The sequence below is a fragment of the Microbacterium sp. P5_B6 genome, assembly GCF_056400345.1.
In genome coordinates, this window is sequence record NZ_JBFULL010000003.1 from 1 (window position 1) to 114,090 (window position 114,090).

A 114,090-nucleotide genomic window follows, 5' to 3' on the forward strand; every position below is an offset into this window, starting at 1 on the left:
TGCTAGTTCGGCGCGCGAACCCGAGATGTAGTCTGCGCCCTTCACAAACCACAGCGAGATGTAGTCAAGATTCGCGGAGAACGGGCGCGTTCCAAAAACCTGTCTGAATTCGCTCTTCTKATCCTTCGTCTGCATGCTGGATCCCACGTATGGCGGATTGCTGATCAGGTAGATCTCGCCGCCGTCGTTCGGGCACACCGCGTTCCAGTCCACTTTGGCCGCATTGCCGTGCTTGACCTGGCCGGTCTCCTTCAGAGGAATGAGCGGGATCGAGACGCCGAACTTGTCCTTGAACTCGGAGTTCATCTGGTGCTTGGCGATCCACAGCGAGAGGATCGCGACCTCGACGGCGAAGTCGTCGATCTCGATGCCGTAGAAGTTCTCGATATTGATCTTTGACTCCGCGAAGAGCACGCGGTGCTTGTCGTCCAGTACGGCGAGGCGTTCGAGGATCGCGTGTTCGAGCCGTCGAAGCTCCTTGTACGCGATGACCAGGAAGTTGCCCGAGCCGCAGGCAGGGTCGAAGACTTTGATCTCGCTGATGCGCTCGAGCAGCGCTTCGAGCTTCTTCACCGAGTCATTCCCTGAATCCAGTTCGTCTTTGAGCGCGTCGAGGAAGAGCGGCTCGATCGTCTTCAGAATGTTGGGCACGGACGTGTAATGCTGGCCGAGGTCGCTGCGCTCGCCCGGCGTGACGATCGCCTGGAACATCGACCCGAAAATGTCGGGGTTGATCTCGCGCCAGATGAGCTTGCCGGCGTCGATAAGCTCCTGCCGCGCCTTCTTCGTGAACGCGGGCACCACGTGGTCGGATGACATCGTAAAGAGCCGTCCGTTGACGTACGGGAAGTCCGCGAGGTGATTTGGCTTGTCGCYGGGCCGTGTCGTGTCGAGCGCTGTGAACAGGTCTGTCAGGAAGTCAGCGGTGTCCGAGCCGTCGTCCAGCGTGTGCGAGCCAACCGCGTTTGTGAACTGGTTCTCTGCGAAGATCCCGGTATCTTCCGCGAAGAAACAGAACAGCAGGCGTGTGAAGAAGAGGTTCAGCGCGTGCCGACCGTGAGGTTGCTCAAGCAGGCCCGGGTTCGCGTGCAGGAGCTCGTCAAAGAGCTTCCCCATGCGCTCGGCAGCCTTGACGTCGGCGTGCGCCTCGGCGACGTATTGAGCCTTCTCCATCCCAGCCCAGGGGAGGAAGAAGGTGAAGTGCTGGTCGATCTCCCGGATCGGGAAGCCGATTGTCTCGCCGGTCTGGGTGTCGCTGGCGACCACCTCGACGTAGTCGGTGACGATCACGAAGCGCGTGTTGAAGCGTACGACGTCGGGTGAGGTCCTCAGGTTCTCGAGCCCCTCGAGGGGGTCGCCACTGGTCTCCTTAAAGTAGACGACCTTCTTCTGAGCGATCTCGCTCGAGGGGTCCGAAGCGACGTTGAGGTCGCCGTTGCGGAGGCGAGTGATGCTGCTCTGAGGCTTCCCGTAGGCGAGCAGCAGGTCGAAGACGAACTCGCGGTCATAGCTCTCGCGACCGGCCAGCGGCACGACGCGCTCCTCGACGGCCTTGAGATTCAGCCTTGCCATTAAGACTCCTGTTCTTGCGCGGGACAACGCACCACGATCGCAGCACCGCTGGTAGTGCCGGGCCTGGGGTTTGGAGACGGACCCGTCGTGCCCCGCCCCAGCGTATCGATGCGCGCGGACAGAAGTTGCGGCGGCGCATGGCGAGATCAAACCTTGCCATCCTCCGACAATCAGCCGCCCCAGCGATCGGGGGCGGCGCAGTGCTCGTCGGCGAATGGCTGCTAAGCGAAGCGCGCCAGCGCGGAGTCTGCAAGGAGTGAGCGGCGAGAACGGAGGCGGGACCGATCGCTACACTCTCGKCGTCGGAGKGAGGCGTCCATCAACCCGACGCCAGTTGGCGACGTGTTGCTTCATCTATCCACATCTCACCTCGGTCGCGTTGACGACGGCCGACCTGTGTCCGACACTGGCCGGATACGGACCGTGCGTCCGGCACGAGCGGAGGTCGAGATGGGCTACATCACCGCCTACGAGACGGCCAAGGGCCGCCGCTACCGCGTGCGTTATCGCAAGCCGGATCGCACCGAGGCGGAGAAGCGCGGCTTCACGACGATGCGCGAGGCGAAGCTCTACCTCTCGATGGTTACGGTGTCGAAGTCGAAGGGCGAATACATCGACCCGTCAGCGTCGCGAGTTCCGGTCCGGATGTTCGCCGACAGCTGGCTGCGATCCAAGCAGCCTCCGATGTCGAAGCCTTCGTACTACATGACACTTGAGCGGGCCTGGAACAACCACGTCGCGCCTGTCTGGGCCGACCGCGAGATCTCGTCGATTCGGCGCTCGGAAGTCCAGGATTGGGTGTCAGACCTCGCGACGAGGAAGTCGCGCACGGTGGTCCTTCGCGCATTGGGGATTCTGGCCGGCATCCTTGACGTTGCGATCGACGATCGGCGCCTCGCGAGCAATCCGGCCCGCAACGTACGCAATCTTCCGCGGCACGGGCCGGGCAAGCGCCGCATCTATCTCACGCACGATCAAGTGGCGACGCTGGCGGCGTGCTCGGCACATCCGACGCTCGTCCTCACACTCGCCTACTGCGGTCTGCGGTGGGGTGAGGCGACGGGGCTGCGGGTGCGCAGCGTGAACCGGCTGCGCCGGCGCTTCGTCATCGAGGAGAACGCCGTCATGATCRCCTACGAGATCCACGTCGGCACACCCAAGACGCAGGAACGCCGTTCGGTCCCTTACCCCGCGCGCCTCGCCCCGATGATCGAGCAGGCATGCGCTGGCAAGGGACCGGAGGGTTTGCTGTTCGGCGACGGGGTCAATCACATGYGCAACTCGGGCGACAAAGGATGGTTCGCGAACGCGGTCCGGCGGGCGCAGGAGATCGACCCGTCGATTCCGCGACTCACTCCTCACGACCTCCGTCACACTGCCGCGTCGCTCGCGATCAGCTCGGGCGCGAACGTAAAGGCGGTGCAGCGGATGCTCGGCCATGYGTCGGCCGCGATGACACTAGACACCTACGCGGAGCTCTTCGACGACGATCTGGATGCCGTGGCGACGCGACTGAATGACGCCATGCCGTTGGTGGCACTGCCCTCGGGTCCGCAGACCCGATACGCGCGACCGCTGTGACAGAGATTGTTTGGCATAAACAGCGCTTGTCGTGATGTCTTTTCGGACCCTGGAACCGATGCGTACCTACACTGAGACGCAACCGAGGGAGCGCGCGTGAGGCACTACGACGTTGTCGGTGCAGTGATTATCAGGGACGGCTTCGTGCTCTGTGCTCAGCGAGGGTCGGCCGGATTGCTCGGCGGTCTTTGGGAGTTCCCAGGGGGCAAGATTGAGCATGGCGAAACACCACAGCAGGCTCTCGTGCGCGAAATTGCCGAAGAACTCGATTGCTGTGTCTCTGTTGGCGCCGAAGTAGCTTTGACCCATCACCAGTATGAGTTCGGTGTAGTGACGCTACGAACGTTCTACTGCCAACTCGTAACAGGGACTCCATCCGCAACGGAACACGCGGAGCTGCGATGGGTCGCACCGACAGACCTGAGYGCGCTTGAGTGGGCTCCAGCTGACGTTCCGGCCGTCGACAAGATCGAACGTGAGTCCGTGAGGCTCTAGCTCGCCAGCTCAGCTGTGGACGGCCAAAGAGAGCGGTGATAGACCACGTTCTCGCGGGCCACTCGGTGTCGCTTCCTCCAACTCAGGGTCGCGACCGGCTCTTGGGACGTCGCATGAATCGCAACCATGTCGTCGCTGATCCAGATGCCACCGATGTCCAATTGCGTGTGGTGATTCGGACATAAACAGAGGAGGTTCTCCAGGTGATCGGCACCGAGGTGTGGCCGCCCAAGGGGGCGCACGTGGGCTCCCTCCGCGTACTTCCGTCCCTCGAATCCGCGCAACCCGATTCCGCATATCTGACAGCTGAAGTCGTATAACTGCTTGACTTCGCGAGCGACCGCTGTGTCTCGGATTCTGCGTGTGACGACAGCCGAGGCGAATGCTGGGTCGTGATCTTTTGCCGGTGCAGGTTCGACCACCGTCTGATTGTCAATCGCGTCAAGCCTGAAGCGGACTATCCGGAATCCGTCACGACCCATCTCCATCCACCAACTCGTTACGGAGTACAGCCCGGAATAGACGTAGCCGGCGCGCGGCGCGAAGGGAGAACCCGCATGGGCACCCCGGATGACGCGAACAGGGAGCCCCTGCACCAAGCTCGTTATGAGCCCAGCATTTCCTGGAGCCTCGGGATCCTGATCGGCGATTTGCTTGTTTGGACGTCGCTGATTGCCGCCATGGCCGGTGTAAATCAGATACGAGCCATGATCCTCATCATCTACGTAGCCCCCTGAAACGACGATCGAGTCCGCACCTTCGGCCTTCGTCCCGCTGATTCCCGCCTGACCCGGTCGATGAACCCAGGCGCTCTGCAGCTCTTTGCGATCGACAAAGTACTGGCCAACCTTCACGCCATCCGGTGTCCCAAAGAATCTGGCCATGTCAGCGCAACGTTATCGCGACGGATCCCACTCGTCGATGAGAGCTCTGTCGGGAGGGTGATTCTGCCGTCGGGCACGCAGACCCGGTACGGCCGACCGCGGTGACCGCAGGGAGCAGAATGCTCAGATTTTCGACGGGGCATGCGTCGMCCGAATTGCTCGATTTTGGCATTTCGAGACCCCGAACGAAGGCGCTTGACCACAGTCGTCGCTGCCCTCGGAGTTCTCAGAATGCGGGCAAAAAGCGGGCAAAAAGCGATTCTCGCATGGTCTGACCTTAGAAGAATCCCTGGTCAGATGCAAAAAAAGACTGTGCCCCTGGAGGGACTCGAACCCCCAACCGTTTCCTTAGGACGGAACTGCTCTTCCATTGAGCTACAGAGGCTGGCTCATCGATTCTACCGATGGCAACAGGGCTATCCGACCTCCTCCGGGGCTCAGGCCGAGGCTGGTCCGAACCGCCACACATCCGAAGGCCCCGAACGCCATGGGGCGAGACATCCGCCAGAGAACAGAACGCCTCTTTCCGATTCACCGTGCGAGTCGTACTGTGTGGGCTGAGGGCACTCGCTGACTCACCTGCCGCCGGATTCCTCCTGACACCTCTTTGCACCTGCGAAGGGACGGACTCGTCATGTTGCAACGCCCTTGTTCGGCTCGTATCACCGACTCGTTTGCCGATCACGTGAAGCGAAAGTCCAAGGAGCCCGGGGTGGACTACGCGGCGGCCTACGGGACCGACATCGTCGCGGCTGACGCGGGAAAGGTCACCGACGTCAAGAGGACGAACAGCGACGCCATGGGTCGCTACGTGCGGGTCTCGCTCGACGACGGAAGAACCGTCCGATACCTGCATCTGTCGGAAGTCCTCGTCGACGTCGGCACCCGCGTCGCCCGTGGCACTCTCCTCGGGCGAAGCGGTGGCAGCGGCGAGGGTAAGGACGATCATTACGACCCCCACGTACACACCAGTCTCTGGAAGGGCAAAGCGTGGGATTCCGATCTCGTCGACTTCGAACTGAACGCCGGCGAACCAAACCGCGGCTTCGCCGCGGCAATAGCGTCAAGAGTGGAGGACGATGACATGCTCGCATTGAAGATTCAAGCGTCAGGCAAAGAGTTCCTGTGCGCGATGGGGCCAGGGATTTTCCGTCACTTCATCAAGCAGGACCCCTTCGAGAAGATCAAGAACATCATGCGCAGCCAGGACGACTGGCAGACCATCAATCTGGAGGAATTGAACCCTCTCCTGCGCACGTACGGCTGCGACCTCGACATCTGGAACATGGTGAACGGAGACTTCGCGGTGCTCGACCCGGTGACCGGGACTCTTCAGGCCGGAAATATGTGGTCGGCGGCGGGAGCAACCCGCGCTGCGGTGAACGGGCTGGTCTTTCCGGTGATCGACAACTCGCCTGCGGTGGAACACGACAAGCGCTTCAGAGGCGAGTTCGACAGCAACTTCCCCGGCCTCGAACCGGTCGCCCCTGAGGACATCAACACGGACAACGTCTGAGAACGCAGGTCATCCCGCGGTTCCCTCATCGAGATGCGCTGGTCCTCTCACCAGGCGAGCGCACCGCGCTCGGTTCCCCCACCGACGTGATATGCCCACGACTCCCAGGGGTTGTTGACATACGCCATGTCGTTGATCGAGGTGCCGAGGCCCTGTTTGCCCGCAGCCCAGAGTCCCAGCCCGATGATGAAGCCGACCACCGCACCCGCCACCATCCACCCGACATAGGTCGCGGTGAACACCGGCCCGAAGATCCGGTTCTGCAGGATGTGCGTGCTCTCGTGGTCGAGAAGATCGCCGTGCCGCCCTTGCAGATTGCTGATGACGTTCCCCTGAGTGAACGCGAAGCTGCCGAATCCGAAGCCTCCGTCATACACATGCCGGTTCTGGCGCTTGCTGAGCTGCGACTGGTAGTTGCGATCGCCGCCGTAGAAGAGGTTGACGGTGTGCACCAGGACGCCCAGGGTGGTTCCGGCGATTCCCCACGTCGAGTCGGCAAAGAACGCCGCGTACCCCGTCCAGCTGTCCCACGCATAGATCTCGGTGGCCCCGCTGATCACTCCGTTGAGGYCGCCGGCGACGGCGGCACCGATGGCGAGCCCCGTTGCCAGTCCTGACCCGACGCCAAGACCGATGTAGCCGAGCGCGGCCGTCGCGATCCCCACGGTCGCGTACGCGAGCCACGCGCCGATCGCGCCGAGAAGCCCCGCCTCCAGGCCGAGCAGGAGGGTGTCTCCGAAGCTTCGTCCCTCCGCGATCCCCACGATGACGCCCGTCACGAATCCCACGACGAAGCCGATGCCGGCGACGATGAGGTCGTCAAGCCCGAAGAACTTTCCGGACGGATCACGCAGCATGATCGGGTTGTTGATCGAGTAGCTGTAGAGATTGAGGGCCTGCGGCAGTCGTCGCGCGTGCTCGGGATTCTCGAGTACGAACCAGTCGGGCGTGATGAACCGGCCCAGCACGGGGCTGTACCAGCGCGCGCCGAGCTGCAGCATCCCTCCCTCCGCCTCGAGACCGCCCGCGTACCGGCTCTCGACTCCGGGGTTCACCGGCAGGCCGAAGGGGGTGAACGCCTGCTGCAGCTCGACATCGCCGGCCGAATCGACGGCGCAGATGACCGAGCCGAGGTGGTCGGAGAGCACGCGTGACAACGTGCGGACACCACCGGCGCTGACCGTGCGCACCGCGACCACGAGCGACCCGACGGCGTAGCTCGTCCGCGATCCGCTGGATCCGGTCTCGTACACGCCGTCGATCCAGCGGGTGGTCTCGATCGAGCCGTCGGGACGAGTGATCTCCCGGCGTACCCGTTGGTCACTGGCGTCGTAGGCGAATGTCAGGGTCGTGCCGTCAGCGAGCACCATGCGCTCGATGCGATCCCAGGCGTCATACCTGAGGTCATGGGCGGCACCGACGTCGAGCGCTTTGCCGGCGTCGTCGCGGCCGATGTTCGAGGTCCCTTCGGCCCTGATCACGTGGGCGACCGCGCGGCCGCCCGCCGGGTCGGCCTCGAATCTGGTGACCCCCGTCTCGGCGGATTCGAGCAGGTCGCCGCGGCGGTTGTACCGATACGGCACTCGAGATGCCTCGGCTCCCCCGAGTCCTCCGGCGAACGTCCGCCACTCGACCAGGCGGAGCAGCGCGTCGTACCGGTACCGATGCCCGGTGACCTGGGGCGCTCCCCCGCCCGGTGTGGCGACGGAGTCCTCGACCGCCACGATGAGGCCGTTGCGGTCGTAGGTGTACTGCTGTCCGCGCAGCGAGACCCCGCCATGGCGGAGACTGACGCCGACGAGGCGTTTCAGATCCACGGTGTGGGTGTATTCCGCGGTGACGCCGCCGCCGAAGTCGACGTGCGCGGGCAGGCCGTGCATGTCGTAGTCCACGGACTCGACGATCCCGGCCAGGGTCCGCGGTGAGCCGTCGGCGTGGTAGCCGTGCTCGACGCGCTCGCCGTCGGGGTAGATCGTCGCTCGCACGTCGCCGCGCAGACCGTACTCACGCCGGAGGGTGAGCGGCGCCTCCCCCGCCGCCGAGGTGATCGCCTTCTCGAGCGGGCGGCCGAGCCGATCGTAGGCATAAAGCGTCTCGACGCCCGCCTCGATCTGCCGGTCGACATTCGCGCCGTCATAGACGGTCTCGCGGATGACCCGCGGATGCAGCGCGTCGCTCACGTCCGTGACGGTCATCTGGCGTCCCGCCGCATCGAAGGAGTACTCCAGCACCTGTCCCCGGGCGTCAGCGCGTCGGCGCACCCGCCCGGCCGCATCCCGCCAGTAGGTCCGCTCGCCTGCGGTGGTGTCGGCGATGTGGATCGCCGGACCAGGACCCGCATACGTGTAGGTGGTCGGCGTGGAACCTTCGGCATCGGTGACCGACAGGATGCGGCCCGCATGGTCGACCGCATAACGGGTCGCGACAACCGCACCGTCGAGGAGCGATTCGACCGCGATGAGGGCGCCGTTCGGGTCGAACCGCTCGACCACCGGGTCGCCGTCGTCGGCCGTCTCGGCATCCCATTTGAGGATCCGGTCGCCCTGATAGCTGACGCGGAACCGGCCGCCGTCGGGGTGGTCGAGGCGAGTGACGCGCCCGAGCGCGTCATACGTGAACCGCACCGACGGCCCGCCGACGGGCGCCGGGCGGACGTCGGGTGCCGGCGCGAGCTCGTTCGGGAATTCCTCGGCGGCACGAGCCCCGGGCACCCGGCGCGCGCGCCCGCCCAGCACCCATCCCCCGCCCTGCGCCGCGGCGGGAGCGGACCGCTGCAGCACCTCGCCGTGGCCGTCCGTGTAGGCGAACTCCACGAGCATTCCGGTGAGAGACGCCGGATCGACCCCAGCGAGAACCGCCGGGTCCGCTCCGGGTTCGGAGGGCAGGATGCGGATCGTGCAGGAGGGCGTAGCCGGCGCCGACGGATCGTAGTCGCGGTGGATGACGAAGGTCGTGAGCGCTTCGGATCCGTCGTCCGTCGTGTCGAACTGGGCGACGAGGCGCCCGATCGTGTCGTACTCGTAGCGCGTCCGCAGCCCTTCGGGCGTCGTGAGCGTGAGGGGCTGAGCCGTCCGCGGATCGAAGTCCGCGGTCGACGCGCGACCGAGGCTGTCGACACTGCGCACCGGGAAGACACCGTCGGCGTCGTACTCGATCGTTGCGCGACCCGTGGCGGCGTCGTCCTGCCCGACGACGTTTCCGGCGCTGTCACGCTCGACCGCTTCGACCGTCCGGTACCAGTCCTCGCCGATGCGCTGGAGTCCCCAGTCCGGGGCGATGTGCGCGGCGTATCCGGCGGGGAGCGCGTCGGCCAGAATCGCGAGTTCGAGGCGGCGCGTGAGCAGACCGCGCCCCACGGTTCCCTCGGGCAGTCCGACGAACGCCCCTCCGTCGTAGCGGAGCCGCTCGTCTGCCAGCATCTGTCCCGCACCGTCCCGAGTCGTCAGTCGTGCGGGAAGCCCGACCCGCCACGTCGCGGTGTCGATCGCGTAGGCGATCGACTGCACGGTCGTGAGCGGCGTGGCGTCGCCCTCGAAGCTCAGCTCGCGCCGCTTGGAGACGATGTTTCCGAACTCGTCGTAGGCGTACGAGGTGGCCTCGATGCGGTTTCGGCCGCCGTCCGAGACCTCGACCGCCGTCGCGGACACCAGATGCGGGAAGCACACCCGCACACCCTGGCCGTCGGTGAACTCGTCGCGTGCCTGCCATTCGAACCGGGTGGATTCGACGGGCTGCCGCAGGCCCGCGGAGTCCTCGACGAACACGTCGACGCCGATCATCGAGCCGGCGAGAGCATGGAGCCGTGTCTGGGCCGACACGTCCGGCGTCCGCGCCGCGGCGGGTCCGCCGGTGTCACCCAGGTGGAAGAGCGTACGCCGCACCGTCGTCGGTGTCGAGTCGTCGCCCACGCGGGTGACGTCGACGTGCTCGAACCCCCGGAAGACCCGGGCGGCCGGGTCGAAGCACCCGCGTGCGTAGTCGAATCGTGTCTCGGCAGCCTCGCCGGTGATCAGATCGCGGTCGATCAGCCGTGACACGACGTGCACGGGGAAGGGGAGATAGGTGCCCCAGTCGTCGGCACCCCTCTCGTCGATCCGCAACTGCGACGTCGTCAAATAGTGGATCTCGGTCTTGGCGCCCTGGCCGTTCGATACCGACGCGAGCAGGTACGGCTTGCCGATGCCGAGCTCGAGCATCCGCAGCGTGGGAGATCCGATCCGTCGCCAGAGCAGGCCGGGGGTTCCCGTGCCGAGCAGATCGACGAGCTCGAGCGACGCGGCATCCGGTGCGGGGGCGTACGGGATCTCGATCGGCTCGCTCCACGACACCCCCGCGCGATTGAGCCACAGGAGCAGCCGGTCGCCGTCGACGTACAGCAGATCGGCGGTCCCATCGCCGTCGAAGTCGGTGACGAAGAGGTTCTTCTCCTGGAAATGCGAGGGGAAGTGGGGCGGATGCTGCATCTCGACGACCGGAGCGAATCGACCACTGCCCAGGTGCGGCCAGTAGCGCACATATCCGGATCGGATCTCGCCCAGCGTGCGCATGCCATCGCCGGCGAAGTCCGCCACGAACACGGCGGTGTCGCCGAGCGAGACATCCGGGAAGTCCACTCCCCCATGCCGCCGGACGAATGTCGGTGCGGCCCACGACCCGTCGCCGTCCGCCAGGAAGAGCGTGAAGCCGTGGGGCCCCGTCTGCAGGAGGTCGGTGATCCCGTCTCCGTCGAGGTCGACGAACCGGCTGTCCGTCGCCGAGACCGACAGTGCGATCTGGCCGGCGAGCACCTGCGGCTCGTCCGACCAGCTCCCGTCGCCGAGGTTGCGGGCGACCTTCTGGAGGCGCGAGCCGATTGAGATGAGATCGGCACTGCCGTCGCCGTCGAGGTCTGCGAAGGTCACTCCCGGTGCGCCGAGGCGCATGCCGGCGGGTGCCTGCGTGATGCGGCGCGCGGCGTCGAACTGCCCCCCACCTCGATTGCGCCACCACCGCTGCCCAGTGACGCCGGTCTGCACGACATCGGGGAGCCCATCGCCGTTGAAGTCGACGAGGGCGGCGTCGCCCGAGCCGATCGGGAGGACGCCGTCGTCCGACGCGACCGGGACCAGGCGCGGGGCGAGAGCGAACGGTGCGTAGTCGAAGGTGAGCGGAACCTGTGATGTCCTCTCACCGTCAGCGGCGACCCCGGCGTAGCGCACCGAGGTCAGCAGCGACAGGCCGCTCTGCGGGGCCTCTTCGTACGCCAGCTCATGCACGCCGGTCAGCGTCGGCGCCGTGCGCGCACTGTGGCGCTCGATGTGCGTGCAGCGCAGACGCGTCGACACCGGGAAACCCGGGCGCGTCGTCGTGTACGCATCAGCGCGATCGGCGTAGGACAGCCGCAGCTCGAACACCGACCAGGTCGCGCGCTCGAGGTAGAGCTGCCCCCCGTCGCGCCGGTAGGAGTAGCTGACGCTGTTGCCCGCGGCATCCTGTTCCGAGCTGCAGTACCAGGCGAACACCCGCCCGCCGTCTTCGACCCGGCTCTCGGCGGTGTCGCCCAGCAGGTAGGCGTGTCCATCCTTGGTGCGGATGCGCCACCCGTTGCCGTCGCGGCGCACGTCCCAGAACTGCGTGTCGGATCGCGGCCGGAACCGCCCGTCGCCGACCGCCACGAGCGTGTCGCCGCCGAGGAGCAGATCATCGGTGTCGTCGTAGCTCGGGATGCCGCGCTCTGTGCCGCGGGTGATCGTGAGCAGGCCGGTCAGCTGCCATCCCAGGCCGAACGGACCGTTGCCCTGACCTGTGGAGTATCGGATGCCGAGACTCGGCCGGATTCCGCCGGGACCGGCGGGTGCGTCGATGGGCACCGCGTAGTTGCCTGTGCCCCGAAGGAGGTCGGGCTGGAAGGCGTCGGTGAGGCCGCGCAGGCCGCCTCCCCCTCGCGCGCCGTGCAGGTCTGTTCCGGATGAGGTCTCCATGGCCCGCTACTTCCGCAACTCGAAGGTGTACTGCAGCACGAGGGACGCACCGCGGAGCATTTTCGGATCCAGGCCCCCGCTTGCGGTGGCAAGGGGGCTGCCGGCCGGGGGCGCGAGGGTGAGCGACCATTCGCCGAACACGTCCCCGGCCATCGCGTCCGCGAGGTCGTTGCCGCCTTCGGCCGCGATGGTGCCTTCGGCGTTCGTCGTGAGCGTCACCGGCGCCTTGCCCGGAAGGTCGATCGTCACGGCGATGCCCGAGAGGTCGACGCTGTCTGCGCCGCCCTCGAKCACGAGGGCGAGCGACGCGGTGCGCAGCCCTGTCTCGTTGCGCGGGAAGGAGTCGGCATCCATCTGCCAGGTCATGCCGCCGGTCTGCAGCATGCCGTACCAGACCTCCGGGAAGTCGTAGCGGAGCGCGAAGTCACGCACGTGGATGTCTTCACCGTCTCGAAGCGGCAGCGCGACGATCGCGTCTCGCAACGTGTCGCTGTGCCGAGCGGTGTAGTACAGCACGAGCTGGACGTCGGAGATCAGGCGATAGTCGAGGTTGTTGCTCCCCGGAGGAAGCTGCAGCTCCCAGCTCGTGGCGACGCCGTGCCCTTCGAACAGGCCCAGGTGGATCGCGTCGCCGCGGAACAGATAGGAGTCGCCGCGCATCGTGTAATCCGAGAGCACCATCGTGTCGATGCCGTGCACGCGGGTGCGCTGGTCGGCATCCGCGGTGCGATAGTGCGAGACGCCGCCACCGCGAAGAGTGCCCCGGACGCCGCCGGTCGGCAGCAGCCCCACGATCTCGACTTCGACGGACTGCAGGCGCTGACCGTACGTGCCTGGATGCCGGCGGTCGAAGTCGTACAGCGATGTGTCGAAGCTCAGGACGCCGTGCTCGAGGAACTCCCGGAACGCGAACGGGTACTCGTTGCGCAGCGAGACGACCTCTTTGACCGACGACTGCTTCTTGGCCACGGCGGAGATGAGGTGGTACGTGAACGAGTCGATGTCGCGGACGAGGAGATCCGAGCCGAGCAGATCTCCGGTCGCGGGAACCGAGTACTCGGGACGGATGACGGCGATCGCCTCGTCGGTCTCGAAGTTGTAGGCCCGCTCCATGAGTTTCGCCGCAGCGATCGCCCAGTGCTGGTACGTCCGCGCGATGTCGCGCACGATGGCGGCCATCCGCGTCCACAATTCGGGCGTGAACACCTCGTCGTCGAAGGCGTTGAGGGCGTCGGCGAGAAGGGCGCGGCGCTGTTGCGACGCCTGTGCCTGGAACGCGGCGGCCTGTGCGCGGGCCTGGGATGCGGCCTGCTGCGCCTGCGCGATCGGAATCGCCGCCGCCGCCTCCTGCTTCTGGTCCTCGAGACGGCTCAGCTGATACTCGTACGACTTCTGGCCGCCGATGAGCGTCGCGGCGGCGGCGAGCTTGCCGCCCTCACCGCTCCACTTGCCCGACTCGATCTGCTGGGCGAGACCCCGGATCTCACTCTCGTGCCAGTCCTTGCCGGCGCCGTGCGCGGTGGCGATCGACTGGGAAATGTACTGCCAGTACCCGGCGGACGCGTACTCGGCCCGCGAATCCGCCGCGTTGTCGCGCCGGAGCTTGGCGAAATCGACCGAGCGGGCCGCGGCGAGCGCATCGGCCTGCGCGGCCTGCGCGAGCGCGGCCTGCGTCTTGACCTCGGTGTCGGCGAGGGAGAGGGAGCTCTCGAGGTCTCGGCGGGCAGCCGACTCCGCCTCGGCCTGCACCGTGAAGTTGACGTACTCGCGCTCCGCCTGCACGGATTGCTGCGCGAGGCCCTTCGCGACCTGCTGCAGATACTCGAACGTGAACGTCGGGGTGAAGGTCAGCCCGAAGAAGTCGAGCCCTCCGGTGATGTACGCCCACCGCGCCAGCACCGTCAGGACGATCTCCGCGACGGCCGGGTTCACGTCCACGGGCACGGCGTCGGGCGTTGCGAGGACGAGCTTGGCCACATCGCCGGTCGCGGCAAGCGACGGCGTGGCGTAAAGGGGGGCCGCAGCATCCGCCGTCCCATCAGCAAGTGCGACCTTCGCGTAGATCGCACGCGCTTCGTCGAGCCGTTCGAACCTGAAGAGCGAGTCGCCCCAGTCGAGCACATTGCGGGCGAGCTTGACCCACAGACCGGGCGCTTCGAGCTCGGGGTTGAGGTACGAATAGCCCGCAGCGGCGAGGTAGTTCTCTTCGGCACGCGCGTAGTCACCCAGCGAGTGATAGGCGTCGGCGATCCCCATCGGGATGACGAACGAGTAGACGTGGGTCAGGTACGCGGTCGTCACGGCGGCTGAGCTCATCGGGGGGACGAGGTCGCGGATGATCCGGATGTCCTTGCGCGGCTCGTACACCTTGGCGACGAGATCGTCCAAGGGAGCCGGGCCGTCCTTCTTCCACACCAGATCAGCGATGCCGTCTCCCGCGGGGATGCCGACCGACCAGGTGTCGCGCCGTGTGATCGGCTGCGCGAGCTGGTCGATGGGAAGGCTCACGATCGCGTCGCTGTCGACCCAGCGCAGCGAAGCGACCTTTGTCTCGGCAGCGTCGATGAAGGCCAGACCGCTCATGTCGGTGACGCCCTCCGCTCCCGGGAGGAACTCGCGGACGGGGACAGCCGCACGCGCGACGGGGAGGTCGACCCCGAAGACGGCTTCCTTCACGTTCGCGAAGGCAGGGCCGCCCACCTCGAAGCGCCCGATGCCTCCCTCGCGGCCGAACCGCCGCCGGCGGATGGGCTCGAGGACGATCGGCTCGGGATCCACCACGGCAGGTGCAACACCGGGCTTGACGCCGGCGAAGAGCGCCAGCTTCTCCTTCGCTTCGGCGAATTTCGCCTCGGCGGTGGCCGCATCGCCTGAGCGCTCTGCGGCGAGCCCCGAAGCGTGGAGCGACTGCGCGACGCCCGCGTCGTCTCCGGCGGCGGCGAACGCCGTTGCGGCACGGGATGCTGCGTCCGCCGCGGCATCGTTGGTGCCCACGCCGATGAGGGCGGTGGAGAGGTTCAGGAGTGCGACCCCTTGGAGCGCGGGCTGGTCGTCGGTGAGACCTGCCGCGGCCCGCTCGAGGAACGGTATCGCGGCGGCGGCATCGCCCTTCGCGATGAGCTGCGTGCCCGATTCGATGTCGGTGACAAGGTCGGCGTTCTGACGGCGGAACCCCAGTCCGGCGACGGCGGTGTCGATCTGCGCGCCCATCGGCCGAGCCGCGATCGGTGGGACGGGAGCGGTGACGTCGGGCCGCAGGGCCTCGATGAGCTTGACGGATGCCGACGAGAACGCCGACTCGACCGCCGCGCCGAGCGGCAGGGTGACGCGGTCATCCATCCAGCCCCGGCCCGGGGCGACCGCGGGATTGAGCAGCGCGTAGCAGCTGGCCTGAGCATCGCGGTACGAACGCAGGGCGGCGCTGTGTCTGCCGCGGTCTGCTGCCGAGGCGGCCTCGCGCAGGATCGTGCGGATCCGCTCCACGGCGGCGGCCGCGGTGTTCGCGGGGTTGACCGTGAGATCGGCGTACTGCAGCGCGCGGCTATCGAGTGTGGTGATGAAGTTCGCCGCGTGCTTGATGGATGCAGCCATGATGTGTCACTCCTTCTCAGGCGCGTCCCGGACGCAGGGCGCTCTCCTTACGCATGAGGCGGCGCTGGCGTCGTTGATACACACCGATGGCAATTCGTTCGAGGAGGGTGACGGCGCCCCTCAGGGGCCGACCGCGACGACGACCTTCCCGAGCGCCCGCCCTTCCCCGTGATAGGCGAGTGCGGCGGGCACCTGCTCGAGGGGGAAGACGCGATCGATCCGCACATGAAGCGCTCCGTCGCGGATGGGCTCGACCAGCGGCGAGAAGTGCTCGGGGCCTTGGTGCACGACGAGCACACCCAGCCGCGTACCGGTGACGGCCCCGACGGCGGTGCCGAGAGTCACGAGGCGCAGGAGCGTGCGTGCGGTGCCGCCGACCATGAAATAGCGGCCACCAGGAGCCAGCGCGCGGCGGTACGCGAACACGGAGCGGCGCGCCACGAGGTCGATGATCAGGTCGTAGGGGCCCGTGCGCGTGAAGTCCTGTGCGCGGTAGTCGATGACCTCGTCGGCGCCGAGCTCGCGCATGAAGTCGAGCTTGGCGGCGGAGTCGACGCCCGTGACGCGGAGGCCGGATGCCTTGGCCAGCGGTATTGCGAAGCTGCCGGTGCCCCCGCCGGCGCCGTTGATCAGCATCCGCTCCCCGGCACGTGCCCGCGCGACAGCCTGGAGTGCGATGGCACCCGACTGCGGAATCGCGGATGCCTCGATGAACGATGATTCGGCCGGTTTGGGTGCGAGCGCCGACGCGGGGGCGACCGCGTACTCGGCAAAGCCGCCCATCCGCTGCAGGTTGTCGCCGTACACTTCGTCACCGACCTGGAACGGCGAGTCCCCCTCGCCGACAGCGACGACGCGACCGGCGATGTCCGAACCGAGGATGTGCCGGCGCGGTGCGCGCAGACCGCCGAATCTCGCGTAGGCCGGACTGCCCCGCAGGGCCTCCCAGTCGCTGAGATTGACGGACGTGGCGACCACCTGGACGAGGACCTGCCCCGCGCGCGGAGTCGGCGCGGCCACGTCTGTCACGCGCAGCTGATCGATGGACCCGTAGCGGTCGTAGACGACGGCCTTCACGCGTTCAGTCTGGATGATGAGGCGGCGTGACCGCAGGACGACGGGAGCGCCGGTCGCACGTGGTTACGTCGTCGCGCTCCTCGTGCCCGAGATCGCGGGGCTCTCCGAGAAGCCGGGCCCTCCTACAGGCTCTCGTCGTTGTCCTCTGCCGCCCGGCGGAACTCCCGGGCTTCGCGCCGGGTCTGCGGTGCTCCCCCGGCACCGACCACCGCGAGCTCCCCCGTGCGCGAGGAGCTGGGCTCGACGAGAGCACCCATCTCGTTCGCGGCGCGGTTGGCCTCGAGCGCCGCCTGATCGTCCATCGCCTCCTGGAGCGCCGACTTGTCGCGGAGCGGCGGCGTGCGGAAGAAGAGCGACAGGACGAAGGCGATGAGCACGACCCACATGGCGACCCAGTAGACCGTCACCGCTGAGGCGTTGAAGGCGACGAGCATGGGCTTGGTGAGTTGCGGGTCCGCCCCGACGAGGAAGGACGTGTCGTTGATCGCCGAGTCGTCGGCGGCGGACCCGCCGCCACCGCTCGTGAACTGGTCCTCGAGAGTCGGGACGACGGATGCGACGAAGTCGGCGCGCTGATCGGGATCGGAGAAGTCGAGAGTGACCGTACCGTCCTCGGCGATCCGGGCGACGGGGACCTGCTGCTGGATCTTCTCGGTGGCGGCGGCCTGAGCCTGCGCGACGGCCTGCGTGGTCGCCTGTTCCTGGGCGGCGGCGGGGATGGCGCCGGCGGCGACCTGGTCGGCGACCGCCTGGGTCGCGGCATCCGTCGCCTTCGTCAGACCCGCTTCGATCTGGGCTGTCGTCGCATCCGTGATGCCGGTCACGATCGGCGTGTAGATCTGCTCCATGATCCCGGCGTTGGCGGGGTCGTTCGCGACCTCGGGATCGAGCGCCGCGTCGAGGGCCGCGGTGAGGGTGTCCTCGTCGGCGAACGACGTCTGGATGTTCGCGGGAAGGACGGCGAACATGAGCGAGAGCAGCACGGCGGTGCCGAGCGTTCCGCCGATCTGGCGGAAGAAGGTCGATGCGCTCGTGGCGACGCCCATATCGCGGAGACCGACGGAGTTCTGGCTGGCGATGGTGAGGGTCTGCATGAGCTGGCCGAGTCCGAGACCGAGGAGGAGCATCGCCCCGGCGAGGAACCAGTACGAGCCGTCGTACTGAAGGCGTGTCAGCCAGAAGAACGCGACCGACATGAGGGCCGTGCCGAGAATGGGGAACATGCGGTAGCGCCCGGTGCGAGCGATGATCTGACCGCTGCCGATCGAGGCGATCATCAAGCCGAGGATCATCGGCAGCATCTGCAGGCCGCTCTCGGTCGGCGTCGAGCCGAGGACGAGCTGCAGGTACAGCGGGATGGTGAGCATCGCCCCGAACATCCCGAAGCCGACGAAGACGCCGATCACCGTCGCCATCGAGAAGGTCGGCGACCGGAAGAGCTTCAGGGGGATGAGCGCGTCGTCCTTCATCCGGATCTCGGTGATGATGAACGCCACGATGCCGACCGCCCCGATGACGTAGCAGGCGACCGAGATCGGCGAGCTCCAGCCCCAGACGCGGCCCTGCTCGGCGACGAGGAGAAGCGGCACGAGGGACATGATGACGAAGGCCGCACCGAACCAGTCGATGCGCACGGAACCGCGTGAATGCCTGGGGATGTGCAGGAACCGCAGCACGATCGCGAGGGCGAAGAGCCCGATCGGCACGTTGATGAGGAAGACCCAGCGCCACCCGGCGATGCCGAGGATCTCTTCGGTGCCGGCGAACAGCCCGCCGATGAGGGGTCCGAGCAAGCTCGAGATGCCGAACACCGCGAGGAAATAGCCCTGGTACTTCGCTCGCTCGCGTGGGGCGAGGATGTCGCCCATGATCGCGAGAGGCATCGACATGAGACCGCCCGCGCCGAGGCCCTGCACCGCTCGGAACGCGGCGAGCTCCAGCATCGACGTCGAGAACGACGCGAGGATCGATCCGATGATGAACACGACGATCGCGAAGATGAACAGGGGTCGTCGGCCGAAGATGTCGGAGAGCTTGCCGTAGATCGGCGTCGAAATGGTCGACGTGATGAGGTAGGCGGTCGTGACCCACGCCTGCTGGCTCAGTCCGTGCAGATCGTCACCGATCGTGCGGATCGCCGTTCCCACGATCGTCTGATCGAGGGCAGACAGGAACATGCCCGCCATCAGGCCGAAGATGACGAACAGGATCATCCGGTGCGTCATGATCGGAGCGCTGGCGGGCGCTCCAACCGTGCGCGAGGCGGCGACATCCGACATGCGATCTCCCCACAATCTGGCTGGACGGACTCGGCCGCTCCAGCGGCGTCAGTCTCGGCTCATCGTAAACCCGCTTCTCGACGCCGGGGCGCGCGGGCGGGGCGGGCGCCGGCGCCGGCGTGCGCGCAGCGCAGGTCAGGCGGCTGATGTGAGGCGGGCGTGTCCGGGTGCGCGTCAGGCGTCGCGGGCGACCTCGACAAGCACTTCGTTCCGCCGCAGGAACCATGGGGTGAAGGGCGGGTCGAACCGGGCGAAACGCGGTTCGGCGACGACGTCGAGCCCCGCCGCCCGCACCCCGTCGAGCAGCTCGTCCCGGTGTCGCTCCCAGGACTCGCGGGTCCACCGACCGGAGAAGCGCAGGGCCGCGACCAGCTGATCGGGAACGGCGCGGAGCGACACCTCGGGGTTCGTCGGTGCCGGGGCATCCGCCTCGGTGAGCGCGGCGGGGAGCACGAACGCCACGACGAAGCCCTCGCCGTCTCGCTGCTGAAGCACGGGCGCCGTCATGCCGATGCGCTGCGGCGCCTGCACGACGGGGGCGGTCATCTCGATCGACCGGCGCGCCGTATTGTCGCCGCCTATGTAGCCGGCGAGCTTGCGGAATGCCTGGTTGCCGGCATCCTCGAACGACGCCCCGAGCACCACGGTCTCGGCGAGGACATGTGCCGGGTACCGCCGCAGCTCCCAGCCGTCCCTCTGCTCCACGACGTCGTACGGCTGCTGTTCAGTCACTCTCTGACGCTACGCCTGCTTCTGGGTGGAAGCGCCGCTGTTGAAACGTCGGTCAGGGTCTGACGATGACAGGTGTTCCCAACGGAAGCAGGGCCAGCTGCTCGATCGCCGAGGAGTCGACACGGATGCATCCGTTCGAGATCGCTCCGGATCGCTGATCGTGGTAGTGGAACGCGGTGACCGCGACGTCCGCTCCACCGAACCCGTCCAGCGTCGGCGACTGCACCGAAAGGTAGACGATCGGATGCCCGCGGGTGTACGTGAACTCCGGAACCGCTCGCTCAGTCATGATGAACGCCCGACCCGCCGGAGTCGGCGTGGCTCCCGTCCCCCAGCCGAAGTCGACCGCAATCCGCTCGGGGACGCCGTCGCGCACGATATCGATGGTGCGGGACGAGAGACTGACCTCGACAACCACGGTCGCCGGGGCCAGTTCGACGTCCTGCATCCGGAGCCACCCGGTCACCTGCGCGGGGTTCCCCAGCGACGGTACGGCCTGCCGACCGGTGAGCAGCACATGCACCCAGTGGTCCTGCTTCTCCACCACGGGCACCGTCGTGCCGTCGAATGCGAATTCGCGGGGAAGATAGGCCACCGGCTCGCCTGCGGGATCTGCGAACACCGGTGCTCCCGCCCCGAGCGAGATCGCCTGTTCTCCGGTGAACGAGCCGAACGGCTGGTCATCGACGGGCAACGCCGACAGCACGGTGAACACGGTCACCGGTGGCAGAGCCGTCAGGTCGTATGACGCGAGGTTCGCCGGGAACCCGGTCGGCGCCGACGTCGGGCTCGCCACGGGGGTGGGCGTCTGGCTCTCGGTCGGCGTCGGGATCGGTGTCGGAAAGGGGACGGATGCCGTCGGCTGCGCTGTCTGCAGAGCCCAGGCCGTAGCGAGTGCGGCGATCACTGCCACCGAGGCCACGATGATGACCCACCACGTGCGGCGCGGCGTCCGGAATACCGTCGGGTTGCCGTCACCGGGTGTCACCCCGCCTGACTCGCCAGGGCTCTCACCCCGTTCGTCCGTCTCCCCCACCTCTCCATGGTTGTTCCTGACGGCTCAGGCCGCAACCAGACATGGGGGCCAACGCGTGCCCGAGCGAGTTGCCGCACGCGGAGCTCACGCAGTGGCCCCCACGCGAGCGGGATCAGCCGACGCTGTCCTCGCTCCGCAGCATTCCCCGACGTGAACGCACGCGAGCTGCGACCAGCAGAACAGCTCCGGCGCTGAGGAGAGCTGCACCCCAGGCCGCTGCGCCGAGGTCGACTCCGGTCGCCGGAAGCTCTGTCACCGGGGGCGTCACGGGCGGCACCACAGGAGGTGTCGTCGGCGAGACGGGTGCGGTGAACGTCACGTCGCCCTCAGCGATCACGGTGCCCTGTGCAGAGACCTCGATGTGAGTCACACCGAACGGGACGGAGATCGGGACGTCCGATGTCGTACCGGCCTCAACCTCCACCACCGGGAGGGTCTGCACGCTTCCATCGGGCAGGGTGACGGTGATCGTGAACGGCACCGTGTCTGTCGCAGACAGGTCCGAGGCATTGAGCGTCACTGTCGCAGACCCGCCGGTCGAGGTGGCCGCGCCGGCGGTGATCGTGGCGGTGGAGGCCTCGGATGCCGGAATCTCGAAGTCATACGAGTATTCCGCCGCGGTGCCATCAGGGTCGCCGCGGACGACAACGGCGTCGGCGTATCCCAAGGAACCCGCCGGCAGACCGGAGCCCAGGCCGACCTGGATCTCACCCCAGCCGCCGTCCGGATACGCCTCCGCGAACTCGCTCAGCGTGCACAGCCCCGGATCATTGCAGAAGCCGTCGTCGTCGTTGGACTGGAACACGATGGAATCGGGGCCGATCTCCCACGTCTGCCAGACGCCGTTTTCGACGGTTCCGTCGTACTGCGGCTGGAATGTCAATGTGGTGAAGCCGGACGGGAGGGGGGTCGTGAGGTCTTGATAGCCGACGATCCGGAGCGTCGGGGTGCTGTTGGCATCAGCCCCGTCCGGGATGAAGGTCGCATAGGAAGCACTCGTCCCGGTCCAGGGAACCGGCGTCGGCACAACCTGCCCGGGCTCGCCGGTCGGCACGGCGAACGCGAGCGCGCGATCGGTCGATTCCGGCGTGTAGAGCAGGAGGCTTCCCCGCCCGAGCGGCGGCGTCGCCGGCCCCTCGACGAAATCGACCACGGCATCGTCGGTCGAGTCGGGATGGATTCCCCACCCGGCGCCGGTGGCAACGTCGCCGAGGTCGCTGAATGTGTCAATGACCACCGGGGGCGATCCTGGTACCGCGAAGAGCGTGACGGCCGCAAGAATGGGTGCGAGTGCCCCCGAAATCAATGCCATGACAGTTCCTTTCATAGGCATATGCGCCCAGCGGGTGGGCGTTTCGGCTCACACTATCCTCACAGCCACCTCTCAGGCAATGGATCTCGCCACTGACCAGGGGTTCAGGCATCACCGGAAGTCGCGGGACTGATGGGGCACGGCGACGCGCATGTCTTCGAACCTGTCGGCGAGGAGGTTCGTCACCCCCTCGGCGGAGCGCTCCAGCATCCCGCGCACGATCAGTGCCGGTGAATCCCGGACGATGCGGCGGTAGTGGTTCCAGACCCCGACGGAGCAGATGACGTTGACGAGGCCGTGCTCGTCCTCGAGGTTGAGGAACGTGACACCGGATGCCGTGGCCGGCCTCTGCCGGTGCGTCACGAGTCCTGCGACCTCGACCCGCCGGCCGGTCTCGTGCGCGCGCAGCTCCCCCGACGTCAGCACTCCACGGGCGTCGAGCCCGGAGCGGTAGTGGGTCATCGGGTGATCGTCGGTCGAAACCCCCGTCGCCCACAGGTCGGCGGCGAGGCGCTCGTAGCTCGTGGGATCCGGGAAGAGAGGCGGCTGCACCGAGACGAGGGAGTCGGGAAGGTACTCGGCGCGGTCCTGGGCGGCCGAGCCGGCGAGCCAGATCGCCTCGCGTCGGGTGAGCCCCAGGCACTCGAAGGCGCCGGCCGTCGCAAGCGACTCGAGCTGGGTCGCTGTGACACCTGTGCGACGCACGAGGTCGCGCAGGTCGCGGTAGACACCCCCCTGCTCGCGAGCCGCCACGATGCGCTGGGCGACGGCCGAGCCGATGCCCTTCACCCCCGCGAGGCCGAGACGCACGGCGAAGGCGCCGTCGCGCCGATGCGCCGCGCACTCATCGGGAGCGCGGATGTCGAAGTCGCCGACCGGCGGCTGATGACGGTCGGTGCAGGAATCGAGGCCCGTGGGAGGGAGAGGCGCCCCCTGCACGGACGGCGGGGACCCGACCGGCTCCAAGGTCGCCTCGGCATCGGACAGCAGCAGATCGGGACGAAGCACCTCGACACCGTGGCGCCGGGCGTCAGAGGTGAGGGTGGCGGGCGAGTAGAAGCCCATCGGCTGCGCCCGCAGCAGCCCCGCGAGGAACGCCCCCGGATAGTGCAGCTTGATCCACGAGCTGGCATAGACGAGAAGCGCGAACGACAGGGAATGCGACTCCGCGAAGCCGAAGTTCGCGAACGCCTGGATCTTCGCGTAGAGGTCATCGGCATCCTGCCCCACGAGGTTGTTGCGGGCCATCCCCTCGTAGAGCTTCTCGCGCAGCGACTCGATGCGCTCGACGCCCCGCTTCGAGCCCATCGCGCGGCGCAGCTGATCGGCATCCTCCCCGCTCACCTCGCCCACCGCGACCGCCATCTGCATGAGCTGCTCCTGGAACACCGGGATGCCGAGAGTGCGCTCGAGCACGGGCTCGAGCTTGGGGTGGGCATAGGTGATCGGCTCGCGCCCCAGCTTGCGGCGAACGAACGGGTGGACGGCGCCGCCCTGGATGGGTCCGGGACGGATGAGCGCAATCTGCACCACGAGGTCGTAGAACCTCCGCGGCTGCAGCCTCGGCAGCAGCCCCATCTGCGCGCGCGACTCGACCTGGAACACCCCGATCGAATCCGCTCGGCACAGCATGTCGTAGACGGCCTTCTCCTCCTTGGGGATCGTCGCGAGCTCCCACTCCTCCCCCGTCGCCTCGCGGACGAGATCGAAGCAGTACTGCAGGGCAGCCAGCATCCCGAGCCCCAACAGGTCGAACTTGACGAGCCCCATCCAGGCGGCGTCGTCTTTGTCCCACTGGATGACCGTGCGGTTCTCCATGCGCGCGTGCTCGATCGGCACGACCTCGCCGACGGGCCGGTCGGTCAGCACCATTCCTCCCGAGTGGATGCCGAGATGGCGGGGCGCCTTGAGCAGCTCGGACGCGTAGGCGAGCACCTGATCGGGGATGTCGTGGCCGGCGCCCGTCTCGAGGTGAGCCCCCCATCCCTCGACCTGCTTCGACCAGGCGTCCTGCTGCCCGGGCGAGTGGCCGAGCGCCTTCGCCATGTCGCGGACGGCGTTCTTGGGGCGATACTGGATGACGTTCGCGACCTGGGCAGCCCGTTCCCGGCCGTACTTCGCGTAGACCCACTGGATGATCTCTTCGCGCCGATCCGAATCGAAGTCGACGTCGATATCGGGCTCTTCGTCACGCAGCGACGACAGGAAGCGCTCGAACGGCAGGTCGTAGGCGATCGAGTCGACGGCCGTGATGTCGAGCAGGTAGCAGACGGCGCTGTTGGCGGCGGATCCGCGCCCTTGACACAGGATGCCGCGGCGCCGCGCCTCTTGCACGATGCCGTAGACGATCAAGAAGTAGCCGGGGAAGTCCTTCATCTCGATGACGCCGAGCTCGCGCTCGATGCGCGCCTCGTGCTCGGGCTTGAGGTCGGGGTACTTGCGCGGCACCGCCTCCCACACCAGCTGTCGGAGATACGACATCGGCGTGTGTCCTTCCGGAACCTCCTGTTTGGGGAGGGCGGGCTTGGCGCGCCGGAGCGGGAAGGCGAGTTCATCGGCCAGGGTCACCGTGCGCGCAACGGCCCCCGGGTAGCGCGCGAAGCGCTCGGCCATCTCTGCACCCGATCTCAAGTGCGCCCCGGCGTGGGCGGGAAGCCAGCCGTCCAGCTCATCGAGGCCGCGGTTGGCCCGTACAGCGGCGACCGCGGCGGCGAGATGCTCGCGCTGCGGGACGGCGTAGTGCACGTTGTTCGTGGCGAGGAGGGGCAGTCCGCGCTCGGCGGCCAGCGCCGCGAGCACGTCGTTGTCGCGCGTGTCGAGCGGATTGCCGTGGTCGATGAGCTCCACGTTGACGGCATCCCTGCCGAACAGCGCGATGAGCCGATCGAGCTCCCGCGCGGCGCCGGCCGCCCCCTCGGCGCCGAGGGCATGGCGTACGGTGCCCTTGCGGCATCCGGTCAGCACCGCCCACTGCGAGTCGCCGGGACCGCCCGCACGCTCGGCGAGCTCGTCGAGGTCATACAGCGGCCTCCCCTTCTCCGAGCCCTGAAGCTGCGCATGCGTGAGCGCGGCGGCGAGCCGGTGATACCCCTCCTCGCCGCGCGCGAGGACGAGAAGATGCGTGCCGGCGGGATCGGACTCCCCCGCCCTCGATGGTGTCGGGGAGGAATCCTCGTCGCCCAGTGAGAGCTCGGCGCCGAACGCCGTCTTGACCTGGAGCGACTCGGCGGCCTCGGCGAAGCGGACGATCCCGTAGAACCCGTCGTGGTCGGAGATCGCGAGCGCGTGGAGGCCGAGACGCTCGGCCTCTTCGGCGAGCTCTTCCGGCGAGGACGCCCCGTCGAGGAACGAGAACGTCGAATGCGCGTGCAGCTCGGCATACGGGATGACGTCGGTCGGGCGCTCGATCGACGGCGGAGTGTAGGGGCCGCGCTTGTGCGACCATGCGGGGCTGTCGCCGCCGTCGGCCCCGGCGGGCACATTGCGGGGGCGCCGACGGTCGCTGAGGATGCGCTCGAGCTCGGACCACGGCACAGAGGGGTTGTCGAAGCCCATCGGTCACCTCACCTTCGCGGCCGTTCAGTCATAGCGAGCCTCGGCCTTCCAGCGGCCGTCCTCGCAGATGAGGAGCCAGGCGACGCCGTCGGCATCGACGACCTGGAACCGATGCGCACGACGGGCGCGCGCGGGATCCCACCCCCGCTCGCTGACCGGCCAGGGGCCTGCCCACTGCTCGACGGCACGGCGGCGGCCGCCCTCGATCAGCTCGGCGGGGTGCGCCGTCATCCGACCCCGATCGTCGACCGCGACCGGACCTCCCATCGGAGCGAGCACCTCGACCTGAGGCGGCTTGGCGAAGACGGATGCCGGCAGCGGGTCGGGCAGGCTGCCCGGCCACGGGCGCGTGCGCTCCTTCGCCACCACGGCTCGGTCACCCCACGGCACGAGCACCTGCCGTTCGGCGAGCCAGCGGCCGCCTCCGACGGCGGGCGTCAGCACGGCGCGGTGCCCGAGCATCGCCTGCACGCGGGACAGCGCATGGTGCACGCGCTCTTCAGGCCCTGCCCCGAAGATCGCGGGAGCGTGGTGGGATGCCGCATCCACCCTCTCGGGTGAGATCCGCACGAGAGCGACGCCGCTCGTGAGACCGTCGGCGTCCTCACCGAGCTGCCAGCGCACACGGTCGACGACCGACGTCGCGTCGAATGATCCCGGATGCAGCCACACCCGCTCACTGCGCTCGCCTCGGTCGCCGGTGAGCTCGACGCGCAGCTCGGTGCAGACGAGATCGATCGCGCCGAGACCCGCGATGAACTCGTCCGCCGCAAGGCGCACGCCGAACGCCACCTGGTCGGCGATCTCGAGCGGCGGTTCGAACGCGATCTCACGCTGCAGCTCGGGAGGCGGGGTGCGCGGAGCCACGGCTCGTGGATCGCGGCCCGAGGCGAGGGCGTGCAGCCGGACGCCGCGCTCGCTGAAGCGTTCGCGCACGCGCTCCTGCTCGAGCGCCGCGAAATCCCCCAGCGTCTGCACCCCGAGCCGCGCGAGGAGTCCCGCGAATTCCGGGCCGCCGCCCAGCGAGGCATCGTCGAGCAGACCGATCGGCAGCGGCGCGAGGAAATCGGCGGCCCTCCCCGGCGGCACGACGCACACGGGGTCGTCGGGGCTCGTCCCCGCCCGCGCCGCCTGCTCGGCCGTGAACGGACCATCGCCGACGCCTGCCCGGGCGGTCTCGATCCCCAGTTCGCTCAGCGACTCGAGCAGCATGCACGCTGCTTCGAGCTCGCCCCCGTAGTAGCGAGCAGGTCCGCGCACTGTGAGTGCGCACAGCCCCGCTCTCACGATCTGCACCCCGGGTGCGCGCTCCTCGATGCGCGCGACGAGGGGCGAGAACACCCGATGGTCGCGGATGGCATCGGCGGGGATGATCGCGAGGCGCGGACACCGTGCCTGCGCATCACGGCGGCGCTGCCCGCGCCGCACGCCCTCTGCCCGGGCAGCGGCAGAGCACGCCACGATCTCGTTGTGCTCGAGCACGGCGACCGGAGCGGCAGGGTCCACGGCGCCTTCTCGCGCGAGGGCCGTCACGGGCCAATCCGGAAACCACAGCACGAGGCTGCGCACCGACTCATCGGGGCGCACGTCAGCCCACCGCCTCGAGAATGCGCCTCGCCTCGCGGAAGCGCTCCTGGCGGCGGCGCTCCGCCTCGAACACGCGCACTGCTTCGATCTCGCGCTCCTCTTCGAACTCGCGCACCGCTTTGAGGTCCCGCACTGCGAGTTCGCGCTCCTCGGCGAGCTCGCGCTCCTCGGTGAGCGCCGGCACAGCCCGGACGGGAGCCGCCTCAGCCATGGGCACAGCGACGGGACCCTGGGCCGCGGGAACCGCCGCCGCCATCGGCACCTCGACTCCTCGAGCGCCACGCGCCTCGGACACCAGCGCCACCTCGCCGCGCGGGCCGGGCAGCAGCATCCGCTCGCGTCTGTCGTGTGGCCAGCGCCTGCTCGAAGAAGTGACCGTCACGGCCCTGCTGTCGAGGTAGCCGTGACCGCGCCCCACGCCCGTCCACTCGGGATCACCCACCTCGAGCATCGCCTCCGCCTGCGGCCACGGGCCCTGCACAAGCAGCACCGTCCCGCGGTCGCGCAGTCGCGCCGCCAGACGCGCGACCTGGCCGTCGGCCGCGCGCGTGGGCGGCCGGACAGCAACCACGGGCACGACCTCGGCGATCGTCGATGTCACCGCGAGCCACCGAGGCCCGGGATCGGGGACGAGCACGAGCCGCGCCAGGTCGACACCCAGCGATTCGGCCGCTTCGGCGCCGAGCTCGGGGACGCCGATCACCGCGCACCACGAGCCGTCCTGCGAAGGCCGCGACATCAGCGCGAGCAGAAGCGACGTCGACCTCCCGAGCGAATACGCCGCGCCTGGCCGCAGGCCGCGACCCGGAAGAAGCGACGCGAACGCAGGGTGCGTCGGCAGCACGGGTGCCCCGAGCCGACGACCTTGCACGCGCTCGAGTTGAGCGCGCAGGCGCATGACCTCGCCGTCCTGCTCCTGCCGGAGCGCTTCGTTCCGCACGTTCGCCCTCACCTCCACAGAATAGAACACATGTTCTAGTCATTCAACGGTGATATCGAACTTATCTCCGGCCTCCGACATTTGCCGAATGGTCGACAGCGCACTCTCTCGCCGACCGAGCGGCCTCTTCACGCTGCGAACCCGCACTCTCGGCGACAGTGCGCTCTGTCGACCGCTCGCCTGAGCGCGACCGCGCGCGACCGAGCCGATCCGGACCCCGAGGGCCGGGCGTCAGCCGGCGATGACCTCGGCCGTCGTGGCGATGCGCGCGAAGCCGCCACCCGTCAGCACCAGCGCGGTCGTGGCCATGAGCTCTTCAGCCGTTCGGGTCACGGTGCCGATGCCCGCGACATCCGCCGTCAGATCGAAGGTGCGCGTCGCATCGAGCGCGACCGTCACGTCGTACCCGAGGTTCCCCGCCATGCGCGCCGTCGTCTCCACGCACATATTGGTCTGGATGCCGCAGATCACGAGCTCGCTGATCCCCCGCTCCCCCAGCCACCGGTGCAGATCCGGGTCGCCGTAGAACGCGGAGTTCACGCTCTTGGTCACCAGGAGCGCGGGGTCGACCACCGCGACCGCGTCGACGAGCGCGTTGCCCGGATCATCAGGGCTCAGCGGCGACCCGGGAGAGACCGAATCGTGTCGCACGACGACCACGGGCTCACCCGATTCCGACCACGCATCGAGGAGCGCCGCGACATTCGCCAGGCACTCGGGGTTCGCGGTCGGTCCCCAGAAGTCGAGGTCGTCGAAGGCTCGCTGCATGTCGATGACGAGGAGGGCTCGGGTCATCCCTCCATCCCATCACAGCGACGAGGCACGACGTCTTACGCAGCAAGCTCCAGGTACGGCTCCCACCGAGGATCGGTGCGGTCGGTGCCGCGCACCGTCCACTGCGCACCGTGGGGAGGACGCGGAGCGAATCGCAACTCCCACCCCATCTCCTGCGGCGTTCGATCGCCCTTCATGTTGTTGCAGCGCAGGCAGCACGCGACGAGGTTCTCCCACGTGTCGGCGCCGCCTCGCGAACGCGGCAGGATGTGGTCGATCGTGGATGCCGACTTTGCGCAGTAGCCGCAACGGTGCCCGTCACGGCGCAGCACTCCGCGGCGCGTGACCGGGATGCTTCTTCCTCCGGGAACGCGCACGTAGCGCGTCAGGAGAATGACCGCCGGGCGATCCACCGCCTGTCTCGCACCCCAGACAGGGTCTCCGTCGACGTGCTCGATCACGGTTGCCTTGTCGTTCATGACGAGCACGATGGCCCTCTTGAACGACACGATGGCGAGCGGCTCGTAGCCCGCATTCAGCACCAGAGTGCGCATTCCACATCCTCTCGAATGGCCCGGGACGGCTTCTCGGGTTTCGACCTGCGCGACGATGCAAGAGGTGGAGGGCATGAAAAAAGGCGCTGTCTTATAGACAGCGCCTGGGCGCCGCGGTCATGCCGCGGCATCCGATCCCATGATGCCGAAGGACAAGCAGGCCGAGCGCGTCCATGGTTCGGATGCGTGGCATGGCGTCCATCGGGTTCCCTCCGCTTCTCAGAGCGTCACGTTTCAGGGTAATGCACGACGAAACGGTGCGGGCCGCGAGGCGACATGAACGACCCGTGGCGTGTCGGGGAACCGGTGACAGAGGCGGTCGCGTCAGCTGACGCCGTGCGCTGCGAGGGAACGGATCAGCCGGCGTTCGACTGAAGCCACGAGAGCGGGTCGACCAGCCCGCCGTTGATGCGCACCTCGAAGTGGAGGTGGTTGGCCGTGGAGCTGCCGGTGCTGCCCACCGCGCCGATGACCTGGCCGGCCGAGACGGACTGACCGGAGACGACCTGACGGCTGCCATAGGTCATGTGACCGTAGAGAGTGGAGACCTGCTGACCGCCGACGACCGAATCGATGGTGACGGCGACGCCGTAGCCCGCATAGCTCTCTTGCGAGATCCGGACCACACCGCTGGCCGCGGCGAAGATCGGGGTGCCGGCCGGGGCGAGCATGTCGAACCCGTTGTGGTTCGGGCGGTTCGGCGGACGGAAGAGGTTGATCGAGCTGTAGGTGAAGTTGGTGACCGGCCAGCGCACTTCTCCGGAGCCGGGAGCCGTCATCGACAGGTTCATGCTGTACGCCGACCGCGATGAGGACTTCGGCCTGGCCGCTGCCGCTGCCGCCGCCGCTGCGGCCGCTTCGCGGGCACGAGCCGCGGCGGCCTCTTCGGCCCGCTTCTTCTCGATCTCTTCGGCTGTGGTGGCGGAATAACCGCCGCGGTCGAGCGCTTCAGATGTGGCGTCCGATGCGACGACGAGAGACTGCGCGTCCTCAGCCGCCACCTGCTGCAGCGTCACGGCTGCCTGCGCCGGGGTGCGCCATGCGCCGTAGGCGGGAAGCGCGACTGTCGCGATGAGCCCCACGACCATGCTGAGGATCACCAGACTGCGGAGAGGCCGGAGGGCGGGTCGCGTCGAAGCCGACGGGGCTGCCGTCGACCGAGCGAGACGTCGCGGCTTGGTGCGTCGCGCTGCCGCGCCGCGAGCGCGACTGCGCTTCACAACATCGGTCGGGGTCTCCTGTGACGGTGCGTCGACAGGGGTCTCGATCTCTTCAGCCAAACTATCCTCCGGCGCCTCTGCGCCGTGGCGCTGGCTCGTCCGCATTGGGTGTCGGGGCACTTGATGCAGGTTTCACCGCGCGGACGACGAGCCGGAGAGGCAATCCGTACGGGGTCCGTCGGCGGGCTTTTCGCCTGGTGGACTCTTCGAGGCTACCCGAAGGTAACGAATATGTCACGTTGGGAGCGGTTTCAGGCCCGTTCGTCGACGAGGAAGATGTGCGCAGCGACCTCGACGGGCAGCTCGAGCGCTTCGTCGCTGCCGTCCATCTCGACGAGCACATAGCCCTCGCTGTAGCGGAACGAGCCGGTGCCGCCGGGCATGACGCCCGCCGCTTTGAGCTGCTGGAGCAGCTCGGGATCGACCTGTGCCGGCTCGGCGAGACGGCGCACGGTCCCCGAGACGGGGCCGCCGACCTTGTTGAGATGACGGACAAGCCCCACGACACCCTGATCGAACTTGTTCGCGGGAACATCGCCCAGCTGGTCGAGTCCGGGGATCGGGTTGCCATACGGCGATTCGGTGGGATGCCCGAGCAGCTCGACGAGCCGGCGCTCGACCTGCTCGCTCATCACGTGCTCCCAGCGGCACGCCTCTTCGTGCACGTACGCCCAATCGAGGCCGATGACATCCGACAGCAGCCGCTCCGCGAGGCGGTGCTTGCGCATGACGTCGACGGCCTTCTGCCGCCCCGAGCCGGTGAGCTCGAGCGATCGGTCGTCGGACACGATGACGAGGCCGTCGCGCTCCATGCGCCCCACCGTCTGCGACACCGTGGGACCCGAGTGGCCCAGGCGCTCGGAGATGCGCGCACGCAGGGGGACGATGCCCTCTTCCTCGAGTTCGAGGACGGTGCGCAGATACATCTCCGTCGTGTCGATCAGATCGGTCATTCAGGCATCCTCCGACGCGTGGGCAGGCTCCCCAGCCTATCAATGGGGGTGGGGGCCCGGCGTCGTCACACGGGCGGGGCCGCCGTGACGGCAACCGTAGAATCGGAGCCATGTCCCACGTCCTTCTGCCTCGCGAAATCCTGCCCGCCGACGGACGCTTCGGCTGCGGTCCGTCCAAGGTCCGCCCCGCCCAGATCGAGGCTCTGACCGGTGCGACCGCGGCGCTTCTCGGCACCTCGCATCGGCAGGCACCGGTGAAGGATCTCGTGGGCCGCGTGCGCGCCGGACTCAGCGACCTGTTCCGCCTCCCGAACGGCTACGAGATCATCCTCGGCAACGGCGGTTCGACCGCGTTCTGGGATGCCGCCGCCTTCGGCCTGATCGAGAAGCGCAGCCAGAACCTCGTCTTCGGCGAGTTCGGCGGCAAGTTCGGCTCTGCCGCGAAGGCTCCCTGGCTCGAGGCGCCCGACATCCGTGAGGTTTCTGCGGGAACGCGCACGATTGCCGAAGCGGTCGAGGGCGTCGACGTCTACGCCTGGCCGCACAACGAGACCTCGACAGGGGTCTCCGCCCCGATCCACCGGGTTGCGGGGGATGCCGGTGCGCTCACCGTCATCGACGCGACGAGCGCAGCCGCCGGCATCGACTTCTCGATCGGCGAGACCGACGTCTACTACTTCGCGCCGCAGAAGAACCTCGGCTCCGACGGTGGCCTGTGGTTCGCCGCGGTGTCACCGGCCGCCATCGAGCGGATCGAGCGGATCGCGGCCTCGGGCCGCTACATCCCCGAATTCCTCAGCCTCAAGAACGCCGTCGACAACTCGCGTCTCAACCAGACGCTCAACACCCCCGCGATCACGACGCTCGTGCTGCTGCAGACGCAGATCGACTGGATCACCGCGAGCGGCGGCCTGCAGTGGGCCGATGCCCGCACGCACGAGTCGTCCCAGGCCCTGTACGACTGGGCTGAGGCGTCTGCCTTTGCCACCCCCTTCGTCGCCGATCCGGCTGACCGCTCCCCCGTTGTCGTCACGATCGACTTCGACGAGACGGTGGATGCCGCTGCCGTGGCGAAGAGCCTGCGTGCCAACGGCATCGTCGACACCGAGCCGTACCGCAAGCTCGGTCGCAACCAGCTGCGGGTCGCAACGTTTGTCTCGATTGATCCCGACGACGTCCGTCAGCTGATCCGCTGCATCGACTACACCGTGGAGCGTCTGGGCTGAGATCCCGCCTCGGCTGCGGAGGGTTCCTCAGCAGCCGAGGTCTCACGGTCCTGGGCGGGATCGGTCTACAGGTGCGAACCCGTAACGGGCCGCCGCCCTCCTACCCGCAGAGTGTTGAGCGGGAGCGCAGGGCTCTGCACGGCCGCGCAGGCAAGCCGTCAGTTCTGGTCGCGCTCGCTGTCGAACCGGTATCCGTGGACGGCCTCGTCCTCATCCGCGGAATCGTCGTCGTGGTCGGAGTCGTCGTCGTCGGATTCGGAGTCGTCCTCGTCGGAATCGTCGTCGGAGTCGTCCTCGTCGGAGTCGTCGTCGGAGTCGTCGTCGGCTTCGGAGTCGACCTCGTCCTCGTCAGCGTCGTCCGCGAAGTCCGAATCGTCGACATCGGACTCATCCTCGTCCGAGTCGTCGTCGAAGTCATCGTCCGTGTCGGCGCCGGCCTCGGCCAGTTCATCGATGTCGACGCCGTCGACATCGCCGGCGTGGAGGATCGGCGAGCCGTCACGGTCGAAGTCGGCAGCGTCGAGGTCGTCGAGATCGTCCAGGTCGAGCCCGTCGTCGTCGGAGTCATCCAGGTCTTCTTCTCCACCGTCGACCTCGCCGGCTTCGCGGAGCGCCACTTGTGCCGCCTGATAGTCCGCGAGTCGCACGGCCCACGGCACCCATTCGGGTGCCAGGAGGGCGTCGTCGCCGGGAAGCAGCTCGAGCTCGAGCACGCTCGGCTCACCATCGTCGACGCGCGCGAGGCTCACGGTCCAGAACCAGCCGGGGTAGCCGGCCATCCGGTTCTCGAACAGCAGCGAGACGACTCCGCTGTCTTCGAGCGTGTACCCCGCGGGGGCCCCGACGGTGGCCTCGGGTGTGACCTCGCGGAGCGCGGCGAGTGCGACGTCGTGCGCAGCGAGCAGGAGCTCGTCCGGCTCGCGCGGCGGTTCGACGACCTCATGGGCGTCATCCTCAGCCTCAGCCTCAGCATCGAACGGCGCCTCGTCGGCCTCACGAGCGTCCCCCGCCTCAGCACCGCCKGCCTCAGCCGCATCCCCTGCTTCCGCAGCGTCGGCGGACTCGGCATCCGTCCCCGCCCCTTCGAAGGGCACACTCGACTCGCCGTCGACCGAAGCCTCGGTCACAGCGTCATGGGCGCCTACGGGAGGCTCGACGGAATCCGGCTCGTCAAGGACGGCAGGGTCGACGTCGCCGGCGGGCGAGTCGCCCGGATCAGTCGTCCAGCTCATCGGCGACCTTGCGGAGGACGGCGGCGACCTTCTTGGAGTGCGCGCCGCTCGGGTAGCGCCCGCGGCGCAGATCGCCGCCGATGCTGTCGAGCACCTTCACGAGGTCTTCCACGATGATCGCCATGTCATCGGCGGGCTTGCGTGCGCGCTTGGCAAGGCTGACAGGAGCCTCGAGCACACGGACCGAGAGCGCCTGAAGCCCGCGCTTGCCGTCGGCCACGCCGAACTCGAGGCGGGTGCCTGCCTTGGGTGCGGGCGTGCCTGCAGGAAGGGCAGTGGCGTGCAGGAAGACGTCCTGGCCGTCATCGCTGGTGATGAAGCCGAACCCCTTCTCCTCGTCGTAGAACCTGACCTTGCCGGTGGGCATGGAATGACCTCACTGTGGAAGAGCCCGCGCTCGGCGGGCATGACGGATGGCGGACCGGAAGGCCCTGTGACAAGCCTACGGCACGACCGGCACCGACTAGGCTGAGGCCGATGAGCACGCGCAATGACGGTCCCGAGCTTCCCGTCCGTCGCATCGATCGGATCCTCGCCTACATGGCGCTCGGACTGACGGCCCTCTCGATCGTGTGCTTCTTCGCCGTGATCCTCGCGAAGCCCCTGGGCATCAAGGACTTCAGCGAGGGACTGTGGCCCCTCGTCGTCGTGCTGCCGCTCGTCGCCCTGCCGATCGCCTTCGTGATGATCGTCGTGCTGCTCATCATGAGCTTCGTGCGACGGTCGCGCGCCGGCAAAGGGGCGTAGGCCTCGACCATGACCACCGACGAGCGCGCGCTCGCAACGTGGCTGGCGAACCGCGACGACGCGGCGCTGGCGCAGACGTTCGCGCTGCGCTCGGTGTCGGCGTCGGTGACGTGGAGCGACTTCTTCGACGCCGCCGACGCCCTCCTCGACCCCGCATCGATCGACCGCGCGATCACCCGCCTCCCGCGGCCTGCTCTGGCTGCGCTGGCAGGCGGCAAGACCGACGAAGCCCCTGCGGCTCTGGAACGGCTGGCGCTGGTCGATGGATCCGGCGAGCCGTATGTCGCCGTGGCCGAGCGCGTGGCGGTGGTCCGGACGAACGCCCCGGAAGCACTCTCGGCCGGCCCCGCGCCGACCGATCCGCAGCCTGCTGACCCGGCGGCATCCGCTGCTGCCGCTGAACGCGCCTTCGCCTCGACCGGCGCCCTCGCCGACCTTCTGATCGCGACCCAGCACACATCGCTCTCGCGCACCGGAGCGGGCCCGGTGAGCGCTGTCGATCGCAAGCGGCTGACGGATGCCGGAGCCATCGCCTCGACGGAGGACCTCGACGACCTCGTCGTGATCGGGGCCGCCGCCGGTCTGCTCGAGGCCACCGACCGCGAATGGACCGTGAGCGAGACCGCCGAGGCCTGGCTCCAGGCGACGACGATCCGGCGCTGGGCGATCGTGGTGGAGGGCTTCCGGGCGGCCCTGCGCCCCGGCCTCCGCACGCCCGGAGGCGGCTACCTCGCCCCCGCGTCGTGGCCCGACCGGTATCCGCTCGACCCCGAATGGCCCGTGGTGGCCGCGAGGACCCGGCGGCTGGCCGAACGGTGGGGTCTCGTGTCGCCCGAAGGCACCGAGCCGGCGTGGGCGCGATCGCTGCGTGAGGGCGGACCCGCCGACGCGCAGGGCCTCTCCGCGCTCTTCCCCGCCGAGATCGACCGCATCTACCTGCAGGCAGACTTGACCGCCATCGCGCCGGGCCCGCTCGCGCCGGCGCTCGACCTTCGCCTCCGTCGCATCGCGGTGAGGGAATCTCGGGCACAGGCGTCCACCTACCGGTTCACGGCGGGGTCGCTGGTCGCCGGAATGACCGAGGGCGAGACGGCCGAGTCGCTGCGGGATTTCCTCTCACGGCTCTCGCTCACCGGCATCCCCCAGCCGCTGGAGTACCTCATCACCAGCACCGCTGCCCGCCACGGCCTCGTCCGCGTCCGCACCGGCGCATACGGTGACACGGTGGTCGAGAGCGGGGAGTCGAGCGTCCTCAGCTCGATCGCCGTCGATCAGGCGCTGCGTCCACTGGGGTTCGTCCGAGACGGGGATACGCTCGTCTCCCGAGCGGCGCGCGACGTCGTCTACTGGTCGCTCGCCGATGCGCGCTACCCGGTCGTCGCCGTCGACGAAGACGGCGTCGCCGCTCCCGCCGTGCGGCGTCGTGCCGCGCGCTCCGGGCAGGCGCCTGAGGCACGACACTCGTTCGCCCCGCTGATCGCGCGGCTCCGCGAGACGCATGCGACCGATTCGGATGCCGCATGGCTCGGTCGCGAGCTCGAGCAGGCTGTGCGCTCCCGGTCGGTCATCGACGTGATGGTGCGACTGCCGGACGGATCAGAGCGCTCCTTCACCCTCGAGGCCACGGGCCTCGGCGGCGGCCGGCTGCGCGGGCGCGACCGCGCCGCCGACATCGAGCGCACCCTGCCGGTCTCCAGCATCGTCAGCGTCCGTCCCGCCTGAGCCCGGTCGCGGAAGCTTAGATCCAGTGGGGCCCGGTAGACTCGATCCCTATGGCTGACGGCCCTCTCATCGTGCAGAGCGACCGGACGGTGCTGCTGGAAGTAGCCCATCCGGACGCCGAGAGCGCGCGGCACGAACTCGCGATCTTCGCCGAGCTCGAACGTGCGCCGGAGCACATCCATACGTACCGCATCACCCGCCTCGGACTGTGGAACGCGCGCGCCGCCGGCCACGACGCCGACGACATGCTCGCGACGCTCGACCGATGGACCCGCTTCCCGGTCCCCCCGTCGGTCTCGATCGACATCCGCGAGACCGTCGGCCGATACGGCCGCCTCGTCATCGAACGCGACGCGGACGGCGGTCTCGTCCTTCGATCGACGGATGCCGCGGTACTGACCGAGGTCTCGAAGAACAAGCGCATCCAGCCGCTGCTCATCGGCCGCCCCTCCCCCGACACCTTCCAGGTCGATGCCTGGGCGCGCGGGCACATCAAGCAGGAGCTCCTCAAGATCGGCTGGCCGGCCGAGGATCTCGCCGGCTACACGCCGGGCACGCCGCATCCGATCGATCTCGCCGAGGCGGACTGGACGCTGCGGCCCTACCAGCGCGAGGCCGTCGACAAGTTCAACGACGGCGGGTCGGGTGTGGTGGTGCTCCCCTGCGGCGCCGGCAAGACGCTCGTCGGTGCGGCGGCGATGGCCGACACCAAGACGACGACGCTGATCCTCGTGACCAACACGGTCAGCGCCCGCCAGTGGCGCGACGAGCTGCTCAAGCGCACGACGCTCACGCCGGAGGAGATCGGCGAGTACTCCGGTCAGGCCAAGGAGGTCAGGCCCGTCACGATCGCGACCTACCAGATCCTCACGGCGAAGCGAAAGGGCGAGTACGCCCACCTCGCCCTGCTCGATGCTCTCGACTGGGGCCTCATCGTCTACGACGAGGTGCACCTGCTGCCCGCCCCCGTCTTCAAGCTGACCGCGGATCTGCAGGCGCGCCGCCGCCTGGGCCTCACCGCGACCCTGGTCCGTGAGGACGGCCGCGAAGGCGACGTCTTCAGCCTCATCGGCCCCAAGCGGTTCGACGCGCCCTGGAAGGAGATCGAGGCCCAGGGCTTCATCTCCCCCGCAGCCTGCTACGAAGTGCGCGTCGACCTGCCCGCGGGCGACCGTCTCGAGTACGCCGCCGCCGCCGACGAGGATCGGTACCGCCTCGCGGCGACCGCATCCGCGAAGATCCGGGTCGTGCGCGACCTCGTCGAACGGCACGCGGGCGAGCGCATCCTCGTCATCGGCCAGTACCTCGACCAGATCGACGTGCTCGCCGAAGCGCTGGGGGCACCCAAGATCACCGGATCCACACCCGTCGACGAGCGCGAGGTGCTCTACCAGGCGTTCCGCGTCGGCGAGATCGAGGTGCTGGTCGTGTCGAAGGTCGCGAACTTCTCGATCGACCTGCCCGAGGCGTCTGTCGCCATCCAGGTATCCGGCTCCTTCGGGTCCCGGCAGGAGGAGGCACAGCGCCTCGGACGCCTGCTGCGGCCCAAGCAGTCGGCCAACACGGCGAGCTTCTACACCCTCATCGCCCGCGACACCGTCGACCAGGACTTCGCGCAGAACCGCCAGCGCTTCCTCGCCGAGCAGGGCTACAGCTACACGATCCTGGACGCGGAGCAGATCGCGGCCTGACCGCGCGCCGGCCCGACCCGAGTGGATATTCGGCGCCCGTGCGACGCACCCCGGCGCGATATCCCGACACCACATCGATTCCCTGGCCATAATGAGGGCATGACCGCAGCACGTATCCTCGTCGTCGACGATGAGCCCAACATCCGGGACCTGCTCATCACGAGCCTCCGCTTCGCGGGGTATCAGGTCAGGRCCGTCTCCAACGGAGCCCAGACGATCTCGGCCGTCCTCGAGGAAGAGCCCGACCTCATCATCCTCGACGTGATGCTCCCCGACATGAACGGGTTCAGCGTCACCAAACGCCTCCGCGGGGCCGGCTACACCGCTCCCATCCTCTTCCTCACAGCGAAGGACGAGACCGAGGACAAGATCACCGGGCTGAACGCCGGCGGGGACGACTACGTCACCAAGCCCTTCTCGCTCGATGAGATCGTCGCGCGCATCGCCGCGATCCTGCGTCGCACGATGCAGGCCGACGAGGAGTCTGTCATCCGGGCGGGCGAGCTCACGATGGACCAGGACACCCACGACGTCGTCGTGGGTGACGTCTCGATCGACCTCAGCCCCACCGAGTTCAAGCTCCTCCGCTACCTCATGCTCAATCCCAACCGGGTGCTGTCGAAGGCGCAGATCCTCGACCACGTCTGGGAGTACGACTTCAACGGGGATGCCGGCATCGTCGAGAGCTACATCTCGTACTTGCGCCGCAAGATCGATCCGCACTCCACGGAGGCCCTCATCCAGACCAAGCGCGGCTTCGGCTACATGCTGAAGGCGGGCAAGACCGCCTGACGGCGGCCGCGGGAAGGCGAACGCCCTGGCGAAGAAGTCCGATTCGGTCACGCGCTGGTGGCGCGGCATCAGCCTGCGCGCGAAGGTCACGGGAGTCACCGTGGCACTGCTCGTCGTGGGGCTCGTCGCCGCGGGCATCGGCACGATGGCGTTCCTGCGCAACGCCCTGATCGTCAGCCTCGATGAGCAGCTGGTGCAGCTGACGTCGACGGACGTCGCGGTGAACGCGCTCATCCAGACCGAGATCATCGGCGGCGAGGCGCAGTTCTCGGTCAAGCCGGATGCCGCGACCGATTACTTCGTGGCGATCTACGGCCCGGAGGGCGACCTCAAGATCACCGCCGGCGGCGACAAGGACGCCCCTCAGCCGGCCTTCCCGGAGACCATGACCCTGCAGCGGGCACAGGAGCGCCCGCTCACCCCCACCGAGATCCCCGGTGAAGACGACCGTTCGGTCTTCCATGCGAGCACGGACGTCTTCCAGCCGGCGGGCGCAAGCGCTCTGTACACGCAGATGGTCGCGGTTCCGATCGCGCCGATCAACCGCGTCGTGACGACCTACCTCGGGATCTACAGCATCCTGGCCCTCATCACGATCATCGCGGGCGCGCTCCTCACGCGCTGGCTGGTGACTCTGACCTTCCGCAGCCTCGGGCAGGTCGAGTCCACTGCCATGACGATCGCAGCGGGCGACTTCAGCCAGCGCATGACGAGCATCGAGCCGACGACCACTGAGGTGGGCCGGCTCAAGACCGCGATCAACACGATGATGGACCGCGTGGACGGCGCGATCTCGCAGCGCGACGCGACCGTGCGGCAGATGCGCCGCTTCATCGGCGATGCCAGCCACGAGCTGCGCACTCCCCTCGTGACGGTGCGGGGCTACGCCGAGCTGTACCGCATGGGCGCCATCGAGGGCGACGACGACATCGCCCAGGCCATGGACCGCATCGAGAGCGAGGCGAAGCGCATGGGCCTGCTCGTCGAGGACCTGCTGGCCCTGGCCAGACTCGACGAGCGGCGGGACGTGGTCATCGCTCCCGTCGACCTCCGCCCCATCGCACGGGATGCGGCGATGGACGTGCGCGCGGCATCCCCTGTCCGTCCTATCTCGGTGATCGACACCACCCTGACCACGACTCTCGGAGTGGCCGCCAAGGCCGCCTTCCACGAAGCGTCCGCCACCCCGGAGCCCGAAACGCCGAAAGGCCGCCGTGGCGGCGCCAACCCCGCGGCGCGCGGACGTCCCAGCGGCACTCTCTCGCTGCTGCGGCGGCGACCGAAGCCCGTTCCCGCCGTGCAGGCGCAGACAGCCGGCGAGACGCCCCCTGTGGCTCCCGTCGACCTGGGTGAGACGGCCGACCTCTCTGCCACCCCGCCCCTCGTCCTCGGCGATGAGAACCGCATCCGCCAGGTCGTGGCGAACCTGCTCGGCAACGCGCGGAGGTTCACGGCGGAGGATACGCCGATCGAACTGCGGATCGGCATCGAGGCGGCGTCCGAGACGGGCTGGATCGAGATCGCCGACCACGGCGACGGCGTGCCCGACCAGATCAAGGACAAGATCTTCCAGCGCTTCTGGCGGGCCGACACCTCTCGTGCGCGGGAGACCGGCGGCACGGGACTGGGACTGTCGATCGTCGCATCGATCGTCGAGGCCCTGCACGGGAGCATCGAGGTTCTCGACACCCCGGGCGGCGGAGCGACGTTCCGGGTCGAGCTGCCCCTGGCGATGGAGGCGATCGCCGCCGAGCGGGCGAGCATCCCCACCCAGCCCATCGCACGGCAGCGTCGCGACCGCTGAGCCTTCTCCTCCCCATGCGGTGAGCGGCGGGAGCGCCTGCACATCAGCGAGGTGCGGGGGCGGATGCCGCGCGCTGCCTCCGTAATGTGAGCGGTCCCCACTCCCCCGACCTCAGGAGGTTCCCATGGCCGTCTTCTCTGTCGACAGCGACGCCGTCTTCACCGCGACCGGTTCGGTCCGCGGCACGATCGAGCGCATTCAGGGCGAGACCCAGTCCATGCTCGCCCAGCTCACGCATCTGCAGTCCGCCTGGTCGGGCGCCGCCGCGGTCGCCTTCCAGGGCACGGTCGACCAGTGGCGCGCGACCCAGCGGCAGGTCGAAGACGCGCTCGCCGGCATCAACGCGGCGCTCTCCGTCGCGGGCCGCCAGTACGCCGAGGCCGAGCAGGCGTCGCTCGCTCTGTTCCGCTGAGCAGCGGCCGGCCCTCAGGCGGCGCAGACACTCTCCGGAACACAGAGAACGGGCCCCTCCCGAAGGAGGGGCCCGTTCTGCTGAGGGTCAGGACTCAGAAGTCCATGCCACCCGTGGGGTCGCCCGCGGGAGCGCCGACCTTCTCGGGCTTGTCGGCGACGACGACCTCGGTGGTGAGGAAGAGGCCGGCGATCGACGCTGCGTTCTGCAGTGCCGAGCGCGTGACCTTCGCCGGGTCGATGATGCCCTGCGCGAAGAGGTCGCCGTACTCGCCGGTCGCGGCGTTGAGGCCGTGTCCGACGGGCAGCTCCGCAACCTTGTTCGCGACGACGCCGGGCTCGAGGCCCGCGTTCAGCGCGATCTGCTTGAGCGGTGCCTCGATCGCGACGCGCACGATGTTCGCACCCGTCGCCTCGTCGCCGACCAGGCCGGTGATGGCCTCGGTCTCGAACGCGACCTTGCCGGCCTGGATGAGCGCCACGCCACCACCGGGGACGATGCCCTCCTCGACGGCCGCCTTCGCGTTGCGAACGGCGTCCTCGATGCGGTGCTTGCGCTCCTTGAGCTCGACCTCGGTCGCGGCACCCGCCTTGATGACGGCGACGCCGCCGGCGAGCTTGGCGAGACGCTCCTGGAGCTTCTCGCGGTCGTAGTCGCTGTCGGTGTTCTCGATCTCACGACGGATCTGGGTCACGCGGCCCTCGAGCTGCGCCGAGTCGCCGGCACCCTCGATGATCGTGGTCTCGTCCTTCGTGATGATGACCTTGCGGGCACGGCCGAGCAGGTCGAGGGTGGCGTTCTCGAGCTTGAGACCGACCTCCTCGGTGATGACCTGGCCACCCGTGAGGATCGCGATGTCCTGCAGCTGCGCCTTGCGACGGTCGCCGAAGCCGGGAGCCTTGACGGCGGCCGACTTGAAGATGCCGCGGATCTTGTTGAGCACGAGAGTCGCAAGCGCCTCGCCCTCGACGTCCTCGGCGATGATGACGAGCTCCTTGCCGTCCTGGATCACCTTGTCGACGATCGGCAGCAGATCCTTGATGTTCGAGATCTTCTGGTTCGCGATCAGGATGTAGGCGTCCTCGAAGACAGCCTCCTGGCGCTCCGGGTCGGTCACGAAGTAGGGGTTGATGTACCCCTTGTCGAAGCGCATGCCCTCGGTGAGCTCGAGCTCGGTGCCGAAGGTCTGCGACTCCTCGACCGTGACGACGCCTTCCTTGCCCACCTTGTCGATGGCCTCGGCGATCAGGGCGCCGATCTCGGGGTCAGCAGCCGAGATGGACGCGGTCGCGGCGATCTGGTCCTTGGACTCGACCTCCTTGGCGCTCGCGAGCAGCTCGGCGGTGATGGCTGCGACAGCCTTCTCGATGCCCTTCTTGAGCGAGATGGGGTCTGCGCCGGCGGCGACGTTGCGAAGGCCCTCGCGGACGAGCGCCTGAGCGAGGACCGTGGCGGTCGTCGTACCGTCACCGGCGACGTCGTCGGTCTTCTTGGCGACCTCCTTGACGAGCTCCGCGCCGATCTTCTCGTACGGGTCGTCGAGCTCGATCTCCTTGGCGATCGAGACGCCGTCGTTCGTGATCGTGGGGGCGCCCCACTTCTTCTCGAGCACGACGTTGCGACCGCGCGGGCCAAGCGTCACCTTGACTGCGTCGGCCAGGATGTTCAGGCCGCGCTCGAGGCCGCGACGGGCCTCCTCATCGAAAGCGATGATTTTTGCCATGTGTGTGTCGTCCCTCCAGGACGTAGGCGGTGGTCTATTAGCACTCACTGAGAGCGAGTGCTAATCCATTCTGGCACTCGACCCTAGGGAGTGCAAGYCGCGACCGACCCCTGACGTCATCAAGAGACGTCAACACCTGGTGCGCTCAGGCGACGATGCGCACCGATTCGGCCTGGGGTCCCTTCTGACCCGCTCCGACCGTGAACTCGACCCGCTGTCCCTCTTCGAGGACGCGGAAACCCGACATGTCGATGTTCGAGTAATGGACGAAGACATCCTGGCCGTCTGCAACGGTGATGAAGCCGAAGCCCTTCTCGGCGTTGAACCACTTGACAGTGCCTTGCGTCATTCGAATCACTCCCGGGATGCTGTGTACCCGGCCATCGTATGGGCGGATTCCCGGGCGAAAACGCCCTGGGAGGAAGTGTTGACACGCATGCCGCGAAGTGTTTACCGGGCTGAAACACCGGCACCCGGCGGGTGTCAGGGAGTGGCGGAAGGGCTCGGCGGGCTGCTCGCGCGATCGAGGCCGAGGACGACGACCAGCTGTTTGGCAGCGCTCTCATCGACATCCGCGGTATCCGGGTCGTCGGCGGGCTGGTACTGGTCGCTCTGCGCGACCTTCGCCCCTCCGAGCACCGTCTCGGCCAGACCCCGCGCTGCGGCCTCGTCCTCCGGGAAGGCGTAGTAGACGGTCGTGTCGGCGAAGTCGGTGACGCCGGCGCCGCCCGCGGTGACCGCATCCTCGGCCCAGCCGGCCTCGACGATCAGATCCTTGGTCTGCGTGGCGAGTCCCTGTTCGGGTGTCGCGTTGAGGACGATGACCGAGTAGCTCGTGTCGACGACCGGCGCGACGGTGGCGACGGGCGTGGGAGTCGCAGTCGCGACGGGCACGAGCACGATGCGTCCCGAGACGATCAGCGTCCCGAAGATGCCGACCGTGACCAGCACGATGGTCGCCAGCACCGCCCAGAGGAAGACGACCCATCCGCGCATGTGCGGATTCTCGGCTCGGTGAGCGCCGACTCGACCCGAATCCGACGGGATCTCGTCGAAGCGATCCCGTGGGAAGGTCGAGTTCGGCACCAGAGAATGCTATCTGTCGGGGTCCGGCGGCCTGTTCACCGAGGCTCGGCGGCCGACCGGGCCCCGTGTGCCTGGCGCGCCGCGTCGCGCAGCCGGCGCAGGCGCTTGACGAGCATGGGATCGTGCGCCTGCGCGTCAGCGGTGTCGATCAGCCGGCCGAGCAGCTGGTAGTACCGCGCCGGGGAAAGGCCGAGATCGGCGCGGATCGCCTCTTCCTTCGCCCCCGCATGACGGCGCCATTCGCCCTCGAAGTCGAGGATGGCTCGGTCGCGGTCCGTCAGGGGCACCCGCTCACGCTAGCCCCGGGTCGGCGGCGCCTGCGGTTGCCACTCCACGAAAGCCCCGAGCGGGTCGACGGCCGCGAGCGGGCAGGCGTCACGAGCGAGGACGAAGCCCTCCCACGACGGAATGTCGATCGGGGGATGCCATGCCTCATGGAGTGCCGGAGGATCGATCGTGATCCACACGGCGTCCGCCGCGATCAGGGCCGAGATCAGGGTTTCGCGATCGGCGCGCGGCAGGTGCGGAAGGACTCCGGGCGTCGTGATCACCAGCGTGGCGTCGCGCGGCGCTCGCTCGATCATCGCCGCCAGCACCGCCGGATCCGCCGCATCCCCCCGCATGATCTGCGGCGGGTCCGCAGCGACCACGGCGAGCGCCGCCTCGATGCGCTGCGCCCTGCCCTCTTCGCCGGGCCAGACGAGAGTCGTGAGGAATCTCCTGTCGGAGTCGTCACGGGCGTCGAGGGGTGCCAGGTCGATGCCGGCCCTCCACACGATGTCGGGCATCCGCAGCGGCGTCTCGCTCGCCCACGGACCCCGCAGCTCGCTCTCGAGGATCACGCTCGAAATACCATCGGCGGGGTCGAGCGCGGCATCCCGCTCCCCCGTGAAGCGGTAGGAGTAGCGGTCGGGGAACAGGCACAGCCCGGCACTGGCGCCGATCTCGAGCAGCGCGAGCGGACCGTCGATCGTGCTGAGCGCGGGCAGCAGCGCCGCGCAGCGCAGCGGCTCGTTGGTCTGGAGACCGTGCCGTGCGCTCTCGGCGACGACCACATCGGAGTGAGCGGCGAGCCACGATGCCCATTCGGCGAAGGGTGCGAGCGGCGCGCCGAGCAGGCGCGTCACCGCGAACACCAGCGGCGGCTGTCGTCGCGTCGCGGGGATGCGCGCCAGGATCGCCGCGGTGCCGGCGTCGGCCGAGATGCCACCCGCCCACTCCTCGTAGAGTGCCGACCGCCCCGGCGCCTCCTCGCGGGCGAACCGGCCGTAGCGCTCCTGCACCTCGGCGATCGAGGCGCTCGACGCGCGAGCGCGGCCGGCCTCGGCATCCGGATCCGTCGTCACGCGTCCCATTGTCGGCGAACCGGAAGCAATGCGCGGACCGGCGGACGGCGAACCTCGGGTTGAATGGAAGTGAGAAGGAGCAGTCATGACCTACGCAGTGGACAAGTCCGACGAGGAATGGCGCGAAGAGCTGGGCGCCGAGCAGTATGCGGTGCTTCGCGAAGCAGCGACCGAGAGCCCGTGGACCGGAGAGCTCCTCGATGAGCACCGGGCCGGCCTCTACACGTGCGCGGCGTGCGGCAGCGAGCTGTTCCAGAGCGGGACGAAGTTCGATTCGCACTGCGGCTGGCCGAGCTTCTACGAGTCGATCCGCCCCGAGGCGGTCGAGCTCATCGAGGACAACGCCTACGGCATGGTCCGCACCGAGGTGCGCTGCGCCAACTGCGGGTCGCACCTCGGCCACGTCTTTCCCGACGGGTTCGGCACCCCGACCGGCGACCGGTACTGCATGAATTCGATCGCCCTCGACTTCACCGCCAGCGAATGAGCGGTGCGTTGGAGGCGGCCCGCTCACGCCGGTCGTGGTCGAAGGTCACCGATACCGCACCCACGCACGCCGAGCTGCTGCGGTTCGTCTCGGCGGCGGGTCGCGTCGCCGATCACTCGTCGCTCAAGCCCTGGCGGATCATCGAGCTGCGCGGCGATGACCGCAGGGCGCTGGGTCGAGCCATCAACAAGGCCGAGGGGCACAAGGGGGCTTCGACGAAGCCGCTGCGCGCGCCCCTCCTTCTCGCCGTGGTCGTGAGCCACCGCAAGAGCTCGAAGGTTCCCGGGTGGGAGCAGGAGGCCGTCGCCTCCGGTGTCGCCCACATGCTGAGCCTGCTGCTGGACGAAGCCGGCTGGGGCGTGTTCTGGCGGACGGGAGGCTACACGCGCAGCAAGGCCGTCGCGAAGGCGCACGGCCTCGATAAGCACGAGGAGCTGCTCGGGTGGCTCTATGTAGGCGGAAAGCCCCCGCGGTCACGGGGCGGCGGACACCGCAAACCGCTCGACGCGTCGAAGTTCGTCAGCCGGATGCCGGCCGCCAAGGCCTGATGGGGGCCTCGGCAGCAGCATCCTGGCCTCAGCCGACGGCGCGTCGCCGCCGCCACGGGATGACGGCGACCGCCACACCCGCCAAGGCGACGAGCACGGCGGCGAGCGCAGCAGCCTGTGACGGACCGGACAGCGGCGGCCACACAGCGTCCAGGACCACCGATGCCGCGAGCAGGCCCACGACCGAGCCGAGACCGAGGAGCAGCACCCCGGTGTGCCGGACGAGCGCCGCCGACAGGAAGATGTAGAGCGCCCCGACCAACCCGCCCAGGTACAGCAGCGGTTGGGTCGGCACGCGAGGAGGCGGCCCGTCCAGCGAGAGGTGGACCGCGGTGGCCACCCCCAACACGACGGTGCCCACGAAGAAGTTCACGAGCGTTGCGGCCAGGGGGCTTTCCACCGCCTGCCGCAGCCGGCCGTTCGTGGCCTGCTGCCAGGCGATGCCCACTCCGGCGAGGAACGGCATCAGCAGCATCCACCACGGCACCGACGCGAGTCCCTCGCCCGCGACGCACAGCACGACCGCGAGCAGCACCAGAGCCGCACCCGTCACGCGTCCCATCGTGACCGCAACGACCCCGGCCGGTCCGTAGCCGACCCTGTCGAGCACGAGCCCGTTCACCGTCTGGCCCGCCACGACGCCGACCGTGAACAGCGCCACGCCGATTGTGGCCACAGTGAGTCCCTGTGTGGCGACGGTGAGAGCGCCGGCGACGCCGCCGAGGAGCATCCAGAACGGGATGCTGCGTCGGCGCCGGCCTGCTCCTGGCGCGCTGCCGCGCCTGACGCCGCGCGACAGCCGCGCGAGCCCCGCACGTCCGTCGGGCAGCACGATCGCGAGGACGGCGAGGACGACGAGGCCGGAGCCGAACGAGACGAGCGCGGCGACCAGGCCATCGCCGAATGCGAGGCCGAGCGAGCCATTGATGCGCGCCTGGGTCGCGGTGAGCACGCCGACCATCACCGCGCCGCCCACGGCGAGCCAGGCGGGCAGGCGATGGCGAGGCATCCGTCCATCCTGCCCGACGATCGCCGCGGCCCGCGAACGCCGGCACCCGCCCGATCCGGGTGTGTCTGCCTGCCGGCACGCGCCCGCATGCCAGAGTGACAGTGGCCCTGCTGACGGCCCGGCATTTCGCACGCGAGCGTGACGGCCTGCCTGCCGCAGCATCGGCGCCGCCCCAGAGCGTCGAGGCCGCCTCATCACCGCCCCGCAAGGAGAGCCATGCCCACCCCCGCCCACGGCATCATGCTTCCGCGTGACCTCGACGCCGCCCGCGTCCTCGACTTCGCGCGGCTGGTCGAGGACCTCGGATTCGACGAGCTCTGGGTCGTCGAAGACCTGGCCTTCCGGGGTGGCATCGCGCAGGCTGCCGCGGTGCTGGCGAGCACGACGCGCATCCGCGTGGGGATCGGCATCCTTCCCGCCGCGGTCCGCAACGTGGCGTTCGAGGCGATGGAGCTCGCTACCGTCGCCCAGCTGTTCCCGGGCAGGCTCGACATCGGGATCGGGCATGGGATGCCGGGGTTCCTCCGCGATGTCGGCGCCTGGCCGGAGCGGCCGCTGCAGTTCCTCGAGCAGCACGTCCTCGCGCTGAAGGCACTCCTCGCCGGCGAGACCGTCACCGCCGATGGCCGGGTCGTGCTGCGCGACGTCGCACTCGATCCTTCAGCGCGCCCTGCCGTCGTGCCCGACATCCTGCTCGGGGTGCGGGGTCCGCGCTCGCTTGCGGTGTCGGGACGGATCGCGGACGGCACCGTGCTCGCTGAGCCGGCGACCCCCGAGTACGTGCGCGCCGCGCTCGATCAGATCGCCGGCGCACGTCCGCACCGCATCGTCGCCTACAACGTCGCGGCCATCGCGGATCGGGATGCCGAGGCACTGGCCATCGCGCGACCGGGGCTGGAATGGATCGGCGAGTCCGACTGGGCGCCGCACATCGCGCCGCTCCCGTTCGCAGAGGACTTCGCCGCCCTGCGCGCCCGGTCGAGCACGCGCTCGGAGTTCGTCGAGCGGCTGCCCGACGAATGGGTGGCGCAGCTCGCGCTCGCCGGCACACCGTCGACCGTGGCCGCGCGGGTTCAGGAGCTCGGGGCCGCAGGCGTCACGTCGTCGGTCATGATCCCCGTGGGGCCCGATCCCCTGGCGGCCGCCCGGAGCCTTGCGCGCGTGCTCTGACCTGTCCTTCTGCGCTCACTCTCCTGCAGGCACGCGGACGGTGAGGGCTCCTGGTTCGATCCAGGCGTTGAATGCCGCCGCCTTGCCGAACGTGTCGCCGTCCAGCTCGATCTCGTCGGGCCGCGAGAGCCGCGCCACGAACCGCTTGGTGGTCTCGTAGTGCAGGTCTCCGTCGTTCTCGTGCTCTCCGGCCACCGCGCGTCCGGCTTTGGTGCGACGGAGGATGCCGTTCACCCACGCCACCTTGAGCCAGACCCGGATCCATCCGAGCGCCCCGCCCGGCCGCATCAGCATGAGGTCGAGCAGACCGTCGTCGAGGACCGCGTCGGGCAACAGCAGGACATTGCCCGGGAGAGAACCGCAGTTGCCGAGGATCACGGTGTGGACAGTCGCCCGCTTGGGCTTGCCGTCGTCGAGCTGAAAGCGCATGTGAAGCTCGTTCGGGTCGCGCAACGACGCCACGATCGCCTTGAGATAGGCGGCCCACCCGGCTTTCGCCTTGAGGTCCTCGTCGGTGTTCTCGATCATCTTGGCGTCGATGCCCATGCCGGCCATGACGACGAACACGTGCTCGGATCGGCTCTTGTCTTCGCGCTCGATCTGAATGACGCCGAGGTCGATCGGGCGATCGACGCCGGTGAAGGCCGCGCGCACAGAATCCGGAACGTCGTCGAGCGTCAGCTCGAGGTTGCGAGCCAGCAGGTTTCCGGTACCGGATGGGAGCAGCGCGACACTCGTGCCCGTGCCGCGAGCCGCCTCGGCCACCGCGCGCACAGTCCCGTCACCGCCGGCGGCGATGAGCATGTCGGCTCCATCTTCCATCGCCTGCTTCGACACCGACTGCCCTGGATCTTCCTCGGTGGTCTCGTACCAGGTCGACGGCGCCCATCCCGCGGCGCCGGCCTCGGCATCCACCACTGCGCGCAGCGATTCGAGATCAACCTTGACCGGGTTGTAGATCACGGCTGCGGTGCGGTTCGTCATGTCTGTCATGGCACTCATTCCTGGTCACGGCGCGTCCATTCCGGCTGCCTCGACGGGAGAATCGATGGCACCATCATGGCGGGTGGTGGCCGGTCGGCGAGGGCTCGGGCTCACGCGGGTGCTGACCGCGTGAAGGCGTCTTAGAAATCTACGGACACGGCGGTGCTGGGGTGGCCCCCTTGCGCGAGCGTCGCCGAACGGATATGCCGCACCGCTCGAGCGGGCGTTCCCCAGAGGGGGAAGCGGCTCACTCTGGCGCTAGGGAACTTCCTCGACGGCCCAGGCGAGGCCAGGGGTCACCCCGAAGCTGACCGAGCCCCCGCTGCTGAGCGTGAAGCGAAGCCGCTCGCCACGCGGGCTGGACAGCTGTCGAACCACATCCTCAGCCACGTACGCGCGCCCCAGCTCGAATCGGCCGCCGTTGACGTAGACCACCACGGTGCTCATGGCGGCACTCTACTCACGGATGCTCCTCCGTGGCGCGTCGGAACGCGTTCGCAACGCCGAATCGCCGTGCGGGAGGCCGATCTCGCACCCTGCCAGCACGATGAGGCGCAGGGGCACCTGCATCCGGAGGGTGTCAGCCGTCTTCGCGGTTCGGGTTGTCGAGCCGGAAGAAGTTCGACTGGCGGCCGTCCGAACGCGTCTCCTGGTAGATGAAGTTCAGCCGCCGATCGTCGAACGTCGCGAACCACTCCTCCCAGCTCACCTCACGCAGCCGATCGGTGGGGTCGCCGAAGTCGAACCGCAGCACACCGAGGTGGTCACCGTGCTCGGTTCCCTCGACGGTCGCGGGCCGTCCGCCTCTGGCCTCTGCCCATTCGCGGATGACCTCGTGATGCGTCGTGGCGAGACTCCTTCCCTCACGCTCTGGCTCCTCGTCGGTGGAAGTCACCTCCTGGGAGTATTCGAGGGATCGGGATGCTTCAGGCCCCTGGCGGACGCGACCCTCGTCGGGTCCCGCACCGAGGTCGCCGTCGGTGCTGTCGCCGTCTCGAGAGCTCGAACCGCCACCTCTCGACTGCTGCGAGATCGCGTCGACCAGCTCTTCCTTCTTCAGCGTGGAGACGCCGGGGATGCCGGCATCCCTCGCCCTCTCGCGAAGCTCGTCGACCTTCAGGTCGCGCAGCTCCGTCTCACTCACATCGGGCGTGTTGGGCGTCTGGTTTCCGGGCTGTTCAGCCATGTCGGACCTCCTCAGTCGTTCGGAGGCCAGTGTCCGACCAGAGATGGCGAAGCACCGATGGGGTTGAAGGAGCGGCGCCGACGCGCTAACCGGGCCTGGGGGCGGGGGTCCTCAGAAGCCGTGCTCGAACCAGAGGGCTTCGTCGAACGGCGGCGGGTCGAGCTCCAGGCGTTCGAGTTGCTCCTCGGTACGCTCGATCACCTCGAAGCGGACCGGCACCGATGGCGTCACGAGGAGCGAGATCGTGCCGTGGCCGATCGTTCGGAAATCGACGAAGTCCGAACCTTCGCGCACCGCCGCGACGATGGCGGCCTTTGTCTCGTCGACGTCCTGGTCGGGCTCGAGAAGAAATGTCTGTCCGTCGAAGCGAACCTTGTTGACGAGCATGACGCTCCTAGGATGATCTCCCCAGCGTGAGCTTCTGCTCCTTGGCAACGAGGCCGGGGTGGGTTTCCACGTTACCCCCCCCCCCGCTTGTGGATCACCCTGTTCGGGAACCGATGCACAGGTCGCGCACAGCGTTCTCTGACGGCGCCGCCATCCCGCGGTCCGACGAACCTCCTCGATCTAGGCTGAAGCTGTGAAGGTGCGTGTCACGGAGCCGTGGGTCTGCCCGACCTGCGGGGACCCGCTGAAGTTCGAGATCCTCGACGACGAGAAGTTCCTCGTCGCATGGTCGTGCGTCAACTGCGGCCTCATTCGCACCACCGAGCCCGCCTGAGGCTCGGTCCGGGCACCGGCCCCCGCGGATCCCACCGCGCGACGCTCTGCGCAGACCGTCGGGCTGCTAGCCGCCGGACTCAGCCCAAGTCCGGGCGGCGGACGCCGCCGCTCGGCGAAGCCCGCGCTGGGACCGGGGAAAGTCGTCGATCATCGACTGGAGTTCCGCCGCATCCACGTCCGCGCCGAACGGCTCCGTCCCGGGCTCGAGCCGCACGCCCTCGGCCAGCCGCCCCACGCGGACCGGATCGAAGCCCAGGTCATCGACGATGCCCGCCACGAGATCGACGCTGTCGGAGTCGTCCCCCGCCACGCCGATGGCTTTGCGATCCGGCTGTCCGCGCGGCCGCGCCTCGTCCTCGAGGTCTTCGTAGCCCATGTGATTGAACGCCTTGACGACCCTCGACCCTCGCAGATGGCGCTGCACCACTTCACTGCTCGATGTGAGCGGGTCCGTGAATTCCGGGAGGGCGCCGTCCGCAGTCCACCAGTAGTTCATCGCGTCGATCACGAGTCTGCCCGCGAGCGCGTCGGCGGGGATCTGGCGGAACCTGCTGAGCGGGAGTGCAAGAACGACGATGTCGGCCTGCTCGGCCACGGCGCCGGCGGACGTCGGGACCGCGCCGTTGTCGGCGACATCCCGCGGCAGCGCGATTCGTCCGGGGTCGCCGGATCCGGCGATGAGCACCCGATATCCGGCGCGCACGGAGAGTCGCGCGAGCACCAGACCGAACCTCCCGGCGCCGAGGATGCCGAGCACCGGCCTAGCTGCCGACATCAACGCCGACCCGATGCAGACCCATGTCAGTATTCTGGCTGAGACGTGTCTGAAGAGTTCGAAACCGTTTCCTTTGCCTCCGCGGAGCAGCTATGGGCGTGGCTCGATCACCATCACGCGACCCATCCCGGGGTGTGGGTGCGGCTGTCGAAAGCGAACAGTGCGGTGCCCTCGGTGAGCTTCCATGAGCTCTTGGAGGCCGGCATCGCCTACGGCTGGAGCGAAAGCACCCGGCGCGCTCTCGACGGGGGGTCGTACCTGCAGAAGTTCACTCCCCGGCGAGCCATCGGCACGACTTCGGATCGAAACCGGATCATCGCGGACCGACTGGAGTCTGAGGGACGGATGACCGCGGCAGGCCGCCGAGCGCTCGGACGGCAGTGAGGAGAATCCGGCGGGTGCCGTGCGTGCCATTGTCAGAACGCCGCTCGGTGGGTAGGTTCGCATTGTTCCCTAGGGAAGGACTGATTATGAGCAGCCACAGTCATTGAAATACCCAAACGAGCCCCCGCCGACCGAGTCGCGCGGGGGCTTCGTCTTGCGCTGTCCGCGCCCGCTCCCGTCCCACGGCTCCCGTGTCACTGCGCCTCCCGGCTCGACCCGGGCACAATGGCGACATGGCGACGCGGCTTCTTCTCATCTCCGACACGCATATCCCTGGACGCGCTCGCCGGCTGCCGGATGCGCTCCTCAGAGCCGCCGACAACGCGGACCTCGTGATTCATGCCGGTGACTGGGTCGCGGCAACCGTTCTCGATGAACTCGAGCAGCACTCGGACGTGCTCGGAGTGTGGGGCAACAATGACGCTGCAGACCTGAGAGACCGGCTGCCTGAGGTCGCAGAGCTGACGATCGAGGGTCTTCGGTTCGCGGTGGTGCACGAGACCGGGCAGGCCCGAGGGCGTGAGCTGCGAATGGACGCTGCCTACCCCGAGGTCGATGTTCTGGTGTTCGGCCACAGCCACATCCCGTGGGACACGGTGACGCCGCGGGGCATGCGACTGCTCAACCCCGGTTCTCCGACGGACAGGCGGCGGCAGCCCGTGTGCACGATGATGACGGCGGTCGTCGCGGATGGGCGACTGGGTGACGTCGAGCTCGTCGCGCTCTGATCGCGTCCGTCAGTCGCTCGCTGCGTCCGGCGCCTCGGACCCGTCGGTGGCGGCATCGACTTCGCTCTGTGCAGCATCCTCTCGGACCTCGTCCGTGACCGCATCGGTCGGCAGATCGTCGTCGGCTCGTGCGTCGTCCGAGTGGCGGTGGTGCGGGGCGCGGTCGTTCATCTGATCATCCCTTCGTCTGGGGGAATCCTTGCTCGAGCGGACGCCGCACCCCAGGTGCTTGACAACGCCACTGGGCCCTCCCCGCCGTCCCGTTCAGAGATCGAAGTCCGGAATGGGCTCGCCGTCGTCGACGGCGGTCACCGCGCTGGGAACGTGCGATCCGTGCCGGCGCAGCCGTGCCGCCTCGTCATACATGCGGGTGACCAGATCCGGATCCAGGACGTCGTCGTACGGCGACTCCTCGGTGTCGGAGATCAGTTGGCTCGCCGGCCCGATCAGCAGTTCGGAGCGGCCGATCGACCCGTCCGCTTCATTCACGATGGGGATGTCGACTGTCGCCGACGTTCCCGCGACGGCGAGGGCCTGCGCGTACTCGAGAAGTGCACGGGCTATCTCGGTGCCGGTCAGAATCGAGTCGCCCGCGTAGTGAATTCTGTCCATGCCGACATTCAACCGCTCCCCGAAGATGGGCCGACCACGGTTGATTTCCCGCCGCCGGCGCGTTATGCAGTTTCGTTCCGCCGATGGAATGGTCAGATCGAACCCAGAGCCTGTGCGGCGAGCGCATCGAGCTGCAATGTTTCAAGAACGGCCAGCAGGCTTCGCTCTTCATAGCGGAAATGGCTCTCCATGATCGCGGCGAGACCTTCCACGTGACGGGCCAGCTCATCGGGTGATGCGCCCGCGTCGGTCGCCTCACGCAAGCCGCCCAGCAGGTGCGCGATCATCGAGTGGTCCTGCTGAAGGGCGCGCAGGACAGGTTCCAGCTGCGGGTTTGCCGCCTCGATGGCGGGGAACAGGGTGCGGTCCTCCGCCCGGTGATGGTCATCGAGCGCCACGCAGAAGCCGTGGCAGTACAGCAGCAGCTCGCGAGAGGCCCGCTGCACGTCGCCTCCCTCGTCGAACGCACCACGCGTGAGTCGCAATGCCTGCCGCAGCCGGTCGTGCACGCGACGCAGTTCCTCACTCCAGGCTCGGAGCCTCGGCTCCTCCTCAGACGGTGTCGACACCGGCTGCCGCGATCACGTGCGAGATGCGCCCGAGCACGTCCTGCCACCCCCGGCCCATGCCTTCAAGGGCGGCCCGTCCGATGGGCGAATCCTGATCCAGGCCGTCGTGCACGAGGAAGAGTCGGGTCCCCGTGCCCTCCGGCTCGATGCGCCACGTCAAGGTGGAATCGAGCACGCCCTCACTGAACGTGTAGCGCAGGAGTCGTCCCTCCTCGACCTCGAGCACCCGGCACTGCTGCACGCCCCAGCGGTCCATATCGATCGTGAACGGGTGCCCGACCACCGGACGGAGGTCTGCGGCGTTCGCCCACCATTTCGCGATGATCTCCGGCGTCGTGATGGCGCGCCAGACGGCGGCGGGTGGATGCGGCAGGAACTCCTCGCACTCGATTGCCCTCAGGTTGGTCATTTGTCCTCCTCATCGAGCACGTCGCGCAGCGCGCGCAATCGTGCGTTCCAGAACTTCTCGAATGGTGCGAGCCACTCGGCGGCCTCGGCCAGCGGCGCCCCCTGCAGGTGGTAGTGACGCTGCTGGCCGACATGCTCCGCCGTCACGAGCCCTGCCATTCGAAGCACCTGAAGGTGCTCCGACACCGCTGGCCGGCCGATCTCGAAGAGGCCGGCCAGCTCGTTCACCGACTTCGGTCCGGACGCCAGCTCAGCGAGAATGTCGCGGCGAACAGGGTTTGCCAGAGCGCTGAACACGTCGTGGGCCATGGAAGCGATCTTACGTCGGAACTCTCCGACACGTCAACTTTCTCCGACGAGTCCGCGGACGTTGTCTGGGGAAGACGAAGCCGGTTCAGATGGGTCGCCGATGTCTGGGTCGATGTATCAGGGCGCCCGCACGCTCCTCTTCGCAAGTGCCCGTCACGTGCGGGTCAGGGGCCGCTCCCCCAGCGGCGAAAAGGAGAAGATCATGGCACTGAACACCAGCCTCATCGCGATCATCGCGCGGAAGTACCCGCAGATCTGGGAGATCGTCGGCGGTGGGCCAGCCGGTCCGGGCGGGCTCCGGAGCCGCATCGATGCGGTCGCACTCAACCCCCAGCCGCTCCCGCCGGCGTTCCGATACGGTGCAGCCGTGGGGAGGCAGGTCGTGCAGACCGCCGCAACGGCCCACATGCTGAAGATCGCGTTCGAGCCCGGCGACGACATCTGCCCGCCCCCGCGCCGCTGGCCGCCGATCCCGTTCCCGCCCGAGCCCGACCCGCACCCGTGGCGCACCGCGAATGAGGAGTTCGACGTCGACTACGCGCTCGGGCTCGCCGTCACCCTCGAGGCCTCCGCGACTGCGTGGAGCCGACTGGACGGCGCCGACGCGCTCGAGCGCCTGCACGACGTCGCCATGAAGACCGCGATGGGGTCGGATCGCGGCTGATCGCAGCCGACGGATGCCCCGGCCGGCGAACAGCCGGGGCATCCGTCGGCAGCTGCCGATCACCGAGTATGAAAAGACCCGGCCGCACGGCCATTCTGGAGCCGACCACGGGACTCGAACCCGTAACCCCCTAATTACAAGTTAGGTGCGCTACCAATTGCGCCAGGTCGGCAGAGCGTCAAGTCTAGCCGGGGCCGCCCGGCCGACTCACCGGCTCACGGAGTCGGCGTGGGGCTCGCCGTCTTGTAGTAGCTGTCGCTCGCGATCGTGAGCACGAACTGAGAGAACTCCGCGGGGTCGTCCAGTGCCCCCACGTACGGCGTTCCGTTCACCAGGATCATCGGCGTGCCCGTCAGCGTGACGTCATCGGTGCCCGGGATGCCGGCAAGCGCCCGGTCCGTGGCCGACTTCGCCCACCCGGCGAAGTCCTCCTCCTCGATGCACGCGCGCACGACCTTCGGCGACGACGCTCCGGACGCGATGGCCAGGTCGGCCAGCTCGGTGTCTGCCAGGCCCTCGGTGTCGACGTCGGGCTGCTGCTCGAGGAGCGCATGGGTGAAGGCGAAGAAGGTGTCGGGAGAGTGCGTCGCCACACAGGCCGCGGCGCTGGAGGCGCGAAGCGAGTACTTGGTCCCGTTGGACTTGGACGTGAGCATCGCGACCGGATAGTACGAGAGCTGGGCGGCGCCCTGCGTCACCCAGGCCGACAGCTGCGGTGCGTTGGCGAGCTGGAACTCGCGCGAGCCCGGCGACAGGTAGTCGACATAGACGCGGATGTCCACCGCGGGCGCCTTCGTCGCAGAGGCATCCGGGACCGGCGTCTCGGACGGAGCCGCGGTCTGGCCTGCTTCTCCCATGTCGCCCGTGCTGTCCGCGATGCCCGTGCCGGCGACCGATGTCACGACGATCCCGTCATCGGTCACGTTCGCCGGGTCGAGCAGGGGTTTGGATGCCGCCGACCCGACGGTCATCGTCACCACGATGGCCGTGACCGCCACGATGGCGGCGACAGCGACGGCGATGGCCGACGTGCGGATCAGTCGCGCCCGCGACTGCTTCGCCTGGACCTGAATCGCCTTCTCGCGCACCGCTCCACGGCGATCGCTCGTGGGTGGCGCACTCTGTGACTCGTCGTCGCTCGACATGAAACCTTCTGGGGGGCGGGATAGCCGTACGGCCCGGCCGCAGGTGGACGCGACCGCTGACGATGCTAATCACGCAGGCTGGGAAATACCCAGACGGAGGCTCGGACTCCGCCTGCGGGAGCGGCATCCGCAAGCCGCGGAACCCGCCCGCATAGGACGCCCAGGTAGTCATGTCATACTGAGAGATACGCCCGACGAAGGGCTGCGGGAAAAGCCCCCGCTCATCCATCACTACGGATCGTCCGGCACGTACCTGCCGGTGAAGGAGAAGAAAACATGGCGTCCGTCACGTTCGACAACGCAACCCGCCTGTACCCCGGGGGCACGCGCCCCGCTGTGGACAAGCTCAACCTCGAAGTCGCCGATGGCGAGTTCCTGGTCCTCGTCGGCCCCTCCGGCTGTGGCAAGTCCACGTCGCTGCGCATGCTGGCCGGCCTCGAAGAGGTCAACGCCGGCCGCATCCTCATCGGCGACCGCGACGTCACCGACGTCCCGCCGAAGGACCGCGACATCGCGATGGTCTTCCAGAACTACGCGCTGTACCCCCACATGACCGTTGCCGAGAACATGGGCTTCGCGCTCAAGATCGCCGGCGTCGGCAAGGAGGAGCGCGCTGCTCGGGTCCTCGAGGCCGCGAAGCTTCTCGACCTCGAGGAGTACCTCACCCGCAAGCCGAAGGCCCTCTCGGGTGGCCAGCGTCAGCGTGTCGCCATGGGTCGCGCCATCGTCCGCCAGCCGCAGGTGTTCCTCATGGACGAGCCGCTGTCGAACCTCGACGCCAAGCTCCGCGTCCAGACGCGCACACAGATCGCGTCGCTGCAGCGCCGCCTCGGCGTCACGACGGTCTACGTCACGCACGACCAGACCGAGGCCCTCACCATGGGTGACCGCATCGCCGTGCTGAAGGACGGCCTGCTCCAGCAGGTCGGAACTCCGCGCGACCTGTACGAGAAGCCGAACAACGTGTTCGTGGCCGGCTTCATCGGCTCCCCCGCAATGAACCTGTTCCCGGCGGACCTCGCCGAGGGTGGCGTGCTGTTCGGCACCGAGACCGTGCCGCTCGACCGCGACACCGTCGGCCGCGCCAACGGCAGCCAGGTCACCGTCGGCGTGCGCCCGGAGGACATCGTCGTCGGCCCCTCCGACGGCAAGGGCCTCTCGGTGGTCGTTGACCTCGTCGAGGAGCTCGGCGCTGACGGCTACCTGTACGGCCACACCGACATCGCCGGCAAGCGCACCGACCTGGTCGCGCGCGTCGACGGCCGCAACCACCCGAACGCCGGCGAGACGGTCACGCTCGCCGCCACTGCGGGTCACGTGCACGCGTTCGACGTCGAGTCGGGCGAGCGCCTCAACGACAAGCCGGTCGTCTCGGGCGTCTAGTCAGCATCGTCGCAACGGCGCGGGTGGGACCAGTTCTCCCCGCGCCGTTGCGCTGTTCCCAGGGAGTGACGTGCCTGACGCATTGAGCATCACCGCCAGCTCGGTGGACCCCGGCCTGCTGACCCTCCCCTGGTCGACGCCGCTCGCCGAGTGGTCCAGCAACCACATCGTCTTCCTCCCCAAGGGCCTCTCCCGACACCTCGTGCGGTTCGCCAACCTCTCGGGCCGCGTCGTCGCCATCAAAGAGACGACGGAGGAGATGGCTCGCCGCGAGTACGACATGCTCGGCAACCTGCATCGACTGGACGCCCCCTGCGTCGAGCGGGTGGCGGTCATCGCCGGACGCAAGGATGCCGCCGGCGAGCCGCTTCCGGCTGCTCTGGTGACGGCGCACCTGAAGTTCTCCCTGCCCTATCGCGCCCTCTTCACGCAGGTGCTGCGGCCCGACACCGCCAATCGCCTCGTCGATGCGCTCGCCGTGCTGCTCGTGCGACTGCACAACGTGGGCTTCTTCTGGGGCGACGTCTCGCTGTCGAACACCCTGTTCCGGCGTGACGCCGGCGCCTTCGCCGCCTACCTCGTCGACGCCGAGACGGGCGAGCTCCACGAGGGCGGACTGACCCCCGGCCAGCGCGCCCACGACCTCGACATCGCCCGCACCAACATCGCCGGCGAGGTCATGGACCTCGAGGCGGGCGGGCGCCTCGAGGGCGGCGTCGATGCCGTCGCGATCGCCGACGGCATCATGTCGGCGTACCACTCGCTGTGGGGCGCCCTCACCGACCGCGAGTCGTTCTCGGCCGCCGAAGCCTGGCGCCTCACCGAGCGCGTCCAGCGCCTCAACGAGCTCGGCTTCGACATCGGCGAGATGTCGATCGTCGCGACCCCGGACGGCACCCAGGTCTCCATCCAGCCGAAGGTCGTCGACGCCGGCCACCACCAGCGCCGCCTCCTGCGACTCACTGGGCTCGATGTCGAAGAGAACCAGGCGCGCCGGCTCCTCAACGATCTTGACGAGTTCCGCGCCCGCGTCTCACGCCTCGACGACGAGGAGATGGCCGCCCATGAATGGCTCACCCGCGTCTTCGAGCCGGTCGTCAGGGCGGTGCCGTTCGACCTTCGCTCCAAGCTCGAACCCGCCGAGGTCTACCACCAGCTGCTCGAGCACCGCTGGTACGCCTCACAGGCGCGCGGACGCTCCATCCCGCTCGCGGAGGCCCTGACGAGCTACATGGATGAGGTGCTCAGCCACCGCCGCGACGAGGCGACGCTCATGGGGCCGCCCACCGAGAGCATGTCGCTTCCGCTCGACACCGATGCCCTCCCCCTCATCGAGGACGACGAAGGCGTCGACTGGCGGGATCTGGTCTGAGCCGGTCCTCGGCGCAGCCGATCCCCTCGATTCGACGAGCGGATGCCGCGCCGGGCGCGGCATCCGTCCTCGTCGGATCTCGATACGCGCGCAGGCTCGCTACTCGATCTTGATTCCGAGGCGCGTCACCGCGGGCTGCGCTCGCATTGACCCGCCTCTCATCAATACCCGACGGTGAACCGCTCGCGCCGGTGCCGCGGGTTCTCGATCTCGTCGATGACCGCGACAGCCAGGTCGGGCCCCGAGATGTACGACTGGCCCGCGTCGTCGGTGACGATGACATCGCCGCCGTCGCGGTACTCCCCCGTACGCTCGCCCGGGTTCCAGACCCCGAAGCCACCGGCGGGGTGGATGTAGAAGTAGTCGCGCGATGCGGGGGTCGCCTCGAGGTCTTCGAGGATGCCGATCGCCTCGAACGCCTCGGGCTTGTACTCCTCGGTGAACGAGGGCAGGTCTACGACGCGCGGACCTCCGGGCGCAGAGAGGCTTCCGCCCGCCCCGCCGATCACGCCGACGCGGACGGTCTCGGGAAGCTCCGCGACCAGCTCGGCCACCGCCGGGCGCACGAGGCCCTCCATGTCACCGCGCGCCGGCACCGTCGAGATGACGACGTCCACGCCCTGAAGCTCGGCGACGAGGCTCGGCGCATCGAGCAGAGTGCCCTCGACGTAGGTCACGCCCGGCACCCGCTCCCCGGGGATCGAGCGCGCAACCGATACGACCGTGTGGCCGCGCTCCACCGCCTCGGCGACGATGTGGCGTCCGGCGTAGCCGGTTCCTCCGATGACGGCGATACGAGCCATGGTGTTCCTTTCGACGGGGTCTTCGAGAGGGAAGCGTCGGGCGCGGGGATTCATTCCCGCGTATGGATCAGCCTCCGGCCGCGGCTCGGATGGTCGAGACCTGGTACAGGGCGACGGATGCCGCGATTCCCGCGTTCAGCGACTCGGTGGCCCCCGAGATCGGAATCGACACGACCTGGTCGCAGGTCTCGGTCACAAGCCTGGAGAGGCCCTTGCCTTCGGAGCCGACGACGATGAGCACCGGACGGTCGGCGAGCTGCAGGGCGGGGAGCTCGACATCCCCTCCCCCGTCCAGTCCGAGGACGAACACGCCCTGCTTCTTGAACTCCTTGAGGGTGGACGTGAGGTTCGGCGCGATTGCGACGGGGATGCGCGCGGCAGCACCCGCGCTCGTCTTCCACGCTGCGGAGTTGACGCTTGCGGAACGCCGCTGGGGGATGATGATCCCCTGCCCGCCGAATGCGGCCGTGGACCGGATGATGGCGCCCAGGTTGCGCGGGTCCGTCACCCCGTCGAGGGCGACGAGCAGCGGCGTCTGACCGGCATCCACGATCTGCTCGAGCAGGTCCTGCGGGTGCGCGTACTCGTAGGGCGGCACCTTGAGCGCGACTCCCTGGTGCACGCCGTCGAAGCCCGCCATGCGATCGAGCTCGGGGCGCGTGACCTCGAGGACCGGAATCTCGCGGTGGGTCGCGATCGACAGCATCTCCTTGACGCGGTCGTCCATCTCGACCCGCTGGGCGATGTAGAACGCCGTCGCGGGGATCTTCGCGCGGAGCGCCTCGAGCACCGAGTTGCGGCCGGTGACCGTCTCGGTGTCGTCGGTCTGCTTGGAGCGCCCGCCGCGGTTGGGGTTGGAACCCTGGCCGGGCTTGGCGTTCGCGCCGCCCTTGCCGCCGGCGGCGGCGTAGCGCTCCTGGGCCGCCTTCCGCTTGCCGGCCGGGTGCCAGGCGCGGTCCTCCGCCTTCGGGGTGGGTCCGCGCCCCTCGAGCGATCGCTTGTTCTTGCCGCCCGAGCCCTTCGTGGGACCCTTGCCGCCCTTGCTGGCGCCGGGACGCCCTGGCTTGCCTGCCATCAGTTCTCCTTGCTTGGGGCGCGCTCGATGCTCCAACGCGTGCCGGTCGCGCTGTCCTCCAGCGCGATGCCGGCAGCGGCGACGGCGTCGCGGATGCGATCGGCTGCTGCCCAGTCCTTGGCAGCGCGCGCGTGTGCGCGCTGGGTGATCATGGTCTGTACGAGTGCGTCGAGGGCGGCCACCTCGGGCCCCGCTGCATCGCGCGCCCAGCGCGGATCCTCCGGGTCGATCCCGAGGATCCCCGTCATCACGGCGACCTCGCCGAAGGCGCGCAGCACGCTGTCGTGCTCCCCCGCGTCGAGGGCGGCGTTGCCGTCGCGGACCGTCTCGTGGATCACCGCGAGAGCCTGCGGCACTCCGAGATCATCGTCCAGGGCGGCGGCGAAGCGGTCAGGAACGGACGCCTCGATCCGCACATCGCCGTTGCCGCTCGCGAGAGTGCGTGCGGCGCGACTGAGGAACGTCCGGATGCGATCGAGCGCCGACTCCGCCTCATCGAACGACGACGCGGAGATGTCGAGGCTCGACCGATAGTGGGCGGCGGCGAGCGCATAGCGGACGACGAGCGGGTCGCGCTCGCGGAGGACGTCCTCGGCGAGGATGAAGTTGAACAGAGACTTGGACATCTTCTGACCGCCCACGGTCACGAGACCGTTGTGCACCCAGTAGCGCGCAAACGGATCCCCGGCTGCCGTGGACTGCGCCAGTTCATTCTCGTGGTGGGGAAAGCGCAGGTCGAGCCCGCCGCCATGGATGTCGAACTCCTGGCCGAGATAGCGGCGCGCCATCGCGGAGCACTCGATGTGCCACCCGGGCCGTCCGGCGCCCCAGGGCGAGTCCCAGGACGCTGACGACGGCTCTTCCGGTTTCGAGCCCTTCCACAGCGCAAAGTCACGCGGGTCGCGTTTGCCGCGCGGATCGGCGTCCTCGGCCGGCTCCATCGCGTCGAGCGACTGCCGGGTGAGCGAGCCGTACGCGGGCCAGGACCGCACGTCGAAATAGACGTCCCCCGCCGCGGGGTATGCATGCCCCGCCTCGATCAGGCGGGAGATGATCTCCTGCATCTGGGTGATCGACGCGGTGGCGCGCGGCTCGTACGTCGGCGACAGGATGCCGATCGCCGCATACGCCCGGCTGAACTCGAGCTCGGTGCGATACGCGAGAGCCCACCAGGGTTCGGTCGGTGTGGCGTTGGCGAGCACCTTGTCGTCGATGTCGGTGACGTTGCGCACGAAGGTGACGCGCCCATAGCGGTGGGCCAGCCAGCGACGAAGGATGTCGAAGCTCAGCGCACCCCGGAGGTGCCCGATGTGCGGACCCGACTGCACCGTCGGTCCGCAGACGTAGATCGTGACGTTCTGGGGGTCCAGGGGCACGAAGTCGCGCAGCTGCTGCGCCTTGGTGTCATAGAGCCGGACCGTCACTGCACCAGCCTACCGGGGCACCCCTGTGCGGACCCTGTTGCGTCGCGGGCCTCGCGGCGCCCGCGTCGGCGCAGCCCGGTCCGGCGACTCGGCGGACATGAAGTAAGAAAGAGGACATGCTCCACGTCCTCGCGGTCCTCGCCGCCGCCGTCCTGTTCGGGACGACGGGCACGTCCCAGGCGCTCGGCCCCGACGACGCGACACCCCTCGCCATCGGCGCCGTGCGCCTCGCCATCGGCGGCACGGGCCTGGCGCTCATCGCCTTCGCCCTGGCCCATCGCCACCGAGTGAGGGCGGCGCGCCGGGCGGATGCGGGGACGCACTCGCGTCCGTCTCTCCGGGGCGGGAAGGGTGCCGTCCGACCGCTCGCACTGATGGTGCTGACGGGCGTCTGCCTCGCCACCTACCAGCCGCTGTTCTTCCTCGGAACCGAGCGCAACGGCGTCGCAGTCGGCACCGTCATCGCCCTCGGCTCGGCACCCGTGATGGCGGGTCTGCTCGAGTGGCTCATCACCCGCAGATCCCCGAGCGCCACATGGGTCGTCGCGACCGCGCTCGCGACGGTCGGAGTGATCCTCCTCGGAGCGGGCGGCAACGCGACCGGGTCCGGCGGCACCGACCCCGTCGGGCTGATGGGATCGCTGGGTGCTGCTGCGTCGTTCGCCATCATCGCCAATGCGCAGCGGCGCCTCCTCGATGATGGCTGGGATCCGTTCACCGTCGTCGGCTCCATGGGGGCGAGCTCCGCGGTGATCGCCTTCGTCGTCCTGCCGTTCGTCGACCTCTCGTGGCTCGCGACGACCGCCGGTCTCACGATGGGGCTGTGGCTCGGCATCGGCACCATCTCGATCGCGTACGTCCTGTTCACGTGGGGTCTCAGCGCGCTCACGGCCGCGACGGCCGCCACGCTGACCCTGGGCGAGCCGCTCACCGCGAGCCTGCTCGGCATCCTCGTCCTCGGCGAGCAGCTGAGCGTGCTCGCGATCGCGGGTCTCGCCGTCCTCGCGGCCGGCCTGGCACTCCTCGCCTGGGGTTCCCGCTCGCCCCGTGACCCTCTCCCCTTCGCGCTGGAAGGATGACCGCGTGTCCATGACGATCGAGATCCGCATCGACGACCTCACCCGGCCCGAGACGCAGGCGCTCGTGGCCGCTCACCTGTCGGGGATGCACGAGTTCTCGCCCGCGGAGAGCGTCCACGCACTGGACGTGGAGAAGCTGCGCGACCCCTCAATCACGTTCTGGTCGGCGTGGGTGGGCGCGCGCCAGCAAGCCGGGGGTGTGGGGCGGAGCCCCACTGAGGGCGCGCGTCAGCAAGCCGGGGCTCTGGGGCGGAGCCCCATTGAGAACTGGACGATCGCCGGAATCGGAGCTCTGAAGGCACTGGACGCCGAGCGTGGAGAGCTGAAGTCGATGCGCGTCGCCGACGGCTTCCGTGGCACGGGCGTCGGTAGGGCTCTGCTGCGGCACATCATGGGCGAAGCGCGTGCCCGAGGCATGACGAGTCTCTGGCTCGAAACGGGCACGTCGGCGGATTTTGCCCCCGCGCAGCGGCTCTACGAGAGCGAGGGATTCACCGTCTGCGGGCCCTTCGAGGGATACGCCCACGACCCGTTCTCGATGTTCATGACCCGGACGCTGTAGCGCGACGCCTCACGCGGGCAGGACGAGAGCCACGGCGAAAGCGGCGACGCCCTCGCCCGCTCCGGTGAATCCGAGACCGTCCGTCGTGGTGGCGGAGACCGAGACGGATGCCCCGCCCAGCGCCGCCGACAGCGCCGCTTCGGCCTCCGCCCGCCGCGCTGCGAACCGGGGCCGGTTCGCCTGCACCTGCACGGTCACGTTGCCGATGCGCCAGCCGGCCTCGCCGAGCAGACCCAGCGTGCGCGCGAGGAACGCGTCGGCATGGGCCGCGGCGTACTCGGGACGGTCCGTGCCGAAGTGGGTGCCGATGTCGCCGAGACCCGCGGCCGAGAGCAGCGCATCCACGATCGCGTGGGCGACCGCGTCACCGTCTGAATGCCCCGAGAGAGCAGGCTCACCCGGCCATTCGAGTCCGGCGAGCCACAGAGAGCCCTCACCGCCGAAAGCGTGCACGTCCGTGCCGATCCCGACTCGAGGAGCCTGAGGATCACGGGAGAAGCCGGCGGATGCCGGGACGATGGGTGAGACGAGCCCCCGTGCGCGGTCGAGGTCGAGGGGCGTCGTGATCTTGAAGGCCCGGTCGTGCCCGACGACCGCCGCGACGTCGTGGCCCGCTGCTGCCACCAGGGCGGCGTCATCCGTGAACTCCTCCGAGGCGCCGCCGTACGCCGAGTCGAGGACTGCCCTGCGGAACCCCTGGGGCGTCTGAGCGGCGGCGAGCTCGGAGCGATCCACCGCGGCGACGATCATCTCGCCGTCCAGCCGTTTAATAGTGTCGATCACCGGCAGCACGGGAATGGCCGCGTCCGCGCCCGCATCGATCGCCGCGATGACGCGCGCGAAGACTTCGGGCGGCGTGAGGGCGCGAGCGGCGTCGTGCACCAGCACGATGTCGACATCCGCCCAGACGGCGTGCAGACCCGCCCGCACGGACTCCTGGCGGGTCGACCCGCCCGTCGCGATCGAGACCAGGTCTCGACGATCGCCGGCCGCTTCGATCGCCTCGGTCAGCGCGTCACCTTCGCGACCCGCCGGCGCAACCACGACGACCTGAGCCTCGGGGGCGGCGAAGACACCTCGCAGCGCATGGCGAAGGATCGAATGCTCGTCGATCCCGACGAATGCCTTGGGTGCTCCGCCGCCGAGTCGGGTTCCCGACCCTGCGGCGACGACGATGACAGCGATCCGGGGCACGGGCGTGATGCTCACGCGATCACGCTACCGGCCCTCAGCCGCGTGGGATGCCGTCACAGGGTGCCGGCACGCACGCTTCGCGGGCTGCTCGAAGATGACGCGCGACGCGTCAACGCCTTTTCGGCATCAACCCGTCGCGCGTCGATGTCAGGAGGCGAGGACCTCGTCGAGGACGACGCCGGCCTTCTCTTCGTCGGTCTTCTCAGCCAGCGCAAGCTCGGAGATCAGGATCTGGCGTGCCTTCGCAAGCATGCGCTTCTCACCGGCCGACAGGCCGCGGTCCTGGTCGCGGCGCCACAGATCGCGGACGACCTCGCTGACCTTGATGACATCGCCCGAAGCGAGCTTCTCGAGGTTCGCCTTGTAGCGACGCGACCAGTTGGTCGGCTCCTCGGTGAACGGCGCACGGAGAACGTCGAAGACGCGCTCGAGTCCCTCTTTGCCGATCACGTCGCGCACGCCGACCAGGTCGACATTGTCAGCCGGAACCTCGATGGTCAGATCGCCTTGAGTGACTCGGAGCTTGAGGTAGACCTTTTCTTCGCCCTTGATGACTCGGGTCTTCACTTCTGCGATTGTCGCCGCTCCGTGATGCGGATAGACAACGGTTTCGCCAACCTCAAAAAGCATGCAGTTATGTCCTTTCGGCAACCTCCAGGATACCACAGGCGAACATACGCTAAGGTTCGCCGCCCACGATCGGGGACCGGCGCACTCGGGTGCGCGGGGGACGAACCCCTAGAATACAAAGGATGCCGTCATCCGTCCCAGGAGGATCCGTGTTCTCGATTAACCGCGCCAACGGCGGGGCCCCCACTGCGCGCACGTCGCGCGTCATGGCGTCGGTCGCCCTCGGCGCCGTCCTGCTGCTCGGCACGACCGGTTGCGCCATGCTGTCGACTCAGGCCACCACGCTCCCGTACTCCCCCGCCGACGGTGTGAACATCCCCGACTCGGGTCCGCTGCTCATCCGCAACGCGCTGCTGGTCACGGACGAGAAGGGCGAGGACGCCAACTTCCTGGCCGCGATCATCAACCCGACCGACGAATCCCAGACGCTGAAGCTCGAGTTCGGCGAGGAGGACCCGATCTCCCAGACCGTGCGCGTCCCCGCGAACACGACGGTGAGTCTCGGCGTCACCGATGACGCACTGCTCATCGAAGGCCTCGACGCGCAGGCGGGCTCCGATGTGCTCGTGTACTTCCAGTCAGGCGACTCGGAGGGCGTCGACGCCGCCGTACCGGTCCTCGACGGCGGACTCGACTATCTCTCGGAGTTCGTGCCCTGAGCCGAGGCCCCGCGCTCCACGAAAAGAACCCTCGACGTCGGACGTCGAGGGTTCTTCCGTTCGGTGAGAGCTCAGCCTTCGAAGCGGTAGCCCAGCCCACGCACCGTGACGAGCATCTCGGGCTCGCCCGGACTCTCCTCGATCCGTGAGCGGATGCGCTTGATATGCACGTCGAGGGTCTTGGTGTCTCCGAAGTAGTCCGTCCCCCACACCCGGTCGATGAGCTGACCGCGCGTCAGGACGCGCCCCGCGTTGCGCATGAGCACTTCAAGCAGCTCGAATTCCTTCAGCGGCATACTGATCTCCGCGCCGCCGACCGCCACGGTGTGACGGTCGATGTCGAGCGTGACGCGCCCTCCCGTGAGGATCCGGTCATCGAGGTCTGCGTCGGCCGACGACTGCCGGCGGAGGACGGCGCGCATGCGCGCCAGCAGCTCGCGGGATGAGTAGGGCTTTGTGACGTAATCGTCCGCGCCCAGCTCGAGCCCCACGACGATGTCGACTTCGGAGTCCTTGGCCGTCAGCATGATGATCGGCACGTGGGAGGTCGTCCGGATCTGGCGGCACACCTCGGTGCCCGGCATCCCGGGCAGCATGAGGTCGAGCAGGATGATGTCGGTGCCTCGCTCGCGGAACGCGGTGAGCGCGCTCGGGCCGTCCTCCGCGATCTCGACCTCGTGCCCTTCGCGTCGCAGGAGGTAGGCGAGAGGGTCGGCGAGGTCGGGTTCATCCTCGACGATCAGGACGCGGGTCATGCGGTGTCTCCGTTCACAGGGGTGGGCGCGGTGGGAGCGGCGCGGCGCGGCGCGGACTTCCCACGACTCTTCTTACGTCGGCTGCGAGGCGGCTCGGCGACGGGCGCGTCGACGAGCGGTAGCCGGATGGTGAAGGTCGAGCCGCGCCCGGGACGCGACCACAGCGTCACCTCGCCGCCATGGCGCTGGACGGCGTGCTTGACGATCGAGAGCCCGAGACCCGTTCCGCCGGTCCGGCGCGAGCGCGCCTGGTCGGCACGGTAGAAGCGCTCGAACACGCGCTCCTGCTCGCCTTCGGGGATGCCGATCCCCCGGTCTGCGACGGCGATCTCGACGATGCGATCCGTCGCCTTGACCCCCACTCCGACGCTGGAGCCGCTGGGAGAGTAGACGATGGCATTGGAGATGAGGTTTCCGAGCGCCTCGCTCAGGATCTGCGCGTCGCCCCGCACGTAGAGACCTCGTGCGCCGCCGCGTGTGACCGTGACGCTCGCCGAATCCGCCTGGATGGCGTGGGCTTCCAGCGCTGAGGCGACGATCTCGTCGACCGCCACCTCGCGGTCGACCGTCAGCTCGTCGGCGGCCTGGAGCCTCGAGAGGTTCATGATGCGCGAGGTGAGACCGGCGAGCCTCGCCGCTTCTGCGGACAGCCGGGCCGTGAAGATCCGGACCTGCGCAGGGTCGTCAGCGGCCGACTCGATCGCCTCGGCGAGCAGGCTCACCGCCCCGACGGGAGTCTTCAGCTCGTGGCTGGTGTTGGCGACGAAGTCGCGGCGCATCTGCTCGACGCGCTCCTTCTCGGTGATGTCCCGAAGGACGAGGAAGGAGAAGCGGGGAGAGATGCGCGTGGCGCGCACCACGACCAGTCGCGGCTCGGCCGGCGGCGCACCGCGGCGAAGCCGCAGGGTCGCGGTGGCGGCCGACTCGCCGCTGCGGGCGCGCCTGGCGACGGCTTTGAGCTCGTCCCCCGGCAGCACGCTCCCTTCGACCAGCCCGAAAGGAGCCGCCTGAGCGGAGGCCGCGAGGATCGTGAAGGACGCGTCGACGACGGCTGCCGCATCGTCCATCCCGTGGAGCACGTGCGCGACGCCCACGGGCACGACCTCGGAGGACTCGGCGTTCAGCCGGTCGCGAGCACGCAGCGACGCCATGATGACGATGGAGACGAGGCTCCCGATCGCCGCGCCCAGGAGCAGGGCGAGCAGCGCGAGCTGCGTCGTATCCATGTCCTCCAATGTAGGGGGGCGACGGCGATGCCGATCGGCCGAGTGAGGCCGCCCGACACATGCGAGGGCTACTATTCACTCTCGCGGCACCGTTCGTTAACCTTCCCTGACGACAATCGCCGAGGTTGCCGAGACCCGTGCCGCCGAGAGGAAGAGTGTCGAATGCGCGAAGTTTTCCATCAGTCGCTGGAGGACGTCCAGGATCGGCTCGTCGAGATCTCCGAGCTCGTGACGACCGCGATCGAGAAGGCGACCCGCGCGTTCGGCACGAGTGACGTCTCCCTGGCCGAAGAGGTCATCGAGTCCGACGCCGTCATCGACGAGAAGGCCATCGCGCTGGACGAGCTCGCGATCGAGATCCTCGCCCGCCAGCAGCCCGTCGCCCGCGATCTCCGGATCGTCGTGAGCGCCCTGCGCATCAGCGCGTCGCTCGAGCGCATGGGCGACATCGCGGAGCACATCGCCCAGCTCACGCGCATGCGCTTCCCCGAGCGCGCCATCCCCCGGGGCCTCAAGAGCACCTTCACCGAGATGGGCCGGCTTGACGTCGAGGTCGCCCGCAAGCTGACCGAGCTGCTGCGCACGCAGGACCTCGCGATCGCCGAAGAGCTGCGCAACGAGGACGACAAGATCGACGACCTCCACGTGTCGGTGTTCGAGAAGGTGCTCTCCGACAGCTGGCAGGGTGAGACAGCTGCGACGATCGACGCCACGCTCGCGAGCCGCTATCACGAGCGGTTCGCCGACCATGCGGTCTCGATCTCGAAGAAGGTCACCTACCTCGCAACCGGCGACTGGACCACCGACAGCGACGACTCGTTCGTCCGGCCGACCGCAGCGGCGACGGCCCTGCCGGCCTCGCCGGCGTAGCGCGACGCTTCGCAGACCAGAAGAGCGGATGCCCCGGGGGGAGCATCCGCTCTTCTCACGTGTGGCGCGGGGCTACTTCTTGGCCCCCTGGTTCGCGACGGCGGCGGCACCTGCGGCGGCGGCCTCCGGGTCGAGGTACTCGCCCGGGGYGAGCGGCTTGAGGTCCTCGTCGAGGCGGTAGACCAGCGGAATGCCGGTGGGGATGTTGAGCTCGGAGATGTCGGCGTCGCTGATGTCGTCGAGGTGCTTGACGAGCCCCCGCAGCGAGTTGCCGTGCGCCGTCACGAGGACCGTCTTTCCGGCACGCAGGTCGGGGACGATGTCGCTCTCCCAGTAGGGCAGGAACCGATCGATGACGAGCTTGAGCGACTCGGTGCGCGGGATCTCGCCGTCGATGCCCTGGTAGCGGGGGTCGCTCACCTGGCTCCACTCGGAGTCGTCCGCGAGGAGGGGCGGCGGCACGTCGAACGACCGGCGCCAGAGCATGAACTGCTCCTGGCCGAACTCCTCGAGGGTCTGAGCCTTGTCCTTGCCCTGCAGCGCGCCGTAGTGACGCTCGTTGAGCCGCCAGGTGCGCTTGACGGGGATCCACGCGCGATCGGCGGAGTCCAGCGCGATGTTCGCGGTCTGGATGGCCCGGGTGAGCACCGAGGTGTGCAGGACGTCCGGCAGCAGCCCCGCCTCGGCGAGCAGCTCGCCGCCGCGGTGCGCTTCGGCTTTGCCCTGATCGGAGAGGCGGACGTCGACCCACCCGGTGAAGAGGTTGAGCTTGTTCCATTCGCTCTGGCCGTGACGGAGGAGGATCAGCGTATAAGGCGCGGTCATGTCGCCATGATAGCGACGGGGGGTGCCGCGCGCGGCCTGGCATCATTGGCTCATGGCCACCGGCAGATCCCCTGTCGGCCAGGTGACCCGGGGAACCACCGGCACCAACCGGCTGCGGCGGGTCGACCGGTGGATCGCCCGGCATCCCGCGCTGCGTGGAGCGGCCGACCCCCTGGTGATCGACCTCGGCTACGGCGCGAGCGCCGTCACGACGCTCGAGCTCCATGCGCGCCTTGCGCGCACGCGGCCGGATGTCCAGGTGCTCGGTCTCGAGATCGAGCCGGCGCGCGTCGCCGGCGCGCGCGAGCAGCTGGCGCTGGTGAGGCGCGGTGCCACGGCCTTCGCCCCTGATGCGCATGTCGATTTCGCGCTCGGCGGGTTCGAGGTTCCCGTCCCCGGCGGGCGCCGGCCCGCCGTCATCCGCGCGATGAATGTCCTCCGGCAGTACCAGGAGTCCGAGGTGCCCGCGGCCTGGGACCGCATGGCCAGCCGGCTGTCACCGGACGGGATGCTGGTGGAGGGCACGTGCGATGAGCTCGGCCGCATCACGACGTGGATCGCCGTCGGTCCCGATGGCCGGCCGCGGTCGCTGTCGATCTCGCTGCGGCTGGCCGGCCTCGAGCATCCGTCGATCGCAGCTGAGCGGCTGCCGAAGGCCCTCATCCACCGCAATGTCGCCGGCGAGCGCGTGCACGCGTTCCTCACCGCCCTCGACGCCGAATGGGACCGAGCGGCCGCCGTCGCGCCCTTCGGCCCTGTGCACCGCTGGGAGACGGCGCTGGCGGCGATGTCCGCGGCAGGATGGCCGCTCGTCGGAAGGGGCCGCTGGCGCCTCGGCGAACTCACCCTGCCGTGGAGCGCCGTCGAACCCCTGGCCTGACTCGGCGTCAGATGCGCGGCATCGCCGCGCGTGCCTCGGCCGGCGAAAGGCCTGTCGCCGTCAGCAGGTCCACCACGAGCGGACGGAAAGCGGCCACGAGGTTCTGATCGCCCAGCGTCGCATCCGGCAGCACGAGCGCGGGATCGAGGCGCTTCGCGACGACATGCAGGGCCTCTCGCGCAATCGGCTGGAGCGAGATGTCCTCGAGAGATCCGCCGACGAGGGCAGCCGCCCGGTTCACTTCTGCCAGCAGGTCCGCGGCGACCGGCCGGGCCAGCCCGTCGTCGCAGACATACACGATGCGGCGCCCGATGACCCGGAGATTGCGGACGCCCAGGTCGAGCGACGCGCGGACCCGATCGTGTCGCTGCAGCTCGAAGCGCTGGCGGCGCAGGAACGGGGAGATGCGCGCGATCGCGGATCCCGATTCGAGCGATGACCGCCAGTTGTCGACGAGGGGCGTGAGGGCGCGCGCCTTCTCCAGGCCGCGCTCCGCCCGGAAGCGGTCCCCGCGGCGCAGCGCCTGCGCCAGGGCCGCGGCGGCGCTGTCGAAGTCTGCGAAGAGCCGCCGGGCGTCCCGGAGCTCGGTCTTGAGGGGGTTGCGCGGGATGAGCGCGGTCACGAGGAGGGCGGCGATGCCGCCGACGATCCCGTCGTAGAGCCGGAGGAACGGCGCCGGCGACGGGACGGCCATGACGATGACGGACTGGATGGCGGCGGCGATGGCGAAGCCTGCCTGCGCCGAGAGGAATCGCGCGATGACGAGCGTCAGCGCGAGTGACAGCCCGATCTGCCACCACCCCGTCCCCGCGGCCAGGACCAGGAGCTCGGCGACGACGATGCCCACCAGCATCCCGAGCACCGTCTCGAGCACGCCGCGCGGGCGCGCGTCGCGCACGAGGCCGAGGCTGCCGACCGTCACGGTCGCGGCGAGAAGCGGAGAGGGGTGCCCCAGCACGTAGTGCGCGAAGGAGTACGCCGCGGTTGCCGCGACGACGATCTGCAGGATCGGGATCGCGGAGCTCCGCACGCGCGAGAAGGCCGGGCGGGGATCGACCCGTGTGCGCCATCCGGTGGGGACGGCCTGGGTGATCGGACCGCTCGCCGGCGGGGAGGTCATTGAGCCAGCGGACGCCGCGAGAGGCGGGTGATGCGGGGCACCGAGGCGGCAGCACCGGCCTCAGGCGGGACGATGACCTCCTGCGAGGCGGCGACCGGACCATCGGCCGTCTCGACGACGAGCGGCGCCTCCACGGGCGTCGTGCGACGGACGACCGCGAGGGCGATGGGGCCCTCCTCGTAGTGCTGCGCGACCGAGGTCACCGTGCCCACGACATCGCCGTCCAGCGATACGTCGGCGCCGGGGACGGGCAGCCGGTTGTCGCTTCCGTCGAGCGAGAGGGCGACGATTCGCCGCGGAGGGTGGCCCAGATTGTGCACCTTGGCCACGGTCTCCTGGCCCCGGTAGCAGCCTTTGCTCAGGTGCACGGCTGTGCGGAGCCAGTCCGACTCGTGCGGGAGGGCTCGATCGTCGACCTCGGCCGCCCAGCGCGGACGCCATGCGGCGATGCGAAGCGCATCGGCCGCCATCAGGCCCGCGAGCGCGATCTCGCCTCGGCGAGCGGCATCCGCCACCCGTTCCTCTTCGGCACGGGTCACGATCGCCTCGGACCAGTCCCGATCAGCGCCGGGGTGCGGCTGGGTGAGGGCGTAGGCGTGGCCGCCGGCGCCGACCGCCGGCCACGGATCGTGCCACACGAGAGGCAGCCCCGACGGCGCTGCCGCCGACACGTCGGCGATGGCCGCGGCGGCTCCTCCGAGCACGGCATACTCCTCGCTCGCGTCGCGAGGGGCGACACGCAGACGGAAGCGCATCTTCATCAGCCAGGCGAGGAGCTGCTCGGCGTCGCCCGCGTCGACGATGAGCCAGGTGGTCTCGCCGTCATCCAGAACGGATGCCGCATGCTCGACCCGCCCGTTGGGGTCGAGCACGAGCAGTTCGGTGCTCTCACCGGGCGCGAGCGTCGTGAGTGCTTGCGACGTCAGGGAGTCCAGCCACGAGAGGCGGTCCTCCCCCGCTACGGCGAGCACGCGGCGGTCTGCGAGCGGTGCGAGCGATGATCCCGTCGCGAGCGCCCGCTGCTCGGCGAACGGCTGGCCGAAGTGGAGCACACCCCGCTCGTCCGTCACCGCACCGGGGACCTGAGCGAAACCGGCGTCCATCAGTCGACCCGCGCCAGCCGCGCGGAGGCGTGCGACGAGAGCTCTCCGCCGAGGGCGGCGATATCCCATGCCCAGAGAAGGTGCTGCTCGACCAGACCGAACATCCGGGAGGCCGCGGCGTAGGGCTTGGCACCCGCTGTGCGCACCACGGCATCTGTCGCGATGTCGATGCGGGGCCCGCGCACCTGCCCCAGATAGAGCTCACTCACGCCGTCCGAGTGGATGACGACGGCCTCGATGTCGAACCCTCCGGCCGTATTCCGCAGGAGCTCGACGTCGTCGGCCGTGCGTTCCACGTGCGGGTCGAGCGCCGGAAGCAGGCCCGGTCCGACGTCGGACGCGCCCGCCGGACGCGACAGCCGCCAGTAGCCCATCTCCGAGACCAGGGGCGTCCGCTCCCCGTCGGCGAGCAGCCAGGCGCTCGCCGAGTAGTTCAGATACGGCCCGCCGTCATGGCTGAAGCTCACGCGGTGCGCGAACTCGCCGTCGAAGTGGTGCCCGGCCGCCGCGTAGTCGATGACACCCGTGCCCTCCCAGACCCCGACGAGCCATGACAGCGGTACGAGGTCTGCGGGCAGATCGGTGGGAAGGTCCAGCACGGCGCGCCGACCGTCAGCGCTGGCCGCGATAGAGGTTCTTCAGGACTGCGCCGGAGACGAAGACGATGGCGAGCGAGGCGAGCGCCAGCAGTCCGACGAAGAACAGTTCGAGAGCGACGACATCCATGCCTGAAGTTTAGTCAGGGATTCCGTCCCCCGCGGCGGACGACGCTAGCCGGGAACGATCGAGGCGAGACCGAACCCCAGGCTGATGACACCCATCACGAGGAGGGCGCCGAGGATGCTGATCGCCACGCGCTGGATGTATCCMTGCGACCGCCCATAGGCGAGCTGCACGGCGAAGGCGAGCGCCAACGCGGCACCCAGCCCGAGCACCAGCCATGCAGCACGGAGGTCCGCAGGGGCGAAAAGGCCGATCGCGATTCCCATGACAGCAGCGGCCACCCAGACCGCCACGATGCCAGCTGTGGTGCGGCGGGGTGCAAGCGCTGGAGTTGCCATTCGTCCATTCTGTCTCACGCTCGCGCGGTGCGGGAGGAGGTGCGAGAGGAGACGTGCGGCACGCGGGTCGCCCGTGCACCCTAAACTGGGGCCAACGTCGCGTCCGGCCGCGTCGGGAGGTCTACTTTTGGCACAGCTCCTCGTTCTGAGTTCCGCACATGGAGGAGGCCCTGTTCTGCCCTCGCTCGAATTGCTCAGCCATCGGGTGCGGCAGATTCCGGCCGAGCCGGCCCAGCTGGTCAACGCTCCGAGTGCGGATGTCATCTTCGTCGACGCGCGGGTCGATCTGGTCGGGGCGAAGTCCCTCTGCAAGATCCTCAATACGACGGGTCTCGACGGGCCCCTCATCCTGGTCGTCACCGAGGGCGGGCTGACGGCCGTGTCGACCGACTGGGGCGTGGACGACGTGATCCTCGTCACGGCGGGCCCCGCCGAGGTCGACGCACGCGTGCGGCTGGCGATCGGGCGGATGGCCAAGGAGCAGGTGTCCACGCGCATCCAGACGTCGGGCATCACGATCGACGAGTCCTCGTACTCCGCGAAGGTCCACGGCAAGCCGCTCGACCTCACGTACAAGGAGTTCCAGCTCCTGCACTTCTTCGCGACCCACCCCTCACGCGTGTTCACCCGTGAGCAGCTCCTGAGCGAAGTGTGGGGCTACGACTACTTCGGCGGCACGCRCACGGTCGACGTGCATGTGCGGCGCCTGCGCGCGAAGCTCGGCGACCTCGAGCAGCTCATCGGCACGGTCCGCAACGTCGGCTACCGCTTCAACGTGTACGACGACGACCAGCTGCCGGCGCCCTCCGCGCAGTCCGCGAGATAGCTGCCCGCGCCGCCGTTCACACGCCGGTCACGTCGCCCTGCAATGATGTGTTGATGATCGAACACGACGTGCTCGACGCGGGCCTCGGCGACGCGGACGACGACGACTTCGACCTCTCCGAGGCCTTCGACTCCCAGCTTCCCGACAACCGCTACCTCGACCGCGAGCTCAGCTGGCTCGCGTTCAACCGGCGTGTTCTGGAACTCGCGGAGGACGAGCGCGTCCCGACGCTCGAGCGGTCCAACTTCCTGGCCATCTTCGCGAGCAACCTCGACGAGTTCTTCATGGTCCGGGTCGCCGGCCTCAAGCGCCGCATCCTGACCGGACTCGCCATCCCGACGAATGTGGGACGGGCCCCGCTCGACGTGCTCACCGACATCGCCGGCGAAGCGCACCGCCTCCAGCTGCGCCACGCCGACGCATGGACGAAGTCGGTCAAACCCGCTCTCGCCGAGGTCGGGATCGAGATCCTGACGTGGGAGGCGCTCACCGACGACGAGCGCGACCGCCTGTACGAGTACTTCCAGACGCAGGTCTTCCCGGTCCTCATGCCACTGGCCGTCGACCCGGCCCATCCCTTCCCCTACATCTCGGGACTCTCGCTCAACCTCGCGATCCGCATCCGCAATGCCCGCACCGGCCGGCAGGAGTTCGCGCGCCTCAAGGTGCCGCCGATGATGCCGCGCTTCGTCGAGGTGTCGCGCGAAGGCGACTCGGTGCGCTACCTGCCGCTCGAGTACCTCATCTCGAATCATCTCGGAGATCTCTTCCCCGGGATGGAGATCCTGGATCACCACACCTTCCGGCTCACCCGCAACGAAGACGTCGTGATCGAGGAGGACGAGACCGAGAACCTCATCCAGGCGCTCGAGGCCGAGCTCCTCCGCCGGCGATTCGGGCCGCCGATCCGCCTCGAGGTCACCGAGGACATGGACGACCTGACGCTCGACCTCCTCATCAAGGAGCTCGACATCACCGATCAGGAGGTGCACCGCCTTCCGGGGCCGCTCGACCTCCGGGGACTGTTCGACCTGTCCAAGATCGACCGTCCCGAGTTGCACTACCCCGCGCATGTCCCGACGACGGCCCTGCCCTTCCAGCCGCTCGAGGGAAGCAGCCGCGCCGACCTCTTCCGCGCGATCCGCAAGTCCGACGTCCTGGTGCACCACCCGTACGAGTCGTTCGCGACCAGCGTGCAGGCGTTCCTCGAGCAGGCGGCGAAGGACCCCCACGTCCTCGCCATCAAGCAGACGCTCTATCGCACCTCGGGCGACAGCCCCATCGTGCAGGCGCTGATCGATGCGGCCGAGTCCGGCAAGCAGGTGCTCGCCCTCGTCGAGGTGAAGGCGCGGTTCGATGAGGCGGCCAACATCGTCTGGGCGCGCAAGCTCGAGAAGGCCGGCGTGCATGTCGTGTACGGCCTCGTCGGCCTCAAGACGCATTGCAAGCTGGCGCTCGTCATCCGCGAAGAGGACGGCGTGCTCAAGCACTACAGCCACGTGGGCACGGGCAACTACAACCCCAAGACGAGCCGCATCTACGAGGACTTCGGGCTCTTCACCGTGGATGACCAGGTCGGTCGCGACCTCACCCGCCTCTTCAACGAACTGAGCGGCTACGCGATCGAGAAGAAGTTCAAGCGGCTGCTCGTGGCCCCGCTGCACCTGCGCAAGGGTCTGCTCCGCCAGATCGACCGTGAAMGGCGCAACGCGCTCGACGGCAAGCCCTCACGCATCCRCATCAAGGTCAACTCGATGGTCGACGAGCAGATCATCGACGCGCTCTACCGGGCGAGCCAGGCGGGCGTGCCCGTCGAAATCTGGGTGCGCGGAATCTGCTCGCTCAAGCCTGGCGTCGCCGGGATGAGCGAGAACATCACGGTGCGCAGCATCCTGGGTCGCTATCTCGAGCACTCGCGGATCTTCTCGTTCCACAACGACGGCGACCCGCAGGTGTACATCGGCAGCGCCGACATGATGCACCGCAACCTCGATCGCCGCGTCGAGGCCCTCGTGAGGGTCGTCGCGCCCGGCCACATCAAGGAGCTGCAGGACCTCTTCACCCTTGCCATGTCGGACGGGACCAGCTCCTGGTGGCTGGGCCCCGAGGGCGAATGGACCCGGCACAGCGTGGACGAGACCGGCAAGCCGCTCATCGACATCCAGGACCGCACGATGAACATGATCCAGCGCCGTCGCCGGGCGCGGGCGGTGCGATGACCGAGACCGCGGTGTACGCGGCCGGGGGCGTCGTCTGGCGCCTGGTCGAGGGCAAGCTCACGGTGCTGCTCATCCACCGCACCGCCTATCGCGACCTCACGCTGCCCAAGGGCAAGGTCGAGCCCGGCGAGACCCTCGCCGAGACCGCGGCGCGCGAGATCTTCGAAGAGACCGGCATCCACGTGCGGCTCGGCATCCCGGTCGGCGTCTCGCGCTACCGCATGCCCAACAAGCGCGAGAAGATCGTGCACTACTGGTCGGCCGAGGCCACCGATGTCGCGATCAGGACGTCCGCCTTCGTGCCCAACCGCGAGATCGCGGGGATCGAGTGGATGACGCCGAAGAAGGCGCTCAAGCGGCTGAGCTACCCGGTCGACGTCGAGATCCTGGAGAACTTCCTGCGCTTCGTCGACGACGGGGTGCTCGCCACCTTCCCGCTGATCGTGCTGCGGCACGCTAAGGCCGTTCCCCGAGACGAGTGGAAGGGGAAGGATGCTGCGCGCCCGCTGTCGCCGCGCGGCCGCAAGCAGGCGAGCGCCGTCGTCGGACAGCTTCTCGCCTTCGGACCGCGCCGCATCGTCTCGTCGCCCGCCCTTCGCTGCATGAAGACGGTCAGTCCGCTCTCGTCGGCCATCGGCCGCAGGGTGGAGCAGAATGCCCTCATCAGCCAGGACGCGTGGGAGGAGGGCAAGTCGGATGCCCGGCGCGTCGTCGGAGAACGCGTACGGGGCCGCCGAGCCACGGTGCTGTGCAGCCACGGACCGGTGCTTCCCGACATCATGAGCGAGATCGCCCTCGCGACCGGCACGCTGCGCGGCTCCTACCTGGGCAGCGCCTCGGCACTGGAACCCGGCGCGTTCTCGGTCGTGCACCTCTCGGCGACCAACCCCGGCTCGGGCATCGTCGCGATCGAGACGCACGAACCCAAGGTGTGACGAAGCACGGGGTCCGGATCGCCTGGCGCTCCGTTCCGGACGGGACGCCTCGGCGGGACGTCGCATGGTCGCTGCTGCGCGAACTGCTTCCTCCGGGCGCAACGATCGACAACGCCTGCCCGCGGTGCGGCGGGCCGCACGGCCCCGTGCGGATCCAGGGCGCCCTGGCAACAGCCAGCGTGACCTACGCGGGTGGGCGCACGCTGGTGGCCGTCTGCACGGGAGGGGATGCCGCCGGGATCGCAGCCCTCGGGGTCGACGCCGAACCGGCCGTCGACGCGCGCCGGGACGCTGCGGGGCTCACCGGCGTGCTCGGGGCGGGAGAGGCATCCGTCCGCTCGTGGACGCGGGTCGAAGCAGCGCTCAAGGCTGACGGGCGCGGGCTCCGGGTGGATCCGGCCACGGTCACGGTCGACGAGGAACCGGGCGGCTGGACGGCGCGCGTGCCCGGCGGAGGGACGATCAGGGGATGGGATGCCGCGGGCCCGGCCGATCTGGTGGTCAGCGTCGCTGTGCGACTGATCAGCGAAGAGCCGGCAGAGCGGTGCGGTTGAGCCAGGCCGAGAGGAGGCCGGCGTGGCCGGCTCCGGTGACGTCCTCGACGCACTGCATGAAGTCGTCGGTGCTCGCGAGGCCGTGCCGGTGCTGCTGGACCCAGCGCCGCAGCACGGCGAAGAACGCCGCATCGCCGATCCGGATGCGGAGCGCATGCAGCGTGAGCGCTCCGCGCTTGTAGACGCGGTCGTCGAACATGAGGTCGGGTCCTGGGTCGCTGAGGACCAGATCGCGCGGGAGCCGCCGCAGGCGCGCGTGATGCAGGTCGGCCAGCGCGTCCACGGTGTCGGACCCCGCTTCTTCGGACCAGAGCCATTCGGCGTAGCACGCGAAGCCCTCGTTGAGCCAGATGTCGCGCCAGCGTCCGATCCCCACGCTGTTGCCGAACCACTGGTGAGCCAGCTCGTGGGCGACGAGGCGCTCGGAGTCCGGATCGAGGTGGTTGGAGCCGAAGACGGCGAGCCCCTGGGCTTCGAGGGGGATCTCGAGGGCGTCCGCGGTGACGACGATCGTGCAGTGCTCCTGCGGATACGGCCCGAAGGACTTCTCGAACAGGGCCAGCATCCGCGGGAGGTCGCGGAAGGCCTCGGTCACCGCGGCGGCGAGTGCCGGCGGATGCACGAGACGCACGGGACCGAGCTGCCGCTCGGTGTAGCGACCGATGTGCACGGCGGCGAGGTACGTCGCCACCGGCACGTCGCTGGTGAACTCCCAGCGGGTACGTCCGCTCACCCGCTGGGGAGCGAGGGGCACGCCGGTGGCCGCGACGCGATAGCCCTCGTCAGCGGTGACGGCGATCCGGTAGCGCGCGCGATCATCCGGCCGGTCGTTGCAGGGGAACCACGTGGGGGCCCCCGTCGGCTGGCCGGCGACGAGCGAGCCGTCATCGAGCTCCTCCCAGCCGATCGCCCCCCACCGGGAGCGGCGCGGTCCGGGGGCGCCGCCGTACTGGACCTCGATGGAGAACGCCTCCCCCGCCCCGAGAGGCCGCGGCGGGGTGACCCGGAGCTTCCGCGGACCCTGCTGGATGGCGGTGCGGGGGTCGCCGTCGATGCGCGCCCGGGTCGCCCTCAGCCCCACCAGGTCGAGCCCGATGGATCGGGTGTCGGTGAGTGCGACGGCGTTGATGACGGCACGGCCCTGCAGCCGGTTCGTGCGGACCCGATAGTCGAGGTCGAGCTCGTACGACTCGACCTGGAAGGTGACATCGCCGCTCTGCGGGACGTAGCCGTCGGCGGCTCTCACGATGTCGACTGGTAGGCGCGCACCTTCACTGCACGCCAGGGGCCGATGGGGTTGCCGCTCCACCGCGAGCCGACGGGCACCGTCTCGCCGCGCATGACGAGCGATGCGGGCCCGACGGTCGCGTGGGCCCCGATCGCGGCGGCGGGAAGGATCACGCTGTGCGGGCCGAGCGTCGCCCCTGCCTCGAGCTCCACGGTGTCCATGCTCATGATCCGATCATGGAACAGGTGCGTCTGCACGACGCACCCGCGGTTGACCGTGGATCCATCGCCCAGTGTGACGAGGTCGGGTTCTGGCAGCCAGTAGCTGTCGCACCAGACACCGCGCCCGATCTTCGCCCCGAGAGCCCTCAGCCAGACCGCCAGAGCGGGGGTGCCGGCGGCGCTCCGGGCGAACCAGGGAGCGGCGACCATCTCGGTGAAGGTGTCCGAGACCTCGGTGCGCCACACGAAGCTCGACCAGAGCGGCTGCTCCCCCGCGCGGATCGGCCCGACGATGATCCACTTGGCCGCCACAGAGAGACCGGCCGCGAGCGCGCCGGCCGCGAGCATCACGAAGCCCGACAGCAGCAGGGTGCCCACGGGACCGACGATTCCGAGCAGCCAGGCGAGTGCGAACAGGACAAGGAGGCCGATCCCGCAGGTGACGAACACCGGGACCAGCCGGCAGAGCTCCCAGAGGGCGCGCGCGACGCGGAGCCGGGTGGGCGGGTCGTACGTGCGGCTCTCATCGCCCTCCGCCGACTGGCGGCGCAGCCGCACGGCCGGAGAGCCGAGCCACGACGATCCGGGCTTCGCTTTCACGGGGGCGGACGACAGGACGGCGACAAGCCCGTCGCGCGGGACGCGGTGCCCGGCTGCCGCCATCCCCGAGTTGCCGAGGAAGGCTCGCTTGCCGATCCTCACCGCGCCGACGCGCATCCAGCCGCCCGTGAGCTCGTAAGACGCCACCATCGTGTCGTCGGCGAGGAACGCGCCATCCTCGATGCGGGTCATGGAGGGGATCAGCAGCACGGTCGACGCCTCGACGTCCTTGCCGACCTCGGCACCCAGCATCCGGAGCCAGACGGGCGTGAAGAGACTGGAGTAGAGCGGGAAGAGGATCGTCCGCGCGGAGTCGAGCAGCCGCTCGATCGTCCACGCCTGCCAGCCGGAGCGGCTGCGGACGGGGAACGTGCCTTCGCGGAGCCCCAGTGACAGCAGCCTGACGAGGATCACCACCGCCCCGGCGAACACGAGGCCGACCACCAGCGTCGCCGGCACCAGCCAGAGCAGCGCCGCCCCGAGAGCGGCACCGAGAGTCGCGGAGCCGCGCATCCCGAGCGCGATCACGAACGCCCCTGCGGCGAACGACACGATGGGGAGCAGCGCGAGCACGGTCGCCGACGAGGCGTACGCCCAGAGCCAGCGATTGCGTCGCGGGGGGCGTTCTGCCGGCCAATCCGAAGCGGCGGCGCCCACCCGCTCGGCCGGTGAACCGGCCCATGCCTGGTCGGCGCGCACGCGGCCGAACACCGCGGAACCGGGAGCGATCTGGGCACGCTGGCCGATGCGCGTGCCCGGAGCGAGAGTGCTGCGCGTGCCCACGGTCGCATCGGCTCCCACCCGGATCGGGCCGATCCGCACCTGGTCGCCGTCGATCCAGTATCCGGTGAGATCGACTTCGGGCTCGATCGAGGCGCGGTCCCCCACTTCGAGCATCCCCGTGATGGGCGGGACCGCGTGCATGTCGACGTCGCGGCCGATCTTCGCGCCGAGCGCACGGGCGTAGTACGACACCCACGGCGCGCCGGCGAGTCCCACCGCATCGACCTGCTGGGCGATCTGCTCGGCGAGCCAGAGCCGCAGATGCACCGTTCCGCCTCTCGGATAGTCCCCGGGCTGCAGACCCGCGAGCAGGACCCGAGCGGATGCCGCAGCCACCGCCATCCGTCCGAACGGAGTGGCGAAGACGAGGAGGCCGACCACGAGCGCCCACCAGGGGGCCTGCGGCAGCGCGCCGAAGGAGGGGAACAGGTTGAGGATCGTCCCGGCTGTCAGGAGGTACAGCAGCCAGCGGATCCCCGAGAGGATGAACAGGGGCGCGCTCAGTGCCGTCTGGACCCACTGGGTCGCCCGCGGCGTCGGCTCGGGCCTGCGGAAGCTCGCGTCGTCATCCTCGGCGAGCAGCGGGCCGAGGGCCTTCGCCATGGCGCCGAGGCGGGGAACGTCGTAGATGTCGGCGACGGAGAAGTCGGGGACCCGTGCCCGGATGCGCGAGACGAGCTGCGCTGCGGCGAGCGATCCGCCGCCCATGTCGAAGAAATCCGCCTTGCGGTCGGGCACGGCGAGGCCGAGAACGGCCTGCCACTGCTCGGCGAGCCACGCCTCGGCGGGGCTGAGGCCGGCGGCCGGAACCTCGACGCCGGGGAGCGGCCAGGGCAGCGCAGCGCGGTCGACCTTGCCCGAGGTGCGGACCGGAAGCTCGTCGACGACCGCCAGGAGCGGCACGATGGCCGCCGGCAGCACCTGTGCGAGGTCGGCGCGGGCAGCCGCACGATCGAGCTCTCCGTCGAGGACGAGATAGCCGACGAGCACGGGCACGCCCGCCTCGGTGGTGCGCACGGCGGCCGCGGCCGCGGACACGCCCTCCAGGTCCTGCAGGGCGTTCTCGACCTCGCCCAGCTCGATGCGGCGACCCCCGACCTTGACCTGGTCATCGGCCCGCCCCTGAAAGACGAGCCCCTCGCTCTCGAAGCGGACGAGGTCGCCGGAGCGGTACGCCCGATCCCAGCCGAGCGTCGGCATGGGCGCGTACTTCTCCAGGTCCTTCGCGGGATCGAGGTACCGCGCGAGGCCCACGCCGCCGATGATGAGCTCGCCGATCCCTCCTTCGGGGACCGGCTCGCCCTGCGGGTCGACCACCGCGAGGGCCCATCCGTCCAGGGGCAGTCCGATCCGCACCGGCACCGATCCGTCCAGCGGCGCCGCGCAGGCGACGACGGTCGCTTCGGTCGGGCCGTACGTGTTCCACACCTCGCGACCGTCGGCAGCGAGCCGTGCGGCGAGTTCGGGCGGGCATGCCTCTCCCCCGAAGATGAGCAGCCGCACGTTCTCGATGGAGTGGCTCGGCCACATGGCGGCGAGCGTCGGCACCGTCGAGACGACCGTGATCGACTGGCGGATGAGCCAGGGAGCCAGCTCCTCGCCGGATCGCACCAGGGCGCGGGGAGCGGGAACGAGGCAGGCGCCGTGCCTCCAGGCGAGCCACATCTCCTCACACGACGCGTCGAAGGCGACCGAGAGTCCGGCGAGCACACGATCGCCCGGGCCCAGCGGGGCGTCCTGGAGGAAGATCCGCGCCTCGGCATCGACGAAGGCCGCGGCAGACCGGTGCGAGACGGCGACACCCTTGGGCACGCCGGTGGATCCTGACGTGAAGATGATCCACGCGTCGTGGTCGGCATCCGGAGCGGGAACGACGTCGATCGCGCGCGTCGTGGGGTGCGGCTCGGCGCCCTCGAAGAGACGCGCGGAAGCGGCATCCGGTCGATCGACGTCGGCGTTCGGGACGAACTCCCCGGCGCCGGTGATGATGCCGGCGACGCGCGCCTCGCCGAACACGAGCCGTGCCCGCTCGTCGGGGTCGTCCACATCGACGGGGACGTAGGCGGCACCCACGGCGAGCACTCCGAGGATCGAGAGGTAGAGCTCCTTCGAGCCCGATGCGATGCGCACCCCCACCCGGTCGCCGCGCCGAACGCCCGCCTGGTGCAGGCGGGCGGCGGTCTGGCCGACGCGGGCCATGAGCTCGGCGTAGCTCAGCGCCCTCGAGCCGTCATCGAGCGCCGACGCCTGCGGGTGTCGCGCGGCCGTCGCGCGGAGCACATCGATGAGCGTGCGAGGCGTCGGCGCCTGCGCCTCTCGATCGAGAATCTGCTGAGGGCCCGCAGCGACCACGTTCAGGAGACGAGTTCGACGAGCTGCGCCTTCGACAGGCGGGAATAGCCCGTGCGGCCCTGCTCGCGGGCCAGCGCGCGGAGCGCCACCACGGAGAGCGATCCGATGGGCTCCGCCAGCACGACCTCGGCCGGCTCCTCGGCGACCTGTGCGATCGGAGCGAGTTCGGTGATGGTCGCGACGAGCTCCGGCTCGGGTGTCGCGGGGGCAGCCGGTTCCGCCGGCGTCGTGGGCACCGCGGGAGCGGCGTGCGCGAAGGCGGCCTTCTTCTGGGCAGCGCCCTTCTTGGGGGCGGCCGGCACCTTTTTGGAGTCGGCGGCGTGCGACTTCTTGGCGGCTGCCTTCTTCTTCGCCGCCGTGCGCTCCGCCTGCTTCTTCGCCTTCGCCGCGTCCTTCGCCTGCTGGCGGTTCAGAGCGGTCTCGGTCGCTGTCAGCGCACGATCGGTCGCCTTGTCGGCACGCTTGGCCACCTTCTTCGGGTTCTTCCGGATGGCCTTCTTCGAGGCATCCGAAACCTCCTTCGCATCCTTCGCGAGCTCGCGCAGCTTCTTCGCCTGCTTCGCCGGAAGGGTCTTGGCCGCCTGCTTCGCGAACCGCGCTGCGGCGGCAGCGTCATCGAGTGCGAACAGCGCCTTGCGCTCGGTTTTCGTCGTCTTGGGCATGGGGCACACCCTACCGGCCCAGGGTAAACGGAGCCCGAAGTGCCGCCGCTGCGGGTCGATGTGCACGCATGGATTCCCGCACCCGTTCACCTTCCGTTCACCCGTTCAGCCCACACTCGTAAGGGTCGCTGTCTACCGTCTGGGGCGAGCCCTGCACCGGGTTCACACCCCGACACCCGAAGGATTCACACAGTGAAGATCTCTCGCATCGCCCAGCTGGGCGCTGTTGCCGCAATCGCGGCCCTCACTCTCGCCGGCTGCGCCTCGAACGAAGGCGGCGACACGTCGAGCCCGACCGCGAGCGACGCGCCGGCCCTCTCCGGCACCCTCAACGGATCGGGCGCGACGTCGCAGCAGGTCGCTGTCCAGTCGTGGACCGCGCTGTTCCAGACCGCCAATCCCGATGTGACGGTGAACTACGACCCGCAGGGTTCTGGGACCGGCCGCGAGTCCTTCCAGTCCGGCGCCGTCCAGTTCGCCGGGTCCGACCGCGCGTTCAAGATCGAGGAGATCGAGGCCGGTCCGTTCGATGCCTGTGTCGAGGGCTCGGACCTCGTCGAGATCCCCGCGTACGTCTCGCCGATCGCGATTGCGTTCAACGTCGAGGGCGTCGACTCACTCGACCTCGACCCCGACACCATCGCGGGCATCTTCGCGGGCACGATCACCAACTGGAACGATCCGGCGATCGCCGCCACGAACGACGGCGTCACCCTTCCCGACCTCGCCATCACCCCGGTGCACCGCTCCGACAAGTCCGGCACGACGGCGAACTTCACCGACTACCTCGCGCAGGCGGCCGACACGGTCTGGACCTATGGCTCGGTCGAGGAATGGCCCATCCAGGGCGGGGAAGCGGCGCAGGGCACCTCGGGCGTCGTCAACGCCATCAAGGGCGGCAACGGAACGATCGGCTACGCCGACCACTCGCAGACCGCTGATCTGTCCGCGGTGAACGTGCAGGTCGGATCGGAGTGGGTCGAGCCGTCCGCAGAGGGCGCTGCAATCGCTCTGGACGCATCCGCCATCGAAGAGGGCCGCGCACCCACGGACCTCGCCTTCGCGATCGACCGCACCACCGAGGAGTCCGGCGCCTACCCCGTCATGCTCGTCAGCTACCTCATCGGCTGTGTCGAGTACCAGGATGCCGATGCGGCTGCTCTCGTCAAGGGCTTCTTCACGACCGCGGTCAGTGAAGAGGGCCAGCAGAGCGCTGCCGAGAACGCCGGAAGCGCGCCTATCTCCCCCGACCTGGCCGCGAAGTCGCAGGCAGCCATCGACGAGATCAAGTAAGCAACACCTTCGTTCGGCCCCGGACCAGACCTCGCGGTCGGTCCGGGGCCGCATGCCGGACCACAGACAATCAGACTCGAACGGATGACATGACAGCCGCTCCCGCCGCGACGAAGATCGAGGCAAAGAAGCGACCAGGCGACATCTGGTTCTCGGGCACGGCCCTGGCAGCCGGCTCGATGATCCTGGTCACGCTCGCAGCCGTCGCCCTGTTCCTCATCATCCAGTCGATCCCCGCCATCGGCGCCACCGCCGAAGACGCGACCCTCCTCACGACCAACTTCTGGGATTACGTGTGGCCGCTGCTCTTCGGGACGATCTGGGCTGCGCTCCTCGCGCTGCTCATGGCGGTTCCGCTCTCACTCGGTGTGGCGCTGTTCATCACGCACTACGCTCCGCGCCGTCTGGCACAGGGCCTCGGCTATCTCGTGGATCTGCTGGCCGCCGTGCCGTCCGTCGTCTTCGGCCTCTGGGGCATCATGGTGCTCGCGCCGGCCGTCCAGCCGGTCTACAACTGGCTCAACGCCAACATGGGGTGGTTCCCGCTGTTCAGCGGGGACGTGTCCGCGACAGGCCGCACCATCTTCACGGCCTCGATCGTTCTCGCGGTCATGGTCGTTCCGATCATCACCGCGATCAGCCGTGAGATCTTCCTTCAGACACCCACCCTCCACGAGGAGGCGGCGCTCGCGCTCGGAGCGACGCGCTGGGAGATGATCCGCATGGCGGTCCTCCCCTTCGGCCGCAGCGGGGTCGTCTCGGCGTCCATGCTCGGACTCGGGCGAGCGCTCGGCGAGACGATGGCCGTCGCGATGGTGCTCTCGGCCACAGGCACGGTGACGTTCCAGCTGTTCACGTCGACGAACCCGTCGACGATCGCGGCGAACATCGCCCTCACCTTCCCCGAGGCTTTCGGCACGAACATCAACGTGTTGATCGCGACCGGCCTCATCCTCTTCATCGTCACATTCGCGGTCAACTTCATCGCACGGCTGATCGTCAACCGTCGCAAGGAATTCTCGGGGGCCAACTGATGACCATCACCGCCACGCCCCCTCTTCCCCGAGAGATGCCCACGCGCACCAAGCTGACCTCGGGCCAGCTGGCCCCCTGGGCGCCGTGGGTCCTGCTCGTCGGCGCTCTCGGCACCATGCTCGCGGTCTTCGGGATCATCGCCATCGGCGGAGACGAGCCCCTCAACATCGCCGGGTGGCTCGTCTCCAGCGCCCTGGTCTACCTCATCCTCATCTTCACCATTTCGGCGATCATCGAGAGCCGCCGCAAGGCCGTCGACCGGCTCGTCACCGGCGTGGTCGCCTCAGCGTTCCTCATCGCGATGGTGCCGCTCTTCTCGGTCGCGTGGACCGTCCTCGTCAACGGCCTCGCCCGTCTGGACGCGGAGTTCTTCACGTCGTCCATGCGCAACGTCGTCGGCGAGGGCGGCGGCGCACTGCACGCCATCATCGGCACCGTGCTCATCACGGGCATGGCAGCCCTCATCTCCATCCCGATCGGCCTCATGGCCGCCATCTACCTCGTCGAGTACGGCGAGGGCAGACGGCTGGCACGCGGCATCACGTTCCTCGTCGACGTCATGACCGGCATCCCGTCGATCGTCGCCGGTCTGTTCGCGTACGCGCTGTTCGCGCTGTTCTTCGGCTCCGGCATCCGCATGGGGTTCATGGGATCGATCGCGCTGGCGGTCCTCATGATCCCCGTCGTCGTGCGATCGACCGAGGAGATGCTGCGACTCGTCCCCAACGAGCTGCGCGAGGCGTCGTATGCGCTCGGCGTGCCGAAATGGCGCACCGTCGTGAAGATTGTCCTTCCCACTTCGATCGCCGGCATCACGACCGGTGTCATGCTGTCGATCGCCCGCGTCATCGGCGAGACGGCGCCGCTGCTGATCACGGCCGGGTTCACGAACAGCATGAACTACGACTTGTTCAGCGGTCGCATGCAGACGCTCCCCGTCTTCACCTACACCGAGTACGCGAACCAGGGCATCCCGCCCGAGGCCTATACCGATCGCGCCTGGACCGCCGCCCTCACGCTGATCCTGATCGTGATGGTCCTGAACCTCGTCGCGCGCGTCGTGGCGAAGGTCTTCTCCCCCAAGACCGGCCGCTGACCGCCTTCCCACCCGAAAGAAGCCCAGAGCCTTGTCCAAGAGCATCGAAGTCAACGACCTCAACGTCTACTACGGCGACTTCCGCGCCGTCGAAGGGGTGTCGCTGCAGATCGAGCCCCGCAGCGTCACGGCCTTCATCGGTCCGTCGGGCTGCGGCAAGTCGACGTTCCTGCGCACCCTCAACCGCATGCACGAAGTGATCCCCGGCGCGCGCGTCGAGGGTGAGGTGCTGCTCGACGGCGACAACCTCTACGGACCCGGCGTCGACCCGGTGCTGGTGCGCCGTCAGGTCGGCATGGTCTTCCAGCGGCCCAACCCGTTCCCGACCATGTCGATCAAGGAGAACGTGCTCGCCGGGGTGAAGCTCAACAACAAGCGGATCTCCAAGTCGGATGCCGATGCTCTCGTCGAGAAGTCTCTGCGCGGTGCGAACCTCTGGAACGAGGTCAAGGATCGCCTCGACAAGCCGGGGTCCGGGCTCTCCGGCGGGCAGCAGCAGCGCCTCTGCATCGCCCGAGCCATCGCGGTCTCGCCGGAGGTGCTGCTGATGGACGAGCCCTGCTCGGCGCTGGACCCGATCTCGACGTACGCGATCGAGGAGCTCATCGACGATCTCAAGCAGGAGTACACGATCGTCATCGTGACGCACAACATGCAGCAGGCATCGCGCGTCTCCGAGAAGACGGCGTTCTTCAACATCGCCGGCACGGGCAAGCCCGGCAAGCTCATCGAGTACGGCGAGACGCGCTCGATCTTCACCACTCCGACCGTGCAGGCGACCGAAGACTACGTCTCCGGCCGCTTCGGGTGACGCCTGGTTGTACACAGGAGCGGGGATCGCCCGCGACACGCCGGGCACCGGCATCCGATCCCCGCGCGTCGGGCACGACGTCCGCTCCCATGCCCGCTTCGGGAGACGGATGCCTCGGCACCGGCCGCGCGACCGCCCGGACGGCGGGTCGGCACTGTCGGGTAGAACAGCGCGGGCTGAGGACACAGGAGCGGGGATCGCCCGCGACACGCCGGGTACCGGCATCCGATCCCCGCGCGTCGGGCACGACGTCCGCTCCCATGCCCGCTTCGGGAGACGGATGCCTCGGCACCGGCCGCGCGACCGCCCGGACGGCGGGTCGGCACTGTCGGGTAGAACAGCGCGGGCTGAGGACACAGGAGCGGGGATCGCCCGCGACACGCCGGGCACCGGCATCCGATCCCCGCGCGTCGGGCACGACGTCCGCTCCCATGCCCGCTTCGGGAGACGGATGCCTCGGCACCGGCCGCGGACCCGCGAGGGCGACGGATCCGCACTGTCGGGTAGAACAGCGCGGGCTGAGGCCACAGGAGCGGAGATCGCCCGCGACACGCCGGGCACCGGCATCCGATCCCCGCGCGTCGGGCACGACGTCCGCTCCCGTGCCCGCTGGCTGTCTCCTCCCCTCGAACCCCGAGGAGCGAACCATCCACGACGCGGCACAGGGCCGGGGTGGTAGGTGCGAGCTGGCGCACGATGGCGGGATGTGCACAGGTGCGGTCCGAGCGGTATCCGTCTACTCGGAACTCATCGCCGACGGAGTGAGCCGTCGGTCGATCCAAGCGTCTACGCGCCGCGGCGCGCTGCGGCAGATCCGCCGAGGTGTGTACGCGACCTCCGGTGCGTGCGAGCCCGCGCTGACCGCGGCGCTGCACGGAGGTGCGATGGCGTGCATCACCGCGGCACGGCACGCGGGGCTCTGGGTCCTCAGTGAGGATGACTCGGTGCATGTCTGGCTGAGGGGCGGCGGACACGAAAGGCGCCACACCGAGAAAGGCTGCACGTGTGTGCCGCACTGGGACGACGCGGCGCGTGATAGCTCGTTCGGGCCGCCGACGACAGCCGGAATCCTGCGGCAGATCCTCGCCTGTGCGGGTGTGGAGGAGTTCTTCGTCGCGCTCGAATCAGCCCTTCGCAAAGGGATGCTGYACCAAGCCGACCTGGATTGGCTGCGTCTGCACACCAACGAGCCCGGCCGAGAGGCACTCGCACTCGCCCGGGCCGACGCGGACAGCGGGCTGGAGTCGCTTGTCCGCTGGCGCCTGCGTCGGCACAATCTCTCCGTGCGCACGCAGGTCGTGATCCCCTCCACCGGGCGGGTCGACCTCGTGATCGGCGAACGTCTGATCGTCGAGGCAGACGGCCGCGATAACCACCACGATGCGGAACACCGCCACAAGGACCTCGTTCGAGACGCCCACGCCGCGATGTGGGGCTACTTCACCCTGCGATTCGACTACGCGCTGATCGTTCACGACTGGGACCTCGTGGAGAGGGCGATCCTCAGCCACTCCGCCCGCCTGGGCCTCCTGACGGTATGAGCCGGCGCTGTACACCGCTGCGGAGATCCTCCGCGACACGCGGGCATCGGCATCCGATATCCCGCGTGTCGGAGACGATCCCCGCTCCCGTGCTCGCTTCGGGAGACGGATGCCTCGGCACGAGCCGGCGGGGCGGGGGGGGGTAGCCGCTCGATGTCAGTCGCGCGGGCTCAGCAGATACCGGTTGAAGGCGGCGGTGAGCTCTGCGTCGATGCCGACCTCGACATCGTCGATCGCGGTGATCGGTGCGGCGAGACGGACGCTCGAGAGCAGCCACGCACCGTCCGCCTCCCCGAGGGCCGAGGTGGGCACCTTCTCGTACGCGACGTGGTGGCCGTGCGCGCGCAAGTGGTCGAAGAGGCTGATCTGGGTCGTCCCGTGGAGGATCGCCCCACCCGGCTCGGGCGTCACGAATCGGTCGCCGAAGCGCAGGACCACGGATGCCGTGGGCGCCTCGAGCACGAAGCCGTCCGACGAGACGAAGATCGCGTCATCCGCTCCCCTCTTGTGCGCCTCGCGGAGCGCCGCCATGTTGACCGCGTACGAGAGGGTCTTGGCCCCGAGCAGCAGCCACGGCGCGCGCGCGGGCGCCTCGCTGTCATAGCCCCGATCGAGGGTCACGACCCGGATGCCGCGGCTCCGTGCCGCAGAGCTGTCCCGCGCCTCCGCCGTCGTCACCCATGCTGTCGGCGCCGGGCCGTGCTCGACCCCACGACTCAGGATGAGCTTGATGACCCCTTCGCCCCGCGCCGGGCTTTCGGCGGCTGCGAGCACGATCGCCTGCCGCCACTGCTCGACGTTCGGCTCGGGAAGGTCGCACAGGCGCGCGGAGTGGGCGAGGCGATCGAGGTGGGGACCGACCTCCTGCGCGTGACCGTCCACCACCCCGATGGATTCGAAGATGCCGTCGCCGCGCTGGGTCGAGAGCTCGCCGACACTGAGTGCGGGCGTCGCCGGGTCGATGATCGCGAAAGTGCCGGAGTAGTCGGTGCGGGCATCGCCGGGTTCTGCGGGCTCGATCAGGAGGGCGAAGCGCCAAGTCATGAAAATGAGCCTACGCGTCAGGAATACCCTTCCGCCGACCTCCGTTAGACTGTATCGGCCGGGCCGCAGTAACCCCGGGCTCCAATATCTGCCGCTCCGAGCGGCTCCGCGCCGAGAGGCGTTCTGCGGCCCGGCACTTCTGCGCTCAGGCGCCGTCGCATCGCCGGTCGGGCGCCCACCGCTTTGCCCGCGGGAGCGTCAGGTGAGAGCATCCCGTCGCCAGAGAGCGGCGCACGCGGCGAGATCCCCCGCGTAGTCCGACAGCCTGAGCGCCCGCGTCGTGAAGCTCGAGGCCCGCTCCGGCTCGGTCGACTCGTAGTCGTCGGCGAGATGCGTGGCGCCCGATGCCTGCACCCGGCAGAAGGCCGCTGCTCGGTCGAGCGCGACGGCGAAGTCACCCACGAACAGACCCCGCAGGATCGTGTCGATGAGGGTCACGAGCTCGTCGGGCCCCGCGGGGACGGGCGCGCCGGCGACGACCGGATCGGCGGAGTTCAGCTCGACCCTCCCCCGCTCGTACACCAGGGCGGCCGTCCGCGGGTCATCGTGAATCGACAGCTGCAGCAGGTAGAGCCGCCAGAGCGCGCCCGGCAGGGACTTCGCCGGTGACCGCGACCACAGCTCGGCGATGTCGTCGATCCCGTTCATGTCGGTGAACGCGACCAGCCGATCGACGATCTCGCCGTCCGGATCCTCCCGCACGCGCGAGAGGAGCGCGTGGGCGGTCGAGTGCGCCACGCGCGACACCTCCGCCGGATCCTCGGCCGCGAACAGCCGGTCGAAGAGCTCGGCCGGACGCTTCACCGGCTTGTGGAAGTCCCTGGATTCTCCGCTCACCCGCTCCACGGTACCGGCCGCGGCGAGGACGAGGGCCTCGCCGCGGACCGGTATGAGCCACGGAAGGCACATGCGCCCAGCATCCCGGCGCGATCAGGCCTGATTGAGGCGGATGTGGTTGCCCGCCGGATCGCGGAACGCGCAGTCCCGCGGACCCCACGCCTGGTCGATGGGCTCCTGCAGCACCTCGGCGCCCGTCGCGCGCACGCGCTCGAAGGCAGCGTCGACGTCGTCCGTCGTGAAGACGAGCGGCCCCGGGAGCGAGCCCTTGGCAAGGAGCCGGTGCAGCGAGTCGCCGTCCTCCTGCGAGCGGCCGGCGCCGGGCTCCGAGAGCACGACCTCGAGGCCGGGCTGACCGGGGAAGCCGAGAGTCACCCAGCGGAAGCCGTCATTCGCGAAGTCGCCGCGAGGCTCGAGTCCCAGACCGTCCCGGTAGAAGGCGAGGGCGGCGTCGACGTCGTCGACCGTGATCGGACAGAAGCGGAGTGTGATGTTCGTCATGGATGCAACGCTACGGAGGGGCCACGCGCCCTGCTTCTCGGATCCTGCTCGATCGGATGCCGCCTCACGGCGCCGCTGTCACTTCCCGCGCATCGGCCGCGTCAGCAGCTTCGCGATGCACGGCGGCATCGCCTCCGCCGCCTCGTGGGGTCGGGATCGGTACGAGCTCGGCGTCTCGCCGACCATCTCGGTGAACGACGAGCTGAACGAGCCGAGCGAGGTGGCGCCGACCGCGGTGCAGGCATCCGTCACCGACGCCCCCGCCCGCAGCAGCGCCATCGCGCGCTCGATCCGGCGGGTCATGAGGTAGGCGTACGGAGTCTCGCCGTAGGCGAGCTTGAACTCGCGCGAGAAGTGCGCGGGCGACATGAAGGCCTTCGCGGCCATCGTGGGCACATCCAGCGGCTGCGCATAGTCGCGGTCCATGAGGTCGCGGGCCCGCCGCAGGTGCACGAGGGTCTGCGGAGTCTGGTCCGGCCGAGAGGAATCCGATGCCACGGCTGGAAGAATACCCGCGCGGGGTCAGGCCGTGGGCAGGGCCACGATCGGATCGGACGTCGGCTGTCCCGTCGGCGAACCGCCGTCGGGCTCCACCGTCACCGCGATCACATCGCCCTCCTCGACCGTGCCGTCCAGCTGCGCCGTGGCAGAGCCTGAGCGGTCGGTGTCGAACTGGCCCGCAGACACCGGGGTTCCTTCGCGCACGAACCACAGTTCGTACGTCTCGCCGCGGGGCGCGGACTCGACACCGGTCGTCACGACCACCGCCTGGCCGAGCGACACCGACCAGTAGGCGGTCGCGGTGCCGCCGCCGGCGACCTGGTCGGTCACCGTCTGAGCGTCGTCGGCCGCCTGGATCTGCTCGAGCGCAGCCACGGCCTCGGGCGCCCTCAGCCGGTCGCCGAGGGTCACGGCGACCGTGCCGAGCGCGATCAGGAGGATGAAGGATGCCGCGAGTGCGAGCAGCCCGCGGGTCCAGGTGCGACGCGCCACCGTCTGGATCGCCTCGGTGTTCAGGGGCGGTTCGGCGTTCCGAGGAGGCTCTGCGTCCTGAGTGGGCGCGCCGCTCGAAGTCGGCTCGGCGTCTGCTCGAGCGTCGAGGGCCGACCCGGCCGGGAGCGACTCCGCCGCTGACGACCCTGCGATGGCGGAGAGCACAGCGGCGCGGACGTGTGCGGGCGGCTCGACCTCCCCGACCCCGACGGCCAGGTCGCCCACCGTCGCGGCATCCGTCTCGACGATCGACGCCCACTCCGGATGCTCCACCAGTGCCGCTTCGAACGCCTCTGCGTCCTCGGGCGAAAGCGCGTCAAGCGCGTAGCCGGCAGCCAGCTCGGCGAACTCATGCACGTTCACGACGTCACCCCCATCTCGGTGCGCAGGCGAGACAGTCCGTCTCGCATCCTGGTCTTGATCGTCCCCAGGGGTGCTCCCACCAGCGCCGCGATCTCGCTCTGGCTGTACCCCCCGAAGTACGCGAGCGAGATCGCCTCGCGCTGCACGTCCGGCAGAGCGGCCACGGCCCGCGCGACCCGTCGCCCCTCGATGCGCAGCTCCACCTGCTCGGGGATGCTGTCATGGGGGACGTCGAGGTCACGAGCGCCGATGCGCCAATCCCGGTCCGTGCTCGACTGCGACGACCGCACGCGGTCGACCGCCCGTCGATGCGCGATGGTGAGCACCCACGTTCTTCCCTGCCCCTTATTCGGAGCGAACCGGTCTGCGGATTGCCATACCTCGAGGAAGACCTCCTGCAGCACCTCTTCGCTCTGTGCGCGGTCGACCAGGACACGGAGGATGAGTCCGAAGACGCGTGGCGAGAGCATGTCGTAGAGCCGCGCGAAGGCATCTTGATCGCCCTGCGCTGCCCGAACGATGAGGCGGGCGGCGTCATCGACGGCGTCCGTGCCGTCTTCGGGCACCTCTACGCCATCGATCACCACATCCACCAGCATGCCCTAGCCCTCCTCTCCTGCCCTAGCCATTCACCCGGCCTGGATCACCCGAACGTGAACGAATAGACTTCGACGCCCGCCGGGAGCCCGACCTCGACGATGGACTGATCGCCATCTCCTCCCGAGCCTGAGCGACTGAACAGCGCATATGACCGCGGCGTGCCCGTGATGAGGCCGTAAAGCAGCCCGATGATGATGAGCGACATGCGCCCCTCCTCGCGTCTGTGGTTGTTCGCATCCGGGCCCGTATCGGATTGCGGGGAGGGGGCGCGGGATGCGCGATCTGCGGAACCCGAGCGGACAAGGCCGATCGGTTCCAATCCGATTGCACGAGGGTCACGAAGAGGTGATGTACGCAGCTTCGGCGGCGCACCGTCACCGGGAATCGGCGACGTGTCCATAAGGAGTTCGCGCAAGCGGCTCCGACACCGGAGGTATCCCATGCTCACCAAGAACACCCGCCTCGGCGCCGGTCTTTCGATCGCGTTCGCAGCGGCACTCGCACTCACTGCCTGCTCGTCAGGAACCGACACGGCTTCGATGGAATCCAGCGCGCCGATGTCGTCGCCGAGCGAATCGGCGATGACCGAAGACACCACCATGGATGCGGCGGCGAACCTCGTCGGACCCGGCTGCGCGGACTACGCGGAAGCGGTCCCGGACGGCGCCGGATCGGTCGAGGGGATGTCGCAGGACCCGGTCGCGGTCGCGGCATCCAACAATCCGATCCTGACCACCCTCACGGCTGCTGTCAGCGGGCAGGTCAACCCCGAGGTCAACCTCGTCGACACGCTCAACGGTGACGAGTTCACGGTGTTCGCACCGGTCGACGACGCCTTCGCGAAGATCGACCCGGCGACGATCGAGGCCCTGAAGACCGACACCGCGACGCTGACCTCAATCCTGACGTACCACGTCGTCCCCGGGCAGATCGCGCCGGACGACATCGTGGGCATGCACACCACGGTCCAGGGAAGCGATCTCGAGGTGACCGGTAGCGGAGACGACCTCATGGTGAACGGCGCCATGGTCATCTGCGGCGGCGTTCAGACCGCCAACGCCACGGTGTACCTCATCGACACAGTGCTGATGCCTCCGGCTCAGTGATCAGACTCCGGTCACGGGGGTGACCGGACCCTGGGGGAAGGGCGGTGCGACCGCCGGTGTCGGGTMTGACACCGGCGGTCGCGTTGACCGTTCTGGCGGCAGTCGCAGATCGGGCCAAGTAGGCTGTYTCGGTCGGGCCTGTAGCTCAGTCGGTAGAGCATCGGACTTTTAATCCGCGGGTCGAGGGTTCGAGCCCCTCCGGGCCCACCACTGCAGGCATTCCGCCTGCCCCTGCCACGACAAGCGCCTCCAGTCAAGAGGGGGCCGTGTCGCGCATGCGGTGATTAGGTTCGAACGCGGGAGATGGCGCCGGTTCCCGACCGGCCTCTCCCGAGTCGAGCGGRAGTCATATGCCTGATCTGAAGTCGTCTGTGGGGACAGACGTCGGCACGATCCTGGATGCCCGCTATCGCCTGGACAAGGTGATCGGCGAAGGCGGCATGGCACGCGTGTTCCGCGCCGAGGACGCGGCGCTGAACCGAACGGTCGCGATCAAGCTCATGAGGGCACCCACGGATGGCTCTCCCGTGCGAGTCCAGTCGGAGACCACGCTCCTGGCCTCGCTCAGCCACCCGTCGCTCGTCACCCTGTTCGACGCGCACATCTCCGAGGATGAGCCGAGCTACCTCGTGATGGAGTACGTCGACGGACCCACGTTGTCCGCGCGGCTCGCAGCCGGCCCGCTTCCGCCGGAGGAGATCGCCGCCCTCGCGGTCGACATCGCGGAGGCCCTGCACGTGGTGCACGAGAAGGGCGTCGTGCACAGGGACATCAAGCCGTCCAACGTTCTCCTGTGGAACTCGCCCCTGCCCGACCGGACGTTCCGCGCCAAGCTGGCCGACTTCGGCATCGCCCGTCTGCTGGACTCGACGAGGGTCACGATGCCCGGCACGGTGATCGGCACCGCCGCCTACCTCGCGCCCGAGCAGGTGCGCGGCGAGGAGCCGTCGCCGGCAGCGGACATCTACGCCCTCGGTCTCATGCTGATCGAGGCCCTGACGGGCCAGCGTGCGTTCGCCGCAGCACTCAGCCATGAGTCGCTCATCGCGCGCTTGACGGTGTCACCGACGATCCCCGACGAGGTCTCGGGCGGGTGGCGCACCCTGCTCACCGCGATGACGGCATCCAATCCGGAGCGTCGCCCCACCGCGCTTCAGGTGGCCCTTGCGGCGACGGCACTCCGTCGGAAGGATGCCACTGTCGGAGACGTCCTGACCGTTCTTGAAGAGCCGGCGGTGGCCGCGCGCGAGCTCGAGCTCGAACTCTTCGACCCGATCCTGGCGACCATGGCGGCCGCCGCCCTCCCGCCTACGGAGCCGGTCGACCAGGTCGACGGCGACGAGCACCCGGAGTCCTTCTCCGGAGGTGTGCCGGACGACCCGACCGGTCGTGCGCCCGTGCCTGCATCCACCTCCTCGGCATCGCCGGTCCCTGGCTCGGCTCGCGTCGTGCCGGCGGACCGGACGAAGGTCCTCGAGGCGCCGGCCGAAGCCCAGGATGCGCCGTCGGCCAGGCGCCGCCGGATCATCGGTCTCCTCATCGCCATCGTCGCGCTCGTCGTCGCCCTGGCGATCGCGGTGGGCGCGGTCGTGGCTGCGAACATGGGGGCGGATGCGTCTACTCCCCCCGTCCTCCCCGCCGTCCAGGAGCCGCTCGGCTCCCACCTCCACGACCTGCTCGAGTCGGTGACGCCATGATGCCGCGCGCTCTCGTGGCCACCCTCGCCGCCGCGGCCCTCGTCGCGGGCCTGAGCGGATGCGCAACCCCTGCTGTCGACGGCGACGCTGCCGGCCAGTTCCAGGATTCCGTCGTCGCCATCGCCGAGTCTGCGGCTGCCGGGGATGTCGCGGGCGCGGTCGGCGGACTCGATGAGCTGCAGACCGAGCTGAACGCGGCGATGGAGGCGGACCTCGTGACCGCTGCACGCGCTGCGCGCATCCAGGCCGCCATAGACACCGTTCGCTCAGACCTCGACGCGCTCCAGGCTCCGGCCCCCGTCGAGACGCCGGCATCGGTCGAGCCCACCACCGCCGGCGGCGACACGGCCGGCACCGGGGCCGGCGGGAACGAGAACAGCGGTCCCGGAAACAACAACGGAAACGAGAACAGCGGCCCCGGAAACAACAACGGGAACGGCAACGGCAACGGGAACGGGCACGGGAAGAAGGCCCACTGAGCTACACGCCTGACGCGGCGAGCTCCGCTCCGGCGTGTGCCAGTTCAGCGAGCGCCGCCTCGCTCGAGCTTGCGGCGACACCCGCGATCAGGTCGGTGAACACGCGGACGTGACGACCGTGCTCGACAGCATCCATCCCCGATGCCCTCACGCAGTAGTCCGTCGCGATGCCGGCGATGTCGACGTCGATCACTCCGTGCTCGTCGAGCAGCTCCGCGACGGTCTGCCCGGCATCCGTCGTCCCCTCGAAGAGGGAGTAGGCGGGCTTGCCCTGGCCCTTCTTGACGTGGTGAGTGACGGCCGAGACGTCGAGGGCGGGGTCGTACTCCGCGCCCTCGGTGCCGCTCACGCAGTGGCGCGGCCACGAGTCGACGAAGTCCGGCTCGCCTGCGGCGAAGTGCCCGCCATTGTCGCCCTCGGCGTCGTGCCAGTCACGGGACGCGACGATCAGCGCGTACTCCCCCGCGTGGGCGCCGAGGTAGCGCGAGATGCGCTCGGCGACGGCGTCGCCACCCGCGACGCCGAGCGCGCCCCCCTCGGTGAAGTCGTTCTGAACGTCGACGATGAACAGCGCCTTGCTCATGTCTCGAGGGTACGCCGTTCCCCGACGGTGGCGTCGGCGTATGCGGGGACTGCATCCGTCTCCGGTGTCTCGCCCATGCCCTGCGCCTGGCCGGCGTCCTGCTTCCACAGGCGGGAAGGCCACCAGATGGCCCGGCCGATGTCGTAGGAGACCGCCGGAACCAGCAGCGACCGCACGATGAACGTGTCGAGGAGCACGCCGAAGGCGACGATGAACGCGAGCTGGGCGAGGAACAGGATCGGGATGACGCCGAGCGCCGCGAAGGTCGCCGCGAGCACGAGCCCCGCCGAGGTGATGACGCCGCCCGTCGCCACGAGCCCGCGAAGGATCCCTCGTCGCGTGCCGTGCACGAGCGACTCCTCACGCACCCTCGACATCAGGAAGATGTTGTAATCCACCCCGAGCGCCACGAGGAACACGAACCCGTAGAGGGGCACCGCGGGGTCTGCGCCGGCGAACCCGAAGACGGTGTTGAAGACGATCGCGCTGACGCCCAGCGCCGCACCGAACGAGAGGATGACGCTCAGGATCAGGATGATCGGCGCGACGATCGCCCGCAGCAGCAGCATGAGGATCACCAGGATCACCAGCAGCACGACGGGGATGATGAGCGTCCGGTCGCGGATCGAGGTCGCGTTCGAATCGATGTCGGTCGCGGTCACCCCGCCCACGACGGCTGTGCCCTCGCCGAGCTCGTCGTCCAGGGCGATCCGCAGATCGCTGACCGTCTCCTCGGCCGCGACCGAGTCCGCGGCGTCGGTGAGGGTGCCGATGAGCAGCACGTCTCCTTCTGACACCGTGGGCTGCGGCGCGTCGGCCGTCGGCGGCCCGGGAACCGTGAGCACGGCTTCGCCCCCGGTGACCTCGACCGCCGCCTGACCGGTGGGCGAGTCCTCCGAGACGACGGCGACCGTGTCGATCCCGTCGCTGTCGGCGAGAACGGCCGCCCCATCCGCCAGCTGATCTTCCGGGACGATCACGTAGACGGGGCTTCCCGACCCGGCCGGGAAATGATCGGCGAGGACGTCCTGCCCATCGCGGGCCTCGGAATACCCCAGCACCAGATCACTGGAGGGAATGCCGTCGGCCTGCAGCTGCAGCAAGCCGGCCGCGCCGACGAGCAGCACGCCCGTGCTGACGATCCAGACCACCCGCGATCGTCGCGCGACGAGCCGCGCCTGCCGCGGCCAGAAGCCCTTGACCGGCTGGGTCAGGTCATCGGGAAGGGGCGCCGGCGGCGCCTTGGGGATGAACGGCCAGAATGCCGCGCGGCCGAAGACCGCGAGCAGCGCCGGCAGGAAGGTGAGCGCCGACAGGACCGCGAAGGCGATGCCGATCGCCGCGATGGGACCCAGCGCGCGGTTCGTCGCGAGATCGGAGAGGAGAAGGCACAACAGGCCCGCGATGACCGTCCCACCCGATGCCACGATCGGCTCGAAGGAGCCGCGCCACGCGCGGGTGACGGCATCCCACTTCCGCTCCCCCTCGGCGATCGCCTCACGGAACCGCGCGACGTAAAGAAGGGCGTAGTCGGTCGCCGCGCCGATGACGAGGATGAACAGGATGCCCTGCACCTGGCCGTTGAGCACGACGATGCCCGCCTTCGCCAGCCACCAGACGGTCAAGAGTGCGACGCACAACGCGAACAGCGACGTGAACAGGACGAGGATCGGCAGCAGCGGCGACCGGTAGACGATCACCAGGATGAGGAAGACGGCCAGGAGTGCGACGCCGAGCAGGAGGCCGTCGATGCCGAGGAACCCCTCGACGAGATCGGCGGTGAAGCCGGCCGGCCCCGTCACCCACGCCTCCAACCCGTCGGGCAGCGTCTCGTCGATCGCGGTGCGCATCTCCTCGACGGTCGTACCCACCTCACCGGACGTGTCGATGGGCACGAACAGCTGGGCCGCTTCGCCGTCCTCCGAGGTCACGGGCGGGGAGACGTCGGTGACTCCCTCGATCTCGGCGAAGTCGTCGGCGAGCGTCTGGATGCTTGCGAGATCGTCTTCGGTGAGCTGTCCGTCGCCGGTCACCACCACGACTGCCGGGATCGTGTCGCCACCCACGAAGTCCGGCAGGCGCTCGCTCACCTCCGTCGCGTCCGCGCTCTGCGGAAGGTAGCTCGACTGGTCGTTCGTCGAGACCTCGTCGACCTTTCCGAAGAAGGGTCCGCCGATCGAGCCCCCCACGAGCCAGATGAGGATCAGGACGACCGGGATGCCGATCCGCAGCCAGCGGGTGGGCTGGAGGGAGGTCGGGCTGTTGGAGCTGGACCGGCTGGTCGAGCGAAGCTCACGGCGAGTAGACATATCGCTAGCTTATCTAGCAATCTCGTCGAGCGCGACACCCGGTCTAGGGTGGTCGCGATGTTTCCTGCAGCGTTGGCCTTCAGTGGAGCGCTGGTCTATGGCGCTGCGGACTTCCTCGGCGGCCTTGCGGCGCAGCGCCTCCGCTCGATCGTCGTGACCGCGATCGCCGCCGCCACCGGACTCGCTCTGCTCGCACTCGCCTACCCGCTGGTCGGGGGCGAGTGGCTGGCGGAGGACGTCTTGTGGGGCATCCTGTCGGGCTTCACCGGAGCCGTGGCGATCATGCTGCTCTACGCGTGCCTGGCGATCGGGCCCATGACGGTTCTCTCGCCGCTGACGGCGGTCGTCTCGGCGGTGGCTCCGATCGCGTGGGGACTCGCGGTGGAAGGCGAGACACTGTCCTGGATCGGGTACGTCGGCCTCGCCTGCGCGCTGGTCGCCGTCGTGCTGGTCGCCTTCATCCCCGGCGAGAAGGTGACGCGGCCGAGCGCGCGGGGTCTCCTGTACGCGGTCGGTGCAGGTGCGGCGATCGGCGCGTTCCTGATCGTCATCGATCAGACGAGCGACGAGAGCGGGATCGTCCCCCTCATCGTCAACCGCTCCGTGAGCACTCTCATCACCTCCGCGGTCGTCGGCGTCCTCGCGCTCCGTGCGGTGCGCGCCGGCCGGCGAGCCGGCAGCGTGCTCCTCGCGACCTCCACGCATCTCGGCGCGACGCCCACAGGCCACGCCGACCTGGAGCACGCCGAGACGGGCGCCGCGACCGTCGCAGGCGGCGCCCGGCGCCCATCCGCATGGTGGCTCGCGGCTGGCTGCGGCATCCTGGATGCCCTTGCGAACGTGATCATGGTCCTGGCGCTGCGCATCGGCGACCTGGCGATCGTGTCGGCGCTCACGGCGATGTACCCCGCGGGCACAGTGCTGCTGGCCGCGATCGTGCTGCGCGAGAGGATCGCTTTCGTGCAGTGGATCGGGCTCGCACTCGCGCTTCTCGCGGGCGCGATGCTGGCGCTCGCCTGATCGACACCGGCGCCCGCCCTCGCCGGCTCTCGAGGAGTCCCGGATGCTGTCCCGCGGCGAGATCAGCCGCGCGTGAACAGCAGGATGCCCGAGAGCACCGTCGCCGCGACACCCAGCCCGAGGAGTCCCGCCGCGAGCAGTCCGACCGCACGGACAGCGGGAGATCCGGGCGTCAAGCGCATGCGATTCGCCGTGCCGCGACGGTAGAAGATGTCTGCCATGTCTTTGCCGGCGAGTGCGACAGCCTGCTCGTGATCGAGTTCGGAGGCATTCACGCCTCCATCGGCGTCGAACCATCGGACGAGCGAGCGGTCATCGGAGTGCTCGACGATCGCTCGAGCCGGAAGCCAGGTGCCGTCGGCCAGTTTGAGGATCACCGTGACGATCGCGAGGATCACTCCTGCGCCGAGGCCGACCCACGTGAAGATCTCGATGACGGCGTCGATCGCGTGGTCCATCGGCTCCTCGTCCGGGTGCGGGCAAGGCCCGTCGCAGAGGCGCATCCCGACTTCCGGGGCACCTCATGGGAAGCGTATACGACTCCCGCACCGCCCCTGGCAACCCTGGTGAGTGCGGGGCGCCCGACTGCTTGAGTGGCCGATGAGGGCACGGCGGAGCTCTGACGGGACCGCCGGATGCCGTCCCACATCGCTGTGCCGTGCACAGCCGGATCGAGGAGGAATGATGCAGCGAGATGCGAACCACCCGAGCCAGGCCGAGGGCGAAGACCCTCAGGACCCGGGGACGGGCTGGGTCCAGCCGCAGGAGGGCCACCCCTCCCAGGCAGAGGGCGAGGATCCGGATGCCCCGGAGGAATCACGCGGCGAAGACAGCTGAGGGGCCGATCCGGACGCCGCCTGCGCCCCCTGGGACGCGCCCAGGCGGGCCGGGTCGAGGCCGCTCACTTCGGCGCGGCCTGCTTCAGCGAGACACGAAGCCAGACGAACCCGTGTGCGTCGAGATCGAGCCCGTTCTCGAGATCCACTCGCCGCTCCGTGAGAAGGTCGTCCGCCTGCGCCTGAAGTCCGGACAGGGTGAGAGCTGGCACACGAACGGGATGGTCGCCGAAGTTCGCGAGGACGAGCACCCGGGAGGTGCCGTCGTCCGGCCGCAGATACCCCAGCACCGCGGGCGCCGGAGTGTGGAAGACGGACAGTGCGTTCCCCGCCAGCTCCGGGGTCGCACTCCGGACCTGGATCAGCCGGCGGAGCCGCTGGAAGACGCGGCCGGCAGATGTCGAGGCATCCTGGCGGGCGTCGTATGCTGCTCGGGGTCGACGGGGCCTGTTCGACCATCGACTGTCCGCGGCCTCGTCGGGGTTCTCCCGGTAGGAGTAGTCGTTCAGCTGGGCGACTTCGTCACCCAGGTACAGCAGCGGGATTCCCCCCGTCGACATGGCTACCGCGTGGGCGAGCACGACGCGGTCTTCGCCCCCGTCGTCGAGAGCCTCGATTCCCGCGAGAGAAGCTGTCGTGCCCGCGACCCGAGCGTCGCCGGTCTTGACGTTCTCCTGGAAGGGCACACCCCGGGCGAACGACCCTGGCGCTCGGCCGACGTAGAAGTCGTTCAGGAAGCGACGGTGCCCGAAGCCGTCGATGCCGAGCTCCGCGGCATCCTCGTCGGCGAACGTCCACCCGATGTCGTCATGGCTTCGGACGTAGTTGACCCACGCCGTCCCCGCGGGGAGCGAATGCCTGCGCTCGATCGCCTGAGCCAGCAGCCTGGCGTCCCGCGTCGCGAGGGCCTCCCACGTGAGCGCCATCTGGAGAGGGTTGTACGAGAGCTGGCACTCCCCCGGCGAGATGTACTCGGTCACCTCATCGGGGTGCACGATCGCCTCGGACTTGAACAGCAGGCTCGGGGCGGCGAGGCGCAGGACCGCGTTGAACGCCTGCAGCAGCAGATGCGCCTCGGGAAGAGATTCGCAGGGCGTGCCGAGCCGCTTCCAGATGAAGGCGACAGCATCCATTCTCAGAATCTCCACGCCCTGGTTGGCGAGGAAGAGCATCTCACCGGCCATGGCCTGGAAGACCGAGGGGTTCGCGTAGTTGAGGTCCCACTGGAAATGGTAGAAGGTGGCCCAGATCCAGCGACCGTCGGGGAGCTGCACGAATGAGCCCGGATGGTCGTCGGGGAAGATCTCGCGGGTCGTCTGCTCGTAGGCGTCCGGCACGGTGCGGTCGGGGAAGATGAGGTAGAAGTCCTCGTAGCCGGCTTCGCCGGCGACGGCCTTGCGGGCCCACTCGTGCTCATTACTGGTGTGGTTGAAGATGAAGTCGACGACCAGGGAGATCCCCGCGAGCCGCAGCTCGGCCGCGAGGTCTGCGAGCTCAGCCATGGTGCCCACGGCCGGGTCGACCTCGCGATAGCTGGACACTGCGTAGCCGCCGTCGTTGTTTCCCTCCGGGCTCGCGAACAGCGGCATCAGATGCAGGTAGGTCAGACCGAGATCGCGGAAGTACGGGATCTGGTCTCGGATGCCCGACAGGCTGCCGCCGTAGCGGTCGACGTAGCAGACACCGCCGAGCATGCGTTCAGACTCGAACCAGGTCGGATTCGCTTCGCGATGCCGGTCCAGCGCCTTGAGCTCGAGCGGCCGGGTCGCCCATGACGTCGCCGCCAGCGTGACGACGTCCAGGAGCCGCTCGAATCCGTCCGCGTGAGCCCCGTACAGCTGATGGAAGAGACCGTGCAACCTGGGGAGGTGAACATCGGCTCGCGCGAGCAGCTCGGCATCTCGCAGATGCGCGGGAAGCAGATCCAGGATCTGCGCGATGTCGGCTGCTCCATCGGCGCTCAGAGAAGACACGCTGCCCACTCTCCTGCACAGCGACACCCAGGTCCAGCGCCGCGACATCCGTGGCGACAGGACTCGGCGCTGATCGACCCGATCGATGCTGCCGAAGCGGGTGTGGCCCTAGGGTCGAGGCGTGAGCGACTCCATCCCTGAAGCAGCGATCGCCGCGGTGCCCGCGGACACGGTGGTGTGGGTGAGCGGCTCGCACGGCAAGCTCGGCCGCGAGGTCTGCCGCCAGTTGCGCGAGCTCGGTGTGCGGGTCTTGGAGGCTGACGTCCAAGGACCGTCCCCGGTGGACCTCGCCGATCCGGACGCGGTCGCGCGCTCGATGGACGGTGCCACGGCGATCATCCACTGCGCGGCGATCCCGACCCCGGAGCACACCGAGCCGAGCGAGCTCGTCCGCAACAACACGATGGCCTGCTTCAATGCACTCGAGCAGGCGTGGCTGGCGGGCATCCGAACCGCGGTGGTGGTGTCGAGCGGTTCCATCTACGGGACGTCGTTCTCACCCGAGCCGCTCTTCTTCTCGGCCCTCCCCGTGAACGAGTCGACGCCGCTCTCCTTCGTCGACCCCTACGCGCTGACGAAGGACTTCACTGAGCGTATGGGCGAGATGTATGCCCGAAGAGGGATGACCGTCACCGCCCTGAGACCCCAGTGGATCCTCACATCCGACGAGGCCGAGCACATCGCCCGCACACGGAGCGACGCCGACGGTGCGGCGAGTCTGTGGGGCTGGATCCACCTCGAGGACGCCGCCCGAGCATGCGTGCTCGCACTGCGGCCTCGTCCTGAGCACCGCGGGTACGAGGCGATAGTGATCGCGAGCGAGGACACGCTCTCGATCACCCCGACCACCGAGCTGCTGGACCGCCACCTCCCGGATGCTGCTCGCCACGCTGACTTCCCTGGCCATGTCGGCGGTTTCGACACCGCACGCGCCGCCGAAGTTCTCGACTGGCGTGCGGAACGCTCCTGGCGACATCGCTGACGCCCCGTGCGCGGGTCCTCCTCGTACGCGGCGGACTTCGGCCAGATCCCGACCCATCGCCGACGCGAGTCCTACTGGTCCGTCTTCCAGAGGATCTGACGAATCGGCCCGTCTTTGGACTTGGATTCGATGAGTGCAACGGACTCCCGGACGATCCGCTCGAGAACGGGCAGATCGACGTCGGTGAGCCGTCGGATGTACAGGCAATATCCGGTCGACGAGTGTTTGCCCAGGTGTGCCAGCAGCTCCGAGTGCCGGGCGGTTCCATCCATCAGATAGATGGTCAGCTTTCCCTTCCGCGGATAGAAGCCGATCGTGTGGCCCTCGCCTTCGCGACCACTGTCGTATTTGTAGTGATACGTGCCGAATCCGATGGTGCCGACATTCCACAGCGTCGGCTCGTACCCCGTGACCCGACGCATCATCTCGATCAGCGTCTGGCTGTCCTCCAGCGCCTGCGCATCCTCGAGCCCGGCCAGGAAGTCGGCGACGGAACGATCACTGTTGTCGGTCATCTGTCTCTGCTCCCTTATGCCACGCGGCGGGATGGAGTTCTGCACGCCAGCCCACCTTCCATCCCGTCACGGTCGAGCGCAAGGGGAAAGTCTCACCAGCCGAGGGAGCCGGCGGCACCCTTGAACGGACCAGCGATCCGCGACGTGATCCAGCCACCGTAGAACCGCCCGGGCTGCGGCGTGACCAGCTCCCCGTCCACCTCGCACGAGTCCATCTGCGCGGCGTAGACCGCCACTCGTCCGGCAAGGGCCTCGTACCCGTGCGACGGGCGCGGGTAGTTCCAGGCTGCTCTCGCGGCCGTCATCCCGCCTCCTCGAACGTCGAGGTATCGTGCTGAGCCCTTGAACTCGCAGTACGAACTGCCCTCGGCGTCGGCGAGCGCACCGCCCGCGAACGACGCGATCGGCAGATAGTAGACGGGCGGATGACTCGTCTCGAGCACGCGCACGACGTCATGGGTGTCCACGACGACCTCGCCACCGAGGCGGATCACCACGCGACTCGTGACCGGTTCGATGCGGGGCGGTCGTGGATAGGCCCACACCGACTCCTGGCCGGGGGCGAGCGGATCGGGAACAGGATGTGCCATCGCATCAGCGTAAGCGCCCACAGAGGGTGCGGGCCGGCCGCGAGATGATACCAACTCCCCCCCTCAGCGGCCGAGCTCCTCCAGCCAGCGCAGCCACACCTCGCTGACGGTCGGGAAAGCAGGGACGGCGTGCCACAGTCGGTCGATCGGCACCTCGCCGACGACCGCGATCGTCGCCGAGTGCAGAAGCTCCGCGACGTCGGGACCGACGAACGTCGCACCGACCAGCACGCGACGCTGCGTGTCGACGATGGCCCGGGCCTGCCCCCGGTAGTGATCGGCGTGGATGCTCGCACCCGATACCCACGACAAGTCATAGTCCACCACCCGGATGTCGATGCCCGCCGCGATCGCGGACGACTCGGTATGGCCGATCGACGCGACTTCGGGATCGGTGAAGGTCACCTGCGGGACGGCGGAGTGATCGGCGGTGGCGACGTGCGCACCCCAGGGCGCATCGTCGACGTCGCGGCCCCGCGCCCGTGCCGCGATGACGTCGCCGGCCGCTCGGGCCTGGTACTTGCCCTGGTGCGTGAGGAGAGCCCGATGATTGACGTCCCCCACCGCGTACAGCCACTCGACGCCAGGGACCCGAAGGGTATCGTCCACGTCGAGCCATGATCCGGGCTCGAGTCCAACGCTCTCGAGGCCCAGGTCACCGGTCCGGGGCACGCGCCCGGTCGCCACGAGCACTTCGGCGGCACGGACCTGTGACCCGTCGGACAGCGCCAGCACCACCTCGCCCTCGGCTTCTCGCGACACCGCCTCGACCTCGACCCCGGTGCGGACCTCAGCTCCGGCCTGCCGCAGCGAGTCGGCGACCGCCTCGCCGGCGAACGGCTCCATCGAGCCGAGCAGGCCCGAGCGCGCGATGAGGGTGACGGTGCAGCCGAATGAGGCATAGAGCGTCGCCATCTCGCAGCCGACGACCCCGCCGCCCAGGATGGCAAGGGATGCCGGCACGTCCTGCACGCCGGTGGCCTCACGGCTCGTCCAGGGGGCCGCATCCGCCAGGCCCGGGATATCGGGGAGAAGCGGGGCCGATCCCGTCGACACCGCCACCGCATGCCGCGCCACCAGGGTGACCGGCTCACCGCCGCCGGAGCTCTCCACAGTCACCTGGCGTTCGCCGGCCAGCCGGGCGTGCCCGCGCACGAGATCGATTCCCGCCTCGCGCAGCCAGTCTGCTTCATGCGTGTCGTTCCACTCGCGGACCATCGCGTCGCGCCGTCGCAGGGTCGCTGGAACGTCGACCGATCCCGACACCGCCTGCCGCGCACCCTCGACATCCCGAGCGGCACGGAGAGCGGACCCGCTGCGCAACAGCGTCTTCGACGGGATGCATGCCCAATACGAGCATTCCCCGCCGACCAGTTCACTCTCGACGATCRCGACCGACAGGCCGCCCTGCTTCGCTCGATCGGCGATGTTCTGGCCTACGGGGCCGGCGCCGATGACGATGAGGTCGTACTCCCGAGTGCTCATGGATCCCACGGTATAGGCCCGTCGCGACGTTCCGGCGGGATCGGCAATCCATTCCGGCCCAGGCTCCGAAGAAGTGCACAGATCACCGATGGGGTCAATCTGTCGGCGCATACGCCTCCCTGTCCGCGACCTGTGGGAGCCTGGAAACCCGCGAAAGGACATCATGGCGATCGAGTTCCGATCTGTCACGAAGCGTTTCGCCGATGGCACCGTTGCGGTCGACGACTTCAGCCTCGTCATCCCTGCACACAAGACGACCGTCCTTGTGGGCTCCTCGGGATGCGGCAAGACGACGCTGCTTCGGATGATCAACCGTCTGGTCGAACCCACGAGTGGTGAGATCGCGATCGATGGCGAATCGATCGCGGGAAGCGATCCGGTCAGGCTTCGGCGCGGGATCGGCTATGTGCTGCAGAACGCCGGCCTGCTTCCCCACTTCACGGTCGTCGACAACATCGCGACGGTGCCGGTGCTCACCGGCGTCGCGCGCAAGACCGCCCGCGCACGTGCTCTCGAGCTGATGGATGTCGTCGGACTCGACCGGTCTCTGGCTGAGCGCTACCCCAGTCAGCTGTCGGGCGGGCAGCAGCAGCGGGTCGGCGTCGCCCGGGGCCTCGCCGTCGACCCGAACATCCTGCTGATGGACGAGCCGTTCGGCGCCGTCGACCCGATCGTGCGCAAAGAGCTCCAAACCGAGACGCTGCGCCTGCAGCGCGAGCTCGACAAGACCATCGTCTTCGTCACGCACGACATCGATGAGGCCTTCCTGCTGGGTGATCAGGTCGTGATCCTGCAGAAGGGCGCGCACATCGCGCAGCTGGGCACGCCGGACGAGATCACCGAGAATCCGGCGGACGACTTCGTCGCCAGCTTCATCGGGGCCGACAAGGGCACCCGCGCGCTGCGTCGCAAAGAGACCCCGCATGGTGCGGTGGTGGTCGACTTCGCCGGCCGCACCCAGGGGGTGCTCGTGGAGGACGGCACGTGAGCTGGGTGCTCGACAACCTCGATCTGATCTGGGCGCTCTCCCTTGATCATCTCAGGCAGAGCCTCATCGCGATCGTGCTCGGCTTCCTCGTCGCCCTGCCCATCGGCTGGGCGGCGTTCCGCTACAGCAGGCTGCGCGGTCCGACGCTGACGACCGTGGGACTGCTGTACACCATCCCGTCGCTCGGCCTCTTCGCCGTCCTCGCAGCCGCGTTCGGCATCCCCCTCCTCTCGGAGGCCAATCTGATCGTCGCGCTGACCATCTACGCGGTTGCCATCATGACGAGATCGGTCACCGACGGACTCCTGTCGGTCGACCCCGTCACACGCGCCGCAGCGGTAGCGGTCGGGTTCGGGCCGTGGCGGCGCTTCTGGACCGTGGACTTCCCGCTCGCCGGTCCGGTCCTGCTCGCCGGTCTCCGCGTGACCGCATCGTCGACGATCGCCCTTGCCACCGTCGGCATCCTCATCGGCGTGGAGAACCTCGGCTACCTCTTCACCAACGGGTCTCAGCGGCGCATCATCGCGGAGGTCCTCGCCGGGGTGGTCGCGGTCGTCCTGATCGCGGTGATCATCGATCTGCTGCTCGTGGTCGCAGGCCGCGCGCTCATGCCGTGGAATCGGCGACGCCCGACACGCGCCGAGCGTGCCCTCCGGGCGGTGAGCGTGTGAACTACTTCCTCGAGGCCTTCGCCTGGATCTTCTCCCCCGATCGGCTCACCKGGTCGCTCCCCCTGCCGACTGCCATCGCCCAGCACCTGGCATTCACCTTCGGCTCGGTGCTGATCGCGGCCGTCATCGCCATTCCGATCGGCTGGATGATCGGCCACACCGGCCGGGGTCGTGAGTTCGCCGTCTTCCTGGCGGGAGCCGCACGCGCTCTGCCCTCGCTCGGGCTCATCGTGCTGCTCGTCCTGCTCCTCGGCGTGAATCTCAAGACCGAGGCTGCCGTCGCGGCGTTCGTCCTCCTCGCCATCCCCTCGATCCTCGCGGGCGCGTACGCCGGGTTCGAAGCCATCGACCGCTCAGTCATCGACGCAGGGCGGGCGATGGGCATGACCTCATCTCAGGTCCTCGGGAAGATCGAGGTCCCCCTGGGACTGCCGCTGCTGATCGGCGGACTGCGCACGGCCACGCTGCAGGTCGTGGCCACCGTCACGATCGCCGCCTACGTAGGCCTCGGCGGTCTCGGCTACTACATCATCCAGGGAATCGCGCTCCGCGACTTCCCCGAGATCCTCGGCGCATCGATCGTCGTCATCGCTCTCGCGCTCGTCCTGGATGGCGTCTTCGCGCTGATCCAGCGCATCGTCGTCCCTCGCGGTGTCACGGCGAGGACGCACACCACCGATCGCACGCCCGCATTCCGTTCGAGTTCCGTCGCAGACGCGGCCGCCTGACTCTGTCACCCAACCGGAGGTTCCACCATGTCCACAGCACGCACCCGCCTCGCCCTGGCAATCAGTGCCACCGCCATCGCCGCGCTTGCCCTGGCAGGCTGCGCGTCGAACGATCCGCTGAGCGGAGACGACGGCGCGACCGAGCAGTCCGGTGACTCATCGGCCATCGTCATCGGCTCGCAGGCGTACTACTCGAACGAGATCATCGCCGAGATCTATGCGCAGGCGCTCGAGGGCGCCGGCTTCCAGGTCGAGCGCAACTTCAACATCGGTCAGCGCGATGCGTACATGCCCTCGCTGGAGGACGGATCGATCGACCTCTTCCCGGAGTACACCGGAAACCTCCTTCAGTTCTTCGAGCCGGACGCGACGGCGACCACACCCGACGACGTGTATGCCGCGCTGAAGGACGCGCTGCCCGACGGCCTCACCGTGCTCGATCAGTCGCCGGCCACAGATCAGGATTCCTACAACGTGACCGCGGACTTCGCGGCGGAGCACAGCCTGACCTCGATCGGCGACCTCGCCGGCATCGCGGGTCTGGTGCTCGGCGGTGCGCCGGAGCTCGAGCAGCGACCGTACGGACCCGCCGGGCTCAAGAGCGTGTATGGCGTGGATGTCGCTTTCAACGCGACGGGTGACACGACCGTCGACGAACTCGTCGCGGGAAACATCCAGGTTGCGAACGTCTACAGCGCCGACCCGCTGATCAAGACGAAGGACCTCGTGACGCTCGAGGATCCGAAGGGCCTCTTCCTCGCCTCCAACGTGGTGCCGGTCGTCAGCACCGATGTCGCGGATCAGGTCGCGGACGTCATCAATGCCGTGAGTGCCGCGCTGACCCCTGAAGGACTCGTCGAGCTGAACGTGCAGTCGACCGCCGACCAGAAGTCGGCGAAGGACATCGCGGCCGCCTGGCTCTCAGACAACGGCCTGGACTGATCGGATGCCGGCAGGTCTGGCTGATGCAGCCAGACCTGCCGCGCCAGGCCTCGGCATCCGTCCGCAATGTCTCGACGGCCGGATCAGTCCTCGGTGGCATCCGCCGGCGCCGTGACTTCCCGAGCCGTATCGGCCGGGGGACGCTGTCCCCTGCTCAGCAGCACGAAGGGGACGGCCACCGCCGAGATCACCCCGCTCCAGATCATGGACGCGCCATACCCCTGGACATCTGCCACGCGTCCTAGCACGGGCTGGAAGACGACTCCGCCCCCTGACCCCATCAAGGAGTCGAACGAGAGCACGGTCGCACGCTGCTTCGACGGGATCATGTCGTTGAGGTAGGCCCGATGCACCGGGTCGTCGATCGCGGAGGCGATGCCCCAGAGGGCGACCAGAACAACAGCGAACCAGAAGTTGTGCACGAGCCCCAGTCCGATGAGGACGATCGCGCTCGCGACCGCCGAGAGCAGGAGCGTCGACGTCCGGCGGCGGAAGAGCTTACGCACCCACGGAGCCATCGCACCGCCCAGGATTGAGGCGCCCGAGAGCAGAGCGGCCGCAAGCCCGGCGACCGTGTACGCCTCTTCGTCTCCCCACAACTCCAACAGGTAGGGCTGCAGGGCGTAGAAGACATAGATTCCCACGCCCGCGATGAAGGGACTCGCGAGCATGAGCCAGCGCACCGGGGGATCACCCAGTCCGTACCGGACCGAGGCGCGAAAGACGGTGCGCGTGGCTCGCAGCGGGCCTTCGCTGCGGTCCGGCGTGAAGCCGAGGTCGCGCATCAGCAGCGCCGCCACGACGAACATCACCAGCAGGATGGCGCCCCGGATCAGGAAGGGGACACCGAGGTTGGTGGCCTGCGCGATCACGCCGCCGAGCACCGAACCCGAGAGCATGGCGATGCCGCCGACGATCTGCGCCCGGCCGAAGACCGTTTCCAGGCTGCCTTTGTAGTCCGTCGCCTTCAGCGCGTCGACCAGCCACGCATCGACCGCACCGGAGAAGAAGGTGAATCCCAGCCCGAGCAGCACCGACACGACCGCCCACGCCCAGAAGGGCGAATGCCAGACCCACAGGAGCCAGTACATGACGGTGGTCACCGCGAGTGTGACGGTGCCGATCAGGTACGACGCCCGGCGTCCGAGGGTGTCGGCGACGACGCCTGTCGGGATCTCGAAGATCAGCATCCCGGCCGTGAAGAACGCGTTCGCCGAGAATGCCTGGAGGTTCGACAGGCCGGCGTCGAGCAGGAACAGCGTGTTGATGCCCCAGATGAACGACGCGGCAAGGGTGTTGCCGAGCATGAGCGTGTAGTACGTTCCCTGCACCCGCCGCGGAGTGGGCAACGAAGGTACGGCGTTGGTCCTGGAGATGGCGGTACCGCTGCTTTCGACGGAATCGTTCGACGACAAACGCGACAGTACCGCGCCGAGCCGACACCGTCCACGGAAGGCGGCACCCGCGCCGGCGCCTCCGAATGGTGGTTATCGCCGATCAACGGGCTCGCGCCCGGGCTGTGAACGGTGTCGGACCCGGAATCGACTCAGCGCCGGGCCAGGTCTGGATTC

General features: G+C 68.8%; 109 protein-coding genes and 3 tRNA genes (1 of these 112 only partly in view). 44 read left to right on the top strand and 68 right to left on the bottom strand.

Going from position 1 to position 114,090, the window contains the following annotated elements; translation table 11 throughout:
• Positions 1-1,572: DNA methyltransferase (locus AC1DP3_RS04945; RefSeq protein ID WP_477291896.1), on the bottom strand; the 1,572-nt coding region annotated here is incomplete at its 3' end.
• A gap of 450 nt (positions 1,573-2,022) precedes the next feature.
• Here AC1DP3_RS04945 and AC1DP3_RS04950 point away from each other — a divergent pair.
• On the top strand, positions 2,023-3,153 hold the full coding sequence (locus AC1DP3_RS04950) for a tyrosine-type recombinase/integrase (RefSeq protein ID WP_477291898.1): 1,131 nt from the start codon (positions 2,023-2,025) through the stop codon (positions 3,151-3,153).
• A 96-nt stretch (positions 3,154-3,249) separates the two neighbouring features.
• Positions 3,250-3,648 (top strand): (deoxy)nucleoside triphosphate pyrophosphohydrolase, encoded by a 399-nt coding sequence (locus AC1DP3_RS04955; protein ID WP_477291900.1) that lies wholly within the window; start codon positions 3,250-3,252, stop codon positions 3,646-3,648.
• Here AC1DP3_RS04955 and AC1DP3_RS04960 read toward each other — a convergent pair.
• Both AC1DP3_RS04960 and AC1DP3_RS04965 read right to left on the bottom strand, forming a co-directional pair.
• Positions 3,645-4,532, bottom strand: a complete 888-nt coding sequence (locus AC1DP3_RS04960) for a YDG/SRA domain-containing protein (RefSeq protein ID WP_477291902.1) — start codon at positions 4,530-4,532, stop codon at positions 3,645-3,647. The genes AC1DP3_RS04955 and AC1DP3_RS04960 overlap by 4 nt on opposite strands.
• A gap of 313 nt (positions 4,533-4,845) precedes the next feature.
• Positions 4,846-4,917, bottom strand: a tRNA-Arg gene (locus AC1DP3_RS04965).
• A 327-nt stretch (positions 4,918-5,244) separates the two neighbouring features.
• Here AC1DP3_RS04965 and AC1DP3_RS04970 point away from each other — a divergent pair.
• Positions 5,245-6,048: a M23 family metallopeptidase gene (locus AC1DP3_RS04970; RefSeq protein ID WP_477291904.1), complete on the top strand. Its 804-nt coding sequence runs from the start codon at positions 5,245-5,247 to the stop codon at positions 6,046-6,048.
• 47 nt (positions 6,049-6,095) lie between these two features.
• On the opposite strand, the gene AC1DP3_RS04975 is transcribed toward AC1DP3_RS04970, so the two are convergent.
• From AC1DP3_RS04975 to AC1DP3_RS05040, 14 genes are all read right to left on the bottom strand, one after another.
• A complete protein-coding gene (locus AC1DP3_RS04975; protein WP_477291906.1) occupies positions 6,096-12,008 on the bottom strand; it encodes a toxin TcdB middle/N-terminal domain-containing protein in 5,913 nt (1,970 codons plus the stop codon).
• 6 nt (positions 12,009-12,014) lie between these two features.
• Positions 12,015-15,599 (bottom strand): Tc toxin subunit A-related protein, encoded by a 3,585-nt coding sequence (locus tag AC1DP3_RS04980; protein ID WP_477291908.1) that lies wholly within the window; start codon positions 15,597-15,599, stop codon positions 12,015-12,017.
• Between the two features lie 120 nt (positions 15,600-15,719).
• Positions 15,720-16,676: an NAD(P)-dependent alcohol dehydrogenase gene (locus tag AC1DP3_RS04985; RefSeq protein ID WP_477291910.1), complete on the bottom strand. Its 957-nt coding sequence runs from the start codon at positions 16,674-16,676 to the stop codon at positions 15,720-15,722.
• Positions 16,677-16,798: 122 nt separating this feature from the next.
• Positions 16,799-18,901, bottom strand: coding sequence for an MDR family MFS transporter (locus AC1DP3_RS04990; RefSeq protein ID WP_477292340.1), 2,103 nt, complete (start codon positions 18,899-18,901; stop codon positions 16,799-16,801).
• A gap of 228 nt (positions 18,902-19,129) precedes the next feature.
• Positions 19,130-19,687 carry an SOUL family heme-binding protein gene (locus tag AC1DP3_RS04995; RefSeq protein ID WP_477291912.1) on the bottom strand — a complete coding sequence of 186 codons (558 nt, stop codon included), beginning with the start codon at positions 19,685-19,687 and terminating at the stop codon, positions 19,130-19,132.
• 52 nt (positions 19,688-19,739) lie between these two features.
• On the bottom strand, positions 19,740-20,675 hold the full coding sequence (locus AC1DP3_RS05000; RefSeq protein ID WP_477291914.1) for a L,D-transpeptidase: 936 nt from the start codon (positions 20,673-20,675) through the stop codon (positions 19,740-19,742).
• 160 nt (positions 20,676-20,835) lie between these two features.
• The gene (locus AC1DP3_RS05005) at positions 20,836-22,035 is read right to left on the bottom strand and encodes a hypothetical protein (RefSeq protein ID WP_477291916.1); all 1,200 of its coding nucleotides are present in this window, start codon (positions 22,033-22,035) and stop codon (positions 20,836-20,838) included.
• Positions 22,036-22,146: 111 nt separating this feature from the next.
• Positions 22,147-25,590, bottom strand: a complete 3,444-nt coding sequence (locus AC1DP3_RS05010) for an error-prone DNA polymerase (protein WP_477291918.1) — start codon at positions 25,588-25,590, stop codon at positions 22,147-22,149.
• A 24-nt stretch (positions 25,591-25,614) separates the two neighbouring features.
• The gene (locus AC1DP3_RS05015) at positions 25,615-27,177 is read right to left on the bottom strand and encodes a DNA polymerase Y family protein (RefSeq protein WP_477291920.1); all 1,563 of its coding nucleotides are present in this window, start codon (positions 27,175-27,177) and stop codon (positions 25,615-25,617) included.
• Position 27,178: 1 nt separating this feature from the next.
• Complete coding sequence (locus AC1DP3_RS05020) at positions 27,179-28,129, bottom strand: hypothetical protein (RefSeq protein ID WP_477291922.1); 951 nt, start codon at positions 28,127-28,129, stop codon at positions 27,179-27,181.
• A 219-nt stretch (positions 28,130-28,348) separates the two neighbouring features.
• Positions 28,349-28,912 (bottom strand): cysteine hydrolase family protein, encoded by a 564-nt coding sequence (locus AC1DP3_RS05025; RefSeq protein WP_477291924.1) that lies wholly within the window; start codon positions 28,910-28,912, stop codon positions 28,349-28,351.
• 35 nt (positions 28,913-28,947) lie between these two features.
• The gene (locus tag AC1DP3_RS05030) at positions 28,948-29,445 is read right to left on the bottom strand and encodes an HNH endonuclease (RefSeq protein WP_477291926.1); all 498 of its coding nucleotides are present in this window, start codon (positions 29,443-29,445) and stop codon (positions 28,948-28,950) included.
• Positions 29,446-29,801: 356 nt separating this feature from the next.
• Positions 29,802-30,545 carry a M23 family metallopeptidase gene (locus tag AC1DP3_RS05035; RefSeq protein WP_477291928.1) on the bottom strand — a complete coding sequence of 248 codons (744 nt, stop codon included), beginning with the start codon at positions 30,543-30,545 and terminating at the stop codon, positions 29,802-29,804.
• A 371-nt stretch (positions 30,546-30,916) separates the two neighbouring features.
• Positions 30,917-31,618: an iron-dependent transcriptional repressor DtxR gene (locus AC1DP3_RS05040; protein ID WP_477291930.1), complete on the bottom strand. Its 702-nt coding sequence runs from the start codon at positions 31,616-31,618 to the stop codon at positions 30,917-30,919.
• 110 nt (positions 31,619-31,728) lie between these two features.
• On the opposite strand from AC1DP3_RS05040, the gene serC reads away from it, so the two are divergent.
• Complete coding sequence (gene serC, locus AC1DP3_RS05045; protein ID WP_477291932.1) at positions 31,729-32,844, top strand: phosphoserine transaminase; 1,116 nt, start codon at positions 31,729-31,731, stop codon at positions 32,842-32,844.
• A 158-nt stretch (positions 32,845-33,002) separates the two neighbouring features.
• Here the strand turns inward: serC and AC1DP3_RS05050 are convergent, their stop codons facing one another.
• On the bottom strand, positions 33,003-34,076 hold the full coding sequence (locus tag AC1DP3_RS05050; protein WP_477291934.1) for a DUF3027 domain-containing protein: 1,074 nt from the start codon (positions 34,074-34,076) through the stop codon (positions 33,003-33,005).
• Positions 34,060-34,443, bottom strand: a complete 384-nt coding sequence (locus tag AC1DP3_RS05055) for a cold-shock protein (protein WP_477291936.1) — start codon at positions 34,441-34,443, stop codon at positions 34,060-34,062. Before AC1DP3_RS05055 ends, AC1DP3_RS05050 begins: the two co-directional genes overlap by 17 nt.
• Positions 34,444-34,553: 110 nt before the next feature.
• Here AC1DP3_RS05055 and AC1DP3_RS05060 point away from each other — a divergent pair, with 110 nt between their 5' ends.
• The 6 genes from AC1DP3_RS05060 to AC1DP3_RS05085 all read left to right on the top strand — a co-directional run bounded on the left by AC1DP3_RS05060 (position 34,554) and on the right by AC1DP3_RS05085 (position 41,244).
• Positions 34,554-34,823, top strand: a complete 270-nt coding sequence (locus AC1DP3_RS05060) for a multidrug ABC transporter ATPase (protein WP_477291938.1) — start codon at positions 34,554-34,556, stop codon at positions 34,821-34,823.
• Between the two features lie 9 nt (positions 34,824-34,832).
• Positions 34,833-36,545, top strand: a complete 1,713-nt coding sequence (locus AC1DP3_RS05065; protein ID WP_477291940.1) for a helicase-associated domain-containing protein — start codon at positions 34,833-34,835, stop codon at positions 36,543-36,545.
• Positions 36,546-36,595: 50 nt separating this feature from the next.
• Entirely contained in the window at positions 36,596-38,236 is a 1,641-nt protein-coding gene (locus AC1DP3_RS05070; RefSeq protein ID WP_477291942.1) for a DNA repair helicase XPB, read from the top strand.
• Positions 38,237-38,335: 99 nt separating this feature from the next.
• Positions 38,336-39,028, top strand: a complete 693-nt coding sequence (locus AC1DP3_RS05075) for a response regulator transcription factor (RefSeq protein WP_477291944.1) — start codon at positions 38,336-38,338, stop codon at positions 39,026-39,028.
• Positions 39,029-39,173: 145 nt separating this feature from the next.
• The gene (locus tag AC1DP3_RS05080; protein WP_477292341.1) at positions 39,174-40,832 is read left to right on the top strand and encodes a sensor histidine kinase; all 1,659 of its coding nucleotides are present in this window, start codon (positions 39,174-39,176) and stop codon (positions 40,830-40,832) included.
• Between the two features lie 124 nt (positions 40,833-40,956).
• Positions 40,957-41,244, top strand: a complete 288-nt coding sequence (locus AC1DP3_RS05085) for a WXG100 family type VII secretion target (protein WP_477291946.1) — start codon at positions 40,957-40,959, stop codon at positions 41,242-41,244.
• A 94-nt stretch (positions 41,245-41,338) separates the two neighbouring features.
• Here AC1DP3_RS05085 and groL read toward each other — a convergent pair whose 3' ends face one another.
• The 5 genes from groL to AC1DP3_RS05110 form a co-directional block, all read right to left on the bottom strand.
• The gene (gene groL, locus AC1DP3_RS05090) at positions 41,339-42,967 is read right to left on the bottom strand and encodes a chaperonin GroEL (protein WP_477291948.1); all 1,629 of its coding nucleotides are present in this window, start codon (positions 42,965-42,967) and stop codon (positions 41,339-41,341) included.
• Between the two features lie 145 nt (positions 42,968-43,112).
• On the bottom strand, positions 43,113-43,316 hold the full coding sequence (locus AC1DP3_RS05095; protein ID WP_477291950.1) for a cold-shock protein: 204 nt from the start codon (positions 43,314-43,316) through the stop codon (positions 43,113-43,115).
• 134 nt (positions 43,317-43,450) lie between these two features.
• A complete protein-coding gene (locus AC1DP3_RS05100; RefSeq protein ID WP_477291952.1) occupies positions 43,451-44,053 on the bottom strand; it encodes a LytR C-terminal domain-containing protein in 603 nt (200 codons plus the stop codon).
• Positions 44,054-44,088: 35 nt separating this feature from the next.
• Positions 44,089-44,340, bottom strand: coding sequence for a DUF3263 domain-containing protein (locus tag AC1DP3_RS05105; RefSeq protein WP_477291954.1), 252 nt, complete (start codon positions 44,338-44,340; stop codon positions 44,089-44,091).
• 9 nt (positions 44,341-44,349) lie between these two features.
• Complete coding sequence (locus AC1DP3_RS05110) at positions 44,350-45,399, bottom strand: DUF2332 family protein (protein ID WP_477291956.1); 1,050 nt, start codon at positions 45,397-45,399, stop codon at positions 44,350-44,352.
• An 85-nt stretch (positions 45,400-45,484) separates the two neighbouring features.
• Here AC1DP3_RS05110 and msrB point away from each other — a divergent pair, with 85 nt between their 5' ends.
• The gene (gene msrB / locus AC1DP3_RS05115; RefSeq protein ID WP_477291958.1) at positions 45,485-45,886 is read left to right on the top strand and encodes a peptide-methionine (R)-S-oxide reductase MsrB; all 402 of its coding nucleotides are present in this window, start codon (positions 45,485-45,487) and stop codon (positions 45,884-45,886) included.
• Positions 45,883-46,434, top strand: coding sequence for a nitroreductase family protein (locus AC1DP3_RS05120; RefSeq protein WP_477291960.1), 552 nt, complete (start codon positions 45,883-45,885; stop codon positions 46,432-46,434). Before msrB ends, AC1DP3_RS05120 begins: the two co-directional genes overlap by 4 nt.
• A gap of 28 nt (positions 46,435-46,462) precedes the next feature.
• On the opposite strand, the gene AC1DP3_RS05125 is transcribed toward AC1DP3_RS05120, so the two are convergent.
• On the bottom strand, positions 46,463-47,443 hold the full coding sequence (locus AC1DP3_RS05125; RefSeq protein WP_477291962.1) for a DMT family transporter: 981 nt from the start codon (positions 47,441-47,443) through the stop codon (positions 46,463-46,465).
• Positions 47,444-47,659: 216 nt separating this feature from the next.
• On the opposite strand from AC1DP3_RS05125, the gene AC1DP3_RS05130 reads away from it, so the two are divergent.
• A complete protein-coding gene (locus AC1DP3_RS05130; RefSeq protein WP_477291964.1) occupies positions 47,660-48,613 on the top strand; it encodes an LLM class flavin-dependent oxidoreductase in 954 nt (317 codons plus the stop codon).
• A gap of 15 nt (positions 48,614-48,628) precedes the next feature.
• Here AC1DP3_RS05130 and AC1DP3_RS05135 read toward each other — a convergent pair whose 3' ends face one another.
• The 4 genes from AC1DP3_RS05135 to AC1DP3_RS05150 all read right to left on the bottom strand — a co-directional run bounded on the left by AC1DP3_RS05135 (position 48,629) and on the right by AC1DP3_RS05150 (position 51,170).
• Complete coding sequence (locus AC1DP3_RS05135; RefSeq protein WP_477291966.1) at positions 48,629-49,606, bottom strand: diacylglycerol/lipid kinase family protein; 978 nt, start codon at positions 49,604-49,606, stop codon at positions 48,629-48,631.
• A 249-nt stretch (positions 49,607-49,855) separates the two neighbouring features.
• Complete coding sequence (locus AC1DP3_RS05140; protein ID WP_477291968.1) at positions 49,856-50,044, bottom strand: hypothetical protein; 189 nt, start codon at positions 50,042-50,044, stop codon at positions 49,856-49,858.
• A gap of 133 nt (positions 50,045-50,177) precedes the next feature.
• Positions 50,178-50,783, bottom strand: a complete 606-nt coding sequence (locus AC1DP3_RS05145; protein ID WP_477291970.1) for a Rho termination factor N-terminal domain-containing protein — start codon at positions 50,781-50,783, stop codon at positions 50,178-50,180.
• A gap of 111 nt (positions 50,784-50,894) precedes the next feature.
• Positions 50,895-51,170 (bottom strand): hypothetical protein, encoded by a 276-nt coding sequence (locus AC1DP3_RS05150; protein ID WP_477291972.1) that lies wholly within the window; start codon positions 51,168-51,170, stop codon positions 50,895-50,897.
• 193 nt (positions 51,171-51,363) lie between these two features.
• On the opposite strand from AC1DP3_RS05150, the gene AC1DP3_RS05155 reads away from it, so the two are divergent.
• On the top strand, positions 51,364-51,504 hold the full coding sequence (locus tag AC1DP3_RS05155; RefSeq protein WP_477291974.1) for a hypothetical protein: 141 nt from the start codon (positions 51,364-51,366) through the stop codon (positions 51,502-51,504).
• A gap of 66 nt (positions 51,505-51,570) precedes the next feature.
• Here AC1DP3_RS05155 and AC1DP3_RS05160 read toward each other — a convergent pair whose 3' ends face one another.
• The gene (locus AC1DP3_RS05160; protein ID WP_477291976.1) at positions 51,571-52,281 is read right to left on the bottom strand and encodes an NADPH-dependent F420 reductase; all 711 of its coding nucleotides are present in this window, start codon (positions 52,279-52,281) and stop codon (positions 51,571-51,573) included.
• A gap of 45 nt (positions 52,282-52,326) precedes the next feature.
• On the opposite strand from AC1DP3_RS05160, the gene AC1DP3_RS05165 reads away from it, so the two are divergent.
• Together AC1DP3_RS05165 and AC1DP3_RS05170 are read left to right on the top strand one after the other, a co-directional pair.
• The gene (locus AC1DP3_RS05165; protein WP_477291978.1) at positions 52,327-52,665 is read left to right on the top strand and encodes a YdeI/OmpD-associated family protein; all 339 of its coding nucleotides are present in this window, start codon (positions 52,327-52,329) and stop codon (positions 52,663-52,665) included.
• Positions 52,666-52,898: 233 nt separating this feature from the next.
• A complete protein-coding gene (locus AC1DP3_RS05170; protein ID WP_477291980.1) occupies positions 52,899-53,393 on the top strand; it encodes a metallophosphoesterase family protein in 495 nt (164 codons plus the stop codon).
• Positions 53,394-53,402: 9 nt separating this feature from the next.
• Here the strand turns inward: AC1DP3_RS05170 and AC1DP3_RS05175 are convergent, their stop codons facing one another.
• From AC1DP3_RS05175 to AC1DP3_RS05195, 5 genes are all read right to left on the bottom strand, one after another.
• A complete protein-coding gene (locus tag AC1DP3_RS05175) occupies positions 53,403-53,564 on the bottom strand; it encodes a hypothetical protein (protein WP_477291982.1) in 162 nt (53 codons plus the stop codon).
• Between the two features lie 93 nt (positions 53,565-53,657).
• Positions 53,658-54,005, bottom strand: a complete 348-nt coding sequence (locus tag AC1DP3_RS05180; RefSeq protein WP_477291984.1) for a hypothetical protein — start codon at positions 54,003-54,005, stop codon at positions 53,658-53,660.
• Between the two features lie 92 nt (positions 54,006-54,097).
• Positions 54,098-54,574, bottom strand: coding sequence for a hemerythrin domain-containing protein (locus AC1DP3_RS05185; RefSeq protein ID WP_477291986.1), 477 nt, complete (start codon positions 54,572-54,574; stop codon positions 54,098-54,100).
• On the bottom strand, positions 54,558-54,983 hold the full coding sequence (locus AC1DP3_RS05190; RefSeq protein WP_477291988.1) for an SRPBCC family protein: 426 nt from the start codon (positions 54,981-54,983) through the stop codon (positions 54,558-54,560). The genes AC1DP3_RS05185 and AC1DP3_RS05190 overlap by 17 nt, the downstream gene beginning before the upstream one ends.
• The gene (locus tag AC1DP3_RS05195) at positions 54,980-55,291 is read right to left on the bottom strand and encodes an ArsR/SmtB family transcription factor (RefSeq protein ID WP_477291990.1); all 312 of its coding nucleotides are present in this window, start codon (positions 55,289-55,291) and stop codon (positions 54,980-54,982) included. The genes AC1DP3_RS05190 and AC1DP3_RS05195 overlap by 4 nt, the downstream gene beginning before the upstream one ends.
• A gap of 202 nt (positions 55,292-55,493) precedes the next feature.
• On the opposite strand from AC1DP3_RS05195, the gene AC1DP3_RS05200 reads away from it, so the two are divergent.
• The gene (locus AC1DP3_RS05200; protein WP_477291992.1) at positions 55,494-55,955 is read left to right on the top strand and encodes a hypothetical protein; all 462 of its coding nucleotides are present in this window, start codon (positions 55,494-55,496) and stop codon (positions 55,953-55,955) included.
• Positions 55,956-56,051: 96 nt separating this feature from the next.
• On the opposite strand, the gene AC1DP3_RS05205 is transcribed toward AC1DP3_RS05200, so the two are convergent.
• Together AC1DP3_RS05205 and AC1DP3_RS05210 are read right to left on the bottom strand one after the other, a co-directional pair.
• Positions 56,052-56,127, bottom strand: a tRNA-Thr gene (locus AC1DP3_RS05205).
• A 43-nt stretch (positions 56,128-56,170) separates the two neighbouring features.
• Entirely contained in the window at positions 56,171-57,100 is a 930-nt protein-coding gene (locus tag AC1DP3_RS05210) for a DsbA family protein (protein ID WP_477291994.1), read from the bottom strand.
• 276 nt (positions 57,101-57,376) lie between these two features.
• Here AC1DP3_RS05210 and AC1DP3_RS05215 point away from each other — a divergent pair, with 276 nt between their 5' ends.
• Positions 57,377-58,483 (top strand): ABC transporter ATP-binding protein, encoded by a 1,107-nt coding sequence (locus AC1DP3_RS05215; protein ID WP_477291995.1) that lies wholly within the window; start codon positions 57,377-57,379, stop codon positions 58,481-58,483.
• A 70-nt stretch (positions 58,484-58,553) separates the two neighbouring features.
• Complete coding sequence (locus AC1DP3_RS05220) at positions 58,554-59,855, top strand: DUF4032 domain-containing protein (protein ID WP_477291997.1); 1,302 nt, start codon at positions 58,554-58,556, stop codon at positions 59,853-59,855.
• A 161-nt stretch (positions 59,856-60,016) separates the two neighbouring features.
• Here the strand turns inward: AC1DP3_RS05220 and AC1DP3_RS05225 are convergent, their stop codons facing one another.
• The 3 genes from AC1DP3_RS05225 to cysS all read right to left on the bottom strand — a co-directional run bounded on the left by AC1DP3_RS05225 (position 60,017) and on the right by cysS (position 63,157).
• Entirely contained in the window at positions 60,017-60,658 is a 642-nt protein-coding gene (locus AC1DP3_RS05225; RefSeq protein ID WP_477291999.1) for an NAD(P)-dependent oxidoreductase, read from the bottom strand.
• A gap of 67 nt (positions 60,659-60,725) precedes the next feature.
• Positions 60,726-61,733 carry a 23S rRNA (guanosine(2251)-2'-O)-methyltransferase RlmB gene (gene rlmB, locus AC1DP3_RS05230; protein ID WP_477292001.1) on the bottom strand — a complete coding sequence of 336 codons (1,008 nt, stop codon included), beginning with the start codon at positions 61,731-61,733 and terminating at the stop codon, positions 60,726-60,728.
• Positions 61,733-63,157: a cysteine--tRNA ligase gene (gene cysS / locus AC1DP3_RS05235; protein ID WP_477292003.1), complete on the bottom strand. Its 1,425-nt coding sequence runs from the start codon at positions 63,155-63,157 to the stop codon at positions 61,733-61,735. Before cysS ends, rlmB begins: the two co-directional genes overlap by 1 nt.
• A 116-nt stretch (positions 63,158-63,273) precedes the next feature.
• Between cysS and AC1DP3_RS05240 the strand changes: the two genes are divergently transcribed.
• Both AC1DP3_RS05240 and AC1DP3_RS05245 read left to right on the top strand, forming a co-directional pair.
• On the top strand, positions 63,274-64,236 hold the full coding sequence (locus AC1DP3_RS05240; RefSeq protein ID WP_477292005.1) for a DMT family transporter: 963 nt from the start codon (positions 63,274-63,276) through the stop codon (positions 64,234-64,236).
• Between the two features lie 10 nt (positions 64,237-64,246).
• Positions 64,247-64,798 carry a GNAT family N-acetyltransferase gene (locus AC1DP3_RS05245; RefSeq protein ID WP_477292342.1) on the top strand — a complete coding sequence of 184 codons (552 nt, stop codon included), beginning with the start codon at positions 64,247-64,249 and terminating at the stop codon, positions 64,796-64,798.
• Positions 64,799-64,807: 9 nt separating this feature from the next.
• Here AC1DP3_RS05245 and ispD read toward each other — a convergent pair whose 3' ends face one another.
• Entirely contained in the window at positions 64,808-66,007 is a 1,200-nt protein-coding gene (gene ispD / locus AC1DP3_RS05250; protein WP_477292007.1) for a 2-C-methyl-D-erythritol 4-phosphate cytidylyltransferase, read from the bottom strand.
• A gap of 132 nt (positions 66,008-66,139) precedes the next feature.
• Positions 66,140-66,622, bottom strand: a complete 483-nt coding sequence (locus AC1DP3_RS05255; protein WP_477292009.1) for a CarD family transcriptional regulator — start codon at positions 66,620-66,622, stop codon at positions 66,140-66,142.
• Between the two features lie 149 nt (positions 66,623-66,771).
• Between AC1DP3_RS05255 and AC1DP3_RS05260 the strand changes: the two genes are divergently transcribed.
• Positions 66,772-67,281 (top strand): DNA modification methylase, encoded by a 510-nt coding sequence (locus tag AC1DP3_RS05260; protein ID WP_477292011.1) that lies wholly within the window; start codon positions 66,772-66,774, stop codon positions 67,279-67,281.
• Between the two features lie 71 nt (positions 67,282-67,352).
• Here AC1DP3_RS05260 and AC1DP3_RS05265 read toward each other — a convergent pair whose 3' ends face one another.
• Entirely contained in the window at positions 67,353-68,036 is a 684-nt protein-coding gene (locus tag AC1DP3_RS05265; RefSeq protein WP_477292013.1) for a response regulator, read from the bottom strand.
• A complete protein-coding gene (locus tag AC1DP3_RS05270) occupies positions 68,033-69,262 on the bottom strand; it encodes a sensor histidine kinase (protein ID WP_477292015.1) in 1,230 nt (409 codons plus the stop codon). The genes AC1DP3_RS05265 and AC1DP3_RS05270 overlap by 4 nt, the downstream gene beginning before the upstream one ends.
• Before the next feature lie 162 nt (positions 69,263-69,424).
• Between AC1DP3_RS05270 and phoU the strand changes: the two genes are divergently transcribed.
• Positions 69,425-70,132 carry a phosphate signaling complex protein PhoU gene (phoU, locus tag AC1DP3_RS05275; RefSeq protein WP_477292017.1) on the top strand — a complete coding sequence of 236 codons (708 nt, stop codon included), beginning with the start codon at positions 69,425-69,427 and terminating at the stop codon, positions 70,130-70,132.
• A 72-nt stretch (positions 70,133-70,204) separates the two neighbouring features.
• On the opposite strand, the gene AC1DP3_RS05280 is transcribed toward phoU, so the two are convergent.
• Positions 70,205-70,957, bottom strand: coding sequence for a phosphoglyceromutase (locus tag AC1DP3_RS05280; RefSeq protein ID WP_477292019.1), 753 nt, complete (start codon positions 70,955-70,957; stop codon positions 70,205-70,207).
• A 52-nt stretch (positions 70,958-71,009) separates the two neighbouring features.
• Between AC1DP3_RS05280 and AC1DP3_RS05285 the strand changes: the two genes are divergently transcribed.
• A complete protein-coding gene (locus AC1DP3_RS05285) occupies positions 71,010-71,837 on the top strand; it encodes a class I SAM-dependent methyltransferase (protein ID WP_477292021.1) in 828 nt (275 codons plus the stop codon).
• Between the two features lie 7 nt (positions 71,838-71,844).
• On the opposite strand, the gene AC1DP3_RS05290 is transcribed toward AC1DP3_RS05285, so the two are convergent.
• From AC1DP3_RS05290 to AC1DP3_RS05305, 4 genes are all read right to left on the bottom strand, one after another.
• Positions 71,845-72,957: an FUSC family protein gene (locus tag AC1DP3_RS05290; protein ID WP_477292023.1), complete on the bottom strand. Its 1,113-nt coding sequence runs from the start codon at positions 72,955-72,957 to the stop codon at positions 71,845-71,847.
• The gene (gene ygfZ / locus AC1DP3_RS05295; RefSeq protein ID WP_477292025.1) at positions 72,954-74,060 is read right to left on the bottom strand and encodes a CAF17-like 4Fe-4S cluster assembly/insertion protein YgfZ; all 1,107 of its coding nucleotides are present in this window, start codon (positions 74,058-74,060) and stop codon (positions 72,954-72,956) included. The genes AC1DP3_RS05290 and ygfZ overlap by 4 nt, the downstream gene beginning before the upstream one ends.
• Entirely contained in the window at positions 74,060-74,659 is a 600-nt protein-coding gene (locus tag AC1DP3_RS05300) for a nitrobindin family protein (RefSeq protein WP_477292027.1), read from the bottom strand. Before AC1DP3_RS05300 ends, ygfZ begins: the two co-directional genes overlap by 1 nt.
• A 171-nt stretch (positions 74,660-74,830) precedes the next feature.
• Positions 74,831-75,121, bottom strand: a complete 291-nt coding sequence (locus tag AC1DP3_RS05305) for a hypothetical protein (protein ID WP_477292029.1) — start codon at positions 75,119-75,121, stop codon at positions 74,831-74,833.
• A 127-nt stretch (positions 75,122-75,248) separates the two neighbouring features.
• Here AC1DP3_RS05305 and AC1DP3_RS05310 point away from each other — a divergent pair, with 127 nt between their 5' ends.
• Genes AC1DP3_RS05310 through AC1DP3_RS05325 form a run of 4 tightly spaced genes read left to right on the top strand, consistent with a single transcriptional unit; the run spans position 75,249 to position 79,655 of the window.
• Positions 75,249-75,947 (top strand): response regulator transcription factor, encoded by a 699-nt coding sequence (locus AC1DP3_RS05310; protein ID WP_477292031.1) that lies wholly within the window; start codon positions 75,249-75,251, stop codon positions 75,945-75,947.
• 53 nt (positions 75,948-76,000) lie between these two features.
• Entirely contained in the window at positions 76,001-78,166 is a 2,166-nt protein-coding gene (locus AC1DP3_RS05315) for an RNA degradosome polyphosphate kinase (protein ID WP_477292033.1), read from the top strand.
• Entirely contained in the window at positions 78,163-79,101 is a 939-nt protein-coding gene (locus AC1DP3_RS05320; protein WP_477292035.1) for an NUDIX hydrolase, read from the top strand. The genes AC1DP3_RS05315 and AC1DP3_RS05320 overlap by 4 nt, the downstream gene beginning before the upstream one ends.
• Positions 79,098-79,655: a 4'-phosphopantetheinyl transferase family protein gene (locus AC1DP3_RS05325; RefSeq protein WP_477292037.1), complete on the top strand. Its 558-nt coding sequence runs from the start codon at positions 79,098-79,100 to the stop codon at positions 79,653-79,655. The genes AC1DP3_RS05320 and AC1DP3_RS05325 overlap by 4 nt, the downstream gene beginning before the upstream one ends.
• Here the strand turns inward: AC1DP3_RS05325 and AC1DP3_RS05330 are convergent.
• The 3 genes from AC1DP3_RS05330 to AC1DP3_RS05340 are packed head-to-tail and all read right to left on the bottom strand — an operon-like array spanning position 79,624 to position 85,501.
• Positions 79,624-80,901: a M1 family metallopeptidase gene (locus tag AC1DP3_RS05330; RefSeq protein ID WP_477292039.1), complete on the bottom strand. Its 1,278-nt coding sequence runs from the start codon at positions 80,899-80,901 to the stop codon at positions 79,624-79,626. The genes AC1DP3_RS05325 and AC1DP3_RS05330 overlap by 32 nt on opposite strands.
• The gene (locus tag AC1DP3_RS05335; RefSeq protein WP_477292041.1) at positions 80,898-84,839 is read right to left on the bottom strand and encodes a Pls/PosA family non-ribosomal peptide synthetase; all 3,942 of its coding nucleotides are present in this window, start codon (positions 84,837-84,839) and stop codon (positions 80,898-80,900) included. Before AC1DP3_RS05335 ends, AC1DP3_RS05330 begins: the two co-directional genes overlap by 4 nt.
• Positions 84,840-84,841: 2 nt before the next feature.
• Positions 84,842-85,501: a hypothetical protein gene (locus tag AC1DP3_RS05340; protein ID WP_477292043.1), complete on the bottom strand. Its 660-nt coding sequence runs from the start codon at positions 85,499-85,501 to the stop codon at positions 84,842-84,844.
• 192 nt (positions 85,502-85,693) lie between these two features.
• Here AC1DP3_RS05340 and pstS point away from each other — a divergent pair, with 192 nt between their 5' ends.
• The 5 genes from pstS (at position 85,694) to AC1DP3_RS05365 (ending at position 91,277) form a co-directional block, all read left to right on the top strand.
• The gene (gene pstS / locus AC1DP3_RS05345; protein WP_477292045.1) at positions 85,694-86,794 is read left to right on the top strand and encodes a phosphate ABC transporter substrate-binding protein PstS; all 1,101 of its coding nucleotides are present in this window, start codon (positions 85,694-85,696) and stop codon (positions 86,792-86,794) included.
• 89 nt (positions 86,795-86,883) lie between these two features.
• Positions 86,884-87,828: a phosphate ABC transporter permease subunit PstC gene (pstC, locus tag AC1DP3_RS05350; protein ID WP_477292047.1), complete on the top strand. Its 945-nt coding sequence runs from the start codon at positions 86,884-86,886 to the stop codon at positions 87,826-87,828.
• A complete protein-coding gene (gene pstA, locus AC1DP3_RS05355; protein ID WP_477292049.1) occupies positions 87,828-88,925 on the top strand; it encodes a phosphate ABC transporter permease PstA in 1,098 nt (365 codons plus the stop codon). The genes pstC and pstA overlap by 1 nt, the downstream gene beginning before the upstream one ends.
• A gap of 31 nt (positions 88,926-88,956) precedes the next feature.
• Positions 88,957-89,736 carry a phosphate ABC transporter ATP-binding protein PstB gene (gene pstB, locus AC1DP3_RS05360; protein WP_477292051.1) on the top strand — a complete coding sequence of 260 codons (780 nt, stop codon included), beginning with the start codon at positions 88,957-88,959 and terminating at the stop codon, positions 89,734-89,736.
• Between the two features lie 704 nt (positions 89,737-90,440).
• Positions 90,441-91,277 (top strand): endonuclease domain-containing protein, encoded by an 837-nt coding sequence (locus tag AC1DP3_RS05365; protein WP_477292053.1) that lies wholly within the window; start codon positions 90,441-90,443, stop codon positions 91,275-91,277.
• Positions 91,278-91,433: 156 nt separating this feature from the next.
• Here the strand turns inward: AC1DP3_RS05365 and AC1DP3_RS05370 are convergent, their stop codons facing one another.
• The 7 genes from AC1DP3_RS05370 to AC1DP3_RS05400 all read right to left on the bottom strand — a co-directional run bounded on the left by AC1DP3_RS05370 (position 91,434) and on the right by AC1DP3_RS05400 (position 95,820).
• Positions 91,434-92,321, bottom strand: coding sequence for an aminodeoxychorismate lyase (locus tag AC1DP3_RS05370; protein WP_477292055.1), 888 nt, complete (start codon positions 92,319-92,321; stop codon positions 91,434-91,436).
• 198 nt (positions 92,322-92,519) lie between these two features.
• Positions 92,520-93,158: a DNA-directed RNA polymerase subunit beta gene (locus AC1DP3_RS05375; RefSeq protein ID WP_477292343.1), complete on the bottom strand. Its 639-nt coding sequence runs from the start codon at positions 93,156-93,158 to the stop codon at positions 92,520-92,522.
• A gap of 93 nt (positions 93,159-93,251) precedes the next feature.
• Entirely contained in the window at positions 93,252-93,659 is a 408-nt protein-coding gene (locus AC1DP3_RS05380) for a VOC family protein (RefSeq protein WP_477292056.1), read from the bottom strand.
• A 78-nt stretch (positions 93,660-93,737) separates the two neighbouring features.
• Complete coding sequence (locus tag AC1DP3_RS05385; RefSeq protein WP_477292344.1) at positions 93,738-94,085, bottom strand: helix-turn-helix transcriptional regulator; 348 nt, start codon at positions 94,083-94,085, stop codon at positions 93,738-93,740.
• A 96-nt stretch (positions 94,086-94,181) separates the two neighbouring features.
• Complete coding sequence (locus AC1DP3_RS05390; RefSeq protein ID WP_477292058.1) at positions 94,182-95,015, bottom strand: anti-sigma factor; 834 nt, start codon at positions 95,013-95,015, stop codon at positions 94,182-94,184.
• Positions 95,012-95,614, bottom strand: coding sequence for an ECF RNA polymerase sigma factor SigK (sigK, locus tag AC1DP3_RS05395; protein WP_477292060.1), 603 nt, complete (start codon positions 95,612-95,614; stop codon positions 95,012-95,014). The genes AC1DP3_RS05390 and sigK overlap by 4 nt, the downstream gene beginning before the upstream one ends.
• A gap of 44 nt (positions 95,615-95,658) precedes the next feature.
• Entirely contained in the window at positions 95,659-95,820 is a 162-nt protein-coding gene (locus AC1DP3_RS05400) for a hypothetical protein (protein WP_477292062.1), read from the bottom strand.
• A gap of 235 nt (positions 95,821-96,055) precedes the next feature.
• Between AC1DP3_RS05400 and AC1DP3_RS05405 the strand changes: the two genes are divergently transcribed.
• From AC1DP3_RS05405 to AC1DP3_RS05420, 4 genes are all read left to right on the top strand, one after another.
• The gene (locus tag AC1DP3_RS05405) at positions 96,056-96,721 is read left to right on the top strand and encodes a fasciclin domain-containing protein (protein ID WP_477292064.1); all 666 of its coding nucleotides are present in this window, start codon (positions 96,056-96,058) and stop codon (positions 96,719-96,721) included.
• 134 nt (positions 96,722-96,855) lie between these two features.
• Positions 96,856-96,931 (top strand) — tRNA-Lys (locus AC1DP3_RS05410).
• A 140-nt stretch (positions 96,932-97,071) separates the two neighbouring features.
• Positions 97,072-98,418: a serine/threonine-protein kinase gene (locus tag AC1DP3_RS05415; protein WP_477292066.1), complete on the top strand. Its 1,347-nt coding sequence runs from the start codon at positions 97,072-97,074 to the stop codon at positions 98,416-98,418.
• Positions 98,415-98,897, top strand: a complete 483-nt coding sequence (locus AC1DP3_RS05420) for a hypothetical protein (RefSeq protein ID WP_477292068.1) — start codon at positions 98,415-98,417, stop codon at positions 98,895-98,897. The genes AC1DP3_RS05415 and AC1DP3_RS05420 overlap by 4 nt, the downstream gene beginning before the upstream one ends.
• 1 nt (position 98,898) lies before the next feature.
• Here the strand turns inward: AC1DP3_RS05420 and AC1DP3_RS05425 are convergent, their stop codons facing one another.
• Both AC1DP3_RS05425 and AC1DP3_RS05430 read right to left on the bottom strand, forming a co-directional pair.
• Positions 98,899-99,480 carry an isochorismatase family protein gene (locus AC1DP3_RS05425; protein WP_477292070.1) on the bottom strand — a complete coding sequence of 194 codons (582 nt, stop codon included), beginning with the start codon at positions 99,478-99,480 and terminating at the stop codon, positions 98,899-98,901.
• A complete protein-coding gene (locus AC1DP3_RS05430; RefSeq protein WP_477292072.1) occupies positions 99,477-101,789 on the bottom strand; it encodes an MMPL family transporter in 2,313 nt (770 codons plus the stop codon). The genes AC1DP3_RS05425 and AC1DP3_RS05430 overlap by 4 nt, the downstream gene beginning before the upstream one ends.
• A gap of 57 nt (positions 101,790-101,846) precedes the next feature.
• Here AC1DP3_RS05430 and AC1DP3_RS05435 point away from each other — a divergent pair, with 57 nt between their 5' ends.
• Entirely contained in the window at positions 101,847-102,809 is a 963-nt protein-coding gene (locus tag AC1DP3_RS05435; RefSeq protein WP_477292074.1) for an EamA family transporter, read from the top strand.
• A 62-nt stretch (positions 102,810-102,871) separates the two neighbouring features.
• Here the strand turns inward: AC1DP3_RS05435 and AC1DP3_RS05440 are convergent, their stop codons facing one another.
• Positions 102,872-103,267, bottom strand: coding sequence for a hypothetical protein (locus AC1DP3_RS05440; RefSeq protein ID WP_477292076.1), 396 nt, complete (start codon positions 103,265-103,267; stop codon positions 102,872-102,874).
• Between the two features lie 226 nt (positions 103,268-103,493).
• Here AC1DP3_RS05440 and AC1DP3_RS05445 point away from each other — a divergent pair, with 226 nt between their 5' ends.
• Complete coding sequence (locus AC1DP3_RS05445) at positions 103,494-103,646, top strand: hypothetical protein (protein WP_477292078.1); 153 nt, start codon at positions 103,494-103,496, stop codon at positions 103,644-103,646.
• Between the two features lie 64 nt (positions 103,647-103,710).
• Here AC1DP3_RS05445 and AC1DP3_RS05450 read toward each other — a convergent pair whose 3' ends face one another.
• On the bottom strand, positions 103,711-105,576 hold the full coding sequence (locus AC1DP3_RS05450; protein ID WP_477292345.1) for an amylosucrase: 1,866 nt from the start codon (positions 105,574-105,576) through the stop codon (positions 103,711-103,713).
• Positions 105,577-105,739: 163 nt separating this feature from the next.
• On the opposite strand from AC1DP3_RS05450, the gene AC1DP3_RS05455 reads away from it, so the two are divergent.
• Positions 105,740-106,600, top strand: a complete 861-nt coding sequence (locus AC1DP3_RS05455; RefSeq protein WP_477292080.1) for an NAD-dependent epimerase/dehydratase family protein — start codon at positions 105,740-105,742, stop codon at positions 106,598-106,600.
• A 71-nt stretch (positions 106,601-106,671) separates the two neighbouring features.
• Here the strand turns inward: AC1DP3_RS05455 and AC1DP3_RS05460 are convergent, their stop codons facing one another.
• The 3 genes from AC1DP3_RS05460 to AC1DP3_RS05470 form a co-directional block, all read right to left on the bottom strand.
• Complete coding sequence (locus tag AC1DP3_RS05460) at positions 106,672-107,160, bottom strand: DUF1801 domain-containing protein (RefSeq protein ID WP_477292082.1); 489 nt, start codon at positions 107,158-107,160, stop codon at positions 106,672-106,674.
• Positions 107,161-107,207: 47 nt separating this feature from the next.
• Positions 107,208-107,705, bottom strand: a complete 498-nt coding sequence (locus AC1DP3_RS05465) for a DUF427 domain-containing protein (RefSeq protein ID WP_477292084.1) — start codon at positions 107,703-107,705, stop codon at positions 107,208-107,210.
• 63 nt (positions 107,706-107,768) lie between these two features.
• Complete coding sequence (locus tag AC1DP3_RS05470; protein ID WP_477292086.1) at positions 107,769-109,190, bottom strand: dihydrolipoyl dehydrogenase family protein; 1,422 nt, start codon at positions 109,188-109,190, stop codon at positions 107,769-107,771.
• A 163-nt stretch (positions 109,191-109,353) separates the two neighbouring features.
• Between AC1DP3_RS05470 and AC1DP3_RS05475 the strand changes: the two genes are divergently transcribed.
• Genes AC1DP3_RS05475 through AC1DP3_RS05490 form a run of 4 tightly spaced genes read left to right on the top strand, consistent with a single transcriptional unit; the run spans position 109,354 to position 112,519 of the window.
• Positions 109,354-110,178 carry an ABC transporter ATP-binding protein gene (locus AC1DP3_RS05475; RefSeq protein WP_477292088.1) on the top strand — a complete coding sequence of 275 codons (825 nt, stop codon included), beginning with the start codon at positions 109,354-109,356 and terminating at the stop codon, positions 110,176-110,178.
• Positions 110,175-110,849, top strand: a complete 675-nt coding sequence (locus AC1DP3_RS05480) for an ABC transporter permease (protein ID WP_477292090.1) — start codon at positions 110,175-110,177, stop codon at positions 110,847-110,849. The genes AC1DP3_RS05475 and AC1DP3_RS05480 overlap by 4 nt, the downstream gene beginning before the upstream one ends.
• On the top strand, positions 110,846-111,577 hold the full coding sequence (locus AC1DP3_RS05485; protein ID WP_477292092.1) for an ABC transporter permease: 732 nt from the start codon (positions 110,846-110,848) through the stop codon (positions 111,575-111,577). The genes AC1DP3_RS05480 and AC1DP3_RS05485 overlap by 4 nt, the downstream gene beginning before the upstream one ends.
• Before the next feature lie 27 nt (positions 111,578-111,604).
• Positions 111,605-112,519 carry an ABC transporter substrate-binding protein gene (locus AC1DP3_RS05490; RefSeq protein WP_477292094.1) on the top strand — a complete coding sequence of 305 codons (915 nt, stop codon included), beginning with the start codon at positions 111,605-111,607 and terminating at the stop codon, positions 112,517-112,519.
• 83 nt (positions 112,520-112,602) lie between these two features.
• On the opposite strand, the gene AC1DP3_RS05495 is transcribed toward AC1DP3_RS05490, so the two are convergent.
• Both AC1DP3_RS05495 and AC1DP3_RS05500 read right to left on the bottom strand, forming a co-directional pair.
• Positions 112,603-113,826 (bottom strand): MFS transporter, encoded by a 1,224-nt coding sequence (locus AC1DP3_RS05495; RefSeq protein WP_477292346.1) that lies wholly within the window; start codon positions 113,824-113,826, stop codon positions 112,603-112,605.
• 262 nt (positions 113,827-114,088) lie between these two features.
• Positions 114,089-114,090 carry a 2-nt sliver of a VOC family protein gene (locus AC1DP3_RS05500; protein WP_477292096.1) on the bottom strand. The gene runs 382 nt beyond the window's last position, so a 2-nt sliver of its 384-nt coding sequence is all that appears in the window; its start codon lies off the right edge, out of view; its stop codon straddles the right edge of the window (only 2 of its three bases are visible, at positions 114,089-114,090).

Coding starts and splice junctions, on each gene's coding strand:
- pstC (WP_477292047.1), top strand. CDS start 86,884: ATGACAGCCGCTCCCGCCGCGACGAAGATCGAGGCAAAGAAGCGACCA.
- AC1DP3_RS05415 (WP_477292066.1), top strand. CDS start 97,072: ATGCCTGATCTGAAGTCGTCTGTGGGGACAGACGTCGGCACGATCCTG.
- AC1DP3_RS05070 (WP_477291942.1), top strand. CDS start 36,596: ATGGCTGACGGCCCTCTCATCGTGCAGAGCGACCGGACGGTGCTGCTG.
- AC1DP3_RS05120 (WP_477291960.1), top strand. CDS start 45,883: ATGAGCGGTGCGTTGGAGGCGGCCCGCTCACGCCGGTCGTGGTCGAAG.
- AC1DP3_RS05340 (WP_477292043.1), bottom strand. CDS start 85,501: ATGCCCAAGACGACGAAAACCGAGCGCAAGGCGCTGTTCGCACTCGAT.
- AC1DP3_RS05030 (WP_477291926.1), bottom strand. CDS start 29,445: ATGCGCACTCTGGTGCTGAATGCGGGCTACGAGCCGCTCGCCATCGTG.
- AC1DP3_RS05270 (WP_477292015.1), bottom strand. CDS start 69,262: ATGGATACGACGCAGCTCGCGCTGCTCGCCCTGCTCCTGGGCGCGGCG.
- AC1DP3_RS05025 (WP_477291924.1), bottom strand. CDS start 28,912: ATGACCCGAGCCCTCCTCGTCATCGACATGCAGCGAGCCTTCGACGAC.
- AC1DP3_RS04990 (WP_477292340.1), bottom strand. CDS start 18,901: ATGACGCACCGGATGATCCTGTTCGTCATCTTCGGCCTGATGGCGGGC.
- AC1DP3_RS05145 (WP_477291970.1), bottom strand. CDS start 50,783: ATGGCTGAACAGCCCGGAAACCAGACGCCCAACACGCCCGATGTGAGT.
- AC1DP3_RS05215 (WP_477291995.1), top strand. CDS start 57,377: ATGGCGTCCGTCACGTTCGACAACGCAACCCGCCTGTACCCCGGGGGC.
- AC1DP3_RS05130 (WP_477291964.1), top strand. CDS start 47,660: ATGCCCACCCCCGCCCACGGCATCATGCTTCCGCGTGACCTCGACGCC.
- AC1DP3_RS05160 (WP_477291976.1), bottom strand. CDS start 52,281: ATGTCGGCAGCTAGGCCGGTGCTCGGCATCCTCGGCGCCGGGAGGTTC.
- phoU (WP_477292017.1), top strand. CDS start 69,425: ATGCGCGAAGTTTTCCATCAGTCGCTGGAGGACGTCCAGGATCGGCTC.
- AC1DP3_RS04960 (WP_477291902.1), bottom strand. CDS start 4,532: ATGGCCAGATTCTTTGGGACACCGGATGGCGTGAAGGTTGGCCAGTAC.
- AC1DP3_RS05255 (WP_477292009.1), bottom strand. CDS start 66,622: ATGCTTTTTGAGGTTGGCGAAACCGTTGTCTATCCGCATCACGGAGCG.
- AC1DP3_RS05430 (WP_477292072.1), bottom strand. CDS start 101,789: ATGTCTACTCGCCGTGAGCTTCGCTCGACCAGCCGGTCCAGCTCCAAC.
- AC1DP3_RS05445 (WP_477292078.1), top strand. CDS start 103,494: ATGCAGCGAGATGCGAACCACCCGAGCCAGGCCGAGGGCGAAGACCCT.
- AC1DP3_RS05495 (WP_477292346.1), bottom strand. CDS start 113,826: ATGCTCGGCAACACCCTTGCCGCGTCGTTCATCTGGGGCATCAACACG.
- AC1DP3_RS05040 (WP_477291930.1), bottom strand. CDS start 31,618: ATGACCGATCTGATCGACACGACGGAGATGTATCTGCGCACCGTCCTC.
- AC1DP3_RS05055 (WP_477291936.1), bottom strand. CDS start 34,443: ATGCCCACCGGCAAGGTCAGGTTCTACGACGAGGAGAAGGGGTTCGGC.
- AC1DP3_RS05425 (WP_477292070.1), bottom strand. CDS start 99,480: ATGAGCAAGGCGCTGTTCATCGTCGACGTTCAGAACGACTTCACCGAG.
- AC1DP3_RS05140 (WP_477291968.1), bottom strand. CDS start 50,044: ATGAGCACCGTGGTGGTCTACGTCAACGGCGGCCGATTCGAGCTGGGG.
- AC1DP3_RS05175 (WP_477291982.1), bottom strand. CDS start 53,564: ATGAACGACCGCGCCCCGCACCACCGCCACTCGGACGACGCACGAGCC.
- serC (WP_477291932.1), top strand. CDS start 31,729: ATGTCCCACGTCCTTCTGCCTCGCGAAATCCTGCCCGCCGACGGACGC.
- sigK (WP_477292060.1), bottom strand. CDS start 95,614: ATGCTGGTGGATGTGGTGATCGATGGCGTAGAGGTGCCCGAAGACGGC.
- AC1DP3_RS05065 (WP_477291940.1), top strand. CDS start 34,833: ATGACCACCGACGAGCGCGCGCTCGCAACGTGGCTGGCGAACCGCGAC.
- AC1DP3_RS05225 (WP_477291999.1), bottom strand. CDS start 60,658: ATGGCTCGTATCGCCGTCATCGGAGGAACCGGCTACGCCGGACGCCAC.
- AC1DP3_RS05010 (WP_477291918.1), bottom strand. CDS start 25,590: ATGGGCTTCGACAACCCCTCTGTGCCGTGGTCCGAGCTCGAGCGCATC.
- AC1DP3_RS05080 (WP_477292341.1), top strand. CDS start 39,174: ATGGCGTTCCTGCGCAACGCCCTGATCGTCAGCCTCGATGAGCAGCTG.
- AC1DP3_RS05265 (WP_477292013.1), bottom strand. CDS start 68,036: ATGACCCGCGTCCTGATCGTCGAGGATGAACCCGACCTCGCCGACCCT.
- AC1DP3_RS05195 (WP_477291990.1), bottom strand. CDS start 55,291: ATGGCCCACGACGTGTTCAGCGCTCTGGCAAACCCTGTTCGCCGCGAC.
- AC1DP3_RS05405 (WP_477292064.1), top strand. CDS start 96,056: ATGCTCACCAAGAACACCCGCCTCGGCGCCGGTCTTTCGATCGCGTTC.
- AC1DP3_RS05320 (WP_477292035.1), top strand. CDS start 78,163: ATGACCGAGACCGCGGTGTACGCGGCCGGGGGCGTCGTCTGGCGCCTG.
- AC1DP3_RS05135 (WP_477291966.1), bottom strand. CDS start 49,606: ATGACAGACATGACGAACCGCACCGCAGCCGTGATCTACAACCCGGTC.
- AC1DP3_RS05400 (WP_477292062.1), bottom strand. CDS start 95,820: ATGTCGCTCATCATCATCGGGCTGCTTTACGGCCTCATCACGGGCACG.
- AC1DP3_RS05210 (WP_477291994.1), bottom strand. CDS start 57,100: ATGTCGAGCGACGACGAGTCACAGAGTGCGCCACCCACGAGCGATCGC.
- AC1DP3_RS05380 (WP_477292056.1), bottom strand. CDS start 93,659: ATGACGAACATCACACTCCGCTTCTGTCCGATCACGGTCGACGACGTC.
- AC1DP3_RS05060 (WP_477291938.1), top strand. CDS start 34,554: ATGAGCACGCGCAATGACGGTCCCGAGCTTCCCGTCCGTCGCATCGAT.
- AC1DP3_RS05475 (WP_477292088.1), top strand. CDS start 109,354: ATGGCGATCGAGTTCCGATCTGTCACGAAGCGTTTCGCCGATGGCACC.
- AC1DP3_RS05385 (WP_477292344.1), bottom strand. CDS start 94,085: ATGGACCGCGACTATGCGCAGCCGCTGGATGTGCCCACGATGGCCGCG.
- AC1DP3_RS05150 (WP_477291972.1), bottom strand. CDS start 51,170: ATGCTCGTCAACAAGGTTCGCTTCGACGGACAGACATTTCTTCTCGAG.
- AC1DP3_RS05440 (WP_477292076.1), bottom strand. CDS start 103,267: ATGGACCACGCGATCGACGCCGTCATCGAGATCTTCACGTGGGTCGGC.
- AC1DP3_RS05490 (WP_477292094.1), top strand. CDS start 111,605: ATGTCCACAGCACGCACCCGCCTCGCCCTGGCAATCAGTGCCACCGCC.
- AC1DP3_RS05190 (WP_477291988.1), bottom strand. CDS start 54,983: ATGACCAACCTGAGGGCAATCGAGTGCGAGGAGTTCCTGCCGCATCCA.
- AC1DP3_RS05465 (WP_477292084.1), bottom strand. CDS start 107,705: ATGGCACATCCTGTTCCCGATCCGCTCGCCCCCGGCCAGGAGTCGGTG.
- AC1DP3_RS05245 (WP_477292342.1), top strand. CDS start 64,247: ATGACGATCGAGATCCGCATCGACGACCTCACCCGGCCCGAGACGCAG.
- AC1DP3_RS05435 (WP_477292074.1), top strand. CDS start 101,847: ATGTTTCCTGCAGCGTTGGCCTTCAGTGGAGCGCTGGTCTATGGCGCT.
- AC1DP3_RS05370 (WP_477292055.1), bottom strand. CDS start 92,321: ATGACTTGGCGCTTCGCCCTCCTGATCGAGCCCGCAGAACCCGGCGAT.
- rlmB (WP_477292001.1), bottom strand. CDS start 61,733: ATGGCAGGCAAGCCAGGGCGTCCCGGCGCCAGCAAGGGCGGCAAGGGT.
- AC1DP3_RS05170 (WP_477291980.1), top strand. CDS start 52,899: ATGGCGACGCGGCTTCTTCTCATCTCCGACACGCATATCCCTGGACGC.
- pstA (WP_477292049.1), top strand. CDS start 87,828: ATGACCATCACCGCCACGCCCCCTCTTCCCCGAGAGATGCCCACGCGC.
- AC1DP3_RS05290 (WP_477292023.1), bottom strand. CDS start 72,957: ATGACCTCCCCGCCGGCGAGCGGTCCGATCACCCAGGCCGTCCCCACC.
- AC1DP3_RS05005 (WP_477291916.1), bottom strand. CDS start 22,035: ATGGCATTGATTTCGGGGGCACTCGCACCCATTCTTGCGGCCGTCACG.
- AC1DP3_RS05125 (WP_477291962.1), bottom strand. CDS start 47,443: ATGCCTCGCCATCGCCTGCCCGCCTGGCTCGCCGTGGGCGGCGCGGTG.
- AC1DP3_RS05085 (WP_477291946.1), top strand. CDS start 40,957: ATGGCCGTCTTCTCTGTCGACAGCGACGCCGTCTTCACCGCGACCGGT.
- AC1DP3_RS05240 (WP_477292005.1), top strand. CDS start 63,274: ATGCTCCACGTCCTCGCGGTCCTCGCCGCCGCCGTCCTGTTCGGGACG.
- AC1DP3_RS05095 (WP_477291950.1), bottom strand. CDS start 43,316: ATGACGCAAGGCACTGTCAAGTGGTTCAACGCCGAGAAGGGCTTCGGC.
- AC1DP3_RS05285 (WP_477292021.1), top strand. CDS start 71,010: ATGGCCACCGGCAGATCCCCTGTCGGCCAGGTGACCCGGGGAACCACC.
- AC1DP3_RS05180 (WP_477291984.1), bottom strand. CDS start 54,005: ATGGACAGAATTCACTACGCGGGCGACTCGATTCTGACCGGCACCGAG.
- AC1DP3_RS05420 (WP_477292068.1), top strand. CDS start 98,415: ATGATGCCGCGCGCTCTCGTGGCCACCCTCGCCGCCGCGGCCCTCGTC.
- AC1DP3_RS05200 (WP_477291992.1), top strand. CDS start 55,494: ATGGCACTGAACACCAGCCTCATCGCGATCATCGCGCGGAAGTACCCG.
- ygfZ (WP_477292025.1), bottom strand. CDS start 74,060: ATGGACGCCGGTTTCGCTCAGGTCCCCGGTGCGGTGACGGACGAGCGG.
- msrB (WP_477291958.1), top strand. CDS start 45,485: ATGACCTACGCAGTGGACAAGTCCGACGAGGAATGGCGCGAAGAGCTG.
- groL (WP_477291948.1), bottom strand. CDS start 42,967: ATGGCAAAAATCATCGCTTTCGATGAGGAGGCCCGTCGCGGCCTCGAG.